The 97994-nt window shown below is 60.0% G+C and carries 84 protein-coding genes and 1 pseudogene; 41 read left to right on the top strand and 44 right to left on the bottom strand.

Annotated elements, in window-relative coordinates:
* The 7 genes and pseudogenes from Q8K09_RS03565 to Q8K09_RS03530 form a co-directional block, all read left to right on the top strand.
* Positions 1–133: pseudogene (locus Q8K09_RS03565) on the top strand (IS30 family transposase); the annotation flags it as partial.
* Positions 134–809: 676 nt separating this feature from the next.
* On the top strand, positions 810–1403 hold the full coding sequence (locus tag Q8K09_RS03555; RefSeq protein ID WP_305253650.1) for a TetR/AcrR family transcriptional regulator: 594 nt from the start codon (positions 810–812) through the stop codon (positions 1401–1403).
* A 109-nt stretch (positions 1404–1512) separates the two neighbouring features.
* Complete coding sequence (locus Q8K09_RS03550; RefSeq protein WP_305253649.1) at positions 1513–2547, top strand: NADP-dependent oxidoreductase; 1035 nt, start codon at positions 1513–1515, stop codon at positions 2545–2547.
* A gap of 438 nt (positions 2548–2985) precedes the next feature.
* Positions 2986–3447 carry a (2Fe-2S)-binding protein gene (locus tag Q8K09_RS03545; protein ID WP_305253648.1) on the top strand — a complete coding sequence of 154 codons (462 nt, stop codon included), beginning with the start codon at positions 2986–2988 and terminating at the stop codon, positions 3445–3447.
* 1 nt (position 3448) lies between these two features.
* On the top strand, positions 3449–5641 hold the full coding sequence (locus tag Q8K09_RS03540; protein ID WP_305253647.1) for a molybdopterin cofactor-binding domain-containing protein: 2193 nt from the start codon (positions 3449–3451) through the stop codon (positions 5639–5641).
* 10 nt (positions 5642–5651) lie between these two features.
* On the top strand, positions 5652–6872 hold the full coding sequence (locus tag Q8K09_RS03535) for a cytochrome c (protein WP_305253646.1): 1221 nt from the start codon (positions 5652–5654) through the stop codon (positions 6870–6872).
* 13 nt (positions 6873–6885) lie between these two features.
* A complete protein-coding gene (locus tag Q8K09_RS03530) occupies positions 6886–8085 on the top strand; it encodes an XdhC family protein (protein ID WP_305253645.1) in 1200 nt (399 codons plus the stop codon).
* A 266-nt stretch (positions 8086–8351) separates the two neighbouring features.
* Here Q8K09_RS03530 and Q8K09_RS03525 read toward each other — a convergent pair whose 3' ends face one another.
* A complete protein-coding gene (locus Q8K09_RS03525) occupies positions 8352–8951 on the bottom strand; it encodes a nucleotidyltransferase family protein (protein ID WP_305253644.1) in 600 nt (199 codons plus the stop codon).
* A 1124-nt stretch (positions 8952–10075) separates the two neighbouring features.
* Between Q8K09_RS03525 and Q8K09_RS03520 the strand changes: the two genes are divergently transcribed.
* From Q8K09_RS03520 to nahK, 7 genes are all read left to right on the top strand, one after another.
* On the top strand, positions 10076–10906 hold the full coding sequence (locus Q8K09_RS03520) for an alpha/beta fold hydrolase (protein ID WP_305253643.1): 831 nt from the start codon (positions 10076–10078) through the stop codon (positions 10904–10906).
* On the top strand, positions 10866–11864 hold the full coding sequence (locus tag Q8K09_RS03515; RefSeq protein WP_305253642.1) for a GGDEF domain-containing protein: 999 nt from the start codon (positions 10866–10868) through the stop codon (positions 11862–11864). Before Q8K09_RS03520 ends, Q8K09_RS03515 begins: the two co-directional genes overlap by 41 nt.
* 394 nt (positions 11865–12258) lie before the next feature.
* Positions 12259–14775: a pyrroloquinoline quinone biosynthesis protein PqqF gene (gene pqqF, locus Q8K09_RS03510; RefSeq protein ID WP_305253641.1), complete on the top strand. Its 2517-nt coding sequence runs from the start codon at positions 12259–12261 to the stop codon at positions 14773–14775.
* 268 nt (positions 14776–15043) lie between these two features.
* Complete coding sequence (locus tag Q8K09_RS03505; RefSeq protein WP_305253640.1) at positions 15044–16222, top strand: porin; 1179 nt, start codon at positions 15044–15046, stop codon at positions 16220–16222.
* 188 nt (positions 16223–16410) lie between these two features.
* The gene (locus Q8K09_RS03500; RefSeq protein ID WP_305253639.1) at positions 16411–16806 is read left to right on the top strand and encodes a hypothetical protein; all 396 of its coding nucleotides are present in this window, start codon (positions 16411–16413) and stop codon (positions 16804–16806) included.
* A 117-nt stretch (positions 16807–16923) separates the two neighbouring features.
* Positions 16924–18078, top strand: a complete 1155-nt coding sequence (nosP, locus tag Q8K09_RS03495; protein WP_305253638.1) for a nitric oxide-sensing protein NosP — start codon at positions 16924–16926, stop codon at positions 18076–18078.
* A complete protein-coding gene (gene nahK / locus Q8K09_RS03490; protein WP_305253637.1) occupies positions 18017–20656 on the top strand; it encodes a hybrid sensor histidine kinase/response regulator NahK/ErcS' in 2640 nt (879 codons plus the stop codon). Before nosP ends, nahK begins: the two co-directional genes overlap by 62 nt.
* Positions 20657–20718: 62 nt before the next feature.
* Here the strand turns inward: nahK and Q8K09_RS03485 are convergent, their stop codons facing one another.
* From Q8K09_RS03485 to phhA, 3 genes are all read right to left on the bottom strand, one after another.
* Complete coding sequence (locus tag Q8K09_RS03485) at positions 20719–21915, bottom strand: amino acid aminotransferase (RefSeq protein WP_305253636.1); 1197 nt, start codon at positions 21913–21915, stop codon at positions 20719–20721.
* A complete protein-coding gene (locus Q8K09_RS03480) occupies positions 21912–22268 on the bottom strand; it encodes a 4a-hydroxytetrahydrobiopterin dehydratase (protein WP_305253652.1) in 357 nt (118 codons plus the stop codon). Before Q8K09_RS03480 ends, Q8K09_RS03485 begins: the two co-directional genes overlap by 4 nt.
* 108 nt (positions 22269–22376) lie before the next feature.
* Complete coding sequence (phhA, locus tag Q8K09_RS03475; protein ID WP_305253635.1) at positions 22377–23162, bottom strand: phenylalanine 4-monooxygenase; 786 nt, start codon at positions 23160–23162, stop codon at positions 22377–22379.
* 254 nt (positions 23163–23416) lie between these two features.
* Here phhA and Q8K09_RS03470 point away from each other — a divergent pair, with 254 nt between their 5' ends.
* A complete protein-coding gene (locus Q8K09_RS03470) occupies positions 23417–24970 on the top strand; it encodes a sigma-54-dependent transcriptional regulator (RefSeq protein WP_305253634.1) in 1554 nt (517 codons plus the stop codon).
* A gap of 62 nt (positions 24971–25032) precedes the next feature.
* On the opposite strand, the gene Q8K09_RS03465 is transcribed toward Q8K09_RS03470, so the two are convergent.
* The 4 genes from Q8K09_RS03465 to Q8K09_RS03450 form a co-directional block, all read right to left on the bottom strand.
* The gene (locus Q8K09_RS03465) at positions 25033–25695 is read right to left on the bottom strand and encodes a DUF799 domain-containing protein (RefSeq protein WP_370869479.1); all 663 of its coding nucleotides are present in this window, start codon (positions 25693–25695) and stop codon (positions 25033–25035) included.
* Positions 25696–25700: 5 nt separating this feature from the next.
* On the bottom strand, positions 25701–26045 hold the full coding sequence (locus Q8K09_RS03460) for a DUF4810 domain-containing protein (RefSeq protein WP_305253632.1): 345 nt from the start codon (positions 26043–26045) through the stop codon (positions 25701–25703).
* 17 nt (positions 26046–26062) lie between these two features.
* Entirely contained in the window at positions 26063–26731 is a 669-nt protein-coding gene (locus Q8K09_RS03455; protein ID WP_305253631.1) for a CsgG/HfaB family protein, read from the bottom strand.
* Positions 26732–27111: 380 nt separating this feature from the next.
* The gene (locus tag Q8K09_RS03450; RefSeq protein WP_305253630.1) at positions 27112–27705 is read right to left on the bottom strand and encodes a nucleoside deaminase; all 594 of its coding nucleotides are present in this window, start codon (positions 27703–27705) and stop codon (positions 27112–27114) included.
* A 477-nt stretch (positions 27706–28182) separates the two neighbouring features.
* On the opposite strand from Q8K09_RS03450, the gene acs reads away from it, so the two are divergent.
* From acs to Q8K09_RS03415, 7 genes are all read left to right on the top strand, one after another.
* A complete protein-coding gene (gene acs, locus Q8K09_RS03445) occupies positions 28183–30138 on the top strand; it encodes an acetate--CoA ligase (protein ID WP_305253629.1) in 1956 nt (651 codons plus the stop codon).
* A gap of 521 nt (positions 30139–30659) precedes the next feature.
* Positions 30660–31439, top strand: a complete 780-nt coding sequence (locus Q8K09_RS03440) for an ABC transporter substrate-binding protein (protein WP_305253628.1) — start codon at positions 30660–30662, stop codon at positions 31437–31439.
* A gap of 117 nt (positions 31440–31556) precedes the next feature.
* Positions 31557–32246, top strand: a complete 690-nt coding sequence (locus tag Q8K09_RS03435; RefSeq protein ID WP_305253627.1) for an ABC transporter permease — start codon at positions 31557–31559, stop codon at positions 32244–32246.
* A gap of 16 nt (positions 32247–32262) precedes the next feature.
* Positions 32263–32961 carry an ABC transporter permease gene (locus Q8K09_RS03430; RefSeq protein ID WP_305253626.1) on the top strand — a complete coding sequence of 233 codons (699 nt, stop codon included), beginning with the start codon at positions 32263–32265 and terminating at the stop codon, positions 32959–32961.
* Positions 32962–32971: 10 nt separating this feature from the next.
* Positions 32972–34084, top strand: coding sequence for a succinylglutamate desuccinylase/aspartoacylase family protein (locus tag Q8K09_RS03425; RefSeq protein WP_305253625.1), 1113 nt, complete (start codon positions 32972–32974; stop codon positions 34082–34084).
* 18 nt (positions 34085–34102) lie between these two features.
* A complete protein-coding gene (locus Q8K09_RS03420; RefSeq protein ID WP_305253624.1) occupies positions 34103–34867 on the top strand; it encodes an ABC transporter ATP-binding protein in 765 nt (254 codons plus the stop codon).
* A gap of 167 nt (positions 34868–35034) precedes the next feature.
* Positions 35035–36015 (top strand): GlxA family transcriptional regulator, encoded by a 981-nt coding sequence (locus tag Q8K09_RS03415; RefSeq protein ID WP_305253623.1) that lies wholly within the window; start codon positions 35035–35037, stop codon positions 36013–36015.
* A 33-nt stretch (positions 36016–36048) separates the two neighbouring features.
* Here the strand turns inward: Q8K09_RS03415 and Q8K09_RS03410 are convergent, their stop codons facing one another.
* The 8 genes from Q8K09_RS03410 to gcl form a co-directional block, all read right to left on the bottom strand.
* On the bottom strand, positions 36049–37506 hold the full coding sequence (locus tag Q8K09_RS03410; protein ID WP_305253622.1) for a DASS family sodium-coupled anion symporter: 1458 nt from the start codon (positions 37504–37506) through the stop codon (positions 36049–36051).
* A gap of 83 nt (positions 37507–37589) precedes the next feature.
* Positions 37590–38438: an ion transporter gene (locus Q8K09_RS03405; protein ID WP_305253621.1), complete on the bottom strand. Its 849-nt coding sequence runs from the start codon at positions 38436–38438 to the stop codon at positions 37590–37592.
* Between the two features lie 142 nt (positions 38439–38580).
* A complete protein-coding gene (locus Q8K09_RS03400; RefSeq protein WP_305253620.1) occupies positions 38581–39486 on the bottom strand; it encodes an urea transporter in 906 nt (301 codons plus the stop codon).
* Positions 39487–39705: 219 nt separating this feature from the next.
* The gene (gene pyk, locus Q8K09_RS03395) at positions 39706–41121 is read right to left on the bottom strand and encodes a pyruvate kinase (RefSeq protein WP_305253619.1); all 1416 of its coding nucleotides are present in this window, start codon (positions 41119–41121) and stop codon (positions 39706–39708) included.
* Complete coding sequence (locus Q8K09_RS03390; protein ID WP_305253618.1) at positions 41118–42404, bottom strand: glycerate kinase; 1287 nt, start codon at positions 42402–42404, stop codon at positions 41118–41120. Before Q8K09_RS03390 ends, pyk begins: the two co-directional genes overlap by 4 nt.
* A 276-nt stretch (positions 42405–42680) precedes the next feature.
* Entirely contained in the window at positions 42681–43571 is an 891-nt protein-coding gene (locus Q8K09_RS03385) for a 2-hydroxy-3-oxopropionate reductase (protein WP_305253617.1), read from the bottom strand.
* 151 nt (positions 43572–43722) lie between these two features.
* The gene (gene hyi, locus Q8K09_RS03380; protein ID WP_305253616.1) at positions 43723–44505 is read right to left on the bottom strand and encodes a hydroxypyruvate isomerase; all 783 of its coding nucleotides are present in this window, start codon (positions 44503–44505) and stop codon (positions 43723–43725) included.
* A 59-nt stretch (positions 44506–44564) separates the two neighbouring features.
* Positions 44565–46340 carry a glyoxylate carboligase gene (gcl, locus tag Q8K09_RS03375; RefSeq protein ID WP_305253615.1) on the bottom strand — a complete coding sequence of 592 codons (1776 nt, stop codon included), beginning with the start codon at positions 46338–46340 and terminating at the stop codon, positions 44565–44567.
* Positions 46341–46456: 116 nt separating this feature from the next.
* Between gcl and Q8K09_RS03370 the strand changes: the two genes are divergently transcribed.
* A complete protein-coding gene (locus tag Q8K09_RS03370; protein WP_305253614.1) occupies positions 46457–47362 on the top strand; it encodes a LysR family transcriptional regulator in 906 nt (301 codons plus the stop codon).
* A gap of 163 nt (positions 47363–47525) precedes the next feature.
* Entirely contained in the window at positions 47526–47963 is a 438-nt protein-coding gene (locus Q8K09_RS03365; RefSeq protein WP_305253613.1) for a heme-binding protein, read from the top strand.
* Between the two features lie 144 nt (positions 47964–48107).
* Here the strand turns inward: Q8K09_RS03365 and Q8K09_RS03360 are convergent, their stop codons facing one another.
* On the bottom strand, positions 48108–48752 hold the full coding sequence (locus Q8K09_RS03360; protein ID WP_305253612.1) for a TetR/AcrR family transcriptional regulator: 645 nt from the start codon (positions 48750–48752) through the stop codon (positions 48108–48110).
* A 219-nt stretch (positions 48753–48971) separates the two neighbouring features.
* On the opposite strand from Q8K09_RS03360, the gene moaA reads away from it, so the two are divergent.
* Positions 48972–49967, top strand: coding sequence for a GTP 3',8-cyclase MoaA (gene moaA, locus Q8K09_RS03355; protein ID WP_305253611.1), 996 nt, complete (start codon positions 48972–48974; stop codon positions 49965–49967).
* A 12-nt stretch (positions 49968–49979) separates the two neighbouring features.
* Positions 49980–50261, top strand: coding sequence for a hypothetical protein (locus tag Q8K09_RS03350; RefSeq protein ID WP_305253610.1), 282 nt, complete (start codon positions 49980–49982; stop codon positions 50259–50261).
* On the opposite strand, the gene Q8K09_RS03345 is transcribed toward Q8K09_RS03350, so the two are convergent.
* From Q8K09_RS03345 to puuE, 8 genes are all read right to left on the bottom strand, one after another.
* Positions 50258–51118, bottom strand: coding sequence for an outer membrane protein OmpK (locus Q8K09_RS03345; RefSeq protein ID WP_305253609.1), 861 nt, complete (start codon positions 51116–51118; stop codon positions 50258–50260). The genes Q8K09_RS03350 and Q8K09_RS03345 overlap by 4 nt on opposite strands.
* A gap of 84 nt (positions 51119–51202) precedes the next feature.
* Positions 51203–52702, bottom strand: coding sequence for a nucleobase:cation symporter-2 family protein (locus tag Q8K09_RS03340; protein ID WP_305253608.1), 1500 nt, complete (start codon positions 52700–52702; stop codon positions 51203–51205).
* Positions 52703–53167: 465 nt separating this feature from the next.
* Positions 53168–54718, bottom strand: coding sequence for a cation:proton antiporter (locus Q8K09_RS03335; RefSeq protein WP_305253607.1), 1551 nt, complete (start codon positions 54716–54718; stop codon positions 53168–53170).
* A gap of 263 nt (positions 54719–54981) precedes the next feature.
* On the bottom strand, positions 54982–56217 hold the full coding sequence (locus tag Q8K09_RS03330; RefSeq protein WP_305253606.1) for a urate hydroxylase PuuD: 1236 nt from the start codon (positions 56215–56217) through the stop codon (positions 54982–54984).
* 48 nt (positions 56218–56265) lie between these two features.
* On the bottom strand, positions 56266–56769 hold the full coding sequence (locus tag Q8K09_RS03325) for an ureidoglycolate lyase (protein ID WP_305253605.1): 504 nt from the start codon (positions 56767–56769) through the stop codon (positions 56266–56268).
* Between the two features lie 130 nt (positions 56770–56899).
* Positions 56900–57895: an allantoicase gene (alc, locus tag Q8K09_RS03320; RefSeq protein ID WP_305253604.1), complete on the bottom strand. Its 996-nt coding sequence runs from the start codon at positions 57893–57895 to the stop codon at positions 56900–56902.
* A 46-nt stretch (positions 57896–57941) separates the two neighbouring features.
* Positions 57942–58457 carry a 2-oxo-4-hydroxy-4-carboxy-5-ureidoimidazoline decarboxylase gene (uraD, locus tag Q8K09_RS03315; RefSeq protein WP_305253603.1) on the bottom strand — a complete coding sequence of 172 codons (516 nt, stop codon included), beginning with the start codon at positions 58455–58457 and terminating at the stop codon, positions 57942–57944.
* Positions 58454–59398, bottom strand: a complete 945-nt coding sequence (gene puuE, locus Q8K09_RS03310; protein ID WP_305253602.1) for an allantoinase PuuE — start codon at positions 59396–59398, stop codon at positions 58454–58456. Before puuE ends, uraD begins: the two co-directional genes overlap by 4 nt.
* Before the next feature lie 413 nt (positions 59399–59811).
* Here puuE and uraH point away from each other — a divergent pair, with 413 nt between their 5' ends.
* The gene (uraH, locus tag Q8K09_RS03305; RefSeq protein ID WP_305253601.1) at positions 59812–60165 is read left to right on the top strand and encodes a hydroxyisourate hydrolase; all 354 of its coding nucleotides are present in this window, start codon (positions 59812–59814) and stop codon (positions 60163–60165) included.
* Positions 60166–60401: 236 nt separating this feature from the next.
* On the opposite strand, the gene Q8K09_RS03300 is transcribed toward uraH, so the two are convergent.
* Genes Q8K09_RS03300 through Q8K09_RS03290 form a run of 3 tightly spaced genes read right to left on the bottom strand, consistent with a single transcriptional unit; the run spans position 60402 to position 63475 of the window.
* Positions 60402–61388, bottom strand: coding sequence for an alpha-L-glutamate ligase-like protein (locus Q8K09_RS03300; protein ID WP_305253600.1), 987 nt, complete (start codon positions 61386–61388; stop codon positions 60402–60404).
* 3 nt (positions 61389–61391) lie between these two features.
* On the bottom strand, positions 61392–62918 hold the full coding sequence (locus Q8K09_RS03295) for an inactive transglutaminase family protein (RefSeq protein WP_305253599.1): 1527 nt from the start codon (positions 62916–62918) through the stop codon (positions 61392–61394).
* 5 nt (positions 62919–62923) lie between these two features.
* Positions 62924–63475 carry an ATP-dependent zinc protease gene (locus Q8K09_RS03290; protein ID WP_305253598.1) on the bottom strand — a complete coding sequence of 184 codons (552 nt, stop codon included), beginning with the start codon at positions 63473–63475 and terminating at the stop codon, positions 62924–62926.
* 294 nt (positions 63476–63769) lie between these two features.
* Here Q8K09_RS03290 and Q8K09_RS03285 point away from each other — a divergent pair, with 294 nt between their 5' ends.
* The 5 genes from Q8K09_RS03285 to prpF all read left to right on the top strand — a co-directional run bounded on the left by Q8K09_RS03285 (position 63770) and on the right by prpF (position 70610).
* Positions 63770–64507 (top strand): GntR family transcriptional regulator, encoded by a 738-nt coding sequence (locus Q8K09_RS03285; RefSeq protein WP_305253597.1) that lies wholly within the window; start codon positions 63770–63772, stop codon positions 64505–64507.
* A complete protein-coding gene (gene prpB / locus Q8K09_RS03280; RefSeq protein ID WP_305253596.1) occupies positions 64504–65400 on the top strand; it encodes a methylisocitrate lyase in 897 nt (298 codons plus the stop codon). The genes Q8K09_RS03285 and prpB overlap by 4 nt, the downstream gene beginning before the upstream one ends.
* A gap of 74 nt (positions 65401–65474) precedes the next feature.
* Positions 65475–66638: a 2-methylcitrate synthase gene (gene prpC / locus Q8K09_RS03275; RefSeq protein WP_305253595.1), complete on the top strand. Its 1164-nt coding sequence runs from the start codon at positions 65475–65477 to the stop codon at positions 66636–66638.
* A 2-nt stretch (positions 66639–66640) separates the two neighbouring features.
* Positions 66641–69244 carry a Fe/S-dependent 2-methylisocitrate dehydratase AcnD gene (acnD, locus tag Q8K09_RS03270; protein ID WP_305253651.1) on the top strand — a complete coding sequence of 868 codons (2604 nt, stop codon included), beginning with the start codon at positions 66641–66643 and terminating at the stop codon, positions 69242–69244.
* Positions 69245–69410: 166 nt separating this feature from the next.
* Positions 69411–70610, top strand: a complete 1200-nt coding sequence (prpF, locus tag Q8K09_RS03265; RefSeq protein WP_305253594.1) for a 2-methylaconitate cis-trans isomerase PrpF — start codon at positions 69411–69413, stop codon at positions 70608–70610.
* A gap of 78 nt (positions 70611–70688) precedes the next feature.
* Here the strand turns inward: prpF and Q8K09_RS03260 are convergent, their stop codons facing one another.
* Positions 70689–71507 carry a pyruvate, water dikinase regulatory protein gene (locus tag Q8K09_RS03260; RefSeq protein WP_305253593.1) on the bottom strand — a complete coding sequence of 273 codons (819 nt, stop codon included), beginning with the start codon at positions 71505–71507 and terminating at the stop codon, positions 70689–70691.
* A gap of 176 nt (positions 71508–71683) precedes the next feature.
* On the opposite strand from Q8K09_RS03260, the gene ppsA reads away from it, so the two are divergent.
* The 8 genes from ppsA to Q8K09_RS03220 all read left to right on the top strand — a co-directional run bounded on the left by ppsA (position 71684) and on the right by Q8K09_RS03220 (position 79706).
* Positions 71684–74056 (top strand): phosphoenolpyruvate synthase, encoded by a 2373-nt coding sequence (gene ppsA, locus Q8K09_RS03255; protein ID WP_305253592.1) that lies wholly within the window; start codon positions 71684–71686, stop codon positions 74054–74056.
* Positions 74057–74119: 63 nt separating this feature from the next.
* A complete protein-coding gene (locus Q8K09_RS03250) occupies positions 74120–75130 on the top strand; it encodes an alpha/beta fold hydrolase (RefSeq protein ID WP_305253591.1) in 1011 nt (336 codons plus the stop codon).
* Positions 75131–75328: 198 nt separating this feature from the next.
* Entirely contained in the window at positions 75329–75817 is a 489-nt protein-coding gene (gene rraA / locus Q8K09_RS03245) for a ribonuclease E activity regulator RraA (protein ID WP_305253590.1), read from the top strand.
* Between the two features lie 18 nt (positions 75818–75835).
* A complete protein-coding gene (locus Q8K09_RS03240) occupies positions 75836–76831 on the top strand; it encodes a zinc transporter ZntB (RefSeq protein WP_305253589.1) in 996 nt (331 codons plus the stop codon).
* A gap of 54 nt (positions 76832–76885) precedes the next feature.
* A complete protein-coding gene (locus tag Q8K09_RS03235; protein WP_305253588.1) occupies positions 76886–77131 on the top strand; it encodes a CrfX protein in 246 nt (81 codons plus the stop codon).
* Position 77132: 1 nt separating this feature from the next.
* Complete coding sequence (locus Q8K09_RS03230) at positions 77133–77957, top strand: mechanosensitive ion channel domain-containing protein (RefSeq protein WP_305253587.1); 825 nt, start codon at positions 77133–77135, stop codon at positions 77955–77957.
* A gap of 89 nt (positions 77958–78046) precedes the next feature.
* A complete protein-coding gene (gene sigX, locus Q8K09_RS03225; RefSeq protein WP_305253586.1) occupies positions 78047–78637 on the top strand; it encodes an RNA polymerase sigma factor SigX in 591 nt (196 codons plus the stop codon).
* 103 nt (positions 78638–78740) lie between these two features.
* The gene (locus tag Q8K09_RS03220; RefSeq protein WP_305253585.1) at positions 78741–79706 is read left to right on the top strand and encodes an OmpA family protein; all 966 of its coding nucleotides are present in this window, start codon (positions 78741–78743) and stop codon (positions 79704–79706) included.
* Positions 79707–79803: 97 nt separating this feature from the next.
* Here the strand turns inward: Q8K09_RS03220 and cobA are convergent, their stop codons facing one another.
* The 10 genes from cobA to Q8K09_RS03170 form a co-directional block, all read right to left on the bottom strand.
* A complete protein-coding gene (gene cobA, locus Q8K09_RS03215) occupies positions 79804–80541 on the bottom strand; it encodes a uroporphyrinogen-III C-methyltransferase (protein WP_305253584.1) in 738 nt (245 codons plus the stop codon).
* Positions 80542–80626: 85 nt separating this feature from the next.
* Positions 80627–83341 carry a nitrate reductase gene (locus tag Q8K09_RS03210; protein ID WP_305253583.1) on the bottom strand — a complete coding sequence of 905 codons (2715 nt, stop codon included), beginning with the start codon at positions 83339–83341 and terminating at the stop codon, positions 80627–80629.
* 60 nt (positions 83342–83401) lie between these two features.
* Entirely contained in the window at positions 83402–83728 is a 327-nt protein-coding gene (nirD, locus tag Q8K09_RS03205; protein WP_305253582.1) for a nitrite reductase small subunit NirD, read from the bottom strand.
* The gene (gene nirB, locus Q8K09_RS03200; RefSeq protein ID WP_305253581.1) at positions 83725–86181 is read right to left on the bottom strand and encodes a nitrite reductase large subunit NirB; all 2457 of its coding nucleotides are present in this window, start codon (positions 86179–86181) and stop codon (positions 83725–83727) included. The genes nirD and nirB overlap by 4 nt, the downstream gene beginning before the upstream one ends.
* 347 nt (positions 86182–86528) lie before the next feature.
* A complete protein-coding gene (locus tag Q8K09_RS03195; protein ID WP_305253580.1) occupies positions 86529–86978 on the bottom strand; it encodes a thioesterase family protein in 450 nt (149 codons plus the stop codon).
* A gap of 106 nt (positions 86979–87084) precedes the next feature.
* Positions 87085–87774, bottom strand: a complete 690-nt coding sequence (locus Q8K09_RS03190) for a polysaccharide lyase family 7 protein (RefSeq protein ID WP_305253579.1) — start codon at positions 87772–87774, stop codon at positions 87085–87087.
* A 163-nt stretch (positions 87775–87937) separates the two neighbouring features.
* Complete coding sequence (locus tag Q8K09_RS03185) at positions 87938–88732, bottom strand: ABC transporter ATP-binding protein (RefSeq protein WP_305253578.1); 795 nt, start codon at positions 88730–88732, stop codon at positions 87938–87940.
* A 14-nt stretch (positions 88733–88746) separates the two neighbouring features.
* The gene (locus Q8K09_RS03180) at positions 88747–89739 is read right to left on the bottom strand and encodes an ABC transporter permease (RefSeq protein WP_305253577.1); all 993 of its coding nucleotides are present in this window, start codon (positions 89737–89739) and stop codon (positions 88747–88749) included.
* Positions 89740–89793: 54 nt separating this feature from the next.
* Complete coding sequence (locus Q8K09_RS03175) at positions 89794–91182, bottom strand: CmpA/NrtA family ABC transporter substrate-binding protein (protein WP_305253576.1); 1389 nt, start codon at positions 91180–91182, stop codon at positions 89794–89796.
* Positions 91183–91589: 407 nt separating this feature from the next.
* Positions 91590–91946: a transcriptional regulator gene (locus Q8K09_RS03170; protein ID WP_305253575.1), complete on the bottom strand. Its 357-nt coding sequence runs from the start codon at positions 91944–91946 to the stop codon at positions 91590–91592.
* Positions 91947–92155: 209 nt separating this feature from the next.
* On the opposite strand from Q8K09_RS03170, the gene Q8K09_RS03165 reads away from it, so the two are divergent.
* A complete protein-coding gene (locus Q8K09_RS03165) occupies positions 92156–92548 on the top strand; it encodes a hypothetical protein (protein WP_305253574.1) in 393 nt (130 codons plus the stop codon).
* 76 nt (positions 92549–92624) lie between these two features.
* Here Q8K09_RS03165 and alaC read toward each other — a convergent pair whose 3' ends face one another.
* The 5 genes from alaC to Q8K09_RS03140 all read right to left on the bottom strand — a co-directional run.
* Positions 92625–93869, bottom strand: a complete 1245-nt coding sequence (gene alaC, locus Q8K09_RS03160) for an alanine transaminase (RefSeq protein WP_305253573.1) — start codon at positions 93867–93869, stop codon at positions 92625–92627.
* Positions 93870–94260: 391 nt separating this feature from the next.
* On the bottom strand, positions 94261–94839 hold the full coding sequence (locus Q8K09_RS03155) for an ANTAR domain-containing response regulator (RefSeq protein WP_305253572.1): 579 nt from the start codon (positions 94837–94839) through the stop codon (positions 94261–94263).
* An 18-nt stretch (positions 94840–94857) separates the two neighbouring features.
* Positions 94858–96069, bottom strand: a complete 1212-nt coding sequence (locus Q8K09_RS03150; protein ID WP_305253571.1) for a CmpA/NrtA family ABC transporter substrate-binding protein — start codon at positions 96067–96069, stop codon at positions 94858–94860.
* A gap of 285 nt (positions 96070–96354) precedes the next feature.
* Positions 96355–96564: a YgdI/YgdR family lipoprotein gene (locus Q8K09_RS03145; RefSeq protein ID WP_305253570.1), complete on the bottom strand. Its 210-nt coding sequence runs from the start codon at positions 96562–96564 to the stop codon at positions 96355–96357.
* Positions 96565–96711: 147 nt separating this feature from the next.
* Positions 96712–97994, bottom strand: a 1283-nt coding sequence (locus Q8K09_RS03140) for a bifunctional aconitate hydratase 2/2-methylisocitrate dehydratase (RefSeq protein ID WP_305253569.1), incomplete at its 5' end; no start/stop codon positions are given.

Raw genomic sequence — 97994 nt, 5'->3', positions numbered from 1 at the left:
TGACTTCAGTGCACTGACGGTGGAAAGCGTGAATCGGGTTGTTGCGAAGATCAATTTACGACCACGCAAACGCTTGGGCTGGAAGACACCGTACGAAGTGTATGCAGGGGTGAGCGTTGCACTTATGAGTTGAATTCAGGGTGCATAACTTCCATTCTGAATTAAATGTGGCAAATAACAGGCCCGCATAGTGACGCCACCATCCCGACTGCAGGGGATGAGCACCTCCCGGCTTGCCCGCTGCACACAGGCGGGCGGTTGCAGGAGCTGAGTGCAACACGGCTATTGAATTGAGACTGGAGGATCATGCCGGATTGCCATGGTCTTTTTCATCACTTCCCCCATGGCTTTGATCGGGCATTTAAGGTCGGATCGTTTGCGCGGCCAAATCTGCTCTCTTGGGTAAGTACTGCCGCATTGATGTTGGCGTTTCTGTCGCGCTGTCAGGCGCGGTGCGGGACGCAGAAGCAGGTCGCCACCTCGGTTGGTATTTGAGATGGCTACGAGCAATAAAGTTGCTTATCTTTTGGAATACGACCAGTCTACTAGAGTGACGAGCTGAGTGCATTGACGTCATGGATGTTCCCTCCGAGTGCACTGAGGTCTGTATCTTGGGGCTTGCCTTCTGGCGCTAGAGAAGGGGGCTTTGAGGGATCCAGGGAACTTCAGGTCGGTGCTTTGCGTCCACTGCGGTGCGATGAAACCGCTGGACGCGGGTTAGGCGAACGCTGTTTGGACGCCAAGAGTGGCTCGAAATTCCGTCGGAAACCTGATATAGACGGCTGGTCTATTCTTGGTGCAGCAAGTCGATGAAATTACGTTACGAGGATACGCGTCAACATTTGCTCGATACGGGCCACCGAATGATGGTTATCAAGGGCTTCACGGGGGTCGGGCTGAACGAGATTTTGCAAGCAGCAAGCGTGCCGAAGGGCTCGTTCTATCATTACTTCAAATCCAAAGAGCAGTACGGCCAGTCTCTGCTCGAGGATTATTTTCGCAATTATTTAGCGAGCATGGACGAACACTTTGCCGCGACGCGGGGTACGGCTAGAGAACGTCTTATGGGCTACTGGCAAAAATGGCTTGATAGCTATTGTGGACCGTGCGATGAGCAGAAGTGCCTGGTGGTTAAGTTGAGTGCTGAGGTAGCGGACCTCTCTGAGTCCATGCGGCTCACGCTGCGCGATGGCGCAGAGCAGATCATTTTGCGCATCGCTGACTGCATTAAGCAGGGTCAGCATGATGGTTCCCTTCCGCAGAGCGATGCTTACCGCACGGCAACGGCCCTCTACCAGCTGTGGCTGGGGGCCAGCCTGCTTAGCAAGTTGCACCGTAATACTCGGTCGCTGGAAAGCGCCATGACCACGACCCAGATCATGCTGAACCCAGGCAACACCTGACGGCAGATTGCCCTCCTGAAGGAGGGCTTTTTTACCGGAAAAATAGTCGACTGGTCTATTTTTTGCGCCGAGACAATCTCTTCTTTAAACACCAGCCAGGAGCTTGCACATGTCCCAGTCAAAGCTAATCAATCAGCGCGTTGTTCTAGCCTCGCGCCCGCACGGCGCGCCTGCCGAGGCGAATTTTCGCATTGAGCAAAGCCCCATTCCTGAGCCTGCCGAGGGGCAGGTACTGCTCCGTACTGTCTACCTCTCACTTGACCCTTACATGCGTGGTCGTATGAGTGATGCGCCGTCGTATGCGCCTCCAGTCGAAGTGGGTGGGGTTATGGTGGGGGGGACTGTATGCCGTGTGCTGGTCTCAAAAAATCCCGCCTACAAGGTTGGTGACTGGGTGCTGTCCTTTGCTGGCTGGCAGAGCCACGCGCTGTCCGATGGCAGCGACCTGACCGCGTTGGGTGAGTCGCCGGCACACCCTTCTTATGCCTTGGGCATCTTTGGCATGCCGGGCTTCACCGCTTACATGGGCCTGCTGGATATTGGCCGGCCGCAGGCGGGTGAAACCCTGGTGGTAGCGGCTGCCACCGGTCCGGTCGGCGCGACTGTCGGGCAAATCGGCAAGATCAAGGGCTGCCATGTGGTCGGTGTCGCCGGCGGTGCGGAAAAATGCCGGCATGCGGTCGAGGTGCTGGGTTTTGATGCTTGCCTCGATCACCGTGCGCCGGACTTCGCCGAGCAACTGGCCAAGGCCTGCCCGGCGGGTATCGACATCTACTTTGAGAGTGTCGGCGGCAAGGTCTTCGATGCGGTGCTGCCGCTGCTCAATACCAAGGCTCGAGTGCCGGTCTGCGGCATTATCGCGCACTACAACGATACCGAGTTACCCAGCGGGCCAGATCGTTTGCCAGTCTTGATGGGGAGCATTCTGCGTAAGCGTATTAAGGTGCAGGGTTTCATTATTTTTGATGATTACGGCCACCGCTACGACGAGTTCTTTAACGACATTTCGAGCTGGTTTGCGCAAGGCCGGATTAAATACCGTGAAGAATTGGTGAGTGGTCTGGAAGAAGCGCCTAAGGCCTTTATCGGCCTGCTAGAGGGACGCAATTTTGGCAAGTTAGTGGTTCGCGTCAGTGAAGACTGACTGCCTGCTGTTGGTATAACCGTGGTTATTGCTCTACCAGCTCAAGCTCCTTGCTGGTAGGGCTTTTTTATTTAAAAAATTCAGGTCGCAACATTACAGGCATGCACGCAGGGGTTTTTATGCATGCACTCAGTAAGCGCTCGCATCAAATAAACGCCATGTTCTGGCGTGCAGTGGTTGGCTGGGGCTTTACCCAACACGCTTGTTGGCGCTGAGTGTATTAGCTCCGTTAACCCGTGATCTGCGTTTCCCGCTGATGATATTGGTGCCTGTCTCCCAGCTGATCTCCTTTCCACTGGCAGTGGTGGCTGGTTGCCCGTTTGAGGCGGATTAATTCGTGAGGGCATGAAGCTTTTAGTCTGCCTCACGTAGCGCACCCACATGATCAAAGCGATAACCAAGGTTGTCAGCATTAACACTTTAGGCAGAGGAAATAGCATGCAAACGTTAATCATCAACGGACAGTCGCAGCAGGTTGACGTCGCACCCGATATGCCTCTGCTGTGGGTCTTGCGCGATGTGCTGGGCCTGACCGGAACCAAGTATGGCTGTGGCATTGCCCAATGTGGCGTGTGCACCGTGCACCTCGATGGCCAGCCGATCCGTTCGTGTGTGACGCCGATTTCAGCTGTGGCGGGGCGCTCGATCACCACCATTGAGGCCATCGGTGAGACAGCCGTGGGCCAAGCCGTGCAGCAGGCCTGGCTGGCGCACGAGGTGGTGCAATGCGGCTACTGCCAGTCAGGGCAGATCATGGCCGCCACGGCGCTGCTGCAGAGCCAGCCGAAGCCCGATGATCAGGCGATTGATGCCGCCATGGCGGGCAATCTGTGCCGCTGCGCCACCTACACCCGGATTCGCACGGCCATTCACAGTGTTGGCCAGGTTGAGGAGGCGTGAGATGAAAAAGCCAAAAGTAATGACCGTTGATATGTCCCGTCGCCGTCTCTTGCAGGGCAGCGGTATCGCCCTCGGCGGCTTGGTGTTGAGCACCTGGTTACCACCGCTGGCGGCCAAGAGTGCCGCCGCTGATGCGGCTGCTGCAGGCCGGCTGGGCGACCGTTCCGCGGAGGGCTTCGGGGCCTTTGTGCGGGTGGGCCCCGATGGCGTGGTCACGGTGATCTCGCCGAAGATTGAAATGGGGCAGGGCGCGCACACCGGTATTGCCATGATGGTCGCGGAGGAGCTGGAAGTGCCCCTGGATCAGGTGGTAATCGAGGAGGCGCCACCGAACTCGGCGCTGTATACCGACACCCTGCTGCAGTTTCAGGCCACCGGTGGCTCGACGTCTACTCGTTACACCTGGGAGCCGCTGCGTCGGGCGGGCGCTACGGCGCGCATCCTGTTGATCCAGGCAGCTGCTCTGCAATGGCGCGTCGCGCCAAGCCTGTGCCATGCGCAGAACGGCCAGGTGTTTGGCCCCAATGGCCTGCAGGCTGCCTATGGCGATTTGGTCGAGGCGGCTGCGACGCTGCCATTGCCAGACACGGTGCCGCTGAAAACCCCGGAGCAGTTCAAGTTGCTGGGCACCCCCGCGCAGCGCCTGGACACGCCGGCGAAGGTCAACGGCAAGGCGCGCTTTACCATCGACCTGCAAATCCCCGGCATGCTGGTGGCCTCCAGCATCACCTGCCCGGTGCATGGCGGACGGCTACTCACAGTGGATGACAGTCAGGCACGGCGGGTGCCTGGGGTGCGCGACATCGTGCGCCTGGACAATGCTGTGGCCGTCACCGCGAGCAACTTCTGGGCCTGTCAGCAGGCCATCAAGGCGCTGAAGATCGAGTGGGACTTGGGGCCGCATGCCGCTATCGGTTCCAAGCAGTTGGACCAAGAGCTGCTCGCGGCCAGTAGCCGTGATGGCGTTGTCGCCAAGCGCACCGGCGACATTGAGCAAGCCAAGCAGCAATCGGCCAGCCAGTTCGAGGCGGTTTACGAGCAGGCGCTGTTGTCGCATTCGCCGCTTGAACCCATGAGCTGTGTGGCCCATGTGCGTAAAGATGCCTGCGAGCTGTGGGTTGGTACCCAGGTGCCGGTCTTCGCCCAACAGACGGCTGCCCAAATCACTGGGTTGCCCGTGGAAAAAATCCAGGTGCACAACCAGCTGATCGGCGGTGCATTTGGCCGGCGTCTGGAGTTCGACTTCATCACCCAGGCGGTGGCCATTGCGCGGCAGGTTGATTACCCGATCAAACTGATCTGGAGCCGTGAAGAGGACATGACCCACGACCTCTACCGGCCGCTGTACGCCGACCGTATGCAGGCCGCGCTCGACGCGAAGGGGCGTCCGCTGGGCTGGGAACACCGCATTGCTGGCGGCTCTATTCTCGCTCGCTACGCCGGTAGCTTGCCGGCCAACGGCGTGGATGCCGATGCTGTGGAAGTGGCGGTGGACCCTCTCTACAGCCTGCCGCATTTGCAGGTTCGCTATATCCGCCAGGAGCCGAATGTTGTCCCCGTGTCCTGGTGGCGAGGCGTGGGCCCGCTGCGCGGCACTTATGCCCTGGAATGTTTTATTGATGAGCTGGCGCACAACGCCAAGGCCGACCCGGTGGCCTACCGCCTGGAGCTGATGGCAGACCAGCCACGTGCCCAGGCGGTGCTGCGCCTGCTGGCCGAGAAGTGTGACTGGAACCAGCCGTTGCCAGCAGGGCAGGGGCGCGGCGTAGCGGTCAGTGCGGTGTTCGGCAGCTATGTGGCAACCCTGGTTGAATTGGAGATGCAGGGCGACTTAGGCATGCGCATCAAGCGCCTGGTCAGTGTGGTGGATTGCGGTTTTGCGACTAACCCGACCTCGGTTAAGGCGCAGATCGAGGGCGGTACCTTGTTCGGCCTGTCCGCCTCGCTGTTCAACGAAATCCTGATCGACAACGGCCAGGTGCAGCAGACCAACTTCCACAACTATCGGCAGCTGCGCATCAGTGAAGCCCCGGCGGTGGAGGTGCACCTGCTGCCTAGCCTGGAAGCGCCGGGTGGCGTAGGTGAGGCCGGTACTGCGTTGATCGGCCCGGCCCTGGTTAATGCCTTGTACGCGGCCTCCGGTCAACGTATCCGTCGCCTGCCGCTGAGCCGCTTCGGCTACTACCCGGTTTAAGGAGTTACTGATGAAATTACTAAACAACCTACTGACGCTCGCCAGCGCTGCTCTGCTGGCGCAAGCGGCCTATGCGCAAGACGACTTGCTCGCTAAGGGCGAATACCTCACGCGCGCCGCCAACTGCGTGGCTTGCCATACCGTGCCTGGCGGTCAACCTTTCGCCGGTGGTGTTGAGTTCAAGCTGCCGTTTGGCTCGCTGTTCTCGTCCAACATCACCCCGGATATGCAAACCGGTATCGGCGCGTGGACGGATGACGAGTTCGTCAGCGCGCTGCAAACCGGCGTGGGCCGAGATGGCAAACACTACTACCCGGCGTTTCCCTATACCTCCTACAGCAAGATGTCGCGCGATGACATTCTGGCGATCAAGGGCTACCTGGCCAGCCTGGAACCTGTCGAACAGGCACCGCGGGAAAACCACATCAGCTTCCCGTTTAACCAGCGCTGGGGCATGGCGTTGTGGAATCTTCTGTTCCTTGATGACGAGCCGTTTCAGGCGGACAGCCAGCACTCCGATGAGTGGAATCGCGGTAAATACCTGGTCGAAGGGCCGGGCCACTGCGGCGAGTGCCATACACCGCGCAACCTGTTTCAGGCAGCCAGCAGCGATCGCTCGTTGGCCGGTAACGTGCTTCAGGGCTGGAATGCGTACAACATTAGCGCCGACCCCGTTTATGGCGTGGGTGCCTGGCCTACGGACGTACTGGCCAACTACTTGAAAGACGGTGCCGCGCCAGGTTTGGGCATGTCTGCCGGGCCTATGGCGGATGTGGTGGAGCACAGCTTGCGCCATCTGACCGACGCCGACCGCCACGCGATAGCCGTCTTCCTCAAAGACTCCCCGGCGCGCAGCGAAGGTGTGGCCCGTCCGCAGCTGGCCTCGCTGGCGGAGCAGGGCAGCGGCAATGCGCTCGGTAATAAGCTGTTCGCCGAAGCGTGCGCCAGTTGCCACCGCTGGGATGGCACTGGCAGCCAGAGTCCAACGGCCATGCTGCTGGGCCTGAAGACGGTCAACGACCCTGCCGCCAGTAACTTGCTGGGTATTCTGTTGAGTGGCCATGGTACCGCCGACGCCCCAGTGGATCGGCGTATGCCGTCGTTCGGCACCATTTACACCGATCAAGAGTTGGCCGCGCTGAGCAGCTTTATGTTGCAGCGTTTTGGCGAGAGTGGTGCGCAGGTCTCGGTGCCGGCCGTTGCCAAGCGCCGGACCGAGTCCCTGCATTGAGTGGAGGTGCCGCATGTCAGGCCTGAACACATTGCTGGAGGCGCTCCTGCTTGAGCGCGAGGCTGGCCGCGAGGCGGTGCTGGCGACCGTGGTCAAGGTCGAAGGCTCGGCGTATCGGCGGCCCGGCGCGCGCATGCTGGTGTCGCGCTTTGGCCGGCCCGAGGGCACCATCAGTGGTGGCTGCCTGGAGGCGGAAGTGGCGAAAAAGGCCTGGTGGCTGACCGAAGCCGGACCGGCGCTGCGCAGCTACAGCACCGCCGAAGAGGATGAGGCCAGCGAGGAAGCGCTGAGCTTCGGCTTGGGCTGCAACGGCAAGGTTCACGTGCTGTTCGAGCGCCTGCCAGCCAGCGGCCCTTGCACCTTGGTCGATGCGTTGATTGGCGTGCGTGACAGCCAGCAACCGGCGGCCATCGCCACGGTGATTGCCAGCCCGGGCGCTGCTTCGCCACGCTTGGGCGAGCGCTTGTACTTGGTGCCTGGGCAGGACGCCGAGGGCGAGCTGCTGCGCTCGGGGCTGGCTGAACAGATCAGCGCAGACTTGCACCAGACCTTGGTGCGCGGCAAGTCATCCCGCTGTCTCTATCCACATGGCGCGGACGAGGTGGAGGTGCTTCTGGAATACCTGCCAGCTGTGCGACGGCTGGTGATCTTCGGTGCGGGCCATGATGCCCAGCCACTGGTGCGCATGGCCAAGCTGTTGGGCTGGCATGTGACGGTGGTCGACGGCCGGGCGCATTTTGCCCGAGCCGAGCGCTTTGTTAAGGCGGATCAGGTGCTGGTCGGCGATGTTGAGCAGCCTTTCGCCTACCGCGAGCTGGTGCGCGGAGCCGCGGTGGCGGTGATGACTCACAGCCTGGTGCAAGATGCGCATTGGCTACAGGGCGCGTTACACAGTGAACCCTGCTATGTCGGCCAGTTAGGCCCGCGCGAGCGCACCGAGCGCCTGTTGGCCGGCATTCACGAGCAGCAGGGTGAGCTGCCGGGGCTGGCGAATTTGCACTATCCGATTGGCCTGGACCTGGGCGGCGATACCCCGGAGAGCGTGGCCATGGCGGTGCTGGCGGAAATTCAGGCGGTGCTCAACGGTCGCAGTGGCGGCAGCCTGCGTTTGCGCACTGCGAGCATCCACGACAGCGATCCGCTGCGGATCGCTGTCGTGGCGCAAACTGCTGTTGCTGCAGAGGCCTGTCGGCGGCTTGCCGTGCAGCGCTGACAACTGAATTAACCGAGGAATCCATCTGCATGAATCAACCCATACGTGTTGTCGCGGTGCTAACTGGCGAGTCAGCCGTTGGCTTCGATGCTGACATGGCCGGGTGATCGTTGATCGACAGGGTCGGTGTTTGCGCACACTTCGCCTGAGCTTCACCGCCGCGTGCAGCATGCACTTGCTGGGTGGCCGATGGCCGCAGCTGACAGGCTTGCTCAGCCGTGCGCCGACGGATAAACAAGACGCCATCTTTACTGGCAGCGCCCTGATTATGAAATCGGTGGGTGGTTAAGATCCTCAGGCTTGTCGACGTCCCGCAGAATGCCGCTGTCAATAAGCGTCACTGCAATCACCTGCTGCGCATGGGCGGCGATCAAAGCCTTGGCCCCATTCTCCCCTTGCAGTTGCATCAGCTCCGGCCAGAAACGCCGGCCGAATAACACCGGGTGGCCGCGCTGACCCTCGCAGTAAGCCACGACGATATGTTCAGCGTGGGCTTGCGCACGCAGTTGCCGCAGGGTCGCGAGAGAAATCCATGGCATATCCCCGAGCAGCACCGCCACCGCAGTGGCCTGCGTGTTTGCCAGGCTCTGGATGCCGGCAGCCAGGCTTGAGCCCATGCCCTGTTTGGCGTCGACCGCACGTATCAGCTGAACGCCGGGTGGAATAGCCAAGGCCTGCGCATCATCCCCAGCCTTTAACACGACCCGAACATCGCTGAAGGCTTCTCGTGCGCGCAATACCGTTGCGCGCAGCAAGCTGTTGCCATCTGCCAGCTGGGCGCGGCGTTTATCGCTGCCGAAGCGTTGCCCGGCGCCGGCGGCGAGTACCAGGCCGATACACTCAGGGTTGCGGTGCGGTTCTGTCATGTTGAAATAATCCTATGCTGCCGAACCGTGGACCAAGGGGTTATGAGCTCTTTGCTGGCTAGTGGGCATTTGAGGCCGTTTTTCGCGTGAAAATCCCTACTCTGTGCCTCCGGCGTCGCCTGCTGGATGGTTATCAACTCAGCGTGTTTGGCTAAGGGCATTTCAAATGCTTTTGCACCTTTTGTGATTGGACGCACTCCAGTGAGACGTGCGCAAACGGGTGCCATGGTGGTGTTACAAACTGAGTAGAAATTGTGCATGAAGGTTGTAGGCGCCACTGATAACAATGGAGTTGCGCCAGTCCATCATGGGGGCGACAGAAAACCTTCTGTTGGGCTCAGGCGCTGGGGTTACTGGCTATAAGCTGGATTTGAATAAGTTTTCTGCATCGATCATGTGCCACTGTTTCCGCTTTTTTGCGTGCTTCTGAATAGGCGTTGCTGCGTGTAGCAAACTAATTTGATCGAAGAATAGATTTATCGGCGCGCTCGCTGCCCGTAAGCGCGAGCCTGCACGCAATGCCGCGCACTTCAGACTCATGCAGCAGACTGCGGAAGTTTATCAGGAACGCCAGGTGTTCGATCGTAAGGCCAGCGCGGGAGCCTGGGTGAGCGGTGCGTGACTGGGTAGGTGTTCCGGATGTTATCGCCAAAGCAAATCGCATCGGCGTGATGGCTCGGGCGTTGGCCAGAGTACTGCCCGGATGAATACGAAGTGTTCATGCCGCTCGGGTAAACCAACCATGTCAGACCCGCCGCGATTTCGGCCAGTTGGCTACGCCCGCGCATCCCAAACCAATAACTGGCTGAGTAGGGCGCTTGGCGAATGTACGTTGCAGGCAGTTGCCAAGTACTGGGTGACGCGGTGCTTTGCGTCGCGCGGCCGTGGCTATGCCTGATGCTCGGTGGATGTTGCGCAAGTGGGCGCAGTAACCAAAAACACCGTGAAGAGCGCCCGAGCCCCTTCGATGTATCAAACCTGTGGGGTTGAAAATACTGGTTCTATGCCCGACATCCCTTAGATTTCCAACGCTATACTGGCGAAAAAATTGCTGACCGATCTTGATGAGTATCCGCAGGTCTGTCCGTGGTTTATCGAAACGCTGTGCATGAGGTAGTGCCTAAGTGGATGTTATCCAGCGCAACAACGTTCAGCAGTTATGGCACGCGGATCAAGATGCGCCGGTTTTGCTCTACGCCCATGGATTTGGCTGCAACCAGGAAATGTGGAAGCTTCTCACGCCTGCGTTCTCTTCGAGCCATCGACAGGTGTTATTTGACTACGTCGGTAGCGGCAACTCGGATGTCAGTGCATTCAACCCGGAGCGCTATTGCTCGCTGCGCGGTTATGCGCAGGACTTGATCGATGTTTGCGACGCCTTGGCTCTCACGCGAGATGTAGTATTTGTAGGGCACTCGGTCAGTTGCAGTATCGGTATCCTTGCGGCGATACAGCGCCCCGAACTGTTTTCTCGAATGATTCTGATAGGACCTTCGCCGTGTTTTCTCAATGATCCGCCTGGCTATCTGGGTGGCTTCGAAAGAGTTGATCTTGAAGGTTTACTTGCCCTCATGGATCAAAACTATATCGGTTGGGCGCAGTATTTCGCGCCGGTAGTCGCCGGTTTGGCACTTGATCAGCCGCTTACCTCAGAGTTGTCCAGCAGCTTCTGCTCCACTGACCCGGTCATGGCGCGACTCTTTGCTGAGGTCACGTTCTTTTCTGACATTCGTGACGATTTACAGCACTGCACTACGCCAAGCCTGATCCTGCAACACGGCAGAGATGCCCTGGCGCCTTTGTCTGTTGGGGAGTACCTGCAGCAGCAGTTGAGCAACAGTCATCTGGGCGTCCTGGATGTCACCGGTCATTGCGCCCACATGAGTCACCCTACTCTGGTGGCAGTGGCCATGCATGATTACCTGTCAGAGTGCGGCAACCTTGTTCTATCTTGAACGCCTGCCTTGCCCTGTGCTGGTGACGGATTGCAGCGGCTATGTCCTGCACAGCAATCTTGAATTTATCAATCTGCTGGGGCCAGGGGATGGTGACACCATGGATTGCTACTTCCCCCCAGCCAGTCGCATCTTTTTGCATACTCACGCTTGGCCTTTGCTGCTCAATAATGGTGAGTTCAGTGAAATTTATATGCAGCTACTCGCCGCTGACCGACAGTCCATACCGGTTATGGCCAATGCGCGGGTAAGTGATGCAAATGGCGAGCGCGTGGTGGTCTGGTTGTTTTTCGTGGCCAAGGAACGCCAGCGTTTTGAGGCCGAACTACTCAAGGCCCGGCAACAGGCTCAGGACACTGCCGCAAAACTAGCCAAGGTCAATATTGAGCTTCAGCATGCCAATGCGCAGCTCGCTGAGTATGCCGCAGACGTTAAAGTTGAAGCTGAGCAACTTACTCAATTGAGCCACACTGATCCGCTAACTGCGCTGGGCAATCGACGGGCACTGTCGTTACACGTCGAGCAGTGGATTAACTCCGCAACAGATCAGTCTGTTGGCAGCCTGCTGCTTATCGATATCGATTTCTTCAAGCAGGTGAATGATCGCTTCGGTCATGGTGAAGGTGATCGGGTGCTCTGCGAATTAGCCCGGCAGTTGCAGGGCAGCGTGCGTGCTCAAGATACCGTTGTGCGCTATGGCGGTGAAGAGTTCGCTGTCTGGCTGCCTTATTCAGACCGTCAAGGTGCTGAGCTGACCGCACGGCGTGTGCATGATCACGTTGCACGAGTGCAGGTGGTCTGCGAACAGATTACGGTGAGCATCGGCATTACCAGCTTCGCGCTTCAGGGGCAGGAGGCTGCGCGGTTCCTTGAGCGCTTGCTCAGTGAGGCAGACACTGCACTCTACGAAGCCAAACACCGTGGGCGTAATCGCACGGTTTGTTTCGCCGACCTCTAACGATACCCTGGTGTCAGGCGCGCAGTAATGGGCTTATCCGAAAAGTCGACCTGGCAATATCAGGCCTGTCGCGACTGGAAGCAGCGTTCGGGCCCTTCACATGGCTAGGTACCTGGTAACTGTTGCTAGGCTCACGCTGCCTGAGCAGCACAGCGGCCAAGCCCAGCCGGCAGTGGCCCATGCCAGCCTGACAGGCAGGGTTGATCTGATTTGGACCGCGGCAACCAAGCAAGGCTGATAAAGCTCCGGATATTGGCTATCTGCTCAGCCGTCAGCGTGGCCCGGTAATTGGTTTGGCCTTTGGGCAGTGGTGGTTACATCCAAAGCACTATTGCCCTTGCCGTGCCGGGTGGTCGATGCTGAGGCGCCGATACCTGTAAAAACGAGCCTTGTCATGCCAGTCACCTGTAACGTGCCGCACACTGAGGTTGCCCAGCCCGAGTCTCGGCTGTTGGCCAACGGGCTGCAGGTGAGCATGCTCAGTCTGCCGGGTACGGCCAAGGCGGCGATCAGCGTGCGGGTCGCTGCCGGCAGCCATGACGAACCGACGTACTACCCCGGCATGGCGCATTTTCTCGAACACATGCTGTTTCTCGGCAGCAGCGGTTATGCCGTTGAGCAGAGTCTGATGGCGTTTGTGCAGGGCTGCGGCGGCCAGGTCAATGCTTCGACTCAGGCGCGCCACACCGATTATTTCTGCGAGGTGCCAGCGGATCGACTCGATGAGGCGTTGGCCCGCTTGCTTGATATGCTGATCAATCCGTTATTGGATGAGGCGGCGCAGTTGCGCGAGCGTGAGGTGGTGCATGCCGAGTTTCTCGCTCGCGGCCAGGACCCTGACACCCTGGTGGCTGTGGCGCTGGCACAGGCACTTCCGGCCGGGCACCGTTTTGCGGCGTTCCAGGCTGGTAACCGCGACACGCTGGCCGTCGAACACGTTGCATTCCAGCAGGCGCTGCGGGGTTTTCACCAGCGTTTCTACCAGGCCGCACAATTGTCGCTGATAGTGGCTGGCCCACAGTCACTCGATGAGCTGGCGGCACTGGCCCAGCAGCGCTGCGCTGCGCTGCCGGGTCGGCAAAGGCAACAGCAGGCGCCTGCGGCAGCGTTATTACCGCTGAGCGTCCAGCAGTTGCACATGACCCTGCCCGGTGGTGGTGCATCCCTGCACGTTGGCTTCGCCCTCGAGTGCGCCGCCCCCGTGGATTTTCTGCAGACCTGGCTGCGCTCCGAGGCGCCGGGCGGCTTGCTCGCCGGTTTGCGCGAGGCCGGCCTGTGCCAGGGGGTGCAGGTAGGCGTGGTGTATCGCTACGCCGATCAGGCCATGTTGCTGTTGAGCTGTGTGGGTGTCGATCAGGCGCCTGCTGCCCATGCTGCGATTGTGGCCGCGGTATTGGACTGGCTGGAGTTCTTTGCGGGTGCTGATCCGAGTGGGCTTTTGCACGAGCGCTATCGGGCTGCCCAGAATTTTCGTTTGCGCAGCTTGCAGCCGTTGGCATTGGCCCGTCATTGGCAGGACTGCCTGGCGGATGAAGGCGTGGGCGGGGTAGGGCAGGCGGCGATTGCGCTGTTGCTTGAGCAGATGCGGGACGCTCGGCGCCTGATCATGCTATTCGGTAGCGACCAACCGATGCCCCATTGGCCGGCCCCCGGTTTTACCTTGCAGATGCAGGAGGCGGTGCCGGTTAATGCGCCGCCTCGCTCTTGGGCGTGGCAATTGCCGCCGGTAAATTGGTTTCTTGATCCTGACGGCGCCGCAATGCCTGCTCTTGGCATCGCGACAGGTGTGCGTTGGTTGCCCGCGTCGGCCTCCGGCGGACAAGGCGTGCTCTACTGGCGCTGCTGGTTGGCCGAGCGGATCCACCCCGCCGAGTTGCAGGCGCTGTTGACGGTGGCGTTGCGCAGGCTTGCGGCTGACGCTGCAGAGGTTGGCGTCGCTTTGCAGTTAGCCGTCCGTGATGATGGCTGGCAGTTGTCACTGCAGGGCGCTGCTGGCTTGTTGCCGATGGTCTTGCAGCGGGTGCTTGCAGCGTTGCTATGCCCTGAGCCGAGTGCTTGGCAGCAAGCGCCGCATGAGGCGCGACAGGCTGCCATTCAGGTGCAAGCCGAGATGCCGTTACGCCTGTTGCTCAGGCGCTTGCCCGAGGTGTTCGCGCCGCCCAGCGGCGACTGCGCCACGCTGAACCCGCAACGCCTGCATGAGTGCTACCGGCAGGCGCGGTTCGATGGTTTGGGCGTGGGGATTGCTCCAGACGGGCAGGCCGGGGTCGAGCGATTGTTCCGTTCGGTCACGCCGTTGCGCGTGCCCGAGGCGCCGCCAATGGTCTCTGTCGGGCGATACTGGCAAGATGCGGCCATCGACTGCAGTGACTCGGCGTTGCTGCTGTTCTGCCCGTTGCCTGCCACGGATGCAGTGACCGAGGCCGCCTGGCGCCTGCTGGCACAGTCCTGCCAGAGCGCGTTTTTTCAGCGTCTGCGTAGCGAATTGCAACTGGGCTATGCGCTGTTTTGCGGGTTCCGCCAGGTGCAGGCGCAGCGCGGCATTCTATTTGCCGTGCAGTCGCCGCATGCGACGGCCGAGCAAGTCCTCGGCCATATCGAGACCTTTCTCCAGCTCCAGGGCGAGCGCCTGACGGTGCTCGATGAGCAGGCGCTGGTACGCATGATCGCTGAGTTGCGCCGCCAGGCGCTGGCCCAGGCCAGCGACCTGCGGGAGTTTGCCGAGCAACACTGGCAAGCGCACCTGGCCGGTTTGCCTGCACAGCATGAGGTGGCTGTATTGCACGCTCTGGCCGCGCTGGAACGGCCACAGTTGCTGGCCGCTCACCGTCAATTGAGTCAGGCCCAAGGTAGTTGGCGGGTGCTGGCCACTGCCGCTACGCCGCCATCGGGTTGGTCATCGGCAAGCTGATCGGCTGCCCGACTTCCGCCTTATATTTCTTCGTCTCCGCTATGCCGCCAGTCGGGTGGAGGGGCGCTGTGCGCGTTGCAATAAAGGCCTACGACCTTTGGCTTGCTCCGTGCATTGGCCAGGTCTTACACCTTATTGAGCGCGCCGCTGCGCCCGGCCAAAGCAGCAGGCAAGCAGCGCCATAGCAGCGTATGGCTGGGCGCCATGCTTTTCGATAATCGCCTCCGAACCGACTGACCGATGGTCGTCACCCCAAGCGGAGAGCGTTATGAACAACAAGAAGATCGCCAACACCCGATTCCTGCCTCTGGCTCTGACTGCCGCCGTCGCACTGGCAACAGCCCAGCAAGCGGCCGCTGAAATCGTCCTGTATGACCAGGACGACACCACGTTCTCCACCGATGGCTATATCAATGCCTTCTATGTGAACAGCGATGTCGATCGCGAAGGCGACACGTTTGACCGCCGTCAGTCGCGGGTGAAGATGGGCTTTCTGCCGAACTGGATCGGCTTTAACTTCGGCAAGCAAGTCGATGACCTGAAACTCGGCGCGCGTTCGTCGTTCTGGGTCACCATCAACGACAGCGAACAGAACGGCACCGATACTGCCATCGACGTGCGCCAGTTCTACGGCACCGTGGGTAGCGAGTGGGGCGAAGTGCTGGTGGGTAAGGATTTCGGCCTGTTCGCCCGTTCCAACATCTTCCTCGACGAGCTGTTGTCCGGTTATGGCCAGGTCAGCGATACGCTCGGTCTGGTCGACTTCGGCGGCGTGTCCTTCGGCAACATCGGCAGCGGTTACCCGTACCCGTTCCCTACCGCGCAGATCACTTACCGCAGTCCGAAAATGAATGGTTTGCGGGTGGCCGCCGGGATCATGGACCCCTACGACTCCAACCAGATCGACGGTGACGGCAAGGCCTACCAGGAAAGCCCACGCTTCGAAACCGAGATCACTTATGAGTTCGAAGTAGGCGGCGCGAAGATCTACTCCTGGATCAACGCTGCTCAGCAGACTTCGGACAACACCGACTCCGCCGTCGATTCGGTTACCTCCAAGGGCCTTGGCTACGGCGTCCAGGCCAAGATGGGCGGTTTCTCGGTAACCGGTTCGGGCTTCCAGGCTGAGGGCATGAACCCCTTCTATACCAACAATGCCGGTGAGGCCACGTTGCGCGAAGTGGACAGCGACGGTTACCTGTTGCAGACCTCCTACAGCTTCGGCAAGAACCGTGTCGCGTTGTCCTACGGCAAGACCGAGGACGATGGCAACGGCCTGGGCACCAAGGCCGACTATGAGACCCGTGGCATCGCCTACTTCCGCACCATCAACGACAACCTCAAGCTGGTGGCCGAATACAACCAGTTCGAGATCGACGCCGCCACCGGCAGCGGTCTGAACGAAGACACCGACACCTTCGCTGTCGGTGCCGTATTTAACTGGTAACCATGGGCTGAAACAACCGGGCAGGGCAAACCTGTCCGGTTTTTCTATGGAGGCGGGTATGCCCTACGACCTGGATCTGTTGCTCATACTGCTGCCGGTAACCGGCTTGTTCCTCGCCCTACCGATTGTGCTGATGCGCTGCCTCTGAGTGCAGCTTACTTACCCAATGCCCATGAAAGGATGCACCGATGCTGGGAATATGGAGTGATTCGGCGGCTGATTACCTGCTGATTCTGACCGTCGCGACCACACTGGTCTTTGCTTTACCGATCTTTCTCGTTCCGCTGGCCTGGGCTCGGTTGATGGGGTGGCGGATACCCACGCACACTGATCTGGCGGTGTATTTCGGCCGCTGCCTGGGTGCGTTCATCCTGATCCTCGAAGCCATGATGCTGCGCGCGGCCTTGACTGGTGAGGCCATTCATACGGTTTTTGAACTGCTCGCCGCTACGGCGCTGATGATGATCGTGGTGCATGTATATGGCGCCTTGCGGCGTATCCAGCCTCTCAGCGAAACGCTGGAGATCGGCTTCTATGCCGGATTATTCCTGTTGACGTTACTGTTCTGGCCGTTGTCCGTCTGATGCAGTTGTATACCGCTACTTAGGGAGTAGGCCGACGCGACTCAAGTTGCATGGGGCGCAAGCCTGGAGCTTCGTAGAATAATTCCATGGAAGGTGGGATTTTTATTGGGGCAAGCTATGCAGCAGGAACGGACTGAAGGCGTCGTCACCGCTACCTCAAGTGCCACGGATGTGGAACTGGTGGCGCAGGAGTTGGCGCGTCAGCTGATTCATCCGCACCTGGGCTTTGTGTTGTTCTTCTGTTCTGCGGAATACGATCTGGAACACCTCGGCGATGCATTGGATCAGTACTTCGGCGGGATCAATCTGATTGGCTGTACCAGCGCTGGCGAGATCACCGCGCATGGCTATGGTCGTGGCTGCGTCAGTGCGGTGGGCTTCGATCACCGCAGCTTCTCGATTTCCAGCGCACTGATCGACGAGATGGAGCGTTTCAGCCTGATCGACGCCCAGCAGTTGGTCGAGCGTTTGGCCAAGGATTGCCGCAACAACGAACTGGCCTCGATCAAGGGCCACAGCTTCGCCCTGACCCTGCTCGATGGTTTATCCAGTCGCGAGGAAGTGGTGCTCGGTGCGCTTAGCGCGGCGTTTGGCAGCATTCCGCACTTCGGCGGTTCGGCGGGTGACGACAACCACCTGACCCACACCCATGTTTACTACGGCGGCAAGTTCCATACGGGCGCGGCGGTGGTGGTGCTGTTTAATACCTGGCTGGACTTCGAAGTGTTCAGCACCCATCACATCGAGCCTTGCGCTGAGAAGTTGGTGGTCACCCGAGCCGACAGCGCCAGCCGCCGGGTGTATGAGCTGAATGCGGCGCCGGCCGCGCAGGAATACGCCGAGTTGATCGGCGTGCCGCTGCAAGACCTGGATCACCGGGTGTTCGCCGCCAATCCTCTGGCTGTGCGCATCAGCGATCAGTACTACGTGCGCTCGATTCAGCGGGTCAATGAAGACCTCAGTTTGAGTTTTTATTGCGCGGTGGAGAACGGCATCGTCCTCACCGCTATGCGTCCCGGTCCATTATTGCCCAATCTGGAAAACCTGTTCGAGGGGCTGCGCGAGCGCCTCGGGCCCTTGCTGCTGACTATTGGCTGCGATTGTTTTCTGCGCCGCCTGGAAATCGAGGATGGCGATGGCGTCGAGCCAGTCTCGGCCTTTCTGCGTAGCCAGCAAGTTATAGGTTTCAATACCTACGGGGAGCAGTTCAATGGTATGCACATCAACCAGACCTTCACCGGAGTCGCCATTGGCCGTCCCGGTCGAGGCTGATGTCGCCGAGCTGCAAGCCCGTTGCGCGGCGCTGGAAAAGGATAACCACAAGCTCAAACGGATCAATACCGCACTGATCGAGCGGGTCGAGTCGGTTCATGCGCGCGGTGACGATGCTTACGCGGCCTTTCAGCACTCGGTGGTGCTCGCCGAACAGGTGCGTGAACGTACCGATGCGCTGAACCAGGCGATGGCCGAGCTGAAGTCCAGCAACCAATTACTCAGCGATGCACGGCTGCGTGCAGAAACCGCCCACCAGCATCTGATCGATGCCATCGAAAGCATTTCCGACGCCTTCGTGCTGTTCGACAGCGAGCAGCGCATCGTGCTGTTCAACAGCCGCTTCAAATCGTTCTGGGCCCATAGCCGTGCACGTATTAACGCGGGCACCCGGCTGACCGAGATCAAACGCCTGAGCAAAAGCACCGGTCTGGTGGTGGAGGAACAGCGCGGCAAAGACGGCGAGCACATGCTCTATCGCCTGCGCGACGGCCGTTGGGTGCAGGTCAGCGAGCGACCGACCCGTGAGGGCGGCCTGGTGATCCTGTATACCGATATTACCGAGGTCAAACAGAACGAAACCCTGCGCCGCGAACAGGCCCTGGCGCAGAAGTCACGGCTGCTGCAGCGCGCCATGGACAACCTGTCGCAAGGCATGGCCATGGTCAATGCCGAGGGCCAGCTGGAGTTGTGGAATCACCGTTTTCTTGATCTCTGCGGCCTGGCACCGATCAACGCCCATCGGCCCTTCGCCGAGGTAATGGCCGACAGCGAGTTGCAACTGCTGACCCCCGATAGCTGCGATGCCAGCGGCAAAGCCATTGAGGAGCTGGAGCTGCGCCTGTTTGACGGACGCATGCTTGAGGTGCGCACCCATCCACTGCCTACCGGCGGCTTCGTCAACACCTTTACCGACATCACCGAGCGTTACCGACACGCCGAAGCACTCAGTGAAAGCGAGCGCTGGATTCGCCTGATCACCGACCACGTGCCGGCGCTGATTGCCTACCTGAATGCCGACCTGATCTATGATTTCACTAACAAGGTCTACGAGGAATGGTACTGCTGGCCGCGTGGCGCGATGCTCGGCCAAAGCCTGCGAACGGTGCACAACGAAGAACATTGCCGGCGCCTGGAACCCTATATTGAGCGGGCCTTGTCCGGCGAAAGTGTGACTTTCGAGGTGGCCGAGACCAACCATAATGGGCAGGAGCGCTACATGTTGCGCTCCTACGTGCCCAACCGTCAGGCCAGCGGCGAGGTGCTCGGCATCTTTGTGCTGATTCGCGACATTACCGAGCGCCGGCGTACCGCCGAGGCGTTGCACCAGGCCTATCAGCACCTGGAACAGCGGGTGCGCGAACGCACCGCCGAACTCACCGACCTAAACGCCCAGTTGCGCTGCGAAATCGACGAGCGCACGCACATGGAGGCCCGTCTGCGCGAAGCCAAGGGCGAGGCCGAGCAGGCCAACTTGTCGAAAACCAAATTCCTCGCGGCAGTCAGCCACGACCTGTTGCAACCCTTGAACGCCGCACGGCTGTTCACCAGCGCACTGCTGGAAAAGCGCGACCTGGTCGAAAGCGCTGCCCTGGTGCGCAACGTCAGCAACTCGCTGGAGGACGTGGAAAGCTTGCTCGGCACCTTGGTGGATATCTCCAAGCTGGATGCCGGGGTAATCAAACCGGATATCGCCCCGTTCGCGGTCAGTGAGCTGCTCGAAAACCTCGCCGCCGAATACCATCAGATTGCCGGCAGCGAGGGCCTGCGCCTGGACTTCGTGGCCAGTTCGGCGCTGGTGCGCAGCGATATCCAGTTGCTCGCGCGAATTTTGCGTAACCTGCTGAGCAATGCCATTCGTTACACCACCAGCGGACGCATCCTGCTCGGTTGCCGCCGGCACCGGCAGAGTCTGTCGATCGAGGTGTGGGACACTGGTATTGGTATCGCTGAAGACAAACTCGGCGAGGTGTTTCAGGAGTTCAAACGTGGCGACGTTACGCACCGCAAGCAGGATCGCGGCCTCGGTTTGGGTCTGGCCATCGTCGACAAGATCGCGCGCATGCTGGGCCATCGTATCCGCGTGTCTTCGCAACTGGGCAAGGGTTCGATGTTTGCCATTGAAGTCCCCTTGACCGCTCTCGCACCGCGCGCGCGGGTGGTGCATGAGGCGTCTGATCTGCTGCTCGAACGCCTCAGCGGATCGCGGATCTGGGTGCTGGATAACGATGCGGCAATCTGCGCCGGTATGCGTACCCTGCTGGAGGCCTGGGGTTGCCAGGTGGTCACCGCGCTTTCCGAAGAAGACCTGGCGCGCCAAGTCGACAACTATCACGCCGATGCCGACCTGTTGATCGCCGATTACCACCTCGACGACGGGCACAACGGTGTCGACGCCGTGGCCCTGATCAACGCCCGGCGCAGCACGCCGCTGCCGGCGCTGATGATCACCGCCAACTACAGCAACGAACTCAAACAGCAGATGCGCGAGCTTGGCCACACCCTGATGCACAAGCCGGTACGACCGATGAAGCTGAAAACAGCCATGAGTCATTTGCTGGAAAAGAGTCGCAGTTAAATAGCCCTGCGCGTGTGCCGTGCATGTACTCAGGGCAAGACCCAGACCCTTGCGGGGCGCTGCTAGGCGCAAACCTGAGCGATAACATCGGCCAGTTGATCCAGGCGATTGGCGTCCAGTCCGGCGACATTGGCCCGGCCGGAGCCAACCATGTACACGCTGTATTGCTCGCGCAGACGCTGCACCTGCTGAGGCGACAAACCGGTGTAGGAGAACATCCCGCGTTGTTCGGCAATATGCGCGAAGCGCTCGGCCAGGCCATAAGGCTGCAGGGCCTCAACCAGCCCCAGGCGCAGCCCTGCGACCCGTTGGCGCATAGCCCCCAGTTCATCGCTCCACAGCGTTCTGAGTTCGTTGTCGTCGAGAATAGCGGCGACCACCGCAGCGCCGTGTGCCGGCGGCGTCGACCAGAGGTTGCGGGCGATGGAGGCCAGTTGGCTGCGCACATCCAGGAGTTTTTCCGCGTCGCGGGTGCAGGCAATCAGGGCGCCGGTGCGCTCGCGGTAGAGGCCGAAGTTCTTCGAACAGGAACTGGTGATCAACAGTTCGGGCAGTTCGGCGGCAAACAGGCGCACGGCCCAGGCATCCTGTTCAAGCCCGTCGCCGAAGCCCTGGTAGGCAAAATCGATCAGCGGCAGCAGTTCGCGCGCCTTGACCACGTCGAGCACGCGCCGCCAATCGTCCTCAGTCAGGTCGAAACCGGTGGGGTTATGGCAGCAGGCGTGCAGCAGCACCACGTCGCCGTGGGGAAGGTGGCTGAGCGCGGCGATCATCGCCTCGACGTTGAGCCGATTGTCGGCACCCACATAGGGGTAATGGCCAACGCGCAGCCCGGCCTCGGCAAAGATGGTTTCATGAATCGGCCAGGTCGGGTCGCTCAGCCAGATGCCCCGGCCCGGCAGGCAGTGGCCAATAAAGTCTGCGGCCAGACGCAGGGCCCCGGTGCCGCCAGGGGTCTGGCTGGCCGCCGCGCGCTGCTCGGCGAGCAAGGGGCTGGCGGCGCCCAGCACCAGGCTGGCCAGGTGGCTGCAAAACAAGGCATCGCCGTGGCCACCGATATAGCTTTTAGTGGTTTCGCGGTCTACCAGGCGCTGCTCGGCCAGCTTCACCGCGCGCAGGATTGGCGTCAGGCCCTGAGCGTCCTTGTACACGCCGACGCCCAGGTCGAGCTTGGCCGGGTTGCGGTCGCTGCGATAGGCCTCCATCAGGCCCAGTATCGGGTCACCGGGAACGCGGGCAATCTGGGCGAAATGGCTCACTTACGGCCCTCGGCAGCAGCGGCGAGCTCATCGGTACGCGCAGCCATGATGAAGTCATTACGGTGCAGGCCACGCATTTCGTGGCTCCACCAGGTGACCGTGACCTTGCCCCATTCGGTGACCAGGGCAGGGTGGTGACCGACTTCCTCGGCGATGGCGCCGACCGCGTTGGTGAAGGACAGGGCATGACGGAAGTTCTTGAACAGGAACACCCGTTCCAGCTCCATGTGGTCGTCACGCACCTCGATGTTCCAGTCGGGGATCTCGCGGAGCAACTCGGCCAACTCCTCGTCCGAGACTTTCGGGGCGTCGGCGCTGCAGGCTTCGCATTGGGCTTGGGCAAGGGTCATCAGGTTTCTCCAGGGTTCGGTGGTGAGACGTAGGATGGGTTGAGCGCAGCGATACCCATCAAACCGGGAAATGATGGGTATCGCGATGCTCAACCCATCCTACAAAAGTTGTCAGGCGGCTTTCGGCGGAAACTTCGGCGTGTGCAGGCCCATCTGCATGGCCTGATGGACCATGCCCATGATGTCCTGATGCGCCAGTTCGAACAAATGCTTGAGCTCCGGCAGGACGAAGTACAGCGGTTGCAGGATGTCGATGCGGTAAGGCGTACGCATGGCCTCGGTCGGATCGAATGGCAGGTGCTCGGGCTGCCCGGACAGGCTGTAGACGGTTTCCTTTGGCGAAGAGAGGATGCCACCGCCATAGATCCGGCGGCCCTGGTTGGTGTCGACCAATCCGAATTCGATGGTCAGCCAGTAAAGACGCGCGAGGTAAACACGCTGTTCTTTCGTGGCCTTGAGACCGAGTTTGCCATAGGTGTGGGTGAACTCGGCGAACCAGGGGTTGGTCAGCAGCGGGCAGTGACCGAAGATCTCGTGAAAGATGTCCGGCTCCTGCAGGTAGTCGAGCTCCTCGGGGCGGCGGATAAACGTGGCCACTGGGAATTGCTGGCTGGCCAGCAGTTCGAAAAAGGTCTGGAAGGGGATCAGCGCCGGTACCCGGGTGACGCGCCAGCCGGTGGCAGCGTGGAGCACCCGATTCACTTCATCGAGTTGCGGGATACGCTCATGGGGCAGTCCGAGTTGCTCGATACCGTCCAGGTACTCCTGGCAGGCGCGTCCTTCGATTACCTTGAGTTGCCGGGTGATCAGGGTGTTCCACACCTGATGCTCGGCTTCGCCGTAGTGGATAAAACCGCTTTCATCCGGTTGCCGAGCCACATACTGCGTACTCATCATTGCTGCCTCCTGCTGGGGCCATTGTTATTGTGTTGGACTATGAATACCTCAGGTTGTGCCGTTGCGCGGCCGTGAATCCGGCGGTGAACGGGGTCAATAGCATGTATTTCGTAAAGAAAAGGTTACATTATCTGTCATCGCTGCCAGTTATCGCCTTGATGCCGGGCTAATCCGTCACATATTCTTGACGAACAATAAGGCGAACTCGTCGATTCCCGATGCGCTGCCATCAGAAAATATGCTCAGGGTCTGCCATGCGTATCAAGATTCACTGTCAAAACCGGATCGGCATTCTGCGCGACATCCTCAACCTGCTGGTTGACTACGGTATCAACGTTGCCCGTGGCGAGGTCGGCGGTGAGCAAGGCAACGCCATCTATATGCTGTGTCCAAACCTGATCAATCTGCAGCTCCAGGCCCTGCGGCCGAAGCTGGAGGCGATCCCGGGTGTGTTTGGGGTCAAGCGCGTCGGCCTGATGCCCAGCGAGCGCCGTCATCTGGAGCTGAACGCCTTGCTTGGCGCTCTGGAGTTTCCGGTGCTGTCGATCGATATGGGCGGCTCGATAGTGGCGGCCAACCGCGCCGCCGCGCAGTTGCTCGGCGTACGCGTCGACGAGGTGCCGGGGATTCCACTGTCGCGGTACGCCGAAGATTTCGATTTGCCGGAGTTGGTGCGCGCCAACAAGTCACGGATCAACGGTCTGCGGGTGAAAGTGAAGGGCGATGTGTTCCTCGCCGACATCGCCCCGCTGCAGACCGAACACGACGAGAGCGATGCGCTGGCCGGCGCAGTACTCACCTTGCACCGCGCCGACCGGGTCGGTGAGCGTATCTATCATGTGCGCAAGCAGGAGCTGCGCGGCTTCGACAGCATCTTCCAGAGTTCCAAGGTGATGGCCGCGGTGGTGCGCGAGGCGCGGCGTATGGCGCCGCTGGACGCGCCACTGCTGATCGAGGGTGAGACCGGCACCGGCAAGGAGCTGCTGGCGCGCGCCTGCCACCTGGCCAGTCCGCGCGGCCAGTCGCCCTTTATGGCGCTCAATTGTGCGGGGCTGCCGGAATCCATGGCTGAGACCGAGTTGTTCGGCTACGGCCCCGGCGCCTTCGAAGGTGCGCGCCCTGAAGGCAAGCTCGGGCTTCTGGAGTTGACGGCCGGCGGCACCCTGTTCCTCGATGGTGTCGGCGAGATGAGCCCACGCCTGCAGGCCAAGCTGCTGCGCTTTCTCCAGGACGGCTGCTTCCGCAGAGTCGGCAGTGATGAGGAGGTGTACCTGGATGTGCGGGTGATCTGCGCGACCCAGGTCGACCTGTCCGAACTGTGCGCCAAGGGCGAGTTCCGTCAGGACCTCTATCACCGCCTCAATGTGCTGTCCCTGCATATCCCGCCGCTGCGTGAATGCCTGGACGGGCTGGCGCCGCTGGTCGATCACTTCCTCGATTCGGCCAGCCGACAGATCGGCTGCCCGCTGCCCAAGCTGGCCACCCAGGTGCTGGACAAACTTGGCCACTATCACTGGCCGGGCAATGTGCGTCAGTTGGAAAACGTCCTGTTTCAGGCTGTATCGCTGTGCGAAGGCGGTACGGTAAAGCTCGAGCATATCCGTCTGCCAGACTACGGCGCCCCGCAGCCGTTGGGCGCGTTTTCGGTAGAAGGCGGGCTGGATGAGATTCTTGGGCGTTTCGAGAAAGCCGTGCTGGAGCGCCTGTATCACGATCATCCGAGCAGCCGGCAACTGGGCAAGCGGCTGGGGGTGTCGCATACCACTATCGCCAACAAGCTACGCCAGCATGGGTTGGGCAAGGAGTAACGAGTACCGCGCCGCTGCTTCAGGTGGTAATGCCGAGCCCCGCCACCTGAAGCCGTGGCATGTTAGCGAGCGCTGGTCGGGCGCGCTCGCGGGCCCGGCAGAATGCCATTCACGGGGTTGCTGGCAAGCAAGCGATGGCTGGTGATACCAGCGATTTCATGGCCGCGATCACTCAGGGTGTTCATTACCTGGTTGACCAATGCGGTTATCAGCAGGCCGGCAAGACCGCCACCGCTGTTTTGTTGCTGCTCTGCACTGCTGGCACGGGCAGCCCCCTTCCACAGTTGCTTGCCGCTGCGCAGGTCGACCAGTGTTGCGGTGACGGACACGACAACTTCACTGGTGATGATCATGTAGCTGCTGCCGTACTCCATGACATCCAGGTACAGCACCGTATCGGCGCCAAAAATCTCATGCAGTTTCTGCGGTGAGACGTCACGGATCTCTTCGGCGTTCATCAGGCCGTTTTGCTTGAAGGTTTCATCGACCACCGCCACGGGCAACACATAGTAACCAGCCTCACTCAGGGGCAAGGTGATATGCGAGTAAACGCTGTAGGAGGCTTTGACATCGGGTGACTTGTTAACCGGCGGCAGAACCAGAATAGAGGTCGGGTTGCTCTCTTTGAATGCACTGTAATCATGCGCTTGCGGCGTCGCACAGCCGGCAAGAAACATGGCAACGGCCAGCGCGGCGAACGGTCTGAATGAATGTAGAAATGGCATGCTCATCACTTTTCAAATTTACGCATGAGGAAGTCCATGTACGGCGCGGACTCGGGGAACAGCGTTTTTTCTGTTTCGAATTGTTGGCGAACCTGATCGGCTCTGCCGATGTCCGCATACAACATGCCGAGATGCGCATGGAACCCGGGTGGCAGCGCACGATCCGCCGCGCGGGCCTTTTGCAGGCTCGCCTCAAGAGCAGCAATTTGCTCCTCGGTGCCGCTGGTATTGTCAAAGCGCTGGTAAACCTGTTGCTGGTAGCCATCCCAGTAGTAGAGCGTTTGTGGTTGAGTCACACAGCCACCCAGCGTGGCTGTGGTGACCAGGGCGAGGAGGAGGCGAGCGCTCATGGCTGATTTCTCCGGGCTCACTTGGCTGGACGCCAGGCGCCACTGTCAACGCCATTGACCAGGTTGTTCACTGCTTCACGAACCGCCAGGTCCAGGACTTTGCCGTTGAGCGTTGAGTCATAGCTCGCAGTGCCGCCGAAACCTACGATCTCGCGGTTAGAGAGGCTGTACTCACCAGCACCTTGAGCGGAATAGACCACCTCGGATGTCAGCACGTTGACTATGTTCAGATTGACCTTGGCATAGGCAATCTGTTGTTTGCCGCGGCCCAGAATGCCGAACAGTTGGTGGTCGCCCACCTCTTTACGGCCGAACTCGGTTACGTCACCGGTGACAACAAAGTTTGCCCCGCGTACTTGCTGAACTTGCTTGGAGAAGCCTGACTCCTGTTGCAGTTCGGCCAGGTTGTCACGGTCGAGCACATTGAAGCGGTTCGACTGCTGCAAGTGAGTGATCAGGATCGTTTTGGCTTGCCCGCCGAGGCGGTCGACATTGTCACTGAAGATGCCGCGCATATAGCTGGAGCGATTGTCGAACTTACCGACGGCAATCGGGCTGCGGGGACCACTGTAGTGACTGCCGGCGGTGCTGACTTTGGCAACTTCCAGAGTGCGCGATTGTTCAGTGGCGCAACCGCTGAGCACTACAAGCAAGCCTGCAAGGCTTGCCGAGATGATTTTTTGCATAAGGATCTCATTGGATAAATGGGCGCAGGAAAGCCAACGGCGGCCTTTAGGCTGTCGAGGTATTGGCAAGGCATTGAATTGGCGGGATTGCCGCTGCATCTGCGGGTGCGCGGATGACGGCAGAAGTCGGTCCATGACAATGTATCCAAAAGGTAGGGGCGCGTCCTGCGGGGGCGAGTCTAATCGGCAGCCAGCTGTTTTGCCAGAGTCGCTGATTAGCTTGGAACAAGGCATGCCAATGCGTTACCCATGGCGCCACAAACATGCCTTATATGACGCCTGCAATCGAGGCGTTGAGTGGTCTGGCGCTGATTTACTGCCTCTGCGCTCAACGCCCGCCTATCTGTAAGCGCTAGACCCAGGTCTGGGACGCATACTGCTCAGTTGATGGGCCCTCCGTGCCAGGCTGTCAGCACCCGCTCACGCAATGCCTGACGATCCTGCAACTGGTTGATCGCCTGCTCGGCCAGGTTGATCCAGTAGGCGTTCACATCCGCCTGGCGCACCGAGGTTCGCGCGGCCAGCTCCGCCCATGCCGGCGGAAGGTGGTGGGCGACAAAGCCACCCGGCTGGTCGCGCGCCAGATAACGCACGCGAGTGATGCCGGCGAGCAGAATGCGGCCGTAGCACATCAGGCAGGGTTGTAGGCTGACGTAGAGGGTGAGGGCGCTGCGGTCTTGCTCGGGGTACTGGGCTTCCAGTTGGTCGAGCAACTGCATTTCGGCATGCCCGGCACTGTTGTAATGGCTGGAAAAGACCTCGTTGCGGGCGCTGCACAGTAGCTCCTGAGCGTCATTGACCAGCACCGCACCTACCGCATAGCAGCCCTGCTCCAGTGCCAGCAGGGCCTGTTCGCAGCACAGTCGCGCCCAGATGTCCGCTGGTTTTTGGCTGTGCGGGGCGTGCGCCAACAAGGTCAGGTGCGGGCTTTTCATCGGTGGTTCCGTGCGCTTGATGGCGAGCAATGTGAGCATGAGGGGTCTTGTCAGCTTAGTCATGCTTGCGGCGTCTGACCGCCTTACGACCTTGGTGCAATTGTTTGCGGGCGGGGTTGGGGCAAGAATGGCGGCGTTCGGGTCCTGTGAAAGCGGTTCTCCATTGCGCTCGCGGAATGTTTGGGTAGGCGGCCTCCAGGTCGCCTTTTTTTTCGCCTGTAATCCAACTCGACGAGCCCTTGACTGCGATCAGCTGCAAGGCCGCCGTTGCGCTGAGCCTAGCAGTGGGACGTGCAACTGCTTTACTGAGGGTGGGTCTACTGCTGGTAGCCTGTCGTCACCTGCTGGCGTCCGGTATTTTCACGGTTGCGCAGGCTGCTTGACCCGCCCTTGCGAGCTGTCAGCAGTGCAAGACCATGGTTGTAGAGCGGTAATACCATGGTCGAATGGCCCAAGTAGGGGTGTCTGGTTACAAAATGCCCCATAGAAAAACAACTACCCACCGAGGTCTATCCAATGAGTGCTGCGTCCCTCTATCCCGTGCGCCCAGAGGTGGCTGCTCAGTCGCTTACCGACGAAGCCACCTACAAAGCCATGTATCAGCAGTCGGTGATCAACCCCGACGGCTTCTGGCGTGAGCAGGCCCAACGTCTCGACTGGATCAAACCGTTCACCAAGGTCAAGCAGACCTCGTTCGACGATCACCACGTCGATATCAAGTGGTTCGCCGACGGCACCCTCAACGTTTCCTACAACTGCCTGGACCGTCACCTGGAAGAGCGTGGCGATCAGGTAGCGATCATCTGGGAAGGCGATGATCCGTCCGAGCACAAGAACATCACCTACCGTGAACTGCATGAGCAGGTGTGCAAGCTAGCCAACGCCCTGCGCGGTCAGGATGTGCACCGTGGCGACGTGGTGACCATCTACATGCCGATGATTCCAGAAGCAGTAGTGGCGATGCTGGCATGCACCCGCATCGGTGCGATTCACTCGGTGGTGTTCGGTGGCTTCTCCCCGGAAGCACTGGCCGGACGCATTATCGACTGCCAGTCCAAGGTAGTCATCACCGCCGACGAAGGCCTGCGTGGTGGTAAGCGCACACCGCTCAAAGCCAACGTCGACGACGCCTTGGCTAACCCGGAAACTGCCAGCGTGCAGAAGATCATCGTGTGCAAGCGCACCGGTGGCGATATCAAGTGGCACCCGCACCGCGACATCTGGTACGAAGACCTGATGGCGGTTGCCGGCAGCGTTTGCGCGCCGAAAGAAATGGGCGCTGAAGAAGCGCTGTTCATCCTCTACACCTCCGGCTCCACCGGTAAGCCCAAGGGTGTGCAGCACACCACTGCCGGCTACCTGTTGTATGCCGCGCTGACCCACGAGCGAGTGTTCGACTACAAGCCAGGTGATGTCTACTGGTGCACCGCCGACGTCGGTTGGGTCACCGGTCACAGTTACATCGTTTACGGCCCGCTGGCCAACGGTGCGACCACCTTGCTGTTCGAGGGCGTGCCCAACTACCCGGATATCACCCGCGTCGCCAAGATCGTCGACAAGCACAAGGTCAATATTCTCTACACCGCGCCGACCGCGATCCGCGCGATGATGGCTCAGGGCGATGCTGCCATGAAGGGCGCCGATGGCTCCAGCTTGCGTCTGCTTGGTTCGGTGGGCGAGCCGATCAACCCGGAAGCCTGGAACTGGTATTACAAAGCGGTCGGTCAGGAGCGCTGCCCAATCGTCGACACCTGGTGGCAGACTGAAACCGGCGGCATCATGATCAGCCCGCTGCCGGGTGCGACCGCACTCAAGCCAGGCTCGGCAACCCGTCCGTTCTTCGGCGTGCAGCCAGCGCTGGTGGATAACATGGGTAATCTGCTGGAAGGGGCCGTCGAGGGCAACCTGGTGATCATTGACTCCTGGCCGGGTCAGTCGCGCACCCTGTACGGCGACCACGACCGCTTTGTCGATACTTATTTCAAGACCTTCAAGGGTATGTATTTCACTGGCGACGGTGCTCGTCGCGACGAAGACGGTTACTTCTGGATCACTGGCCGCGTCGACGACGTGCTGAACGTTTCCGGTCACCGCATGGGTACCGCTGAAATCGAAAGCGCCATGGTTGCTCACCCCAAAGTGGCGGAAGCCGCAGTGGTTGGTGTGCCGCACGACATCAAGGGGCAGGGCATCTACGTCTACGTGACCCTCAATGGCGGGACCGAGGCGTCCGAGCAGTTGCGTCAGGAATTGAAGAACTGGGTACGCAAGGAGATCGGTCCGATCGCCTCGCCAGACGTTATCCAGTGGGCTCCGGGTTTGCCTAAGACTCGTTCGGGCAAGATCATGCGCCGCATCCTGCGCAAGATAGCGACCGGCGAATACGATGCACTTGGCGATATCTCCACGCTGGCCGATCCTGGCGTGGTGCAGCACCTTATCGATACTCATCGCGACATGCAGGTCGCCTAACCGGCACCGGCAAACCGCGCCCCGCCTCGGCCACGAACCGAGGCGGGGCGTTTTTGTTTGGGCTCGCGGAAGATCCGGCGGGTTCGGCACTGTCACCCGGTCGGTAACGCCGTGCACTTTTCTGGGATTGATGGAAACGCTTTCGTTCCAATACGGTGCTGGTCGCGAGGGCTTTGAATCCTGGAATTACCCAGCAGGCGCTTGAAATAAGGGTTTTGCAAAGTCAGGCGCGCTAATTGCTTGTTTAACCGGTTACCTCTCTATTCTGTCTCTGCATATCTGCCGGAGGCTGTCAATACGTCCGCAGTGCCCGCTCGGGGCTTTTGTAATTACTTGTCGCATTGAAGAAATATCGACATTCGACCTGTCGCTAGAATGCCGCTCACCCAGCCGGAACTGCTTGCCTCTGCCTGTTAGTCGGCAAAGACGGCGACGTTCTCTACAATTTATCCGTGGCTGGATGCATCTGCACCCATAGATTACTGCCAGCAGCATCCATTCCCATTAGAAGGAGTCACAAGATGAAGAAGATTGCACTTCTCGGCGCACTGGCGCTATCCGTACTGTCGCCGCTGGTCATGTCTGAAGACGCCAAGCCTTTGCGTATCGGTATTGAAGCGGCATACCCGCCGTTCGCCTACAAGACTCCTGAAGGCAACATTACCGGCTTTGACTACGATATCGGCGTCGCCCTGTGCGAGGAAATGAAGGTCAAGTGCCAGTGGATCGAGCAGGAGTTCGATGGCCTGATTCCGGCGCTGAAAGTACGCAAGTTCGATGCGGTGTTGTCGTCGTTGAGCATCACCGAGGACCGCCTCAAGTCCGTTGACTTCTCCAAGAAGTACTATCACACCCCGGCCAAGCTGGCGATGAAGGCTGGCACCGTGCTCAACGACCCGTTGGTCGATCTCAAGGGCAAGAAAGTTGGCGTACAGCGCGCCTCGATTTACGACCGTTATGCCACCGATGTGTTCGCTCCAGCCGGTGTCGAAGTGGTGCGTTACAGCTCGCAGAATGAAATCTTTCTTGACCTGACCTCCGGTCGCCTGGACGCCACCATCGCCGATTCAGTGAACATTGATGATGGCTTCCTCAAGACCGATGCCGGTAAGGCCTTTGCCTTGGTTGGCCCCGATTTCAATGAGCAGAAGTACTTCGGCGAAGGTGCCGGCATTGCCGTGCGCAAGGGCGACACGGCGCTGGCTGACAAAATCACCGCAGCCATTGCCAGTATCCGTGCCAATGGCAAATACCAGGAAGTGCAGGACAAGTATTTCAACTTTGACGTTTACGGCGACTGATTTCTGCATGCAAGTCGCTTCTCAGTGAGGGTGGCACAAGCAGGTGGATAGTGCCCTTGTGCCACTTTTTTGTTGTGTTCCTCGGCGCCGCTCGGTGCCTGCATGAGGTACTAGAGCATGCTTGACGGCTACGGCTCGACCATTCTCGAGGGCGCCTGGCTAACGCTGATTCTGGCGCTGACGTCCATGGCGGTAGCGATTGTCCTGGGCCTTATGGGCGCGGCCTGCCGTTTGTCATCGGTCCGGTGGCTAGCGCTTCTGGGCGAAACCTACGCCACGGTGATTCGCGGGATTCCCGATCTGGTGTTGATCCTGCTGATTTTCTATGGCGGTCAGGACCTGGTGAACCGGGTTGCGCCGCTGCTGGGTTATGACGAATACATCGATATTAATCCGTTTATTGCCGGCGTATTCACCATGGGCTTCATCTTCGGTGCCTACCTGTCGGAGACCTTTCGCGGCGCCTTTATGGCCATTCCAAAAGGCCAGAGCGAGGCGGGCGTGGCGTACGGCATGAGTGGCAGCAAGGTGTTCTTGCGCATTCTGGTGCCGCAGATGATCCGCTTCGCTATCCCGGGCTTCACCAACAACTGGTTGGTGCTGACCAAGGCCACGGCGTTGATTTCGGTGGTGGGGCTGCAGGACATGATGTTCAAGGCGAAAAGCGCGGCCGATGCCACGCGCGAGCCGTTCACCTTTTACCTGGCGGTTGGCGCCCTCTATCTGGTGCTGACCAGCGTATCTCTGCTGGTGCTGCGCTACGTGGAAAAACGCTACTCGGTCGGCACTAAAGCCGCTGATTTGTAAGCAGGGGAGCGCTTTCATGATTTTTGACTACACCGTGATCTGGGAAAACCTGCCGCTGTATTTCAGTGGCGCACTGGTGACGTTACAGTTACTCCTGATTTCCCTGGCATTGGGCCTGACATTGGCGATTCCGCTGGGGCTGATGCGGGTGTCCAAGTCGCCGCTGCTGAACTTTCCGGCCTGGCTCTATACCTACGTCATCCGCGGCACGCCGATGCTGGTGCAGTTGTTCCTGATCTACTACGGCCTGGCCCAGTTCGAGGCGGTGCGCGAGAGCTTTCTCTGGCCGTATTTTTCCAGTGCGACCTTTTGTGCCTGTCTGGCATTCGGCATAAACACCAGTGCCTACAGCGCGGAAATCCTTGCCGGCAGTCTCAAGTCGACTCCGCATGGCGAGATCGAGGCGGCCAAGGCCATGGGTATGTCGCGGGCCAAGCTGTACCGGCGCATTCTCCTGCCGTCAGCATTGCGCCGGGCACTGCCGCAGTACAGTAACGAGGTGATCATGATGCTGCACACCACGTCGCTGGCCTCCATCGTTACTCTGATCGACATCACCGGTGCAGCCCGCACCGTCAGTTCCCGGCATTATCTGCCGTTCGAGGCGTTTATCACCGCAGGGTTGTTCTACTTGTGCCTGACCTTCGTCCTGGTGCGCCTGTTCAAATATGCCGAGCGCCGTTGGCTGGCCTATCTGGCGCCACGCAAGGCCTGAGGAGGCAACTATGCAACGGATTGATCATGTATTGCCCTGGAGCTGTCCGGGTACGGAACGACGGTTGAGTGTGTTCCGTTTTGGCAGCGGCCCGTGCAAAGCGTATATCCAGGCATCCCTGCATGCCGATGAGATGCCTGGCATGCGCGTCGCCGTGGAGCTCAAGCGCCGCCTGCGCGAACTCGAAGCCCAGGGCCGCCTGACCGGCGTTATCGAGTTGGTGCCCGTGGCCAATCCGATCGGCCTGGGGCAGTTGTTTCAGGCGACCCAGCAGGGCCGCTTCGAGTTCGCCAGCGGCAAGAATTTCAACCGTGACTTCTTCGCCTTGGCCGAGGTCATCGCCCCGGCACTCGAAGGCTGTCTGGGCGAGGATGGTCCGGCCAATGTGCGCTTGATCCGTGCGGCGATGCAGGCCGCGCTAGAGGTGCTGCCGGCACCAACCTCCGAGTTGCAGGCCTTGCAACGCTTATTACTCCAGCACGCCTGCGATGCCGATGTGGTGCTGGACCTGCACTGCGACTTCGAGGCGGTGGTGCATCTATACACGCTGCCTCAGCAGTGGGCGCAATTGCGTCCCTTGGCCGCCCGCCTGCACGCCGGCGCGGTGCTGGTGACCGAGGATGGCGGGGGCAGTTCGTTCGACGAGTCCTGTTCGCTGCCCTGGTTGCGTTTGGCTCGGCATTTCCCTGCGGCGACGATCCCGCTGGCGTGCCTGGCCGCTACGGTCGAACTGGGCGGCATGGCCGATACCGGCAAGGAGCAGGCAGCCGCTAGTGCCGAGAGTATTCTGGCGTTTCTCGCCGAACAGGGGCTGATTGCCGGCGATTGGTCGGCTGTACCTGACGACTGCTGCGAGGCTACGCCATTCGAGGGTGCCGAATATGCCTACGCGCCGCATGCCGGCGTGGTGAGTTTTCTGCAAGCGGTGGGTGCGCGGGTCAAGGCCGGCGATCCGCTGTTCGAGGTGATCGATCCCCTGAGCGATCGCCATAGCACCGTCTGCGCCTCGGTCGATGGTGTGCTCTACGTTCGTGAACGGATGCGCTTTGCCCAGCCCGGTCTATGGTTGGCCAAGGTTGCTGGTCGTACCCCTATTCGCCAGGGTCGCTTGCTCAGCGACTGATGCATGAGAGTGGAAACCATGTACAAACTCGAAGTTCAGGATCTGCACAAGCGCTATGGCAGCCACGAAGTGCTCAAGGGCGTGTCCCTGGCGGCCAAGGCGGGCGACGTGATCAGCATTATCGGCTCCAGCGGCTCGGGCAAGAGTACCTTCCTGCGCTGCATCAACCTGCTCGAACAGCCCCATGGCGGCAAGATTCTGCTTAACGGCGAAGAGCTGAAGTTGGTGGCCAACAAGGAAGGCGCGCTCAAGGCCGCCGACCCCAAGCAGTTGCAGCGCATGCGCTCGCGTCTGTCCATGGTGTTCCAGCACTTCAACCTCTGGTCGCACATGAGCGCCCTGGAAAACGTCATGGAAGCACCGGTGCATGTGCTCGGTATCGCCAAGGCCGAAGCACGGGAAAAAGCCGAGCACTACCTGAACAAGGTAGGCGTGGCCCATCGCCAGGATGCCTACCCGGCGCATATGTCCGGTGGCGAGCAGCAGCGCGTGGCGATCGCCCGCGCCCTGGCCATGGAACCGGAAGTGATGCTGTTCGACGAACCGACCTCGGCCCTCGACCCTGAGCTGGTCGGCGAGGTGCTAAAGGTCATGCAAGACCTGGCTCAGGAAGGTCGGACCATGGTGGTCGTCACCCACGAAATGGGTTTCGCCCGTGAGGTGTCCAACCAGCTGGTATTTCTGCATAAGGGCGTGGTCGAGGAACGTGGCGACCCGCGCGAAGTGCTGCTCAACCCACAATCGGAACGCCTCCAGCAGTTCCTCTCTGGTAGCCTTAAATAATGCTATGCATCGGTTAGACGATCGTAGGCGTGGCGGAGACGCCTAGCGCCATGGCCGCGAAATTGCCGGCCAGATTGCTAGCGCGGGCATGGCCCGCACCTACGACAGTCGAAACGCTTATCCGTGTGACATGCCCTTAAATGCCTGCCAGAGCCTAAACTGCCCCCATGACTGCCCATCGAATCGGCTTCCTGCTTTGGTCCAACTGCAAACCCCTGACCTTGGCGTTGGCCGAGGAGGCTTTGCGTGTTGCCCAGCATGTCCACCCGGACGTGGTCTACGAACTGTCGTTCATTCAGGCCGAGACTCCAGTCGAAGGCGCCTGGCGTCTGCCGGGCGAAGCCTGGATCGGTAAGTTGGACGGCTTGCACAAGCTCTTCCTGCTCGCCGATGAGCCGCCCGGGCCCATGCCCCTGGCCTTGTCCAGCGCGCTCAAGCAGTTAGTGCGTAGCGGATGTGTGATCGGTGCAATATCCGCCGGGGTCTATCCCTTGGCACAACTGGGCCTGCTCGATGGTTACCGCGCTGCCGTGCACTGGCGCTGGCAGGACGATTTCAGCGAGCGCTTCCCCAAGGTCATCGCCACCAGCCACCTGTTTGACTGGGACCGTGATCGCCTCAGCGCCTGTGGCGGCCTGGCCGTGCTCGATCTGATGCTGGCTTTACTGTCCCGTCATCACGGCGCCGAACTGGCCGGTGCGGTGTCGGAAGAGTTGGTGGTCGAGCGCATTCGCGAGGGCAGCGAACGTCAGCGCATTCCGTTGCAGAATCGGTTGGGCTCAAGCCACCCTAAACTGACCCAGGCGGTGCTGTTGATGGAGGCGAATATTGAGGAGCCGCTGACCACTGACGAAATCGCCCAGCACGTCTGCGTCTCGCGCCGCCAGCTGGAGCGCATCTTCAAGCAGTACCTGAATCGGGTGCCCAGCCAGTATTACCTCGAGCTGCGCTTGAACAAGGCGCGCCAGTTGCTGATGCAGACCAGCAAGTCGATCATCCAGATTGGCCTGTCCTGCGGTTTCTCCTCCGGCCCGCACTTTTCCAGCGCTTACCGCAACTTCTTCGGCGCAACTCCCCGCGAAGATCGCAACCAGCGACGCAGCAACAGCCCCTTCGAACTGACCTCCGCGCCAGTCGAGCGCGGCTAGGCATAACCGCCATGACCATCACGCCACTGGCGTTCAATGACTCCAGATCAGCCCTACCAGCAGGTAGCTGACCAGCGTTACCAACACCACGCCGATCAGGTTGAGGACGAAACCAGCCTTGATCATCGATTGGATACGCATATGCCCAGTGCCGAAAACGATGGCGTTGGGCGGGGTCGCTACCGGCATCATAAAGGCGCAGCTGGCCGCGATAGCGGCGGGAATTGCCAGCAGTTCTGGTGGCATGCCTTGGGCTACGGCCAGGGCGCCTAGCAGCGGTAGGAAGGCCGCGGCGGTGGCGGTATTGGAGGTGACTTCGGTGAGGAAAATGATCACCAGCACCACCACCCCAATCATCGCCAGCACCGGCAGGGCGCCGAGCATGCCCAGGCTCTGGGCGATCCATTCGGCGAGCCCGGTGCTGCGGATGACCCCGGCCAGGGACAAACCGCCACCGAACAGTAGCAAGACGCCCCAGGGTAGCTTGCCAGCGGTCTCCCAGTTCATCAGGAATACCCGCTGCCTGGCGTCCACGGGGATGATGAACAGCGCGATGGCGGCGGCGATGGCGATGCTGGTGTCGTTGACGCCGGGGACCTGTGCAGCGATCAGTGGTTGCAAGACCCAGGCCATGGCGGTGAGCACGAATACCACCGCCACCAGTTTCTCGCCGCGGCTTAGCGGGCCCAGTTCAGCCAGTTCACTGCGAATCAGCTGACTGCTGTCGTGGCCGCTGAGCTGGAAGCCGCCACGGGTCAGCCACCACCAGATAACAACCAACATCATTATCGATACAGGCAGGCCGATTAGCATCCATTGCCCGAAACCGATCTGCACATCGTAGTTTTCCGCGAGGAAGGCCGCGAGCAGAGCATTGGGCGGGGTGCCGATCAGGGTGGCGATGCCGCCGACACTGGCGGCATAAGCGATGGCCAGCAGCAATGCGGTGGCAAAGCGCTCGCGCTCCAAATCGCTGGCGCCTTTTTCGCCTGCCAGCAGACCGACCACGGAGAGGCCGATGGGCAGCATCATGATGGTGGTGGCCGTGTTGCTCACCCACATGCTGAGAAAGGCGGTGGCCAGCATAAAGCCGGCAATCTGTTTGCTCGGCTTGCTACCCACGGCCAGCAGGGTCATCAGGGCGATGCGCTTGTGCAGGTTCCAGCGTTCCATGGCCAGGCCGAGGATAAACCCGCCAAGAAACAGGTAGATAGTCGGGTTTGCGTAGGGTGCGGTTGCCGCATTCAGGCTGTCGATACCCAGGGCCGGGATCAGCAGAATTGGCAGCAGGGCTGTGGCGGGGATTGGAATGGCTTCGGTGGACCACCAGGTGGCCATCAGCAGGGTCAGGCCAACAGTGGCCCAGGCGCCAGTGCTCAATCCCGCAGGCGGCTCACTGAGCAGGCAGGCCAATAGCAGCAATGGGCCTAGCAGCAAGCCTATCCAGGCCGCTTTGGCGGGTGCGGGCAAGGGGCTGAGGGCTTCGGCCATATGCAAGTTCCTCTTGATCAAAAGGCCGGGTTTATAGCGCAACCTGCAGCGTGCTGGCCACTGTGGGCGTTATCCGGAGTGCTTCAGTGTGTGTCGTCAGGGGTGTTGCCTGGGCGACTGAACAGTGCGCTGCCGCAACGGTTGCAGTAGGCCGCGGCCGTGTCATGGCGATCTTTGTGGCAGTTGGGGCAGTCATGTTCGAGCTGGCCGTCGGCGCGCATTGCCGTGGCCAGCTCCGCGGTAAAGATCCCGGTGGGTACGGCGATAATCGAGTAGCCGGTGATCATCACCACGGTCGCCAGCGCCTGGCCCAGTGGCGTATGGGGAACTATGTCACCGAAGCCGACGGTGGTCAGGGTGACTACCGCCCAGTAGATACTCCTGGGAATGCTGCTGAAGCCATGGGCGGGGCCTTCAATCACATACATCAGCGCGCCATAGACCGTAACCAGGGTGGCGATACCGACGAAGAACACGATGATCTTCTGTCGGCTGCCACGCAGTGCGGTGACCAGGAAGTTGGCCTGACGTAAGTAAGGGCTGAGTTTGAACACGCGGAACACCCGCAGCATGCGGATCACCCGAATGATCAACAGGTACTGGGCATCGGCGAACAGCAGCGCGAGGATCGCCGGCAGCACGGCCAGCAGGTCGACCAGGCCGAAGAAGCTGAAGGCATAACGCAGCGGCTTCGGCGAGCAATACAGGCGCACCAGGTACTCCACGGCGAACAATCCAGTGAAGGCCCATTCCAGAGCGAGCAGCTGCACGCCGTACTGGCTGTTAATAGTGTCGATGCTGTCGAGCATCACCACCACCAGGCTGGCCATGATGGTCATCAGCAGGAGGCTGTCGAAGCGTTGCCCCGCTGGGGTGTCGGTATGAAAAATGATGATGTACAGGCGCTGGCGCCAGTCGTGTGAGGTGTTCATGGTGGGTTTTCGTTCCCTTCTAGCGCGGCTGACAACGGCTCTACGGGTCAGCCTAGGGAGTTCTGGCGCCGCAATGCAAGTGCCAAGAGGTTGTGAAAATATCCAGCGTCGTAGGCGTGAGTTTTTCGCAGCCGTTCAGTGTTCATGGCGTGCAGTCGGCGGGGGCCTGACGCAACACCCGCTGGCCGGCCTGGATCAGCCAGCAGGTGAGGATAAACGGCATGGTCAGTGCCGGCAGACCCAAGGCGCTAAAGCCGGGTTGCAGCACCAGCGCCAGGGCGATACCGAATGCCGGCAGCCAGGGGCGGCGATGCACCTGGCTGAGGGCGATTGCTGCAAGAGCGGCGTTATAGCCATACAGGCCGGTGAGGGCGCTGTGCTGCGGTAAGCCCTGATGCAGCGCCAGAGCCAGGCCGCCGGCTGAACCCAGCACAGCCCAGCAGGCAGCGCGCCGATCGGCCAGCAGCACGCCGAGCAACAAGCAAACGCCGGCCAGCGGCTGATCGAGAAAGATCACCTGGCCCAACCCGCGCGCCATGGCGATCAGGCTGGCCCTCCAGTCGAGCGGTTGCGCCTGACTTGGGATGGCCAGCGCCAATTCAAGCTGCAGAGCGGGTGCCAGCCACAACAGCAACCAGCTCAGAGCGACAAACGGGAAGGTGAAGGCGGGTAGCCACTGACGCTCGCGCATGCGCTGCATCCAGGCCGCCAGCAGCAAGCTGGAAAGCCCGGCGCTGACGATGATCAGCAGCGGCAGCAGCGCCGACCAGGCGAACTGCAGGCTGATCAGCATGCCCAGCAGAACCCCGTTGTAGCCATACAAACCGAGGTCGATATCGGCTTTGGCATAACCACGACGATGCGCCGTCAGCATGCTGCTAATACAGCCGAGCAGGGCGCCGCCAAGCAGCTGCGGCGCACCGATGGCAATAGCCAAGAGCACCAACAGGCCGCAGCCGGGGTGGGCTAGCAGAACGATCTGGCTAAAGCCGTTCAGTAGCGCGCGCAAGTCTTGCGAGGCGTGGGTGGGAAGAACTGATGGCGACATACAAACGAACCTGAATATTAATCACCGGGTTTGGAGTTAAAAGAGGCACCCAGCGCGGGAACAGTGAGTGCCTAAAACTGGCAAAGCCAGCATGGGGGAGGTGTTCTGCGGCCGATGCTGGCGACCCGCCGCAGTGCTGTAGGGTGGATGACGCTTTTTCATCCACCATCGCGGTTGGTGGATGGGTGAAGCGTCATCCCCCTACGAGCCTGTAGCTGTTTAATGCAGAATTTCGATACGTAGGCTGTTGGTGCTGCCGGGCTGGCCAAAGGGTTCGCCGGCGGTGATCACCAGGGTGTCGCCGCGCTTGGCCATGCCCTGGGCCTGGGCGATTTCCAGGGCGGTGCTGATGACTTCCTCGACCTTGTGCAGGCGCGCGTTGACCACCGAGTACACGCCCCAGGCCACGCTCAGGCGCCGCGCGGTATCCAGGCTCGGGGTCAGGCTGAGGATCGGTGCTTTCGGCCGCTCGCGCGAGGCGCGCAGGCTGCTAGCGCCGGATTCGGTGTAATTGACCAGAGCAGCCACCGGCAGGATCGAGCTGATCCTGCGGATCGCACAACTGATTGCATCCGACGCAGTGGCTTCAGCCTGGGGCCGGCCGACGTCAAGCTGGGCCTGGAAGTCCGGGCCGTTCTCCACTTGGCGAATGATCTTGCTCATCATCTGCACCGCTTCCAGCGGGTAGTCGCCGGAGGCGGTTTCCGCCGAGAGCATCAGCGCATCGCTGCCTTCAGCCACGGCATTGGCCACGTCGGTGACCTCGGCGCGGGTCGGCGCCGGCGAGAAGCGCATGGACTCGAGCATCTGGGTGGCCACCACCACCGGTTTGCCGAGCTGGCGGCAAGTGCGGATGATGTCCTTCTGGATGCGTGGCACGTTTTCCGCGGGCACTTCCACGCCCAGGTCGCCGCGAGCGACCATGATCGCGTCGCACAGACGGGCGATTTCTTCCAGGTGAATGACTGCAGACGGCTTTTCGATCTTGGCCATCAGCAAGGCGCGCTCGCCGATCAACTGGCGGGCTTCGACGATATCTTCCGGGCGCTGGACAAACGACAGGGCGACCCAGTCCACCCCCAGGTCCAGGCCGAAGGCCAGGTCGCGACGATCCTTCTCGGTCAGCGGGCTGAGTTGCAGCACTGCTTCGGGTACGTTGACCCCCTTGCGGTCTGACAGCTCGCCGCCGGCAATGACCTCGGTGATCACCGCATCGGTTTGCTTGTCGGTCACTTTCAGGCGCAAACGACCGTCGTCGAGCAGCAGGCTCATGCCCGGCTGCAAGGCTGCGATGATTTCCGGGTGCGGCAGGTTGACCCGATTAACGTCGCCTGGGGTGCTGTCGAGGTCCAGGCGCAAGGTCTGACCGCGTTGCAGGTTGACCTTGCCCGTAGCAAAACGGCCGACGCGCAGCTTCGGCCCTTGCAGGTCCATGAGGATGCCGATCGGCATGTTCAGTTGCTGTTCAACTTCGCGCACCCAGGCGAAGCGCTGGGCGTGATCGGCGTGTTCGCCGTGGCTGAAGTTGAGGCGGAACAGGTTGACCCCGGCCTCGACCAGCTCACGGATATCGTCGATGCCTGCGACGGCCGGGCCGAGGGTGGCGAGGATTTTGACTTTCTTATCGGGACTCATTGGGTTGGGCTCTCGAGAATCAGAATGGCGCGGAAATCGTTGACGTTGGTCCGGGTTGGCCCGGTGAAAATCAATTGGTCGAGGGCGGCGAAGTAGCCATAGCCGTTGTTGTCATGCAGTTCGTCGCTGGCACTCAGGCCCATTTGGGCGGCGCGGGCATAGCTGTTCGGGGTCATCAGCGCCCCGGCGTTGTCTTCCGAGCCGTCGATGCCATCAGTGTCCCCGGCCAGGGCATAGACCCCGGGCAGACCCTTGAGGCTATCGGTCAGGCTGAGGAGGAACTCGGCGTTGCGTCCACCACGGCCATTGCCGCGCACGGTTACCGTGGTTTCGCCGCCGGAGAGAATTACGCAGGGTGGCTTGATCGGTTGGCCATGCAACACCACCTGTTTGGCGATACCGGCGTGTACCTTGGCCACCTCGCGTGACTCGCCTTCCAGGTCACCGAGGATCAGCGTGGAAAAACCGGCAGCCTCGGCCCTGGCGGCCGCCGCGTCGAGGGATTGCTGCGGCGCGGCGATCAGCTGGAAGTGGCTACGCGACAGGCAGGGGTCGCCCGGTTTGACGGTTTCCGAGGCTGGGTTCTGCAGCCAGGTGCGCACGTTGGCCGGGATCTCGATGCCATAGCGGGTGAGAATCACCAATGCCTGACCCGAGGTGGTCGGGTCGGCCACGGTCGGGCCGGAGGCGATCACCGTAGGCTCATCGCCCGGCACATCGGAAATCGCGTAGGTGTACACGCTGGCCGGCCAGCTGGCCTTGGCCAGGCGACCGCCCTTGATCGCCGAGAGGTGCTTGCGCACGCAGTTCATTTCGCCAATCGAGGCGCCGGATTTCAGCAGCGCCTTGTTGACTGCTTGTTTGTCTTTCAGGCTGATGCCTTCGGCCGGCAGGGCGAGCAGGGAAGAGCCGCCACCGGACAGGAGGAAGATCACCCTATCCTCTTCGTTGAGATTACTGACCAGCTCCAGCACGCGGCGGGCGACCCGCTCACCGGCGTCATCTGGCACCGGGTGCGCGGCTTCCACTACTTCGATCTTTTTGCAGTTTGCCCCATGCTCGTAGCGCGTCACCACCAGGCCGGATACTTCGCCCTGCCATTCGCGCTCGATTACCTCGGCCATGGCTGCGGCGGCTTTGCCGGCGCCGATGACAATGACCCGGCCACTCCGGTCGGCGGGCAGGTAGTCAGCCAGCACCTGGCGTGGGTGGGCGGCGTCGATGGCGCTGGCGAACAGTTCGCGCAGCAGAGACGTTGGATTAAAAGATGGATCAATAGGCATGGTGATCTCTCTTGTTTCGGGCTGGATCAACTCGATTCTAGTGCGCAGCGTCCGCTTGGCAGGCGCTGCGCACTAGAATCGACCCACCCGGCCGGCAGGCCGTGACACCGCCTGCCGGGCAGATCGAAAAATTCCCCGTAGGTTGGGTTGAGCGAAGCGATACCCAACATGAAGCGCTCAGTGCTCCCCGCAATGGGATGCGTTGGCCGGTTCTTCGAACCGGTTGTTGGGTATCGCAGGCTCAACCAAACCTACGGGTGGTCGGCCTACGGTCGGTCACTCCTTGCGGATCGAAAAGTTGGCCATGTGCTCCAATCCCTTGATCAGCGCAGAGTGGTCCCAGTTGCTGCCGCCGATGGCCGCACAGGTGCTGAACACCTGCTGGGCATTGGCGGTGTTAGGCAGATTCAGGCCCAGCTCGCGGGCGCCGGCCAGGGCCAGGTTGAGGTCCTTCTGGTGCAGGCTTATGCGGAAGCCCGGATCGAAAGTGCCCTTGATCATACGCTCGCCATGCACCTCGAGAATTTTCGAGCCGGCGAAGCCGCCCATCAGCGCTTCACGCACCTTGGCCGGATCGGCACCGTTCCTGGCGGCGAACAACAGGGCTTCGGCGACCGCCTGGATGTTCAGGGCGACGATGATCTGGTTGGCGACCTTGGCGGTCTGGCCGTCACCGTTGCCGCCGACCCGGGTGATGTTCTTGCCCATGACCTGGAACAGCGGCAGGGCGCGCTCGAAGGTCTGCTCGCAGCCACCGACCATGATGCTCAGGGTCGCGGCCTTGGCGCCGACTTCACCGCCGGATACCGGCGCGTCGAGGTACTGCGCACCCGTGGCCTTGATCTTCTCGGCGAACTGCTTGGTCGCGGTGGGAGAGATCGAGCTCATGTCGATCACCACCTTGCCGGCGCCTACGCCTGCGGCAACGCCGTCAGCGCGCAGCAGCACGTCCTCGACCTGTGGGGTGTCCGGCACCATGATGATGATGAATTCGGCTTCCTGGGCGACCTGCTGCGGGGTGGCTAGGGCGATGGCGCCGGCGGCGATCAGGTCGGCCGGTGCCTGGTCGTGATGCTCGGAGAGCAGCAGGGTGTGCCCGGCGTTCTGCAGGTTCTGCGCCATGGGCTTGCCCATGATGCCGGTGCCGATAAATCCGATTTTAGCCATGAGATTGTCTCCTGGTGTCGTTATGTCTGGTGAAGCCTGGTTGCGTAGGATGGGTTGAGCCTGCGATACCCATCACTGGCTCGATGGGTATCTCTTCGCTCCACCCATCCTACGGGTGACCCTCTTATCTGCTGGAGAGGGGTGTTACGGTTCAGATCGCGTTATGGGTTTTCATCCAGCCGAGGCCGGCCGCGGTGGTGGTTGCCGGCTTGTATTCACAGCCGATCCAGCCCCGGTAGCCGATGCGGTCCAGGTGCTCGAAGAGGAAGCGGTAGTTGATCTCGCCAGTACCTGGCTCGTGACGCCCGGGGTTGTCGGCCAGTTGCACGTGATTGATCAGCGCCAGGTTGTTGTCCAGGGTGCGGGCCAGGTCACCTTCCATGATTTGCATGTGATAGATGTCGTATTGCAGGTACAGGTTGCTGCTGTCGACCTTGGCGCGAATGGCCAGGGCCTGCTTGGTGGTGTTCAGGTAGAAGCCGGGAATGTCGCGGGTGTTGATCATTTCCATGACCAGCTTGATCCCGGCCTGCTCCAACTGGTCTGCGGCGAACGTGAGGTTGTCGACAAAAGTCGCCTCGATAGTGGCGCAGTCGTAACCCTGCGGACGAATGCCGGCCAGGCAGTTGATCTGCGCATTGCCCAATACCTTGGCGTAGGCGATGGCCTGGTCGACGCCGGCACGGAATTCCTCGACCCGCTCCGGGTGGCAGGCGATACCGCGCTCGCCCTTGGCCCAATCGCCGGCGGGCAGGTTGAACAGCACCTGCTCAAGTTTATTGGCATCCAGTCGCGCCTTGAGCGCCTCGGCCGGGAAGTCGTAGGGAAACAGGTACTCGACACCGCTGAAACCGGCAGCGGCGGCAGCGGCGAAACGATCCAGAAAGTCCACTTCGGTGAACAGCATGGACAGGTTGGCAGCAAAGCGGGGCATGTGATGCTCCTTGTTCAGGTAGCCCGGATGCAGTCCGGGCCAGGGATTAACAGGCAAAGTCAGTCCAGCGGCATGATGCTGGTGGGCGCATCTTCGCCATTGGTGGCCAGGGCCTCGAACTCGTTGATCGCATCGATCTCGGTACCCATGGCGATGTTGGTCACTCGCTCAAGGATGATCTCGATAACTACTGGTACCTGGTACTGCGCCATCCAGGCTTCGGCCTGCTCGATGGCCGGGCGCAATTCTTCCTGGCGGCGTACACGGATCGCCTTGCAGCCGAGACCCTCGACCACGGCGATGTGATCGACCCCATAACCCGCGACTTCCTCCGAGTTGATGTTGTCGAAGGCCAGCTGCACGCAGTAGTCCATGTCGAAACCGCGCTGGCTCTGGCGGATCAAGCCGAGGTAGGCGTTGTTCACCAGGATGTGCAGGTAGGGCAGTTTGAACTGCGCACCTACGGCCAGCTCCTCGATCATGAACTGGAAGTCGTAGTCGCCGGACAGCGCGACGATCTTGCGCTCTGGATCAGCTACGCGCACACCCAGTGCCGCCGGGATGGTCCAGCCCAGTGGCCCGGCCTGCCCGCAGTTGATCCAGTGCCGCGGCTTGTAGACGTGCAGAAACTGCGCGCCTGCGATCTGTGACAGGCCGATGGTGCTGACGTAGCAGGCATCTTTGCCGAACGCGTTGTTCATGCACTGGTAGACGCGCTGCGGTTTCATCGGCACGTCTTCGAAGTTGGTCTTGCGCAGCAGCGTACTCTTGCGCTCCTGGCAGTCGGCGGCCCAGTGGCTGCGGTCTTTCAGGCGGCCGGCGGCCTTCCACTCGCTGGCCACCTGGACGAACATGGCCAGGGCGGCGCCAGCATCGGAAACGATGCCGAAGTCCGGTGAGAAGACCCGGCCAATCTGGGTTGGCTCGATATCGACGTGCACAAAGGTACGGTCTTTTGTGTACACCTCAACCGAGCCGGTGTGCCGATTGGCCCAACGATTACCCACGCCAAGTACGAAGTCCGAAGCCAGCATGGTGGCGTTGCCGTAGCGGTGGCTGGTCTGCAAACCGACCATGCCGGCCATCAACGGGTGATCGTCGGGGATGCAGCCCCAGCCCATCAATGTCGGGATTACCGGCACGCCAACCAGTTCGGCAAACTGCAGCAGCAGCGCCTCGGCTCCGGCGTTGTAGATGCCACCACCGGCGACGATCAACGGCCGCTCGGCAGCGTTGAGCATGTTCAGCGCTTTCTCGATCTGCGCCCGGCTGGCCGCCGGCTTGTATGGCTGCAGCGGTTGATAGGTGTCGACGTCGAATTCGATTTCACCCATCTGCACATCAAACGGCAGATCGATCAATACCGGGCCTGGGCGACCCGAGCGCATTACGTGAAAGGCCTGCTGGAATACTCGCGGCACCAGGGCCGGCTCACGCACGGTAACCGACCATTTGGTAACTGGCTTGGCGATCGACTCGATGTCTACCGCCTGGAAATCTTCCTTGTACAAACGGGCACGCGGCGCCTGACCGGTGATGCACAGGATCGGAATGGAGTCGGCAGAGGCCGAGTACAGGCCGGTGATCATGTCGGTCCCGGCCGGGCCGGAGGTGCCGATGCACACGCCGATATTGCCGGCCTTGGCGCGGGTATAACCTTCGGCCATGTGCGAGGCGCCCTCGACATGGCGGGCGAGGATATGCCGAATACTGCCGTCCGCTTTCAGGGCGGAATACATCGGGTTGATGGCTGCACCCGGTATGCCAAAGACGACGTCGATACCTTCCTTGCGCATTACCGCCACTGCTGCATCGATTGCTCTCATACGCGCCATAAAAAATTCCTCCAGGCTTTAGTCGATATTTTTTCTACATGCCTAAAGCATGATGGCAACGGGTTAATGCGGTAAATTGCAGGATTCAGCATTTCTGTCGGTATCAGGAGTATCGAATGGACCGTTATACGGCGTTGCACAGTTTTGTTTTGGTGGCCGATCACGGCAGCTTTGCCGCTGCCGCGCTGGTCGAAGGGGTGACCCCTGTGGTGATGGGCCGGCGGCTCGACATGCTCGAACGCCATTTGGGGGTCAAGCTGATGCATCGCTCGACCCGCGGTCTGTCGCTGACCGATCTGGGCGAGCAATACCTGGAGCGGGCCCGCGGCTTGCTGCGTGACTTCGCCGAGGCCGATGCCAGCATCACCCACGGCAGCCATTCGGTGAGCGGGCACTTGGTGGTGTCGGCACCTGCGGCGTTTGGCCGTCGGCATATCGCGCCCCACGCCCCGGCGTTTCAGGCCCGTTATCCAGAGCTGAACCTGTCGTTCAACCTGACCGACAGCGTGGTCGACCTGGTGCGTCAGGGCTACGACATGGGCATTCGCATCGGCGAAGTGACTGACCCCAACTACGTGGCGGTCAAGCTGTTCGCCAATCGGCGGGTGGTCTGCGGTTCGCCGGACTATTTTCAGCGTCACCCGGCCCCGCAATCCCTCGAAGACCTTGCCCAGCACAACTGCCTGGCGTTCAACCTGCAGGGTGGCCAGCAGCGCGGCTGGACCTTCCTGCGCGATGGCAAACAGGTAGCGGTCAAGGTCTCCGGCAATCTCGATTGTAATGACGGCGAACTCCTCTATGACTGGGTCAAGCAGGGCTTGGGTATCGGCTGGCGCTCGACCTGGGAGATCCAGGCCGAGCTCAAGCGCGGGCAGTTGGTCACGGTGCTCGACCAGTTCGCCATGCCGGCCTACGACATTCAGGCGGTCTATCCGCAGCAGCGTTATCTGCCCGCCAAGGTGCGTTTCTTCATCGACTACCTAAAGGCGATCTACAACACGCCGGGGTACTGGGAAGGATGAGTTACGGACGTCTTTGTATACAAACGATATTTTAAATGTACTAAAAATATTATTTATTGTGTACGATTTATTGGTTGGGCTTATCCCCGCCTGTCCGCTGTGGGCGATGGCACCAGTGGGAACTGGCCTTGCTTTCATCCACTTTTCGAGGAGGGCTTCAGATATGAGCGCTTTGAACCTGCACACCGCGACCACCATCAGCAACCGGGCCCTGGCGCTTGGGCGCGAGCTATCTGCCGCGCCCTTGACCGTGGCCGTGCTGGATGCGGGTGGTCACCTGATCAGCCTGCAGCGTGAAGACGGTGCTAGCCTGTTGCGCCCGCAGATCGCCATCGCCAAGGCCTGGGGCGCAGTGGCGCTGGGCAAAGGTTCGCGGGCGATCGCAGCCGATGCGCAGCAACGACCCGCCTTCATTGGTGCGCTGAATAACCTGGCGGACGGCAAGTTGCTGCCCGCCGCGGGCGGGGTGTTGATTCGTGATGTGCGCGGCGAGGTGATCGGCGCGATTGGCATCACCGGCGACACCTCGGATATCGATGAGCAGTGCGCAATCGGCGCGGTGCAGGCGGCGGGGCTCAAGGCTGACGCGGGGCAAGCGTAGAACGCAGAAGGGTGGCGGACCAAGTACAAGAGCACCGCAGCCTGTAGGAGGGGCCTTGGCCGCGAACCACCGTGTGCACCGCGCGGATTTGTCGACCGTTCGCGGGCAGATGCTCTGCACCGTTACCCCACCCAGATCAGAGGATCAGGCGCGGGTGACCTGCTCGGAGGCGGCGCTCTGGCTTTCGTCGATCTCGCAGCCCTTGATCACCAGGCGGATGATGGTCTGGGCGGCGGCTTCGTAGTCGGCGTCATCCAGGCTGGCCTTGCCGGTTACAGTGGCGATCTGCCAGTCGAAGTCGGCATAGGTCTGGGTCGCGGCCCAGATGCTGAACATCAGATGGTGGGGGTCGATCGCGGCCATCAACCCCTGGCCGATCCAGCGCTGGATGCAGGTGATGTTGTGCTGGGCCTGGGCGTTGAGTTGTTCAGCCTGCTCAGCGGACAGGTGCGGTGCACCGTGCATGATCTCGCTGGCAAATACCTTGGAGGCTGAGGGCAGTTCGCGGGAAATACGAATCTTCGAGCGGATATAGGCGGTGAGTACGTCAGCCGGTTTGCCGGGCTGATTGAACGGCGCCGAGGCGTCCAGTAATGGCTCGATAATGCTTTCGAGCACCTCGCGGTAGAGGTTCTCTTTCGACTTGAAGTAGTAATAGACGTTGGGCTTTGGCACGCCGGCCTTGGCGGCGATATCGCTGGTCTTGCTGGCGGCAAAGCCCTTGTCGGCGAATTCTTCACTGGCTGCGCGCAAAATCAGCTCTTTGTTGCGCTCGCGAATACTGGTCATAAGCCCCTGTGCTTGCATGTGCCGCCCGGCGCTGGGCGGCGGTCGGGCATGGTAGCACCGGGCCTGCGCATGGCTCAAGCCAGCGCTGGCAGGGGTCTGGATAACTTAACTGACCTCGCGGTCAGTTTATTGTGTACAAAAATAGGCTTTTCTGTTTCTATCTGGACCACTGCATTTACTAACAAAACGTCTCGGTTCCCAGAATACAGGAGGCTCGCTGTGCATCATGCGCAACTGCTCGACCCTTTCGGTCGGCGCATCACCTACCTGCGACTGTCAGTTACCGACCGCTGCGACTTCCGTTGCACCTATTGCATGAGCGAGGATATGGTCTTCGCCCCGCGCGCGCAGATTCTCAGCCTTGAAGAACTCTATACCGTGGCGGACGCCTTTATCGGCCTCGGGGTCAAGCGTATCCGCATCACCGGTGGCGAGCCGCTGGTACGCAAGAACCTGCTCAGTCTGCTAACCCGCCTGGGCCAGCGCAGCGAGCTGGATGATCTGGCCATCACCACCAACGGCTCGCAACTGGCCGAGCTGGCGCCACAGTTGTGCGCGGCCGGGGTCAAACGCCTGAACATCAGCCTGAACTCACTCAAGCGCGAACGCTTTGCAGCCTTTACCCGGCGCGACAAGCTAGACCAGGTGCTGGCCGGCATCGAGGCAGCTCGGGCAGCCGGCTTCGTCAGAATCAAACTCAATGCGGTGGTGCAGAAAGGCCGCAATGATGACGAGGTGCTCGACCTTGTCGAGTTCGCCATGGCGCGTGGCCTGGACATCAGCTTTATCGAGGAAATGCCGCTGGGCAGTATTTCCAGCCACCAGCGCGAGCAGACTTTCTGCTCCAGCGACGAGGTGCGCGAGCGTATCGAGCAGCGTTATGCCTTGGTGCGCAGCAGCAAGCTGACTGGCGGGCCATCGCGCTACTGGCAAGTGGTCGGCAGCGACACCCAGGTCGGCTTTATCTCGCCCCACAGCCACAATTTCTGTGGCGACTGCAACCGTGTGCGGGTCACCGCCGAGGGCAAGCTGGTGCTCTGCCTGGGGCATGACAATGCCCTGGACCTGAAAGGCCTGATGCGCGCCCACCCCGGTGATAGCCAGCGGCTGAGCGAGGCCTTGATCCAGGCCTTGCGACTTAAGCCCGAGCGGCACCACTTCGAGACCGATGCCCAGGTGCAGGTCATCCGTTTTATGAGCATGACCGGCGGCTAACCCCACTCCAGCATGGATGCGCAAGGCCAGTACCAGGGTTTTGCCCGTGAGCAGCAGAGCGAAATTGCAGCGCTGAAAAGTCACTACAAGGTCGAAGCCAACCTGGATACCGATCGCATCGGCCTGCAACAGTGGACGCTGGATTTTCTTGATCGCAAGAAGCTCAAGGACGCTAAATTGCAAGGATGCGTACTGCGCCTACTGCGGTTACCTCACACAAAAGGGGATGGCAAACATGCCATCCCCTTTTGCTACAAGTGGCCGCCTACTCGGCAATCCGTATCAAGCGCTTAGAAATGGTACTTCACCAACGCTTGCACAGCCGTCTGGTCGAAGCCGTCGGTGGAACCGTCGACGGGCTTGATCCCGTATTTGTTGTGCCACATGTTCACTTCGGTACCGACGTAGAGCTTGCGCTCCTTACCGAATAGCGCCTTGCCCGCGTCCCATTTGACCTGGACCGAGGAGCCGACGGAGGTCTGGGTGCCGGCGTCCCTGGATGGTGAGCGCCAGTCGATGTAACCGTCGATCACGAAGTCCTGCTCGCCGATGGCGAAGGGGTAGGCGCCGGTCACGGTCAGTTGGGTGGCGTAGCCGTTGCTGTCTTGTTCAGCGAAGAACACGTGATTGTTGATCTTGACCCGGTACACGTTGGTCTTGAGGTAGGCGAAGCCCGGCACGTCCCAGTCGAAGCCCAGACCGTACAAGTAGTTTTCCGGGCCTGGGCCGCCATTACCTTTTTCATAGGTGAAGGCCGCTTTGACGTCTTTTAGCGGCCCCATGGACAGATCCTGGCCAGTCAGCCAGCTGAGGCTGACGCGTGGTGAGAATTCCATGTAGTAGAAGCTGTTCTTGTCATTCTGCTCGAAAGTGCCGTTGGCGAAGCTGCCACGCGATTGGACGTTGTCGGCGCTGATGTAGTCGAGAAAATAAAACACATCGCCCCAGGCCCAGCCGCTGGCGTGCTCGAAGGTGAACGTGGTCTGTGAGCGCTGCTCCTCAGCATTGAAATTGAGGCGCTGGAAGTTATCGCCATGCAGGTAGGACAGGCTGTTGTCCTGCCACAGCAGCAGGTCACTGGCGCTGGCGTGTTGGCAGGCAATCAGGCCGGCAGACAGCGCAATGCAGAAAGGCAGATGCTTAAGTCTCATCGGGTTTTCCTTATTTTTAGAGGTGCACGGTTTCTCAACCCCGCGGCTGCCCGCAGGGGGGAGGTTGTTTGCCCAGTTGCTGGTTCAGGTCGGCCGGTTGAGCGGCTCATGGTCGCTGGCCAGGCTCTTCAGCCGAGGCCCTTGGGTTTCATCGGCTCGCGGGCCCTGCAGCACGCTGTGCAGGTGTGCCTCGGGCTCGTAATCGTTTTCTTCCAGTTCCACATGCTCTTCCGGGAGGAAGATGTTCAGCAGAATGGCGCTGAGGGCACCGATGGTGATCGGCGAACCGAAGATGTTTTTCAAGGTGTCCGGCATATGCGACAGCGCATCCGGCACGGCTGCCACACCAAGACCAAGGCCGAGTGAGATGGCCACGATCAGCACATTGCGCCGATGCAGGCCGGCTTCGCTGAGAATCCTGATCCCAGCCACCGCAACGGTGCCGAACATGATCAGGGTGGCACCGCCCAGAACCGGCTTGGGCATCAACTGCAGGACCGCGCCGATCGCCGGGAACAACCCAAGCACAATGAATATCCCCGCAACATAAAACGCAACGTGGCGGCTGGCGACCCCGGTGAGCTGGATGACGCCGTTGTTCTGGCTGAAGGTGGTCATTGGCAGGCTATTGAACATCGCCGCCATGGCCGAGTTGCAGCCATCGGCGAGGACGCCGCCCTTGATCCGGCGCAGGTACAGCGGACCCTTGACCGGTTGCTTGGAAATGATCGAGTTGGCAGTCAGGTCTCCAGCGGTTTCCAATGGCGTGATCAGGAAAATTACCGCGATTGGTACAAACGCCACCCAGTCGAAACTGAAGCCGTATTTGAACGGCACCGGCACGCTGACCAATGGCACGGCGGCCATGCTGGAGAAATCCACCCGACCGTTGAACCAGGCGACGGCAAAACCCATGGCCAAGCCGATGATCACTGCGGACAGGCGCACTGCCTGAGACTTGAAGCGGTTGAGTACAACTATGGTGACCAGTACCAATGCCGCTAGCCCGAGATGGTGCAGCGCGCCGAAGTCGGCTGCGCCATAGCCGCCGGCGATATCTGTCATTGCCACCTTGATCAGCGACAAGCCGATCAGGCAGATGATGGTGCCGGTGACCACCGGGGTGACAACCTTGCGCAGTTTTGAGATGACCTGGCTGAAGGCAATCTCGACGAAGGCTGCGCAAAAGCACACGCCGAACAAGGTGGCGAGTATTTCCTCCTCGCTGCCGCCGCGGCCCTTCACCAGAAAACCGGCGCTGAGGATGGCGCTGAGAAAGGCGAAACTGGTGCCTTGCAGGCACAGCAGCCCTGAGCCGATCGGGCCGATGCGTTTGGCTTGAACGAAGGTGCCGAGGCCGGACACGAACAGCGCCATGCTCACCAGATAGGGCACATAGGCGCCCAGGCCGAGCACGTTGCCGACGATCAGGGTCGGGGTGATGATGCCGACGAAGCTGGCCAGCACATGCTGCAGGGCGGCGAAGATGGCCGGTGCGAAAGCAGGGCAGTCATCCAGTTGGTAGATCAGGTCGTTGTTGCCCGCTGATGGAGCTGGTGTGGGCGTGGTGCGAGTCGTGGTCATGTCAGAGCCTGCCAGTTGTTTTTATATGGTCAAGGGCTTGCACGAGGCTTCACGGCGCCTCTAGCTGAACGTCATTAAAACTGTCTGATCGATCAGGATGGCCGACTATAACAACTTGTCCACAAGGCCATAAACAATTTATTTTTAAATTGTGCACAATAATTGGATTGGCGCGCAGCAGATGCCTTGGCTGGCAGTGGATTGCCGCCGAGAACGGCGAATTGCTTACGCCCTACGGGTGGTGTCGCTGTCGCGACTGTGTGCAGGTCGCAGGACGAGCCGGGTGGCGCTCCGCTCGGCGCGCAGCGAGAGCCTGCAATTTTTTGTGCCGCGCCGATAATTAATGGTGCACTGCCTGCGGCGAGTGACACCCTACGAATCGTGGCTTACTGCAGATTCGTGATTCACCACCCTCCGTAGGGCGGCTTCGGCGCGCAGCGACAACCCGCCGATGGCTGTCGCTGTTTAGTCGCGCACTTGCAGGTCGCGGGCGACGTGTTCGGCAAGGCCGCTGCCGGCCTCGCTCATGGTCAGGTAAGTGCGGTCGGCTCCAGCGGCCTGGATGCGCTGGGCGATGTCTTCATACATGGCGTGAGAAACGATTAGGCCTTTGAAGCCGCGTTCGCGCAGCTTTTGAGTGGAGATGATTTTAGCTTCGGCATCGTTCATGGCCAGGATCACTGCTTTGACTTCCGGCATTTCCAGGTTCTGCCAGAACATCTGGTCTTCGCCATCGGCGAATTTCACACGGCGCCCGGCTTTACTGCTCAGCTCGATCATCACTGGGTCGGAGTCCAGGCTGAACAGTTTGAAGCCCTTTTCACTGAGGTGGTCGTAGGCGGCGCGGCCGGTACGACCCATGCCCATGATCAGGATTTGTGCATCGTCGAGCGAGACTGGCTGCTCGTCAGGGTGGCGGATATTTCGTTCAAGCGGGATCAGGCGCCTGGCCAGGCGCTCATAAAGCGGGTGGGCAAAACGGTTCAGTTGCGCGGAAATAACGAAGGACAGGGCCACGGTGATGGCCAGCGGGATGAGCCATTGCGGCAGTACCACACTGGCCACGATCAGGCCGAATTCGCTGTAGTTGGTCAGGCTGACGCCACTCAGAAAAGCGCTGCGCGCCCGCAGGCGGAACATCAGGAACAGGCCGAAAAACAGCAGGCCCTTGAGCGGCAGCAGCAGTGACATCACCAGGGCGAAGACCATGGCATCGGCATCCGGTAGGCCACCAATGCCGATCTGCAGGAAGAAGCCGACCAGAAATACTTCCTTGATACTCCACAGCGAGTTGGACAGTTCGCCGGCACGCGGGTGTTTGGCCAGCATGGCGCCAAACGCCAGGGCGCCGAGTTCAGAGCTGAGTCCTAGCGATTCAAAGCCGTAGCCGCCCACGACTAGGGCCAGCAACAGGCCGAGCAACACCATCAGCTCTTCGTGGCCGCTGGCATCCAGCAGGCGAAACAGTAGTGGGCGCAGGAGGGGCAGGGCGAACACCAGCAAGGCCCAGGCCGAAGGCACTTCGCCGCTGGCCAGACTCATCACCAGCAGGGCGAGCAAGTCCTGGATGATGAGTACGCCGATGGCCACACGGCCATGGAAGGCGCGCAGCTCGCGCTTGCCCTCCAGCACTTTGGCTGCCAGCACCGTGCTGGAAAACGACAGGGCGATTGCTAGCAGCAGCCCTTCTTGCCAAGGTAGGTCGAGGATCAGCAGGATCGCCGGCAAGAAGATCAGGCTTGATATGGTGAAGTGCAGGAGGCCGCCGCCAATGACTTCGCGTTTGATCAGATTGCTAAGTTTTAGCTTGAGGCCGACGGTAAACAGCAGCAGGAGAACGCCAAGGTGGGCGATATGCTCCAGCGCGGCGCTGTCGCGTGGGCCTACACCCACGTGTTCGCCAAAGGTTGCGAGGGCGAATCCTGCGGCCAGATAGCCGACCAGCGGCGGCAGACCTATGCCACGCACGGCTAGGCCCATGACGAAGGCGAAAGCGATCCAGGTGGCTTCGATCATGGGCTGTCCTTATGGGCTTGAGGTCAAAAAGCCGGACATTGTAACGGGCTTTTCGCAGCGGTTGTCCAGTGCCAGTCCTGTTCCAGAGCGCGACGCGGTGGTGTGCGGTTTAATTGTTTGCCTGCAAGGCTTACTGCGCTATGGCTGGCTGCCACTTGATAGGTCTTGATCCCGGCTTTGTCAGGCCTTGCACAAAAAAGCCGCTCACTCTAGGTGAGTGAGCGGCTTCGGGTAAAAGCGTCTGCAGTACTTGTCAGCCCCTCTCAGTCGAGCTGTGCGCCCTGGTCGATCCAGGTGCCGATCAAGTCACGTTCTTCCTGGGTCATCTGGGTGATGTTGCCCAACGGCATGATCTGCGAGGCGACGGTCTGGGCATGGATCTTCGCGGCCTGGGCCTTGATCTGCTCCGGCGTGTCGAGCATGAAGCCGGCAGGCGCCGCGCTGAACATCGGGCTGCTTGGTGTGGCCGAATGGCACACGCTGCAACGCTCCTGAATCACACTGTTGACCTGGGCAAAGTCGCCAGTAGCAGGGGCAATCGGCTCAACCATCTGTGCGGTTGCTGCCTGCTCGGCGGTCTGGGGCGCGGCGGTCGCTTTCGACTTCATTTGCGGGCCGGTGACAAACGCCAGGCAGATCATGCCCAGTGCGGCGGCAGGCAGGGTCCAGACGTATTTGTTGCTGTCGTGGCGGGTGTTGAAGTAGTGGCGCACCAGTACCGCCAGCATCGCGATGCCTGCGAGGATCAGCCAGTTGTATTGGCTGCCGTAGGTGCTCGGGAAGTGGTTGCTGATCATGATGAACAGCACCGGCAGGGTGAAGTAGTTGTTATGCCGCGAACGCAGCAGGCCTTTGGCCGGCAGGCTCGGGTCGGGGGTGGTGTTGTTTTCGATGGCCTTAACCAGTGCGCGCTGGGCGGGCATGATGGTGAAGAACACGTTGCCGACCATGATGGTGCCAATGATCGCACCGACATGGATATAGGCGGCGCGGCCGCTAAAAATCAGGTTGAAGCCATAGGCCGCAGCGATCAGCAAGACGAACAGCACCGCACCAAGCAGGGCCGGGCGCTTGCCGAGGGCCGAATTACACAGCAAGTGATACGCCACGTAGCCGGCCAGCATCGAGCCGAATCCGATAGCAATGGCCATTCCCGGCGCCAGGTCAATGCCCGGCTTGACCAGGTACAGGCTCGGGTTGAGGTAGTAGACCACCAGCATCAGGGCCACCCCTGACAGCCAGGTGGCGTAAGCCTCCCATTTGAACCAGTGCAGGTTCTCCGGCATTTTTGGCGGGGCTAGTTTGTATTTTTCCAGGTGGTAGATACCGCCACCGTGGATCGCCCAGAGATCCCCGGCCAGTCCTTCACGCGGGTTGGAACGGTTGAGGTTGTTTTCCAGCCAGACGAAATAGAACGATGCGCCGATCCAGGCGATGCCGGTGATCATATGGATCCAGCGGATGCCCAGGTTCAGCCACTCAGTAAAATGCGCTTCCATTATCAGTACCTCTCCCCAGTGCCGGCACGCCGGTCTCCTGGGCTTCTCTTATTGGTGGGGGGCGAGGAGCAGTTGCTCCGCGACACTAAAGAAATGCTCATCACAGTTGTTGCCAGAACCACTGCGATCAACCACCAGGAAGTCATCCCGCTTTTCGATCGTCAGCACCGGGTGGTGCCAAACGCCGCGATGGTAATTAATGCCCTGCCTGCCGTTGCTGCGGAAGGCGCGGACCAACTCCGATTGAGGTACATCGCCAAGTGGCGCGACCACAATCAGAAAGGGGTTGCCGAGCAGCGGCATAAACGCCTGGCTGCCCAGCGGGTGGCGCTCCAGCATGCGCACGGTCAGCGGCATATCCAGGGCCTCGGCACTGAAGATGCTGATGATCGCCTGATCCTCTGGCTGGTCGGTCGCGACCGTGGCCAGTTTGTGATAGCGGCGAGTGGAGCCGTTATTGATCATGAAGAACTCGCTGCCTTCGGTTTCGATAACGTCACCGAAGGGGGCGAAGGCTTCTTTGCTTAAGGGCTCGATGATCAATGTGCGCATGTGGGTCTTCTGTTTATAAGTGCGGTTGCTTGTGCGTTTGTGTGGGAGGGGTTGGGCGGCATCCCGCTTTAGCCGCGAGCGTTTAAAGACATCGCGGCTAAAGCCCCTCCCACAGAGGCCTCAGCATGTTTTACTTAGTGATTTTGCCGAACAGGCGCAGGCGGCTGATACCACCGTCCGGGAACACGTTCACCCGTACGTGGGTGATCGGGCCGAGGGCTTTGATCTGCTCGCTGAACTCGTGTTCGGCGTGCATTTGCAGCTTCTGGCTCGGCAGCAGTTCGCGCCAGAACAGGCTCTGGGTTTCGATCTGGCTGTCGGTGCCGCCTTTTACGAAGGCCGCCTGGATCGAGCAGCTGTCCGGGTAGTTGCCTTTGAAGTGCAGGGTGTCGACGACGATGCGCTCGATCTCACCCGGATGGCCGAGGGCGATGATTACCCAGTCGTTACCCGGCGTCCGGCGACGTGCGGTTTCCCAGCCATCGCCCATGTTGATGCCACGGCCCGGGTTGAGGATGTTGCTCATACGGCCGAAGTGTTCGTCTGAACAAGCCAGGGCGCGACCACCATTCAGCGCTGCAGCCAGGTCGATCTGCTCGTTGTCGCCAACGTTGCTCCAGTCGCGGAACGGCACGCCGTACACGCGTAGACGAGCGACGCCGCCGTCCGGGTAGATATTGAAGCGCAGGTGGGTGAAGGCCTGGGCGGTGTTTATTTCATGGTAGTGGTGGCTGTTGCCTTGCAGCTCGACCGCGCCCAGCACTTCGGTCCACTCGGTGGCATCGGTCGGGTCGCCTTCAGCGACGAAGCAACCTTCCAGTGAGGCCGATGGCGGGAAGTTGCCGGTGAAGAAGCTGGTGTCGATGTCCACGCCCTTGATCGAGCCCGCAACGCCGAGGCGGATCACCGCACTGTCGTATCCTTCGAAGCGTTTGCGGCGCGATTCCCAGCCATCCATCCACTTGCCGTTGTCATCGAACACGCCCTCCTTCCATACGGCCGGGGTCGGCTGGAACAGACGGTTAACGTCGGCGAACCAGTCGTCGGTAACCGAGATGGCCTGGGTGCCCAGGCGTGCGTCGGCGAGGTTGACGTATTTTTCGAAGGGTACGGCGTAAGCGTTCATGTCGTATCTGCCTTGGTTGATGGCGAAGGGGGCGGTGGGCTTGCGGCTACAGCTGCTGCAAGCGCAGCAGGGCGATCTTGTTGATCTCGGCCAGGGCGCAGGCAAATTCCTGCTCCGGGGAGTTGTGAATCCGCGCCTCGAAGGCCGCCAGGATCTGGTGCCGATCGCTGCCTTTCACCGCCATGATGAAGGGGAAGCCGAACTTGGCTTTGTAGGCATCGTTCAGTTCGGTAAAGCGGGCGAACTCTTCTGCGGTACAGGCGTGAATGCCCGCACCTGCCTGCTCCGAGTTGGAAGAGGCAGTCAACTCACCGCGTACGGCTGCCTTGCCGGCCAGGTCCGGGTGAGCATTGATCAATGCCAGCTGCGTCGCATAGCTGGCACTGAGCAACAGGTCGGCCATGCGCTGATGCAGGCCGTCGATCTGGTTGATGCTGTCATCTGTGCCCAGGTCAAAGGCCTTCTCGGCGACCCAGGGCGAGTGCTCGTAGATGTCGGCGAAGACTGTGACGAAATCCTCGCGGCTCAAGCGGGACGGGGTCAGGGTTTGAAAACGGCTCATTTCGAGCGCTCCTTGGACGGCTGATCGTGCAACGGATGGGTTGCGTACCAGTGTTGGGCGATATCGACGCGGCGTGCGCACCAGACTTTATCGTGGCTCTGCACGTATTCAAGAAAACGCGCCAGTGACGCCAAGCGCGCCGGACGACCAAGCAGGCGGCAGTGCATGCCGATCGAGAGCATCTTCGGTGCGCCTGCCACACCTTCGGCGTACAGCACATCGAAGGCGTCTTTCAGGTATTCGAAGAAATCGTCGCCCTTATTGAAGCCCTGCGCCTGGGTGAAGCGCATGTCGTTGGTGTCCAGGGTGTAAGGAATCACCAGGTGCGGTTTGGCTGCGGTGCTGGCCGGGTCCCAATAGGGCAGGTCATCGTCGTAGGTGTCGCTGTCATACAGGAAGCCGCCTTCCTCGCGCACCAGGCGGCGGGTGTTCGGCCCGGTACGGCCGGTGTACCAGCCTTGCGGGCGTTGGCCGGTCAGCTCGGTGAGGATGCGGATGGCTTCGAGCATATGCTCGCGCTCTTCGGCTTCGCTCATGTTCTGGTAGTCGATCCAGCGGTAGCCGTGGCTGCAGATCTCGTGACCGGCGTCGACCATCGCCTTGATCGCATCTGGATGACGCTGCGCGGCCATGGCCACGGCGAAGATGGTCAGCGGGATGTTGTGTTTCTGGAACAGGTTCAGCAAACGCCAGACGCCGGCACGGCTGCCATACTCGTAGAGCGATTCCATGCACAGGTTGCGCTGGCCCTGCAGCGGCTGGGCGGAAACCATCTCGGAAAGAAACGCCTCGGACTCCTTGTCGCCGTGCAGCACGTTGCGCTCGCCGCCTTCCTCGTAATTGAGCACGAACGACAAGGCGATACGCGCATCATTTGGCCAGTGCGGATGCGGCGGGTTGTTGGCGTAACCGATCAGGTCGCGTGGGTAGTCAGCGCTCACTGCAGTCTTCCTTCTTGGCGTTGTTACGGTCACTGGGTTGGCCTTGGGCTGGGCGGGTAGCCGCGATGAGTCAATTGTATACAAAGTGATATGTGTTTTGTAAATCTAAAATTTGTCTATTTCATAAAAAATCGTCGCTTAGGCAAAATATTCAAGGCCTCAGCGCAGGTCTGGTTTGCCCGGGCTAGGTTGGCTGTGATTAGCTTTGTACGCTGTTATTAAGCAAACAGATGCGTGGAAACAAGCCGTGCAGATTGTGTACAAAAATCATTTAAAGTGTCTAATTGTGTTCTTTTGACATGCTATGCTGCAGGCGCATGAAGATGCCAACGCCTGAATTTTTCGAATTCACTACAAGTAAAGGAGGTGTGGTGCCTGCCTGGGCCTGTGCTCAGCGTAGACACCCCTAACCGATGGGACGATTGACTACACATGTTCTAGATGCCGCGCACGGCTGCCCCGGCAGCGCCCTTAAGATCGAGCTGTACCGGGTTGACGGGGCGCGGCTGGAGCTGCTCAACAGCGTATTGACCAACAGCGATGGCCGCTGTGACGCGCCGGTGCTGCAGGGCGATGACTATTGCTCGGGCGTCTATCAACTGCATTTTCATGCGGGTGATTACTACCGCGGCCGTGGCGTTGTCCTGCCGGAGCCGGCCTTTCTCGATGTGGTGGTGCTGCGCTTCGGTATCGATGCCAGTCAGGAGCATTACCACGTGCCGCTGCTGATTTCCCCCTACAGCTACTCCACCTACCGCGGTAGCTGATCGCGACGGCTTGTCGCTCCTGAGTCGTGAGTAGAGTGCTCATTGGCGACCAGATGGCATGTTGAACGGGCGGCCTTGATCTGCGCAGAGAGGGCGCCGTTGTTCTGCCTGGCAATTGTTTTTCCGGCAATTAATACGCTGAACATAAAAATGCCGCTCACGTGGTTAACGTGAGCGGCATTTGGCGTGAGCCTGTTCTCGGCGTCGGTAGCCCGATAACAGGCTGGCCGTTTGGCTCAGCTATCAGCTTTTGGAGCGTGACCAAACAGCTGCTGGGAGAAACGCGTGCGTTCTTCTGGCGTTTCGCTGATGCCTTTTTTCGCCAGTTCTGCCAGTCGGGCTTCTACCGCATGAGTGCGGTGGGTAAGGCCGCAGTCGTTGGCGATCTGAATGTTCAGGCCGGGGCGCGCGTTGAGTTCGAGAATCAGTGGACCTTTCTCCTGATCGAGAACCATATCCACGCCGATATAGCCAAGGCCGCACAACTCATAGCAGCCAGCAGCCAGCTTCATGAAGCCATCCCAGTTGGGTAGCTGGACGCCGTCTACCGCGTTGGTGGTGTCCGGGTGCTTGCTGATTTTGTTGTTCAGCCAGGTGCCGCGCAAGGTCACGCCGGTGGCCAGGTCTACGCCCACACCAATGGCGCCCTGGTGCAGGTTGGCTTTGCCGCCGGACTGACGAGTCGGCAAGCGCAGCATGGCCATCACCGGGTAGCCCATCAGCACGATGATGCGAATGTCCGGTACACCTTCGTAGCTGATGCTCTTGAAGATTGGGTCAGGAGTTACGCGGTATTCGATCAGTGCGCGGTCACGGTGACCGCCCAGTGAATAAAGGCCGGTGAGGATGCTGGAAATCTGGTGTTCAATTTCCTCGTGGCTGATGATTTTTCCAGAAACTGTCCTGTACTTGTCTTCAAAACGGTCAGCGATGACCAGAATGCCGTCACCGCCAGCACCTTGTGCTGGCTTGACCACGAAGTCAGGGCGGTCGCCGATGATCTCGCGCAGCTTGTCGATACCTTTTTCAGTCTCGATCACGCCGTACATTTCCGGTACATCGATACCGGCTGCGATGGCGCGTTCCTTGGTGATGATCTTGTCATCGACGATCGGATACAGGTTGCGCTTGTTGTACTTCAGCACGTAATCCGCATTACGCCTGTTGATGCCCATGATGCCTTTGGCTTCAAGGGCCTTCCATGTTTTCCAGAGACCTAGCATTGCTCAATCCTTCAGGAAGGCTTTGAAGCGGAAAAGTTCGGTCAGGCGGTAGCCGCGATAACGGCCCATCGCCAGCATGAAGCCCACCAGGATCATCAGTACAGCCGGGAAGGTGAAGACGAAGTAGGTCAACTCCGGAACGCTCATCAGCAGGTGAGCCAGGGTTGCGGCTACCAGGGTGCCAATGGCGACCTTGAAGGCATGACCACCGCCACGCTCTTCCCAGGTGATCGACAGGCGTTCGATGGTCATGGTCAGAATTACCATCGGGAACAGTGCCACCGAGAGGCCGCGATCGAGGCCGAGTTTATGACTGAGCAGGCTGATTACCGCGATCAGTACCACCACAAAGGTCAAGACCACTGACAATCTGGGCAGCATTTGCAGTTTCAGGTGTTCGAGGTAGGAGCGTAGTGACAGGCCCAGGGCGGTAATGATGGTGAACAGGATGATGCCGAAGCCCAGCTGGGTTTCACGGAAGGCCAGGGCGATCAGTACTGGCGTGAATGTCCCCAGCGTTTGCAGGCCACCGAGGTTGCGCAGGATCAGGATCACCAGCACGCCGATCGGGATCACCATCATGATCTGGAAGGTCTGCTGGGTAGAGAGCGGCAGGCCGTACAGGGAGTACTCAAGGAAGTCAGCGTCAGTATTTTCGTCAGTCAACTTGGCCAGGCGGATGGCGTTCATCTCGCTATTGCTCAGGGTGAAGCTGACTTGCGCTTGCTTGCCGCCGTCGAGGGTGACCAGGTCGTCATCACCGATCCACCAGATCAGGCGATCGACTGGCATGCCTTGTTGGCCGGTTTCCGGGTTGAAGTAGAGCCATTTTTCACCGTTGAAGCTGCGTAGCCAAAGCTCGGGGCTTTGCTGAATATCGGCAGCGAGACGAACCGTGTGCACGCGTTCCATTGGTACATGGGCAATGGACAGTAGCAGTTCGATGGCATTGGCTTTATTTGCAGTGGAGGCGTCGCCGCTCAACAGCAGTTTGACGTTGTCGTCGTTGACATTGCTGACCCGTTTAATGGTCTCGCTGATGAAGGTTTCTACGTCAGCCGAGTGTTGGCGGATCGGCGCGAGCAGGGCGTCAGCGGCAATCTTCTCGGCACCCTCAACTGGAATGCTGTCGCGGAAAATCGGTCCCGTGCTCTTGGCTTGTTCGCCGCTGTAGCGTTTGGTCAATACCAGGCGGTAGTAAAGCGTTTGCTTGCCGTTGGCGCGGCGGGCAGACCAGGTGACCTTACGATTGCCATTGGCGCGGTTGATGCTCACGCCATAGTTATTGGAAATGAAGCTCTCGTTAAGGCTTACGAAATCCTGATTCAGTGGCGGCACGAACATCTGCAGTTTGACCGGCTCGCGCGGGCTGGCCTGAAACTCCACTCGGGCGTCGATATTCCACAGGTCATCGGTTTCATCTTCGGTCAGCGGAATACCAAGGATGAATATCTGGTAGGCCGTAATCAAAATGCCCAGACCCACCAGTAGTGTAATCAGGACTTTCAGATGCAGGTTAAGAGAGCGCATAGGTATTACTCATTAGGGGTGGCGCCAACGTTTGCGTCAGGGGGGCAGTCAGGTTTACCGGCTGCGTATTTTAGGCTTGGGTCGACCAGCGCACTGAATCGTTTTAACGCTTCGGAGCCGATCAATAACGGGTATTGGAATGCGCTGCGGTCAGTCAAGTTCACTTCAATCTTGCGCAAGGCTTCGCCCATGCAGATATCTAATTCAATTACCGGTCGTGCGGTGTAGGTTTTTTCTTCCTCTGGATCATAGTCGCCTGCGCGCCGTTTGATTTTGCTGATCCGCGCTAACGGGCGCTCTATCGGATGGGCGTGGGCATCGTCGATAGCCAGGTAGAAGCGTACCCAAGACTCACCGTCACGTTTGAATCGTTCAATGTCGCGTGCACTCAAAGAAGCTGTCTTGGCGCCAGTATCCAACTTGGCGGGTACCTGCAGGCCGAGGTTGAACAGCATGACGTATTCATTAAGGCCGTATACGGCTTTCTCTGTGGCGGCAAAGCCTATGTTAGGCAGTAACAGCATGCAGAACAGCAAGGCGAAGGGCTTGAGTCTCATAAATCCTAATTAGGTGTGGCGCTGGCGTCAGATTATGGGGCGCCGCGGGCGATGCGGCATGGCGCGCGGCGCCTGGTTTGAACGGCCGCAAAGCTGGGTCAGGTAAAAGTGGGCGTCATTCTATCACGGAGATTTTGCTGCTGCGACAGACGCTTATGTGCGTTTATTCGAGAATAAGGGCTCGGCAATGCCTTTTTGTTATTGGGTGGATTGTCGACAGTGCTGGTTGCTTGTTTGACAATAGCCCTGCTGTAGGGTAATTTTTTGGCGAATCCAGCAGGTAGTGTCGACAATATGCCCGATACCGTTGAGTTGCCACGTATCGTTCAAGATGACTCGGAAACGCTGTCCGAGCATGTTTTCCGCCGTATTCAGGCGGCTATCGTCAAAGGCGAGATCGCCCCTGGCAGCAAAATCTCCGAGCCGGAACTGGCGCGTACCTACGGCATTAGTCGTGGGCCGCTGCGCGAAGCAATTCACCGCCTGGAGGGCCAGCGCCTGTTAGTCCGCATTCCTCATGTCGGGGCGCGGGTGGTGTCGCTCGATCACGCCGAATTGATCGAGCTGTATGAGATTCGCGAGTCACTAGAGGGCATGGCCTGCCGCTTGGCAGCCGAGCGCATGAGCCCTGCGGAGATCGATGACCTGCGCCGGGTGCTCGACCTGCATGAGCAGGATGAGGCCTTCAAAGCGGGTGTCGGCTACTACCAGCAGGAAGGCGATTTCGATTTCCATTACCGGATTATTCAGGGCAGCGGCAATCGCACCCTGGTGCAGATGCTCTGCGGTGAGCTTTACCAGCTGGTGCGCATGTATCGCCTGCAGTTTTCGGCTACGCCGAACCGTCCACGCCAGGCATTTGCTGAGCACCACCGCATTCTTGACGCCATTGCCGAGCGTGATGGCGAGCTTGCTGAATTATTGATGCGCCGTCATATCGGCGCATCCAAACGCAATATCGAGCGCCACTTCGCCATGAGCATGGGGCAGGGCGCACCAACCAAGACAGCCAAACCCCGAGGTGAGTCATGAGTCAGCTTTCTATCCAGAGCAGTCCCGGTCAGCGTTTCCGCGATGCCGTTGCCGCGGAACATCCGCTGCAGGTCGTCGGTGCGATCAACGCCAATCACGCGCTGCTGGCCAAGCGCGCCGGCTTCAAGGCGATCTACCTGTCGGGCGGCGGTGTGGCTGCTGGCTCCCTCGGTCTGCCGGATCTGGGTATCACCGGGTTGGACGATGTGCTGACCGACGTGCGGCGGATTACCGATGTCTGCGACCTGCCGCTGCTGGTGGATGTCGACACCGGCTTTGGCTCCTCGGCGTTCAATGTGGCACGCACAGTAAAGTCGATGATCAAATTCGGCGCCGCAGCGATTCACATCGAAGATCAGGTTGGCGCCAAGCGCTGTGGTCATCGGCCGAACAAGGAGATCGTCACGCTGCAGGAGATGGTCGACCGGATCAAGGCCGCAGTGGATGCGCGTACCGACGACAGTTTCGTGATCATGGCGCGCACCGATGCACTGGCAGTCGAAGGCCTGAATTCGGCGCTGGATCGAGCAGAGGCCTGCATTGAAGCCGGCGCCGACATGATCTTCCCCGAGGCGATCACCGAGCTGGCGATGTACAAGACCTTTGCCGACCGCCTCAAGGCACCGATCCTGGCCAATATCACCGAGTTTGGCGCCACGCCGCTTTACACCACCGAAGAGCTGGCCAGCGTCGACGTCTCCCTGGTGCTCTACCCGCTGTCAGCCTTCCGCGCCATGAACAAGGCGGCCGAAAATGTCTACACCGCGCTGCGCCGTGATGGCACCCAGAAGAATGTGATCGACACCATGCAGACCCGTATGGAGCTCTACGATCGCATCAACTACCACGCCTTCGAGCAGCATCTCGACGCGCTGTTCGCCGCCAAGAAATAACCGGAGCGCGAGCCGCAGCGGCTCGCTGCATAACAAGAAAATACCCGACCGGATCGGACGAGGAGAGATACCTGATGAGCACGACCCCAGAAACCACCACCCCCGGCTTCAAGCCAAAGAAATCGGTAGCCCTGAGCGGAACCGCCGCCGGTAATACCGCGCTGTGTACCGTCGGCCGCAGTGGTAACGACCTGCACTACCGTGGCTATGACATCCTCGATGTCGCCACTGCCTGCGAGTTCGAGGAAATCGCTCACCTGTTGGTGCACGGCAAGTTGCCCAATGTTGCCGAGTTGGCCGGTTACAAGGCCAAGCTCAAGGCCCTACGTGGTCTGCCAGCGGCACTGAAAACCGCTCTGGAGCAGCTGCCGCCATCTGCTCATCCGATGGATGTGATGCGCACGGGTGTGTCGGTGCTCGGCTGCCTGTCGCCGGAGAAGGATGACCACAATCATCCAGGCGCGCGCGACATCGCCGACAAGCTGATGGCTTCACTGGGTTCCATGCTGTTGTACTGGTACCACTTCAGCCATAACGGCAAGCGTATAGATGTGGAAACCGACGACGACTCCATTGGTGGTCACTTCCTCCACCTGCTGCATGGCGAGGCGCCGCGCGAGTCGTGGGTGCGGGCTATGCACACCTCGCTGGTCCTTTACGCCGAGCACGAATTCAATGCCTCAACATTTGCCTCGCGGGTGATCGCCGGCACGGGTTCAGACATGTTCAGCTGCATTGCCGGTGGCATCGGCGCGTTGCGCGGTCCCAAGCATGGCGGCGCCAACGAAGTCGCCTTCGAAATTCAGAAGCGCTATGACAATCCGGACGAAGCCGAGGCCGATATTCGTGCCCGCGTCGAAAAGAAAGAAGTGGTGATTGGTTTCGGTCACCCGGTCTACACCGTGAGCGATCCGCGCAACAACGTGATCAAGGGCGTGGCTCAGTCCCTCTGCGCTGAGCAGGGCAACATGAAGATGTATGACATCGCCGAGCGGCTGGAATCGACCATGTGGGAAATCAAGAAGATGTTCCCCAACCTCGATTGGTTCAGTGCCGTTAGTTACCACATGATGGGTATTCCGACCGCCATGTTCACGCCACTGTTCGTGATTGCCCGTACTTCGGGCTGGTCCAGCCACGTTATCGAGCAGCGGATCGACGGCAAGATCATTCGCCCGAGCGCCAACTATGTCGGCCCCGAAGACCTCACATTCGTGCCGCTCAAGGATCGCCCATGACCATGAACAGCCAATACCGCAAATCCCTGCCCGGCACTGCCCTTGACTACTTCGATACCCGCGCTGCGGTCGATGCGATTCAGGCGGGTGCCTACGACAAGCTGCCCTACAGCTCGCGTGTGCTGGCGGAAAACCTGGTGCGCCGTTGTGACCCAGCCACGCTGACTGCCTCGCTGAGCCAGTTTATCGAGCGCAAGTGCGATCTGGATTTCCCTTGGTATCCTGCGCGTGTGGTCTGCCATGACATCCTCGGCCAGACTGCGCTGGTCGACTTGGCGGGCCTGCGTGACGCCATCGCCGATCAAGGCGGTGACCCGTCGCAGGTCAACCCCGTGGTGCCGGTGCAACTTATCGTCGACCATTCGCTGGCCGTCGAGAGCGGCGGTTTTGAACCGCAGGCGTTCGAGAAGAATCGCGCCATCGAGGACCGTCGCAACGAGGATCGCTTTCATTTCATTAATTGGACCAAGCAGGCGTTCAAGAACGTCGACGTGATCCCGCCTGGCAACGGCATCATGCACCAGATCAATCTGGAGAAGATGTCGCCGGTGATCCAGGTGCGCGACGGTGTTGCTTTCCCGGATACCTGTGTGGGTACCGACAGCCACACCCCGCACGTCGATGCCTTGGGCGTGATCGCCATCGGCGTTGGCGGCCTGGAAGCGGAGAACGTCATGCTCGGCCGTGCGTCCTGGATGCGCCTGCCCGACATCATCGGTGTGGAGCTTTCCGGTAAGCCCCAGCCCGGTATTACCGCCACCGACGTGGTGCTGTCGTTGACCGAGTTCCTGCGCAAGGAAAAAGTCGTCGGTGCCTGGCTTGAGTTCTACGGTGAAGGCGCGGCCAGTCTGACCCTCGGCGATCGCGCGACCATTTCCAACATGGCGCCGGAATACGGCGCCACCGCAGCAATGTTCGCCATCGACCAGCAGACCATCGATTACCTCACGCTTACCGGGCGTGATGACGAGCAGGTCAAACTGGTCGAGCTGTATGCCAAGGCTACCGGCCTGTGGGCTGATAGTCTGGTCAATGCTGAATATGAGCGTGTGCTCAAGTTCGACCTGTCTACGGTCGTGCGCACCCTGGCCGGCCCGAGCAACCCGCACCGTCGCCTGCCGGTCGCCGACCTGGCTGCGCGGGGAATCGCGGTTGACCTGGACAAGGCGCGTGCCGAAGAGGCCCAGGGTCTGATGCCGGATGGCGCGGTGATCATCGCCGCAATCACCAGCTGCACCAACACCAGCAACCCGCGCAATGTGATTGCCGCTGGCCTGCTGGCACGCAACGCCAACAAGCTCGGCCTGACCCGCAAGCCCTGGGTGAAGTCCTCGCTGGCGCCCGGTTCCAAGACGGTGTCCATGTATTTGGACGAAGCGGGACTGACCAAGGAGTTGGAGGCACTCGGCTTCGGTGTGGTGGGTTTCGCCTGCACCACCTGCAATGGCATGTCCGGCGCACTGGACCCGAAGATTCAGCAGGAAATCATCGACCGCGACCTGTATGCCACCGCCGTATTGTCGGGTAACCGCAATTTCGACGGGCGTATCCATCCCTATGCCAAGCAGGCTTTCCTGGCTTCGCCGCCGCTGGTGGTGGCCTATGCCATTGCCGGCACCATGCGCTTCGATATCGAGAAGGATGTGCTGGCGGTGGTCGACGGCAAGGAAATCCGCCTGAAGGACATCTGGCCAAGCGACGAGGAAATCAATGCCGTGGTCAAGGCTGCGGTCAAACCTGAGCAGTTTCGCCAGGTTTACATCCCGATGTTCGCCATCGAGGAAGACACCGGCCTGAAGGTCGCGCCGTTGTATGAATGGCGACCGATGTCCACTTACATCCGCCGTCCGCCCTACTGGGAAGGCGCCCTGGCCGGCGAGCGTACGCTCAAGGGCATGCGGCCGCTGGCCGTACTGCCGGACAACATCACCACCGACCACCTGTCGCCGTCCAACGCCATCATGCTCGACAGTGCTGCGGGTGAGTATTTGCACAAAATGGGCCTGCCGGAAGAGGACTTCAATTCCTACGCCACCCACCGGGGGGATCATTTGACCGCGCAGCGTGCCACCTTCGCCAACCCGCAGTTGGTCAACGAGATGGCTGTAGTCGATGGTCAGGTGAAGAAAGGCTCGCTGACGCGTATCGAGCCGGAAGGCAAGGTGACCCGTATGTGGGAAGCCATCGAAACCTATATGGAGCGCAAGCAGCCGCTGATTATCGTTGCCGGTGCCGACTACGGCCAAGGTTCTTCGCGGGACTGGGCCGCCAAAGGCGTGCGTCTGGCCGGCGTGGAAGCCATCGCCGCCGAAGGCTTCGAACGTATCCACCGCACCAACCTGCTCGGCATGGGCGTGCTGCCGCTGGAGTTCAAACCAGGTACCACTCGCCTGACTCTGGCCATCGATGGCACCGAGACCTACGACGTGGTGGGTGAGCTCAAGCCGCGCGCCGATCTGACCCTGGTCATCCATCGTAAGAATGGTGAACGTGTCGATGTGCCAATGACCTGCCGCCTGGACAGCAACGATGAAGTCTCGGTCTACCAAGCCGGCGGCGTGCTGCAGCGCTTCGCCCAGGACTTCCTCGAATCGACCACCAACTGAGGTCCTAGGTTGGTCTTGAGCGCAGCGCTACCCAACATCCGTACGCTGCATGGGCATCGCTGCGCTCAACCCATTCTGCGGTCTAGTCCTGCTCTCGACCCGCTGCGGCTTACGCTGCGGGTCGATGTGCAAATGGCCGCCCTTATTCAGCTTGAGGAGTCATCCAATGTCCCATGTACCCCAGATCAAAGTGCCCGCCACCTACATCCGTGGCGGCACCAGCAAGGGCGTTTTTTTCCGCCTACAGGACCTGCCCGAGCGTTGCCAGGTGCCGGGCGAGGCCCGTGACAAGTTGTTCATGCGGGTGATCGGCAGCCCGGACCCCTATGCCGCGCACATCGACGGCATGGGTAGCGCTACCTCCAGTACCAGCAAGTGCGTGATCCTGGCCAAGAGCAGCGTGCCCGAACATGACGTGGACTACCTCTATGGCCAGGTCTCGATCGACTCGGCTTTTGTGGATTGGTCCGGCAACTGCGGCAATCTGTCGACCGCCGCTGGCGCGTTTGCGATCCACGCCGGCCTGATTGATCCCTCGCGCGTTCCGCAGAACGGCACCTGCGTGGTGCGCATTTGGCAGGCCAATATCAAGAAAACCATCATTGCCCATGTGCCGGTAACCAACGGCCAGGTGCAGGAAACCGGTGACTTCGAGTTGGATGGCGTGACCTTCCCGGCAGCCGAAATCGTCCTGGAGTTTATCGATCCGTCCGATGACGGCGAGGAGGGCGGCTCGATGTTCCCTACCGGCAACCTGGTCGACGATCTTGAGGTGCCCGTAGATGTTGTAAGCAGCGGCACGCTCAAGGCGACGATGATCAGCGCCGGCATTCCGACTGTGTTCGTCAATGCCGAGGACATCGGTTACACCGGCACCGAGCTGCGCGAGGCAATCAACACAGATGCCAAGGCGCTGGAGAGGCTCGAGCAGATCCGCATCGCTGCGGCACTGCGCATGGGGCTGATCAAGACGCCAGAAGAGGCGCTCAAGCGCCAACATACGCCGAAAATTGCGTTCGTTTCCCGGCCTAAAGATTATCAGTCGTCCAGTGGCAAAGCCGTGCAGGCCGCTGATGTCGATCTGCTGGTGCGCGCCCTGTCCATGGGCAAGCTGCACCACGCGATGATGGGCACCTGCGCAGTCGCCATCGCTACCGCGGCGGCGATTCCGGGAACCCTGGTCAATCAGGCGGCCGGTGGTACTGCGCGCGACGCGGTGCGTTTTGGTCATCCGTCCGGCACCTTGCGTGTTGGCGCTCAGGCGGCTCTGGTCGACGGCCAGTGGGTTGTAACCAAGGCCATTATGTCGCGCAGTGCGCGGATATTGATGGAAGGCTGGGTACGCGTGCCGGGTGACTGCTGCTGAAGGCTGTAGGGTGAGTTGAGCGCAGCGATACCCATCATTTCTGCGTTGAGATTGATGGGTATCGCGGTACGCCCGCGCCTACTTGAGGCGTCGCTCAACACCTTTTTCCACCAGAATCTTGGCGGAAATCTCTTCCACAGAAAAATAGGTGGAATTGATGAAGTTGATGTTCTCGCGGCGGAACAGGCTTTCCACCTCACGCACCTCAAACTCGGCCTGGGCGAAGCTGGCGTAACGGCTATTGGGTTTGCGCTCGTGGCGAATGGCGGTCAGCCGATCAGGGTCGATGGTCAGGCCGAACAGCTTTTCTCGGTATTTTTTCAGCACTGCGGGCAACTGCAAACTTTCCATATCATCTTCGGTTAATGGGTAATTTGCGGCACGAATCCCGTATTGCATTGCCATATACAGGCACGTAGGGGTTTTCCCGCAGCGGGAAACACCGACCAGGATCAGATCAGCCTTGTCGTAATAGTGGGTACGCGCGCCGTCATCGTTGTCCAGGGCGAAGTTTACTGCCTCGATACGCTCCATATAATTGGAGTTGTGCCCGATGGAGTGGGACTTGCCGACTGAATAGGAAGAGTGAGAACTCAATTCCTGCTCGAGAGGGGCGAGAAAGCTCGAGAAAATGTCAATCATGAAACCGTCGGACTCGGCTAGAACCTCGCGAATTTCCTGGTTGACGATGGTGTCGAAGATGATGGGCCGCGCATCGTCCTTCTCGGCAGCAGCATTGATTTGTTGTACGATTGCGCGCGCTTTTTCCACGCTGTCGATGTACGGTCGCGTGAGTTTGGTGAAGTTGATAGTTTCGAACTGCGCCAATAAGCTTTGGCCCAGGGTTTCGGCCGTGATGCCGGTACCATCAGAGATAAAGAATGCGCTTCGTTTCATTTGCACCGTGGGCCTTAAGCTGAGGACGATTCTTGGCTATCATGGGCCCGCTTTGGCAGGCAGTGAGTGCTTGCATTGTTACTTATTTTCCAGGGCCCGGCCACAATCGTGCGGACATACGCCGCCGAATGCCCCAGCCCCTTGAGCTTTTCCAACACCTTAGTGGAGAGATCACCTTGGTAGAGTACGTAGTTTCCCTCGATAAGCTCGGCAATCACGATGTTGAGCACGTAGGGGGCAAGAACGCCTCCCTGGGCGAGATGATCAGCAACCTTGCCGGCGCCGGAGTATCGGTCCCCGGTGGTTTCGCCACTACCGCCCTGGCCTACCGTGACTTTCTCGAGCTGAGCGGCCTGAATGAGCAGATCCACGCGGCGCTGGATGCCCTCGACGTTGACGACGTCAATGCCCTGGCCAAAACCGGTGCGCAGATCCGCGAATGGGTGATGGACGCCACTTTCCCGGTCGAACTGGATGCGCAAATTCGCACCGCCTTCGCCGCCATGGCTGACGGCAATGAGCATATGGCTGTAGCCGTACGCTCCTCGGCCACCGCCGAAGATCTGCCGGATGCCTCTTTCGCGGGCCAACAAGAAACCTTCTTGAACATTCGCGGCGTGGACAACGTGATCCGTGCGGCCAAGGAAGTGTTCGCTTCGCTGTTCAACGACCGCGCCATCTCCTACCGCGTGCATCAGGGCTTCGACCACAAGCTGGTCGCCCTGTCTGCCGGTGTGCAGCGCATGGTGCGTTCGGAAACCGGCACTGCCGGGGTAATGTTTACCCTGGACACCGAGTCGGGCTTTCGCGATGTAGTGTTCATCACTGGCGCTTACGGCCTGGGCGAAACCGTGGTGCAGGGTGCAGTCAACCCCGACGAATTCTATGTGCACAAGCAGACCCTTGAAGCCGGACGTCCGGCGATCCTGCGCCGCAACCTAGGCAGCAAGGCGATCAAGATGATCTACGGCGACGAAGCCAAGGCTGGTAAATCAGTCAAGGTGGTTGATGTCGACCGTGCCGATCGCGCGCGCTTCTGTCTGACTGACGCCGAGGTCAGCGAGTTGGCCAAGCAGGCCATGATCATCGAGAAACACTACGGCCGGCCGATGGACATCGAATGGGCCAAAGACGGCGATGACGGCAAGCTGTATATCGTCCAGGCCCGCCCGGAAACCGTTAGAAGCCGCACCAATGTCAATGTCATGGAGCGCTACCTGCTCAAGGAAACCGGTACCGTGCTGGTCGAGGGTCGAGCGATCGGCCAGAAGATCGGCGCTGGCAAGGTGCGGGTAATCAACGACATCTCCGAAATGGACAAGGTACAGCCAGGCGACGTGCTGGTTTCCGACATGACCGACCCGGACTGGGAGCCGGTCATGAAGCGCGCCAGCGCCATCGTCACCAACCGGGGCGGGCGCACCTGCCACGCGGCGATCATCGCTCGTGAGCTGGGTGTACCGGCCGTGGTTGGCTGTGGCAATGCCACCCATGTGCTGAAAGATGGCCAGGGTGTGACTGTGTCCTGCGCCGAGGGCGACACCGGCTTCATCTTCGAGGGCGAGCTGGGCTTCGATGTCCGCACAAACTCCGTGGATGCCATGCCCGACCTGCCGTTCAAGATCATGATGAACGTCGGTAACCCCGATCGTGCCTTCGATTTCGCCCAGTTGCCGAACGCTGGCGTAGGCTTGGCCCGTCTGGAATTCATCATCAACCGCATGATCGGCGTGCATCCAAAAGCGTTGCTGAACTTCGCTGGCTTGCCGCCGGAGATCAAGGACAGCGTCGAGAAGCGCATCGCCGGTTACGACGACCCGGTCAACTTCTACGTCGAGAAGCTGGTCGAGGGTATCAGCACCCTGGCGGCAGCCTTCTGGCCGAAGAAGGTCATCGTGCGTCTGTCCGACTTCAAGTCCAACGAATACGCCAACCTGATCGGCGGCAAGCTCTACGAGCCGGAAGAAGAGAACCCGATGCTCGGCTTCCGTGGCGCCTCGCGCTACATCAGCGAATCCTTCCGCGATTGCTTCGAGCTGGAATGCCGGGCGATGAAGAAGGTGCGCAATGAGATGGGCCTGACCAACGTCGAGATCATGGTGCCTTTCGTGCGCACCCTCGGCGAAGCCAGTCAGGTCATCGACCTGCTGGCCAGTAACGGCCTTACGCGCGGCGAGAACGGCTTGCGCATCATCATGATGTGCGAGTTGCCATCCAACGCAATTCTGGCTGAAGAGTTCCTCGAGTTCTTCGATGGCTTCTCGATTGGCTCCAACGATCTGACCCAGCTGACCTTGGGCCTGGATCGGGATTCCGGCATCGTTGCGCACCTTTTCGACGAGCGTAATCCGGCAGTCAAGAAGTTACTGAGTAACGCCATCCAGGCGTGCAACAAGGCCGGCAAGTACATCGGCATTTGCGGTCAGGGGCCTTCGGATCATCCAGATCTGGCACGCTGGCTGATGGAGCAGGGTATCGAAAGCGTATCGCTGAACCCGGATTCGGTACTGGACACCTGGTTCTTCCTCGCGGAAGGCCAGCCTGTCTGATTTACCGTTAACCTTTTGATTCAAGGGCAGGTTGATCCTGCCCTTTTTTGTGCAAGAGCAAAGATGCAAAGCAGCAGTGAGCTTTTTCCCGTCGCTTTGATCAGCGCGGAGTTTCGTGGGGACTTGAGCGAGGATGTCTATCGCCTCAAGCCCTGCAACAGCCCGGATCGCACTGTCGAATTGGCCCTGACCCGTTTGGGCTTGGCCGTTCCGCAGGGCGTACGGGGCGTCCCGGTGATATTGATCCCCGGCAGTTTCTCTAACCGGCGTTTCTGGTATTCACCCAAGGGTATCGGGCTTGGTCCTTACCTGGCGCGTGCCGGTTTCGACGTGTGGATCGCCGAGATGCGAGGGCATGGACTGTCGCCGCGCAACAAGGCGTACCGGCACAACCGTGTCAGCGACTACGTGCGTTACGATTTACCTGCGCTAGCCGAGTTCGTCCATGAACAGAACCCCCAGCCGGCCCATTGGATCGGCCATTCGCTGGGCGGTATCACCTTGGCTGGTGCGTTGGGTGGGCATTATCTAGACCAGAGCCGGGTGGCGTCTGCGGCCTTGTTCGGCAGCCAGATCAGTCGCACCTACTGGCCGCTGAAAGTGCCGCCGGTAGAATGGGGCGGGCGCTTGCTGCTCAAGCAGTTCTCTGTTCTGTCCGGTAGCCGGCTCAAGCGCGGGCCGGAAGATGAGCCTGTCGGTCTGGCCCTGGAGAGCTTGCGCTGGCATGGTTTGTTTGGTCGTTTTGGCGATGCTGAGCGTGATTGGTGGGCTGGCCTGGCTGAAGTACGGGTACCTGTGCTCGCGGTGGCAGCAGTAGGTGATCGGCAGGATCCGGTGTGGGCGTGTCGCAAGCTGCTTGAACAGTTCGGCTCGCCGGTAAGCGAGTTCCTCTGCCTGGGTCAGGAAAACGGTTTCGCGGGCGATTTCGGTCATGTCGAAATGCTCGTCAGCAAAGAGGCGCAACGTGAGGTGTGGCCTTTGGTGGCGCGGTGGCTGGATAAAACCCAGAATATGCCTGGTGAACTCAAACCTGCTGCGCTTGAGCAGGTGCAGGGCGATCTTCCCGCGCAGTGATGTCGCTAATATGTGCTGCGAAATGGCCGTTCGGTGGTTTTGTGCTTGGCTCGACTGCGACGATCGTCGCGCAAGGCGCAGGCTCAGTCAGGGCACCCTTGTACAACACCACTGTCACAGCTCAGGCGTTGCGCTGATCGTGTCAGCACTGATCGCTGCAGCCTGAGGTTAAATATCTAGTCAATCAGGAGTTTCCCTATGCATTACATCACCCCGGACTTGTGTGACGCCTACCCTGAACTGGTCCAGGTCGTCGAGCCGATGTTCAGCAATTTCGGCGGGCGCGACTCCTTCGGTGGCGAGATCGTCACCATCAAATGCTTTGAAGACAACTCGCTGGTCAAGGAGCACGTAGAGCAGCCCGGTAAAGGCAAGGTGATGGTAGTGGATGGTGGTGCCTCCATGCGCCGCGCTTTACTCGGTGACATGCTGGCGGAAAAAGCCGCGAAGAATGGCTGGGAAGGTTTAGTCATCTATGGCTGTGTGCGCGATGTCGATGTCCTGGCGCAGACCGAACTCGGCATACAGGCACTGGCCAGTCATCCGATGAAAACCGATAAGCGCGGCATCGGCGACCTTAATGTGGCCGTGACTTTCGGTGGCGTAACGTTCCGCCCAGGTGAATACCTGTATGCTGACAACAACGGCATCATCATTTCGCCCACTGCGCTGAAGATGCCGGAATAAGAAATGCCAGGAGTCGGCATGCACGAGCAAGACAACACGTTGTGGGGCCTGGTGCACGCTTTTGTCCTGGATGGAGCAGGCGGCGCACGTGCCATCGCTCAAGGGCAATTGGCTGGCCTCGAACTGGCCGAGCGAGAGAGCCTGTGGGTGCACTGGGATCGCAGTCATCCGAAGACCCAGCAGTGGTTGCGCGGCGAAAGCGGCTTGAGTGAGTTCGCCTGTGATCTGATGCTCGAGGAAAACACCCGGCCGCGCCTGCTGATGCTGCCGGATGACGCGTTGCTGCTGTTTCTGCGCGGGGTCAATCTCAACCCGGGAGCAGAGCCGGAGGACATGGTCTCAGTGCGCATCTTTGCCGATGCCAGGCGGATTATTTCCTTGCGCCTGCGCCCGTTGCGCGCGACCGAGAACCTGATTGCCGACTTCGCCGCAGGTCGTGGTCCGAAAACCTCGTCAGAACTGATCCTGACCCTCGCGGATTACCTGACCGACAAGGTCGACGCTCTAGTAGCCGAGTTGTCCGAGCGAGTCGACGAGCAGGAAGAGCAGGTCGATGCCGATGAGCATGCTGTGCCGGATCACGCGCAATTGCTGCAGGTGCGGCGCCGCGCTGCCGGCTTGCGTCGTTTCCTCGCGCCGCAAAGTGAGATTTATGCGCAGTTGACGCGCAAGCAGCAGCCCTGGTTTCTTGCCGACGACTCAGGTTATTGGAACGAGCTGCATAACCGCCTGACCCGTTACCTGGAAGAGTTGGAGCTCAGCCGTGAGCGCGTCAGCCTGCTGCTGGAGGCGGAAAATCGCCGCATGGATCAGCGGATGAATCGGATCATGTACCGTTTCGCCATTATCACCGGAGTTTTTCTGCCGATGAGCTTCCTCACAGGTTTACTGGGTATCAATGTGGGTGGCATTCCCGGCACTGATAGCCCCTTCGGCTTTCTTATCGCCTGCCTGCTCATGCTGGTGATCGGCCTTGGCCAATGGTGGCTGCTGCGCCGCCTGCGTTGGGCCTGATGTGACTTGCCGCAAGTTGGTCTCGTCTAGCCGAGACGTTCTATGAGGTGCTTCATGCACGATCCATTTGAAGAATCCCTGCGCGATATGCTCAAGTCTGGCGCGTCTGATCACGATGACGACGCTTGCCTGCATCGCGTACTGAAAACGGCCAACCGCCAGGTCGGTGCCGGCGACCTTTTCGCGCTCATGGGGCACTGGCTTGGTGCAATGATGATCGCGCTGAATAACGGCTCGGCTCATGTGTCTCCCGTGTCACGCCGCCGCCCTACTGTTCGTTCTACTGACAAGGCTGACTGAAATGGAACTCGATCCCTGGACTCAAAGCCTAATAGCTGCGATGACCGCGCTCTGGACTAAAGTCGCCGGCTTTATTCCGAACCTGTTCGTTGCGTTGATATTGGTGTTGCTCGGCTTCGTCGTAGCCAAGCTGCTCGACACTCTGCTGTCAAAATTACTTGGCAAGATTGGCCTGGATCGTTTGATGGCAGGTACCGGACTGACCAAGCTGCTCGGTCGTGCGGGTATTCAGGTGCCGGTTTCGACCCTGATCGGCAAGATTGTTTATTGGTTCGTGTTGCTGATTTTTCTGGTTTCCGCCGCTGAGTCGCTTGGCTTGGAGCGTGTTTCCGCAACCCTTGACGTGCTCGCGCTCTATCTGCCCAAGGTCTTTGGTGCTGCTCTCGTCCTGCTGGCGGGGGTATTGTTGGCGCAGTTGGTCAGCGGACTGGTGCGCGGAGCGGCCGAGGGCGTTGGTCTCGATTACGCCCATGGCCTGGGTCGCATCGCACAAGGGCTGGTGATCATCATCAGTATCTCGGTTGCCATCGGCCAGCTGGAGATCAAAACCGACCTGCTGAACAATGTTATTGCCATCGTGCTGATTTCGGTCGGGTTGGCTGCTGCCTTGGCTTTAGGGCTTGGGAGCAGGGAAATCGCCGGGCAGATCCTCGCCGGTATTTATGTGCGTGAGCTGTATCAGGTAGGGCAACACGTTCAGGTCGGTGATGTCGAAGGGCAGATCGAGGAGATCGGCACAGTCAAGACGATCCTCTTGACTGACGAAGGCGAATTGGTCTCAGTGGCTAATCGCACTCTTCTTGAGAACCGGGTGAGCAGTCGCTAACGCGCCAATCCTGCTAATCTATCCTGCCAACCCAGCGCCTGTTGCATCAGGTGCTGGCAGCCCCGTCCCGACTGTCGGCCCGACTCGTTTTGAATAAAGCCCAACCGATGCCCTTGCGCTATGACCCCCGCGAACTCTCGGATGAGGAGCTGGTTGCGCGTGCGCACGGCGAGCTATTTCACGTCACCCGCGCATACGAAGAGCTGATGCGTCGTTATCAACGAACGCTGTTCAATGTATGTGCGCGTTACTTGGGCAGTGAGCGGGACGCGGACGATGTGTGCCAGGAGGTAATGCTCAAGGTGCTATATGGTTTGAAGAACTTCGAAGGGAAATCGAAGTTTAAAACCTGGCTCTACAGCATCACCTATAACGAGTGCATTACCCAATACCGTAAAGAACGGCGCAAGCGGCGCCTGATGGATGCATTGAGCCTTGATCCACTGGAGGAGGCATCTGAAGAAAAGATGCCTAAAGTTGAAGATCCCGGTGGTCTTGATCGTTGGCTGGTGCATGTAAACCCTATTGATCGGGAAATTCTGGTGCTACGTTTTGTCGCAGAGCTGGAGTTTCAGGAGATCGCAGACATCATGCACATGGGCCTGAGCGCCACGAAAATGCGCTACAAACGCGCGCTTGACCGGTTGCGAGAAAAATTTTCAGGCAGTATTGAAACTTAAATATGTATAGGGCCTCTAATGTTAGGAGTGGTTCTGTTAGAATTACTCTTTGGTTGTCTTGTTTGTCAGACAACTTACTGGCCACCAAGTTAGGGATTTACGGATGAAATTTAAAAACACTTTGGGCGTTGTGATCAGTTCTGTGCTGGCGTCTTCATCTTTCGGCGTTCTGGCTCAAGGTCAAGGCGCTATTGAAGTGGAGGGTTTTGCCAAGAAGGAAATCTTCGACAGCGCTCGTGACTTCAAAAATAACGGCAACCTGTTCGGCGGCAGCATCGGCTACTACCTGACTGATGATGTTGAACTGCGTCTGGCATACGACGAAGTACACAACGCTCGCGGCGAAGACGGTCGTAACATCAAGGGCTCCAACACCGCCCTCGATGCTCTGTACCACTTCAACAATGCCGGTGACGCGCTGCGTCCTTACGTTTCTGCAGGCTTCTCGGATCAAAGCATCGGTCAAACCGGTCGCGGCGGCCGTAATGGCTCTACCTTTGCCAACATTGGCGGCGGTGCCAAGTACTTCATCACCGAAAATCTTTATGCTCGTGCTGGCGTTGAAGCTCAGTACAACATTGACCAAGGTGACACCGAGTGGGCTCCAAGCATCGGTCTTGGCATGAACTTCGGTGGCAGCACTCAACCTGTTCAGGTTGCAGAAGCCGCTCCAGAGCCGATGCCAGAGCCGGTTGTAGTTGCTGAAGAGCCAGCCCAGGTTGTACGTGTTGAGCTGGACGTGAAATTCGACTTTGACAAAGCTCAAGTCAAAGAAGAAAGCTATGGCGACATCAAGAACCTGGCTGATTTCATGAATCAGTACCCGCAGACCAGCACCACTGTTGAAGGTCACACTGACTCCGTCGGTACTGACACCTACAACCAGCAGCTGTCCGAAAAGCGCGCAAGCGCTGTTCGTGAAGTTCTGGTCAACCAGTACGGTGTTGAAGGTCAGCGCGTAAACGCTGCTGGTTATGGCGAAACTCAACCGGTTGCCGACAACGCAACTGAGTCGGGCCGTGCCATCAACCGTCGTGTTGAAGCTCAAGTAGAAGCTCAAGTCCAGTAACTGGTCTCAAGCTGCTATGAAAAACCCGGCTTCGGCCGGGTTTTTCTTTGTCCAGAAAAAAGCCCGGTCAAGGCCGGGCAGGAGTAACTCTGCGAGGTTAGGCAATCGCTGCCATAGACTGCGCTTGATGTCCGGCGGCAACCTGACCTATTACCAGGATGGCTGGGCTTTTCAGCTGGAAAGCCAGGGCGTCCTGGTGCATCGCCGCCAGTGAGCTGCGGCATTCGCGCTGGTGAGGCAACGAGGCATTTTCGATCATTGCTACCGGCATATCGGCGCACATGCCGCCGGCCAGCAGGCTATCGCGGATGTCTGCCAGCTTAGCCACACCCATGTACACCACCAGGGTGGTGCCGCCCTGGGCCAGGGCTTGCCAGTTCAGCGTGCTGTCATCTTGGGTATGAGCGGTTACCAGGGTAACGCCGCGGGCAACACCGCGTAGGGTCAGGGGAATGCCGCAGTTGGTGGCGCCAGCCAGGCCAGCAGTGATGCCGTTAACCATCTCCACCTCGATGCCGTGCTGTTGGAGCCAGTCGATCTCTTCGCTGCCCCTGCCGAAGATGCACGGGTCGCCGCCTTTCAGGCGCACCACACATTTACCCTGTCGCGCATAGCGCAGCATCAGGCGATGGATAAAGGCCTGGGGTGTCGAGCGGCAGCCGCCACGTTTGCCTACCTGGACGATACGCGCGGTTGGGCAGTGTTCCAGTACCGCCGGGTTGACCAGGTCGTCGATCATCACGACATCGGCAAGACTCAGGGCTTTCACTGCCTTGAGGGTCAGCAGTTCCGGGTCACCCGGGCCTGCGCCCACCAGCCAGACTTTTGCGCTCATATGAAATTCCTAGCGTAGGGTGCGCCGTGCGCACCAAGTGTCGGGGTTGGTGCGCATGGCCTAGGCGGCCCCGCGCACCCTACGGTTATGTATTGATCGCGATTACTTGGGTGGCCAGCAGTCGCTTGATTTCCGGTACACAAGAGCCGCAACTGGTGCCGCACTTGAGTTCCTGTTTGAGGCCGTACAGGTCGAGGCCGCGGGCGATACCGGCACACACCGCGTCCTGGCTGACGTTCAGGCAGTTGCACAGGGTCTTGCTGGCCTTACCGCCGGCCACGCCCGGAGGGGTGGACAGCGGCGCCAGCAGCCAGCGGCGCAGATCGGCATCGGCCTGGCCTTCGCTCCACAGGCTCTTCAGCCAATCGCGAGCGGCGGTCTCGCCGGCCAGGCGGATGGCCTTGATGCGGCCGTCCTCGATGCGCACGCGCTTGCCTACCGCCCTGCGTGGGTCGTCGTAAGCCAGCACCGGACCTTCGTGCAAACCCAGTAATTGATCGATCTGTGCCAAGCGTTCGGGCTCGGGCGCCACTGCGCATGCCGCGCGGATGACCAGGGCAGGGCGCTCGCGGCCTGTGAGACCGAGGTTGGCGTAGGCAAAGGACTCGAACAGCGGGCGTAATGCCTCGAAACGCTTTTGCACGTCACCCTCGACCAGCGCGAAGAAATGCCAGGGCAGCTCGACTTTTTCCACCCGAACCCCAGCGTGCTTGAGCTCGGGTTGTTTTGACAATGGGTCGAAGGCCGGTAGGGTCAGCACGTTGGTGCCCAGCCCCTTGAGAAAACGGTTGCCCCAGTGCATCGGCAGATAGGCCTGGCCGGAGCGCACCGAGGCATCGGCTTGCACCGGCACAATAAGGCTGCCGCGCCGGCTGCGCACCTTGACCAGATCACCTGCGTGCAGGCGCAGTCGGCGTAGTTCGTCCGGGTGCAGGCTGAGCACCGCCTCTTCAACATGGCCAAACGAGCGAGCGGCGGTACCGGTGCGGCTCATGCCATGCCACTGATCGCGCAGGCGACCGGTGTTGAGGGTTAACGGGAAACGCGCGTCGCGTTTTTCCTGGGGTTCCCGGTAGGGGTCGGCATGAAACTGTGCGCGACCCGTTGCCGTAGGGTAACGGCCATCGCCGTACAGGCGTGCAGTACCCTGAGTGGCGCCGGCCGGGAACGGCCATTGCTGGGGGCCTTGGTTGTCCAGAATCGCGTAGCTGAGCCCCGACAGGTCCAGGTCGCGCTGGGCGGTCAGGTGTTTGTACTCCTCGAACAGTGCTTGCGGGTTGGCGAAGTCGAACAGGCTGGGCAGGCCGGGGCGCAGTAGTTTTTCCAGTCGGTGGGCGAAATCCGTGGTAATCGCCCAATCTGCCCGCGCCTCGGCGGGGGCTGGCACGGCGCGGCGCACATGGCTGATGCGCCGCTCGGAGTTGGTCACCGTGCCTTCCTTCTCGCCCCAACTGGCGGCGGGCAGCAGCAGGTCGGCGTAGTGGCAGGTCTCGGTGGTGAAGAAGGCTTCCTGCACCACCACGAACGGGCAGGCGGCCAGCGCTTCATGCACCTTGTTCTGATCCGGCATGGACTGCGCCGGGTTAGTGCAGGCGATCCACAGCGCTTTGATCGTGCCCACGCGAACCGCCTCGAACAGTTCGATGGCGGTCAGACCAGTAGTCTGCGGCAGGCTGTCGACGCCCCAGTACTGCGCCACTTCAGCACGGTGCTGCGCATTGCCAGCGTCGCGGTGGCCGGGCAGCAGGTTGCTCAGACTGCCGGTTTCGCGACCGCCCATGGCGTTCGGTTGGCCGGTAAGGGAAAAGGGGCCGGCGCCGGGGCGGCCGATCTGACCGGTAGCCAGGTGCAGGTTGATCAGCGCGCTGTTCTTGGCGCTGCCGGCGCTGGATTGGTTAAGGCCCATGCACCAGAGCGAGAGGAAACTCGGCGCGCTGCCGATCATCCGTGCGCACTGCTGCAGGCTGTCCTGGCTGATGCCGCATAGCTCGCTGACCATCTGCGGGCTATAGTCGCGCACCAGGGTCTTCAGTGCATCGAAGCCCTCTGTGTGGGCGTCAATGTAGGTGCGGTCGATCCAGCCTTCCCACATCAGGATATGCAGGATGCCGTGAAATAGCGCGACATCACTGCCCGGCAGGATTGCCAGGTGCAGGTCGGCCAGTTCGCAGGTGTCGGTGCGCCGCGGGTCGATGACGATGACCTGCATGTCTGGACGCTTGGCTTTGGCTTCTTCCAGGCGGCGGAACAGCACCGGATGGGCGTAAGCCATGTTGGAGCCTGCGATCAGCACGCAATCACTTTGTTCGATGTCCTGATAATTGCACGGCGGCGCGTCGGCACCCAGGCTGCGCTTGTAGCCGACCACCGCCGAAGACATGCACAGGCGTGAGTTGCTGTCGATGTTGTTGGTGCCGACCAGAGCCCGCGCCAGCTTGTTGAAGGCGTAGTAGTCCTCGGTCAGCAATTGCCCGGAGATATAGAAGGCCACGCTGTCCGGGCCATGCTCGCGGATGGTCTCGGCGAATACGCTGGCCGCGTGATCCAGGGCGCTGTCCCAGTCCGTGCGCGCGCGCGCCAGGCCTTTGCCCAGACGCAGCTCGGGATACAGGCCGCGCGCGTCGAGGTCGCCGGTCAGGTGTAGGGTTGAGCCCTTGCTGCAGAGTTTTCCGAAGTTGGCCGGGTGGTCCGGATCGCCTTGGACGCCGAGAATCTTCTCGTCATCGTGCTCGATCAGCACACCACAGCCCACGCCGCAGTAGCAGCAGGTGGAGGCGGTGATCTGATGGGGTTGGGTCATGGCGTCATCTCTCTGCGGTAATCCTGTAAGCCGCGCAGTGCACGGCTTACACATAACCTGTCAGGCACATTCGAGCGCTTTGTTAAGGGTCAACAACACCCGGCCGTTTTCGACTTTGGCTTGATGCCGATGTGCGCAACCGACGTCCGGGGCCACGGCTTCGCCGGATTCCAACTCGATCTGCCAGTTATGCAGCGGGCAGGCCACGCGCTTGCCATAGATCAGCCCCTGGGAGAGCGGACCACCCTTGTGCGGGCAGCGGTCATCCAGGGCGAACACTTCATCGCCAGCGGTGCGGAAAATTGCGATGTCGCCTTTGGGGCCGGCGATGATACGCGAGCCCAGCACGTTGATCTCCTCCAGAGCGCAGATATCCAGCCAGCTCATACGTGTGCCTCCTCGATTTGCATAATGGCAATACGATCGAATTCTTTCTTCAGTTGTGGTTGCTCGATCCGTTGTTTCCATGGGTCCTGCTCGAAGGACAGCGAGAACTGCAGGCGCGCATTCAGGGCCTTGCGGTTATCGTCGTCTTGCAGCACGGCCTTCTTGATATGGTCCATGCCCACGCGCTGCAGATAGTGCACGGTACGCTCGAGGTAGAAGGCCTCTTCGCGGTAGAGCTGGAGGAAGGCACCGTTGTATTCGCGGACTTCTTCGGCAGTCTTGAGTTTGACGAAGAACTCCGCCACTTCGGTCTTGATCCCGCCGTTACCGCCGATGTACATCTCCCAGCCGGAATCCACACCGATGATGCCAACGTCCTTGATGCCGGCCTCGGAGCAGTTGCGCGGGCAACCTGAAACCGCCAGCTTGACCTTGTGCGGCGACCACATGTTGAACAGGTCGTGCTCCAGCTCGATGCCCAGTTGAGTCGAGTTCTGTGTGCCGAAGCGACAGAATTCGCTGCCGACGCAGGTCTTCACGGTACGGATGGATTTGCCATAGGCATGGCCCGACGGCATGTCCAGATCCTTCCACACGCCAGGCAGGTCGTCCTTCTTGATCCCTAGCAGGTCGATACGCTGACCGCCGGTAACCTTGACCATGGGCACGTTGTACTTGTCGGCCACGTCGGCGATGCGGCGTAGCTCGGACGGGTTGGTTACGCCGCCCCACATGCGCGGTACCACCGAGTAGGTGCCGTCTTTCTGGATGTTGGCGTGGGCGCGCTCGTTAATCAGGCGCGACTGCGGATCGTCCTTGGCCTCGCCGGGCCAGGTGGAGATCAGGTAGTAGTTCAGCGCCGGGCGGCAGGTGGCGCAGCCGTTGGGCGTACTCCAGTTGAGCAGGGCCATGGTGTCAGCGAGGGTGATCAGGTGCTGCTCGCGGATTGCGCTGCGGATCTGTCCGTGGTTAAGGTCGCTGCAGCCGCAGATGGCTTTTTCGCTCTTCGGCTTGACGTCGGCGGCGCCACCGACGGTGCTGATCAGGATCTGCTCGACCAGGCCAGCGCAGGAGCCGCAGGAGCTGGCAGCCTTGGTGTGCTTCTTCACCTCGTCGACGGAAAACAGGCCGTTTTCCTGGATGGCCTTGACGATGGTGCCCTTGCACACGCCATTGCAGCCGCAGATTTCCATGCTGTCGGGCATCTGTGCGGTTTTGCTTGCGCCCTGGTGGCCGACGTCGCCGATGGCGTTTTCACCGAACATCAGGTGATCGCGGATTTCGCTTACGTTGTGATTCTCGCGGATCTGGCGGAAGTACCAGCCGCCGTCGGCGGTATCACCGTACAGGCAGGCGCCGACCAGGATGTCATCCCGGATCACCAGTTTCTTGTACACGCCGCCGATAGGGTCGGACAGGGTGATCGTCTCGGTGCCTTCTGCGCCGATAAATTCGCCGGCGGAGAACAGGTCGATGCCGGTGACTTTCAGTTTGGTCGAGGTCACCGAACCTTGATAGCGGGCGAAGCCAAGCTGGGCCAGGTGGTTGGCGCAGACCTTGGCCTGTTCGAACAGCGGCGCTACCAGGCCGTAGGCAATGCCGCGGTGGTTGGCGCATTCACCAATGGCGTAGACGCGCGGATCATAGGTTTGCAGGGTGTCATTGACCAGGATGCCGCGGTTGCAGGCGATTCCGGATTGTTCGGCCAGCTCGCTGTTGGGACGGATACCGGCGGCCATCACCACCAGGTCGGCGGGAATCACCTCACCGTCTTTGAACTTCACCGCACAGACCCGGCCTTCGCCGTTGTCCAGCAGTTCGGCCGTGTGCTTGGGCAAGAGGAATTTCAGGCCGCGGTCTTCCAGGGACTTTTGCAGCAGACGGCCGGCGGTGACATCGAGTTGGCGCTCCAGCAACCAGTCGCCGATATGCACCACGGTCACGTCCATGCCGCGCAGTTTGAGGCCGTTGGCGGCCTCCAGGCCGAGCAGGCCGCCACCGATCACCACGGCATGCTTATGGGTCTTGGCGGTGTCCATCATCATCTGGGTGTCGGCGATATCGCGGTAGCCGATCACACCCTGCAGGTCCTTGCCCGGTATCGGCAGGATGAATGGGTTGGAGCCAGTGGCGATGAGCAGGCGATCGTATTCGGCCTCGCTACCGTCATCGGCAATTACCAGACGCTTCTTGCGATCAATCCTGGTGACCTTGCGCCCGAGCAGTAGCTTGATGTTGTTTTGCGCGTACCAGTTGAGGTCGTTGAGCACGATCTCCTCGAAGGTCTGCTCGCCGGCCAGCACGGGGGAGAGCAAGATGCGGTTGTAGTTGGGGTGCGGCTCGGCGCCGAACACCGTGATGTCGTAAAGGTCGGGGGCGAGCTTGAGCAGCTCTTCGAGGGTGCGTACACCCGCCATGCCGTTGCCGATCATCACCAGCTTGAGTTTTTGCATGCCGGCCATCTCCTGAATCAATAATCACGGAAAAATTGTCGGGAGCAGTTTTTAACGTCGCCCCGCGACGGCTCAAAGAGTGGCTGCCAGGGATGGCAGACCAAAAAACAAAAAAGGCGTCCCGCTAGTCACCTAGCGAGGACGCCTTTGTCCAAGTCCCGTTCTGTCGGGAGGTGCGGCTTTCGTCGTTGAAAGCTGCACTTTATTAAATTGTGCAATCACCAATGCAGGGCGTGTGCCAACTTGGAATGTGTTGATTTATGCGGCAAACAGCCCGGCTGAGCAGCACAAACCGCTGCTTAGTGCCCCTTTATAAGCCGTGGCGCTCTGTGTTGGTGCGCGTACAGTCAGGCTGGATTGAGCCAATTAACCTTAGTGAACATGTCGCTGAAGCGTGTGGGCATGGGCACCACTTTGCCCAGTGTGTAGTTGAAGAACACAAACCCCGATTTGGCCATGGCCACCAGGCTGCCGTCCGCTGGGCGACTGATGCGAAAGGTGATGTCGCCGCCGTATTTGTTGAAGTCCATAACCCCTACGTCGAACAGCAGTTGGTCGCGGGCATGAGCTTCGGCGCGGTAGGTGGTGGCCAGGTCGGTGACGATGATGCCGGTGCCGTCTTCCTGGGTTTCGGCGATGCCATATTCAAAGAGAAAACGCGCCCTGGCCTCAGAGATCATCGAGATCATTGAATCGTTGCCCAAGTGGTTGGCGGCGTTGATGTCGGTCACGCGCACGGTCAGGTGGGTGCTGTAGCAAAACTGGTCTTCGGGGAACTCGAGTTTCAGGCGGGCCATGGGCAGCTCTCATGCAAACGGGGTAGGGCGGCGCAATTGTACGTGGGCTTTGATCGATTCTGTGCTATCGGCCCGCTGAATGATGCGCCGCCCTGGCTACTCGCTCTCAGCGGTGCTGGGTGTTCACGTGGTAGAAGGTGACCCGGCCGCCTTCATTGGGCGGGCCGTAATTGTCCTGAATATAGGCGCCGGCCTTGAAGTACAGTTGCTGCTTGCTCCAATACCCGCTCAATTGCTGATAAAACGAGCCGTGGTCGCCCTGGCTGCTCTGGACGCTGACACCAAGTTTGCCGCTCGGCGTGATGCGCAGTGTATAGCTGAAGCGTTCGTTCAACTGGATATGCTCAGTGAGCAGGATGTTCTGTACGTCGGCATCGCCCGGGCGTTTGCGCAGCAACAGTTCAAGTCGGCCGACGCCGCGCAAGTAGTGGTATTGCAGTTTGGCCAGCGGGTCATTGTTGCTGCCGGGTTCGTCTTTGCTGTGAATCTGCGCGATGACGATCTTGTTCTTGCTCGGTACCTGGTTGACCGTCAGCACTGCACTCAAATAGCTGTCGGAACTGGCGTGGTACCAGTTGCTCAGGGTGCCGTCGGCCTGGGTTTCGCGCAGTTCGCTCCGCGGGTAGCGGGCGTCAGCGGTGTGCGAGCCATTGACCGGTGCCCAGAAGGTGACACTGCCGTCGTCATTGCGGCGGAAATATTGGCTGTCATAGCCATTGTTCAGGCGCGGGGTTTCGATAGTAGTGGGGAATGGGTCGGTGGGAACCGAGAGGTTCCAGGTGGTGAGGTCGAGCACGACTGATCCTTGGTGTGGTTGTCTTGTGCGTGGGGCGGGCGACTCCTTTCGGTGACTGCAGGCGCAGTAAGTTCCATGGAGCGGATAGGCGGTGGGCGCAATAGCCTGCAAGGCTGCGACACGTTCCACAATCCGCCGTGGAGGGCGGATTGCGAGGCGGCCGTCAGGCTGCCGGGCGCTGTTGCTTCTGGTAGAGGAACTCCAGTACCGCTGCGCGGTATTCGTGATAACGCGCGTCATGGGCCAAGGCGATACGGTTACGCGGGCGCTGCAGTTCGACATGGAGGATCTCGCCGACACTGGCCGCCGGGCCGTTGCTCATCATGACGATGCGGTCGGAGAGCAGCACGGCCTCGTCGACGTCGTGGGTGATCATGATCACGGTGTTGCCCAGTTCGGCATGGATCTCCATCAGCGAGTCCTGCAGGTGGGCGCGGGTCAGGGCATCCAGGGCGCCGAAGGGTTCGTCCATCAGCAACACCTTGGGCTGCATGGCCAGGGCGCGGGCGATGCCGATGCGCTGCTTCATGCCGCCGGATATCTCGCTGGGGCGCTTGTCCTTGGCGTGCGTCATGTGCACCAGCGCCAGGTTGTGCTCAATCCATTCACGCATTTCGCCGCGTGACTTCTTGCCCTGGAACACCTGGCGCACTGCCAATTCAACGTTCTGGTAGCAGCTTAGCCAGGGCAATAGGCTGTGGTTCTGGAACACCACCGCCCGCTCGGGGCCGGGTTCGTCGACCTCACGGCCATCGAGTATCACGCCGCCGGTGGTGGCCTTGTACAGGCCGGCGACGATATTCAGTACGGTAGATTTGCCGCAGCCGGAATGGCCGATCAAGGATACGAACTCACCCTTGTCGATACGCAGGTTGACGTTCTGCAGCGCACGGTACAGGCCCTTGTCGGTCGGGAAGTCGATGCCGACGCCGCTGAGTTCTAGGTGTGAATGGCTCATGGGAAGTCTCCTGATTAGCGCAGTACGGCATTCTTGTCCCAGCTGAACTGGCGTTGCAGCAGGAGCATGAGGCGGTCGAGAGCGAAGCCGATCAGGCCGATGACGATCACCGCCACCATGATCCGGCCGAGGGAGTTGGAACTGCCGTTCTGGAACTCGTCCCAGATGAATTTACCCAGGCCTGGGTTTTGCGCCAGCATCTCGGCAGCGATCAGCACCATCCAGCCGGTGCCGAGCGACATGCGCAGGCCGGTGAAGATCATCGGCACGGCGGCGGGCAGGACGATGCGCCGTACATGCGACAGCGGCGACAGGCTCAGCACCTTGCTGACGTTGTTCAGGTCCTGCTCGATGCTGGCCACGCCCACCGTGGTGTTGATCACTGTCGGCCACAGGCAGCACAGCGCCACGGTGATCGCCGAGGTGAGAAAGGACTTGGCGAACAGCGGATCGTCACTGACGTATAGGGCGCTAACCAGCATGGTCACCAGCGGCAGCCAGGCCAGCGGCGACACTGGTTTGAACACCTGAATCAGGGGGTTGATGGCAATGTAGATGGTCTTGCTCAGGCCACAGACGATGCCCAGCGGAATGGCGATCAGCGAGGCAATGACGAAGCCGGCCATGACGGTGTAGAGGCTGGTGAAAATCTGCTGAACGAAGGTCGGTTTACCGGTATAGGGGCGCACCTTGATCTCGGCGTCGGGGTTTTTCTCCAACAGAGCGGCGTTGCGCGTGTCCTGGCGTTCGTAGAAGACCTGGGCCTTGTCGCGTTCCTTGAGGTGGGCGCTGACCAGCCCGGAGAACTGTTCTGAAACCTGTACCGGTCCAGGGAACTGGCCGAGGCTGGTTTGAATGTTGTTTGCCAACAGCTGCCAGCACAGCAGGAAGCCGATAATGCCGAGTAGCGGCAGGATCACGGGTGGTGCCCAGCGCTTGAGTAGCGCACTGGTGCGGGCAGTTTTCAGTGTGTCGGTTATCTGGGTGGCGACGCTCGGATTGCTCATCGTCCTGTCCTCTTTATTAGGAGGGAGCCGGCGTACCGGCTCCGGGAGTGCCTGTTAGAGCTGGGTGTCGCCCTTCAGGCCAATCTCAAACTGCTCGAGGTAGGCGTTGGGCGTGCGACCGTCGTAAGGCACGCCGTCGATGGTGTCGGTCAGCGGTGCACGGAAGCCATCGTCACTGATCGGCGGGAAATCGCTGGCGGCGAACTTACCTTCTGCCACCAGTTCGGCGGCCGCCTCGCGGTAGATCTCCGGCAGGTAGACCTTCTTGGCCATCTCCAGGTACCAACTGTCCGGCTTGCCTTCTGCGATCTGGCCCCAGCGGCGCATCTGCGTCAGGTACCAGACGGCATCGGAGTAGTAGGGGTAGGTGGCGTGGTAGCGGAAGAACACGTTGAAGTCCGGCACTTCGCGCTTGTCGCCCTTCTCGAACTCGAAAGTACCGGTCATCGAGTTGGCGATCACCTGGGCGTCGGCCCCCACGTACTCGGGACGGGAGAGGATTTCCACGGCTTCCTGGCGGTTGGCGTTGTTGTCTGCGTCCAGCCAATGGCCGGCGCGAATCAATGCTTTGACCACGCGTTTGTGGGTTTCCGGATTGGCTTCGGCCCAGCTCTTCGACACGCCGAAGACCTTCTCCGACATGTTCTTGCGGATCGCGTAGTCGGCGACGACCGGCACGCCGATGCCCTTGAATACTGCGGCCTGGTTCCAGGGTTCGCCGACGCTGTAACCATGGATGGTGCCGGCTTCCATGGTGGCTGGCATCTGCGGTGGCGGGGTGACCGAGAGCAGTACCTGGGCATCGATCTGACCGCTGGTGTCACCGGTGTGCGGTGCGTAAAAACCCGGGTGGATACCGCCCGCGGCGAGCCAGTAGCGCAGTTCGTAGTTATGGGTGGAAACCGGAAATACCATGCCCAGATTGAAGGACTTGCCGCTGGCGTTGATCTTGTCGATCACCGGCTTCAGGGTGTCAGCCTTGATCGGGTGCACCGGCTTGCCGCCTTCCATTGGCACATGTTGCTTCATCTCATCCCATACCGCATTGGACACGGTGATGGCGTTGCCGTTGAGGTCCAGGGTGAAGGCGGTGACCACCTCGGCCTTGGTACCGAAACCGATGGTGGCGCCGATCGGCTGGCCGGAGAGCATGTGCGCGCCGTCTAGCTCGCCATCGATCACCCGATCCAGCAGCACCTTCCAGTTGGCCTGGGCTTCCAGGGTGACGTACAGCCCTTCATCCTCGAAGAAGCCTTTTTCATAGGCGATGGCCAGTGGCGCCATATCGGTCAGTTTGATAAAGCCGAATTTCAGCTCGTCCTTCTCCGCCTCGGCGGCGATGGCTATCTGCAGACTCAGGGGCGACAGCAGGATGAACGCGGCACAGCCAAATCCTGCGATGGTGTTCTTCAGTAGTGAACGGCGAGCGATGGAGTTACGCATAGTGGTTCCTCAAGTCCCAGAAACGAAAAAAGACGTCGCGCACAGCCCAGCCAGTGATTGGCCAGGGTGTCGTTGACGTCTTTGTCAATTTCGTCCCGATCACCGCCGTTGGCGATCTGAAGACGTGTGTAGGTGTCTTGAAGATCTACTAGCAAGGGGCTTGCCAGGTTTGCCTGGTACGTTAGCAGGGCACGCCTGGTGTCTCCCTTCTTGGCTGCTAGAATGAATCTTGAATAGTGTATTTATTTGATTTAAATCAAAAGGATAAGATAACTATCTAATCCTTTATCTGGTTTTATTTTTCGAATCGAATATCTAGACATTGATGTGTCTGCCCCCAAACGCTAAGCGGCTTTTGAGCCATTGGCGTGCATGCGCGAGGTGCCTTGAACGCTTTTGGTTCGTTTTCAATAGGCCTGCTTGAGGCGACAACCATCCTGGCTTTGCAGTCGGGATAGAGGTTGCGCCTGCGCATGCTCGACAAACTCTTTCAGCCACTTGAGCACATCGACGGCTTCCCAGCGTGCTGGGTCGAACATGGCGTAAGCGAGACCCTGATAGCCCACTACATCCAACTGCTTGTGATAGCCGGCGCGCTGAAGCAGGGCCTCGATTTCGGCGAAACAGGTGTTGAAGTGCACGCGGGTGAATGGGGTTTTTCCCTCGGTGACGATTCCCTCCAGCTGCAATTCGGCGATGGTGGTGCGAACTTTATCGAGGGGCATGTGGTTAACGCTGTGTTTCAGTTGCAAGACGTCCATCATCATTGTGCTCCTGATTGACGCTGTGGATTTGCCAGGTGTTACTGCCTTGTAGGTCTGCTGGGCAGTTCCGCAAGGGTAGTCGAAAGCACTGTACAGATAAACAGTATTCAGCAATAGTAAGGCCAGAGCCTCCAGGGCATTCACTCGATAACCCCCGCCAATCGCTTGCACAGCCACTGACCGCAGGGACTGCAGAGGAGCAACTAGTAATGCAACAGATGCTGATGACAATCGTGCTATTAGGCCTGCTGGCAGGCTGCGCCCAGCCACAGGTCGAGCAACCTAAAGCCAATGGCAATTATTTAGTGATTGAAAACAGCCAGGCCTGGGCGGTGCTGGTCTCGGATGGCAAACGGGTGGAAGAGCGCGGCACCGTGCTGGATGCGATCAAGCTGCCGAGCCAGCACTCTGCAGTTGCCGCCAGCTATGTGATCGAAACGGCCAATTGCGGCCGGGTGCAATGGCTGACTGAGCGGGCCGATGACGCAGAAGGTGCCACCACGCTGATGTCGCTGCATAACAACCAGCAACTTGACGCTGCTGGCTGTGTGATTGGTAATGGCCTGACCCGGATGTGGACGGTACTGGATTATTCGGGCTGATGCGCCAGCAGGGAGGCCAGATGCAGCGGCCGCACAAGCTCGTTTTGCGGGCGCTGCAGCAAAGGTTGATAGTGGGTTAGCTATTGCTGGGCGACTTGCGTGGTTTGCTGGGGGCCGAGGCTTGAATTAAACCATCGGCCCGGAACATCGCCTTGATCCCGCGCACGGCCTGGCGAATGCGATCCTGGTTCTCGATCAGGGCAAAGCGCACATGGTCATCGCCATAGTCGCCAAAACCGATGCCAGGTGATACGCATACCTTGGCATCCAGCAACAGCTTCTTGGCGAATTCAAGCGAGCCGAGCTTGGCGTAGGCCTCGGGAATTTTGGCCCAGACATACATCGAGGCTTTCGGGTTAACCACCATCCAGTCGATCTCATGCAGGCCTTTGACCAGCACATTGCGGCGCTGGCGATACTGCTCGGCGATATCGCGCACGCACTGCTGATCGCCTTCCAGTGCGGCGATGGCGGCGACTTGCAGCGGAGTGAAGGTGCCGTAGTCGTGGTAGCTCTTGATCCGCGCCAGGGCGTTGACCAGTTCCTTGTTGCCGACCATGAAGCCGATGCGCCAGCCGGCCATGTTGTAGCTCTTCGACAGGGTGAAGAACTCCACGGCAATGTCCTTGGCACCCGGCACCTGCATGATCGATGGCGCCTTCCAGCCGTCGTAGACGATATCGGCGTAGGCCAGGTCGTGGATCACCAACACGTCGTACTGCTTGGCCAGGGCCACCACGCGCTCGAAGAAATCCAACTCCACACACTGTGCGGTGGGGTTGGAAGGGAAGCCGAGGATCATCATCTTCGGCTTGGGAATCGACTCGCGAATCGCCCGTTCCAGTTCGGCGAAGAAGTCCACGCCCGGAATCAGCGGCACCGAACGCACCTGGGCGCCGGCAATTACGGCGCCATAAATATGGATCGGGTAGCTGGGGTTGGGCACCAGTACGGTGTCACCGTGGTCCAGGGTGGCGAGCATCAGGTGCGCCAGGCCTTCCTTTGAGCCGATGGTGACAATGGCTTCGCTTTCAGGATCGATCTCCACGCCGTAGCGATCCTGGTACCAGCGCGAGATGGCACGGCGCAAACGCGGAATACCACGGGAGGTGGAGTAGCCGTGGGTGTCTTCGCGCTGGGCGACCTGCACCAGTTTCTCGACAATATGTGGCGGTGTGGGGCCGTCCGGATTGCCCATGCTGAAGTCGATGATGTCCTCTCCACGGCGACGCGCGGCCATCTTCAGTTCGGCGGTGATGTTGAAAACGTAGGGGGGGAGTCGATCGATGCGCGCAAAGCGGCGCGGAGCTTGATCAGCCATGCTGTCCTCGGAAACGTAAGCGCCCGGAACCGTCCGAGCGACGTTGGCCAGTGCACTGGCCAGGTCGCAACATACGCTGCCCGCATGAGCTTGTCGAGACTGCTTGCGCTGCATGTTCATGGGCCTCAGGCATGCCGCTCAGGGGGCGAAGCTTTTGGCAGCGGTCTTGCCGTAGGCATGGGCCATGACGCTATGCGCTGCCGATGCTTGAGTGGTGTCAGGCGTTCGCCGTTCGGCCTGAAAATAAGGTCACTGGCATACCACTTTCATGACGCCTAGCTGATTGCTCTCTGCTGGCCGATCGGCGGTATGCGGCATGACTGTTTTTGTGAGGTGCACAGGGCGAGGCACCCAGCAACGGGTGCCGGCAAGACGCCTGCGCGTACTCGGCTCACCCGCCGAGCATGTCGTGCATGGCAATAATCTGCTCGGCGACCTGCAAAAGCTTCTGCTGGCGGCTCATGGCTTGGCGGCGCATCAGGGTGTAGGCCTCTTCCTCGGTGCAGTTTTTCATCTTCATCAGCAGGCCTTTGGCCAGTTCGATGCGCTTGCGCTCGGCCAGCTGCGCATCGCGGGCTTGCAACTGTGCGCGCAGCGCCTGGTCGCTCTCGAAACGGGCCATGGCCACATCGAGTATCGGTTGCAGACGCTGAGCGTGGATACCTTCGACGATATAGGCGCTGACTCCGGACTGAATGGCCTGGCGCATTACACCTGGGTCGTGCTCGTCAGTGAACATGACAATTGGACGCGGTTGGTCGCGGCTAACCAGCACCACTTGCTCCATCACATCGCGGCTGGGCGACTCGGTGTCGATAAGGATCACGTCCGGGCGCACGGCCTCGACACGTGCGGGCAGGTCGATGGTCAACCCTGACTCGTCGATCACCTCGAAGCCGGCTTCGCTCAGCGCGGCCTTCAGGCGGCCGACCTTCTTCGGGGTGTCGTTAATCAATAGGATGCGCAGCATAGGAGCTTCTCCGGGCGATTACAGGGCGACAGCATCGCTGTCGGCCAAGGCGTGAAGCGTGAAGCTGCGCGCATAGCCCGCGGGGTCTGCGCCATCCCAGGTCTTGCCGTCGAGCAGCGTGGCGCTGCGCTGTTCGCTAGGCACCCTGATATCCAACGCCTTGGCCGCCTGCCGGTAGAGGTCAAGCTGTTGTACCTGGCGCGCAATGTTGAGGTAATCGGGATCATCACGTAGCAAGCCCCAGCGCCGGAACTGGGTCATGAACCACATGCCGTCGGAGAGATAAGGCATGTTGACTGCGCCGTCAGCGTGAAAGCGCAGCGGGTGCGGATCGAGCCAGGCATGGCCAAGACCATCTTGATACTGACCGAGGAAACGTGGCTGGATAGCGCTCAATGGCGCATCGACATAGTCGCTGCCGCAGAGCAATTGCGCGGTGCTGCGCTTGTTCTCGTCGTTCTCGTCGATGAAGCGACTGGCCTCCAATACGGCCATCACCAGGGCGCGGGCGCTATTGGGGTAGTGTTCGACAAAGGCGCGGGTACAGCCGAGCACTTTTTCCGGATGATCCGGCCAGATCGACTGAGTGGTGGCGATGGTGAATCCTAGGTTTTCATCGACCGCCTGTGCGCACCAAGGCTCGCCTGCGCAGAAACCATCGATACGCCGGGCTTTGAGGTGGGCGACCATTTGTGGTGGAGGTACTACTACGCTGTCGACATCGTTGAGTGGGTGAATGCCCTGGCTAGCCAGCCAGTAATACAACCACATGGCGTGGGTGCCCGTAGGCAGTGTCTGGGCGAAGGTCAGTCTTGCGCCTTTTTGATGCGCACGCAGATTTAGTGCGTCGCTAGTGGTCACTCCCGTGCATTGCAGGGCATGAGACAGATTGATGCTCTGGCCGTTCTGGTTCAGCCCCATCAACACCGCCATATCGGTGGCTGGCGCACCGCCAAGGCCGAGTTGTACGCCATAGATCAGACCATAAAGGCTGTGCGCTGCATCGAGCTCGCCGCTGAGCAGCTTGTCGCGCAGGCTGGCCCAGGAGGCCTGGCGCTGCAGGTTGATGGTCAGGCCATACTTCTCGGCGAAACCTTGAGTGGCGGCGACAATCACCGATGCGGCATCGGTCAGGGCCATAAAGCCTAGATTCAATACACGCTTTTCCGGTGCTTCATTACTGGCAGTCCAAGCCTGTGTATTGGTGTGGCTGTTTTCATGCTCGCTCATGGCGCTTTTCCCAGATCAACACAAAAAAGTGCCGCACCAACGGCTGAATGACCCAGCTATTGGAGCGACACCATTGTCTATTTAGCCGATTCCGCCATTGGAAGGGCCTTGTTGTCTGGAGTTAAGCAAGTGATATGCCAGTATGCAGCGTCTGTTGGCATGGCCATGACTGGGGCCTGGCAATGAAGTGGCGGGTATGGACGGTTGTAAAAGTTGGCGATCAGTCGTGCATCACTGGTGATGGCTGGGCGCCGGATATTTTCACGGTATCTGGTCAAGCCTTGCTCAACGTTCGAGCATCTGCTTGACGCTGCTTTGCGGGACCTGCTGCTTGCGGCCCTCGCTGTCGGTGAACTCTAGCATGCCGGTGTCTTTGTCCACCTGAGGCTTACCATCGCTGGTCAGCATCTGGCCATCGGTGGTGGTAATGATGTACTCGCTACTGCAGCCAGCCAGGGCCAAAGAGCACAGGGCAGCAATTAACACGTTCTTCATGGCATTCTCCAGAGGCTATAAATAGTCGGTTGATATTCCTCCTAAAAAGGTAGCTTCTGGAACGTCACCTGCAAGTGCTTCAGAAAATAAAAAGCCCCGCACTAGGCGGGGCTTCTGTTTGCACATGCAGCGTGACGCGTTGTTTCGTTATGCTTGCACGACCGGGATGTTGGCGTTCGCTGCAGCTTCACGGAACTCGGCGATCTGGTCGAAGCTCAGGTAGCGGTAAACGTCCGCAGCCATGCTGTCGATTTCCTTCGCGTAGACCATGTACTCCTCGACGCTCGGCAGTTTGCCGAGGATCGAAGACACCGCAGCCAGCTCAGCCGAAGCCAGGTAGACGTTGGCACCATCGCCCAGACGGTTGGGGAAGTTGCGGGTTGAGGTCGATACCACTGTGGAATTGGCTTCAACGCGCGCCTGGTTGCCCATGCACAGCGAGCACCCTGGCATTTCCAGGCGTGCGCCAGCTTTACCGAAGATGCCGTAGTAGCCTTCTTCGGTGAGCTGGTGCTGGTCCATCTTGGTCGGCGGCGACAGCCACAGACGGGTCGGCAGGGTGCCTTCGACTTTTTCCAGCAGTTTGCCGGCCGCGCGGAAGTGACCGATGTTGGTCATGCACGAGCCGATGAACACTTCGTCGATCTTCTCGCCTTGAACGCTGGACAACAGACGGGCATCGTCCGGGTCGTTCGGCGCGCAGAGGATTGGCTCGTTGATGTCGGCCAGATCGATTTCGATGATCTCGGCGTACTCGGCGTCCTGGTCTGCTGCCATCAGCTTCGGATCGGCCAGCCAGGCTTCCATCGCCTGGGCACGACGTTCCATGGTGCGCGCATCGCCGTAGCCTTCGCTGATCATCCAGCGCAGCAGGGTGATGTTGGACTGCAGGTACTCGGCAATCGCCTTTTCCGGCAGCTTGATGGTGCAACCGGCGGCGGAGCGCTCGGCCGACGCGTCGGAGAGCTCAAACGCCTGTTCGACCTTGAGGTTGGGCAGACCTTCGATTTCCAGAATGCGGCCCGAGAACTCGTTGATCTTGCCGGCCTTGGCCACGGTCAGCAGACCTTGCTTGATGGCGTACAGCGGAATGGCGTGCACCAGATCGCGCAGGGTCACGCCCGGCTGCATTTCGCCCTTGAAGCGCACCAGCACCGACTCGGGCATGTCCAGCGGCATCACGCCGGTGGCGGCACCGAATGCCACCAGACCGGAACCCGCGGGGAAGGAGATGCCGATGGGGAAGCGGGTGTGCGAGTCACCGCCGGTGCCCACGGTGTCGGGCAGCAGCAGGCGGTTGAGCCAGCTGTGAATCACGCCGTCGCCCGGGCGCAGCGACACGCCGCCCCGGCTGCTGATGAAGGCCGGCAGCTCGCGGTGGGTCTTCACGTCGACCGGCTTCGGGTAAGCCGCCGTGTGGCAGAAGGATT

It is taken from the genome of Pseudomonas sp. (genome assembly GCF_030683065.1).
In the GTDB taxonomy this organism is placed as follows: domain Bacteria; phylum Pseudomonadota; class Gammaproteobacteria; order Pseudomonadales; family Pseudomonadaceae; genus Aquipseudomonas.
The sequence above is the reverse complement of the archived record's forward strand: the minus strand, read 5'-3'. Positions and strand labels throughout refer to the sequence as shown.

Coding starts and splice junctions, on each gene's coding strand:
- Q8K09_RS03390 (WP_305253618.1), bottom strand. CDS start 42,404: ATGCCTATTGATCCATCTTTTAATCCAACGTCTCTGCTGCGCGAACTG.
- Q8K09_RS03430 (WP_305253626.1), top strand. CDS start 32,263: ATGATTTTTGACTACACCGTGATCTGGGAAAACCTGCCGCTGTATTTC.
- Q8K09_RS03545 (WP_305253648.1), top strand. CDS start 2,986: ATGCAAACGTTAATCATCAACGGACAGTCGCAGCAGGTTGACGTCGCA.
- Q8K09_RS03300 (WP_305253600.1), bottom strand. CDS start 61,388: ATGCTAGGTCTCTGGAAAACATGGAAGGCCCTTGAAGCCAAAGGCATC.
- Q8K09_RS03535 (WP_305253646.1), top strand. CDS start 5,652: ATGAAATTACTAAACAACCTACTGACGCTCGCCAGCGCTGCTCTGCTG.
- rraA (WP_305253590.1), top strand. CDS start 75,329: ATGCATTACATCACCCCGGACTTGTGTGACGCCTACCCTGAACTGGTC.
- phhA (WP_305253635.1), bottom strand. CDS start 23,162: ATGATGAGTACGCAGTATGTGGCTCGGCAACCGGATGAAAGCGGTTTT.
- Q8K09_RS03230 (WP_305253587.1), top strand. CDS start 77,133: ATGGAACTCGATCCCTGGACTCAAAGCCTAATAGCTGCGATGACCGCG.
- Q8K09_RS03465 (WP_370869479.1), bottom strand. CDS start 25,695: ATGCCATTTCTACATTCATTCAGACCGTTCGCCGCGCTGGCCGTTGCC.
- pqqF (WP_305253641.1), top strand. CDS start 12,259: ATGCCAGTCACCTGTAACGTGCCGCACACTGAGGTTGCCCAGCCCGAG.
- Q8K09_RS03330 (WP_305253606.1), bottom strand. CDS start 56,217: ATGGAAGCGCATTTTACTGAGTGGCTGAACCTGGGCATCCGCTGGATC.
- Q8K09_RS03420 (WP_305253624.1), top strand. CDS start 34,103: ATGTACAAACTCGAAGTTCAGGATCTGCACAAGCGCTATGGCAGCCAC.
- uraH (WP_305253601.1), top strand. CDS start 59,812: ATGGGACGATTGACTACACATGTTCTAGATGCCGCGCACGGCTGCCCC.
- Q8K09_RS03540 (WP_305253647.1), top strand. CDS start 3,449: ATGAAAAAGCCAAAAGTAATGACCGTTGATATGTCCCGTCGCCGTCTC.
- Q8K09_RS03505 (WP_305253640.1), top strand. CDS start 15,044: ATGAACAACAAGAAGATCGCCAACACCCGATTCCTGCCTCTGGCTCTG.
- nirB (WP_305253581.1), bottom strand. CDS start 86,181: ATGCAAAAACTCAAGCTGGTGATGATCGGCAACGGCATGGCGGGTGTA.
- Q8K09_RS03150 (WP_305253571.1), bottom strand. CDS start 96,069: ATGAGCGAGCATGAAAACAGCCACACCAATACACAGGCTTGGACTGCC.
- Q8K09_RS03405 (WP_305253621.1), bottom strand. CDS start 38,438: ATGAACACCTCACACGACTGGCGCCAGCGCCTGTACATCATCATTTTT.
- Q8K09_RS03290 (WP_305253598.1), bottom strand. CDS start 63,475: ATGAGACTCAAGCCCTTCGCCTTGCTGTTCTGCATGCTGTTACTGCCT.
- nosP (WP_305253638.1), top strand. CDS start 16,924: ATGCAGCAGGAACGGACTGAAGGCGTCGTCACCGCTACCTCAAGTGCC.
- Q8K09_RS03440 (WP_305253628.1), top strand. CDS start 30,660: ATGAAGAAGATTGCACTTCTCGGCGCACTGGCGCTATCCGTACTGTCG.
- Q8K09_RS03410 (WP_305253622.1), bottom strand. CDS start 37,506: ATGGCCGAAGCCCTCAGCCCCTTGCCCGCACCCGCCAAAGCGGCCTGG.
- Q8K09_RS03235 (WP_305253588.1), top strand. CDS start 76,886: ATGCACGATCCATTTGAAGAATCCCTGCGCGATATGCTCAAGTCTGGC.
- Q8K09_RS03415 (WP_305253623.1), top strand. CDS start 35,035: ATGACTGCCCATCGAATCGGCTTCCTGCTTTGGTCCAACTGCAAACCC.
- Q8K09_RS03195 (WP_305253580.1), bottom strand. CDS start 86,978: ATGGCCCGCCTGAAACTCGAGTTCCCCGAAGACCAGTTTTGCTACAGC.
- nirD (WP_305253582.1), bottom strand. CDS start 83,728: ATGAGCTGGCTGGATATCTGCGCTCTGGAGGAGATCAACGTGCTGGGC.
- Q8K09_RS03295 (WP_305253599.1), bottom strand. CDS start 62,918: ATGCGCTCTCTTAACCTGCATCTGAAAGTCCTGATTACACTACTGGTG.
- Q8K09_RS03285 (WP_305253597.1), top strand. CDS start 63,770: ATGCCCGATACCGTTGAGTTGCCACGTATCGTTCAAGATGACTCGGAA.
- gcl (WP_305253615.1), bottom strand. CDS start 46,340: ATGGCGCGTATGAGAGCAATCGATGCAGCAGTGGCGGTAATGCGCAAG.
- Q8K09_RS03170 (WP_305253575.1), bottom strand. CDS start 91,946: ATGATGGACGTCTTGCAACTGAAACACAGCGTTAACCACATGCCCCTC.
- Q8K09_RS03210 (WP_305253583.1), bottom strand. CDS start 83,341: ATGACCCAACCCCATCAGATCACCGCCTCCACCTGCTGCTACTGCGGC.
- Q8K09_RS03260 (WP_305253593.1), bottom strand. CDS start 71,507: ATGAAACGAAGCGCATTCTTTATCTCTGATGGTACCGGCATCACGGCC.
- uraD (WP_305253603.1), bottom strand. CDS start 58,457: ATGAGCCGTTTTCAAACCCTGACCCCGTCCCGCTTGAGCCGCGAGGAT.
- nahK (WP_305253637.1), top strand. CDS start 18,017: ATGGTATGCACATCAACCAGACCTTCACCGGAGTCGCCATTGGCCGTC.
- Q8K09_RS03550 (WP_305253649.1), top strand. CDS start 1,513: ATGTCCCAGTCAAAGCTAATCAATCAGCGCGTTGTTCTAGCCTCGCGC.
- Q8K09_RS03325 (WP_305253605.1), bottom strand. CDS start 56,769: ATGCGCACATTGATCATCGAGCCCTTAAGCAAAGAAGCCTTCGCCCCC.
- Q8K09_RS03365 (WP_305253613.1), top strand. CDS start 47,526: ATGAGCGCTTTGAACCTGCACACCGCGACCACCATCAGCAACCGGGCC.
- Q8K09_RS03400 (WP_305253620.1), bottom strand. CDS start 39,486: ATGTCGCCATCAGTTCTTCCCACCCACGCCTCGCAAGACTTGCGCGCG.
- Q8K09_RS03165 (WP_305253574.1), top strand. CDS start 92,156: ATGCAACAGATGCTGATGACAATCGTGCTATTAGGCCTGCTGGCAGGC.
- Q8K09_RS03340 (WP_305253608.1), bottom strand. CDS start 52,702: ATGACCACGACTCGCACCACGCCCACACCAGCTCCATCAGCGGGCAAC.
- Q8K09_RS03350 (WP_305253610.1), top strand. CDS start 49,980: ATGGATGCGCAAGGCCAGTACCAGGGTTTTGCCCGTGAGCAGCAGAGC.
- Q8K09_RS03470 (WP_305253634.1), top strand. CDS start 23,417: ATGCGTATCAAGATTCACTGTCAAAACCGGATCGGCATTCTGCGCGAC.
- Q8K09_RS03360 (WP_305253612.1), bottom strand. CDS start 48,752: ATGACCAGTATTCGCGAGCGCAACAAAGAGCTGATTTTGCGCGCAGCC.
- Q8K09_RS03450 (WP_305253630.1), bottom strand. CDS start 27,705: ATGCTCACATTGCTCGCCATCAAGCGCACGGAACCACCGATGAAAAGC.
- Q8K09_RS03425 (WP_305253625.1), top strand. CDS start 32,972: ATGCAACGGATTGATCATGTATTGCCCTGGAGCTGTCCGGGTACGGAA.
- Q8K09_RS03155 (WP_305253572.1), bottom strand. CDS start 94,839: ATGCTGCGCATCCTATTGATTAACGACACCCCGAAGAAGGTCGGCCGC.
- acs (WP_305253629.1), top strand. CDS start 28,183: ATGAGTGCTGCGTCCCTCTATCCCGTGCGCCCAGAGGTGGCTGCTCAG.
- prpC (WP_305253595.1), top strand. CDS start 65,475: ATGAGCACGACCCCAGAAACCACCACCCCCGGCTTCAAGCCAAAGAAA.
- Q8K09_RS03435 (WP_305253627.1), top strand. CDS start 31,557: ATGCTTGACGGCTACGGCTCGACCATTCTCGAGGGCGCCTGGCTAACG.
- Q8K09_RS03180 (WP_305253577.1), bottom strand. CDS start 89,739: ATGAGCAATCCGAGCGTCGCCACCCAGATAACCGACACACTGAAAACT.
- Q8K09_RS03185 (WP_305253578.1), bottom strand. CDS start 88,732: ATGAGCCATTCACACCTAGAACTCAGCGGCGTCGGCATCGACTTCCCG.
- Q8K09_RS03515 (WP_305253642.1), top strand. CDS start 10,866: ATGATTACCTGTCAGAGTGCGGCAACCTTGTTCTATCTTGAACGCCTG.
- Q8K09_RS03385 (WP_305253617.1), bottom strand. CDS start 43,571: ATGGCTAAAATCGGATTTATCGGCACCGGCATCATGGGCAAGCCCATG.
- hyi (WP_305253616.1), bottom strand. CDS start 44,505: ATGCCCCGCTTTGCTGCCAACCTGTCCATGCTGTTCACCGAAGTGGAC.
- Q8K09_RS03145 (WP_305253570.1), bottom strand. CDS start 96,564: ATGAAGAACGTGTTAATTGCTGCCCTGTGCTCTTTGGCCCTGGCTGGC.
- Q8K09_RS03345 (WP_305253609.1), bottom strand. CDS start 51,118: ATGAGACTTAAGCATCTGCCTTTCTGCATTGCGCTGTCTGCCGGCCTG.
- Q8K09_RS03240 (WP_305253589.1), top strand. CDS start 75,836: ATGCACGAGCAAGACAACACGTTGTGGGGCCTGGTGCACGCTTTTGTC.
- pyk (WP_305253619.1), bottom strand. CDS start 41,121: ATGAGTCCCGATAAGAAAGTCAAAATCCTCGCCACCCTCGGCCCGGCC.
- Q8K09_RS03175 (WP_305253576.1), bottom strand. CDS start 91,182: ATGCGTAACTCCATCGCTCGCCGTTCACTACTGAAGAACACCATCGCA.
- alaC (WP_305253573.1), bottom strand. CDS start 93,869: ATGGCTGATCAAGCTCCGCGCCGCTTTGCGCGCATCGATCGACTCCCC.
- Q8K09_RS03370 (WP_305253614.1), top strand. CDS start 46,457: ATGGACCGTTATACGGCGTTGCACAGTTTTGTTTTGGTGGCCGATCAC.
- acnD (WP_305253651.1), top strand. CDS start 66,641: ATGAACAGCCAATACCGCAAATCCCTGCCCGGCACTGCCCTTGACTAC.
- alc (WP_305253604.1), bottom strand. CDS start 57,895: ATGAACGCTTACGCCGTACCCTTCGAAAAATACGTCAACCTCGCCGAC.
- Q8K09_RS03460 (WP_305253632.1), bottom strand. CDS start 26,045: ATGAGCGCTCGCCTCCTCCTCGCCCTGGTCACCACAGCCACGCTGGGT.
- Q8K09_RS03555 (WP_305253650.1), top strand. CDS start 810: ATGAAATTACGTTACGAGGATACGCGTCAACATTTGCTCGATACGGGC.
- Q8K09_RS03500 (WP_305253639.1), top strand. CDS start 16,411: ATGCTGGGAATATGGAGTGATTCGGCGGCTGATTACCTGCTGATTCTG.
- Q8K09_RS03530 (WP_305253645.1), top strand. CDS start 6,886: ATGTCAGGCCTGAACACATTGCTGGAGGCGCTCCTGCTTGAGCGCGAG.
- prpF (WP_305253594.1), top strand. CDS start 69,411: ATGTCCCATGTACCCCAGATCAAAGTGCCCGCCACCTACATCCGTGGC.
- Q8K09_RS03525 (WP_305253644.1), bottom strand. CDS start 8,951: ATGACAGAACCGCACCGCAACCCTGAGTGTATCGGCCTGGTACTCGCC.
- Q8K09_RS03455 (WP_305253631.1), bottom strand. CDS start 26,731: ATGCAAAAAATCATCTCGGCAAGCCTTGCAGGCTTGCTTGTAGTGCTC.
- Q8K09_RS03335 (WP_305253607.1), bottom strand. CDS start 54,718: ATGATCGAAGCCACCTGGATCGCTTTCGCCTTCGTCATGGGCCTAGCC.
- prpB (WP_305253596.1), top strand. CDS start 64,504: ATGAGTCAGCTTTCTATCCAGAGCAGTCCCGGTCAGCGTTTCCGCGAT.
- cobA (WP_305253584.1), bottom strand. CDS start 80,541: ATGAGCGCAAAAGTCTGGCTGGTGGGCGCAGGCCCGGGTGACCCGGAA.
- Q8K09_RS03220 (WP_305253585.1), top strand. CDS start 78,741: ATGAAATTTAAAAACACTTTGGGCGTTGTGATCAGTTCTGTGCTGGCG.
- Q8K09_RS03250 (WP_305253591.1), top strand. CDS start 74,120: ATGCAAAGCAGCAGTGAGCTTTTTCCCGTCGCTTTGATCAGCGCGGAG.